The organism is Paeniglutamicibacter psychrophenolicus (assembly GCF_017876575.1).
Lineage (GTDB): Bacteria > Actinomycetota > Actinomycetes > Actinomycetales > Micrococcaceae > Paeniglutamicibacter > Paeniglutamicibacter psychrophenolicus.
The window spans coordinates 3,084,724-3,195,408 of the sequence record NZ_JAGIOE010000001.1; the positions used below are offsets into that span (position 1 = coordinate 3,084,724).

At 65.4% G+C, this 110,685-nt stretch carries 113 protein-coding genes and 2 pseudogenes (2 of these 115 cut by a window edge); 47 read left to right on the top strand and 68 right to left on the bottom strand.

Translation table 11 applies throughout. The annotated features are described in order from the left end of the window. The 8 genes from secD to JOF46_RS13995 form a co-directional block, all read right to left on the bottom strand. A protein-coding gene (gene secD / locus JOF46_RS13960) for a protein translocase subunit SecD (RefSeq protein ID WP_209908029.1) crosses the window boundary here: on the bottom strand, window positions 1-1,430 show its 5' portion. 304 nt of this gene lie to the left of the window's left edge; the window shows 1,430 of its 1,734 coding nt (coding positions 1-1,430); its start codon is at window positions 1,428-1,430; its stop codon lies beyond the left edge, outside the window. 224 nt (window positions 1,431-1,654) lie between these two features. After that, window positions 1,655-2,116, bottom strand: a complete 462-nt coding sequence (yajC, locus tag JOF46_RS13965) for a preprotein translocase subunit YajC (RefSeq protein ID WP_342592454.1) — start codon at window positions 2,114-2,116, stop codon at window positions 1,655-1,657. Window positions 2,117-2,291: 175 nt separating this feature from the next. Continuing rightward, window positions 2,292-3,350, bottom strand: a complete 1,059-nt coding sequence (gene ruvB / locus JOF46_RS13970; RefSeq protein WP_209908031.1) for a Holliday junction branch migration DNA helicase RuvB — start codon at window positions 3,348-3,350, stop codon at window positions 2,292-2,294. 9 nt (window positions 3,351-3,359) lie between these two features. Then, entirely contained in the window at window positions 3,360-3,977 is a 618-nt protein-coding gene (gene ruvA, locus JOF46_RS13975) for a Holliday junction branch migration protein RuvA (RefSeq protein ID WP_209908033.1), read from the bottom strand. Window positions 3,978-4,127: 150 nt separating this feature from the next. Continuing rightward, a complete protein-coding gene (gene ruvC, locus JOF46_RS13980; protein ID WP_209908035.1) occupies window positions 4,128-4,736 on the bottom strand; it encodes a crossover junction endodeoxyribonuclease RuvC in 609 nt (202 codons plus the stop codon). Between the two features lie 7 nt (window positions 4,737-4,743). Further along, on the bottom strand, window positions 4,744-5,499 hold the full coding sequence (locus JOF46_RS13985; RefSeq protein ID WP_209908036.1) for a YebC/PmpR family DNA-binding transcriptional regulator: 756 nt from the start codon (window positions 5,497-5,499) through the stop codon (window positions 4,744-4,746). A gap of 2 nt (window positions 5,500-5,501) precedes the next feature. Further along, window positions 5,502-6,173, bottom strand: coding sequence for a pyridoxal 5'-phosphate synthase glutaminase subunit PdxT (pdxT, locus tag JOF46_RS13990; RefSeq protein ID WP_209908038.1), 672 nt, complete (start codon window positions 6,171-6,173; stop codon window positions 5,502-5,504). A 137-nt stretch (window positions 6,174-6,310) separates the two neighbouring features. After that, the gene (locus tag JOF46_RS13995; RefSeq protein WP_245348132.1) at window positions 6,311-7,564 is read right to left on the bottom strand and encodes a CapA family protein; all 1,254 of its coding nucleotides are present in this window, start codon (window positions 7,562-7,564) and stop codon (window positions 6,311-6,313) included. 79 nt (window positions 7,565-7,643) lie between these two features. Between JOF46_RS13995 and JOF46_RS14000 the strand changes: the two genes are divergently transcribed. The 3 genes from JOF46_RS14000 to JOF46_RS14010 all read left to right on the top strand — a co-directional run bounded on the left by JOF46_RS14000 (window position 7,644) and on the right by JOF46_RS14010 (window position 11,375). Beyond that, entirely contained in the window at window positions 7,644-9,665 is a 2,022-nt protein-coding gene (locus JOF46_RS14000; protein WP_209908040.1) for a M3 family metallopeptidase, read from the top strand. Continuing rightward, window positions 9,662-10,420, top strand: coding sequence for a GNAT family N-acetyltransferase (locus JOF46_RS14005; RefSeq protein WP_209908042.1), 759 nt, complete (start codon window positions 9,662-9,664; stop codon window positions 10,418-10,420). Before JOF46_RS14000 ends, JOF46_RS14005 begins: the two co-directional genes overlap by 4 nt. Before the next feature lie 121 nt (window positions 10,421-10,541). Beyond that, window positions 10,542-11,375, top strand: a complete 834-nt coding sequence (locus tag JOF46_RS14010) for an oxidoreductase (RefSeq protein ID WP_209908044.1) — start codon at window positions 10,542-10,544, stop codon at window positions 11,373-11,375. A gap of 150 nt (window positions 11,376-11,525) precedes the next feature. Here JOF46_RS14010 and pdxS read toward each other — a convergent pair whose 3' ends face one another. From pdxS to JOF46_RS14035, 5 genes are all read right to left on the bottom strand, one after another. After that, complete coding sequence (gene pdxS, locus JOF46_RS14015) at window positions 11,526-12,482, bottom strand: pyridoxal 5'-phosphate synthase lyase subunit PdxS (RefSeq protein ID WP_425355059.1); 957 nt, start codon at window positions 12,480-12,482, stop codon at window positions 11,526-11,528. A gap of 461 nt (window positions 12,483-12,943) precedes the next feature. Beyond that, window positions 12,944-13,552 carry an HIT family protein gene (locus tag JOF46_RS14020; RefSeq protein ID WP_209908046.1) on the bottom strand — a complete coding sequence of 203 codons (609 nt, stop codon included), beginning with the start codon at window positions 13,550-13,552 and terminating at the stop codon, window positions 12,944-12,946. A gap of 4 nt (window positions 13,553-13,556) precedes the next feature. Further along, window positions 13,557-15,560 (bottom strand): threonine--tRNA ligase, encoded by a 2,004-nt coding sequence (gene thrS / locus JOF46_RS14025; protein WP_209908047.1) that lies wholly within the window; start codon window positions 15,558-15,560, stop codon window positions 13,557-13,559. A 157-nt stretch (window positions 15,561-15,717) separates the two neighbouring features. Continuing rightward, window positions 15,718-16,365, bottom strand: a complete 648-nt coding sequence (locus JOF46_RS14030; protein WP_209908049.1) for a response regulator transcription factor — start codon at window positions 16,363-16,365, stop codon at window positions 15,718-15,720. 28 nt (window positions 16,366-16,393) lie between these two features. After that, window positions 16,394-17,662, bottom strand: coding sequence for a sensor histidine kinase (locus JOF46_RS14035; RefSeq protein ID WP_209908051.1), 1,269 nt, complete (start codon window positions 17,660-17,662; stop codon window positions 16,394-16,396). 568 nt (window positions 17,663-18,230) lie between these two features. Here JOF46_RS14035 and JOF46_RS14040 point away from each other — a divergent pair. Next, window positions 18,231-18,683 carry a carboxymuconolactone decarboxylase family protein gene (locus JOF46_RS14040; RefSeq protein WP_209908053.1) on the top strand — a complete coding sequence of 151 codons (453 nt, stop codon included), beginning with the start codon at window positions 18,231-18,233 and terminating at the stop codon, window positions 18,681-18,683. Here the strand turns inward: JOF46_RS14040 and JOF46_RS14045 are convergent. Beyond that, the gene (locus JOF46_RS14045) at window positions 18,680-19,330 is read right to left on the bottom strand and encodes a response regulator (RefSeq protein WP_209908054.1); all 651 of its coding nucleotides are present in this window, start codon (window positions 19,328-19,330) and stop codon (window positions 18,680-18,682) included. The genes JOF46_RS14040 and JOF46_RS14045 overlap by 4 nt on opposite strands. Continuing rightward, on the bottom strand, window positions 19,318-21,282 hold the full coding sequence (locus JOF46_RS14050; RefSeq protein ID WP_209908056.1) for a sensor histidine kinase: 1,965 nt from the start codon (window positions 21,280-21,282) through the stop codon (window positions 19,318-19,320). Before JOF46_RS14050 ends, JOF46_RS14045 begins: the two co-directional genes overlap by 13 nt. Window positions 21,283-21,443: 161 nt before the next feature. On the opposite strand from JOF46_RS14050, the gene JOF46_RS14055 reads away from it, so the two are divergent. Beyond that, window positions 21,444-22,175, top strand: a complete 732-nt coding sequence (locus JOF46_RS14055; RefSeq protein WP_209908058.1) for a hypothetical protein — start codon at window positions 21,444-21,446, stop codon at window positions 22,173-22,175. Window positions 22,176-22,247: 72 nt separating this feature from the next. Here JOF46_RS14055 and JOF46_RS14060 read toward each other — a convergent pair whose 3' ends face one another. The 7 genes from JOF46_RS14060 to JOF46_RS14090 all read right to left on the bottom strand — a co-directional run bounded on the left by JOF46_RS14060 (window position 22,248) and on the right by JOF46_RS14090 (window position 28,039). Continuing rightward, window positions 22,248-23,330 carry a type II toxin-antitoxin system HipA family toxin gene (locus JOF46_RS14060; protein ID WP_342592552.1) on the bottom strand — a complete coding sequence of 361 codons (1,083 nt, stop codon included), beginning with the start codon at window positions 23,328-23,330 and terminating at the stop codon, window positions 22,248-22,250. A gap of 110 nt (window positions 23,331-23,440) precedes the next feature. Next, window positions 23,441-23,641, bottom strand: coding sequence for a helix-turn-helix transcriptional regulator (locus JOF46_RS14065; RefSeq protein WP_209908060.1), 201 nt, complete (start codon window positions 23,639-23,641; stop codon window positions 23,441-23,443). A gap of 160 nt (window positions 23,642-23,801) precedes the next feature. Then, a complete protein-coding gene (locus JOF46_RS14070; RefSeq protein WP_209908062.1) occupies window positions 23,802-24,179 on the bottom strand; it encodes a glyoxalase superfamily protein in 378 nt (125 codons plus the stop codon). A 110-nt stretch (window positions 24,180-24,289) separates the two neighbouring features. Next, a complete protein-coding gene (locus JOF46_RS14075; RefSeq protein WP_209908064.1) occupies window positions 24,290-25,930 on the bottom strand; it encodes an ABC transporter permease in 1,641 nt (546 codons plus the stop codon). Continuing rightward, entirely contained in the window at window positions 25,927-26,883 is a 957-nt protein-coding gene (locus tag JOF46_RS14080) for an ABC transporter ATP-binding protein (RefSeq protein ID WP_209908066.1), read from the bottom strand. Before JOF46_RS14080 ends, JOF46_RS14075 begins: the two co-directional genes overlap by 4 nt. 10 nt (window positions 26,884-26,893) lie before the next feature. After that, a complete protein-coding gene (locus JOF46_RS14085; protein WP_209908068.1) occupies window positions 26,894-27,568 on the bottom strand; it encodes a TetR/AcrR family transcriptional regulator in 675 nt (224 codons plus the stop codon). Between the two features lie 90 nt (window positions 27,569-27,658). After that, complete coding sequence (locus JOF46_RS14090; RefSeq protein WP_209908070.1) at window positions 27,659-28,039, bottom strand: SdpI family protein; 381 nt, start codon at window positions 28,037-28,039, stop codon at window positions 27,659-27,661. A 165-nt stretch (window positions 28,040-28,204) separates the two neighbouring features. Between JOF46_RS14090 and JOF46_RS14095 the strand changes: the two genes are divergently transcribed. Continuing rightward, the gene (locus tag JOF46_RS14095) at window positions 28,205-29,305 is read left to right on the top strand and encodes an ATP-binding protein (RefSeq protein WP_209908072.1); all 1,101 of its coding nucleotides are present in this window, start codon (window positions 28,205-28,207) and stop codon (window positions 29,303-29,305) included. 22 nt (window positions 29,306-29,327) lie between these two features. Here the strand turns inward: JOF46_RS14095 and JOF46_RS14100 are convergent, their stop codons facing one another. The 3 genes from JOF46_RS14100 to JOF46_RS14110 all read right to left on the bottom strand — a co-directional run bounded on the left by JOF46_RS14100 (window position 29,328) and on the right by JOF46_RS14110 (window position 35,038). Then, window positions 29,328-32,897, bottom strand: coding sequence for a DNA polymerase III subunit alpha (locus tag JOF46_RS14100; protein WP_209908074.1), 3,570 nt, complete (start codon window positions 32,895-32,897; stop codon window positions 29,328-29,330). Window positions 32,898-33,217: 320 nt separating this feature from the next. Beyond that, a complete protein-coding gene (locus JOF46_RS14105; RefSeq protein ID WP_209908076.1) occupies window positions 33,218-34,582 on the bottom strand; it encodes a dihydrolipoyl dehydrogenase family protein in 1,365 nt (454 codons plus the stop codon). 144 nt (window positions 34,583-34,726) lie between these two features. Then, window positions 34,727-35,038 carry a hypothetical protein gene (locus JOF46_RS14110; protein ID WP_071215143.1) on the bottom strand — a complete coding sequence of 104 codons (312 nt, stop codon included), beginning with the start codon at window positions 35,036-35,038 and terminating at the stop codon, window positions 34,727-34,729. 204 nt (window positions 35,039-35,242) lie between these two features. Between JOF46_RS14110 and JOF46_RS14115 the strand changes: the two genes are divergently transcribed. Next, window positions 35,243-35,683, top strand: a complete 441-nt coding sequence (locus JOF46_RS14115; protein WP_245348133.1) for a VOC family protein — start codon at window positions 35,243-35,245, stop codon at window positions 35,681-35,683. Window positions 35,684-35,698: 15 nt separating this feature from the next. Next, the gene (locus tag JOF46_RS14120) at window positions 35,699-36,421 is read left to right on the top strand and encodes an AAA family ATPase (RefSeq protein ID WP_209908080.1); all 723 of its coding nucleotides are present in this window, start codon (window positions 35,699-35,701) and stop codon (window positions 36,419-36,421) included. 51 nt (window positions 36,422-36,472) lie between these two features. Here the strand turns inward: JOF46_RS14120 and JOF46_RS14125 are convergent, their stop codons facing one another. The 5 genes from JOF46_RS14125 to JOF46_RS14145 form a co-directional block, all read right to left on the bottom strand. After that, window positions 36,473-36,646, bottom strand: coding sequence for a hypothetical protein (locus tag JOF46_RS14125; RefSeq protein ID WP_209908082.1), 174 nt, complete (start codon window positions 36,644-36,646; stop codon window positions 36,473-36,475). An 80-nt stretch (window positions 36,647-36,726) separates the two neighbouring features. Then, a complete protein-coding gene (locus tag JOF46_RS14130) occupies window positions 36,727-37,548 on the bottom strand; it encodes a DUF1206 domain-containing protein (RefSeq protein WP_209908084.1) in 822 nt (273 codons plus the stop codon). A 344-nt stretch (window positions 37,549-37,892) separates the two neighbouring features. Beyond that, window positions 37,893-38,315, bottom strand: coding sequence for an alternative ribosome rescue aminoacyl-tRNA hydrolase ArfB (gene arfB / locus JOF46_RS14135; RefSeq protein WP_209908086.1), 423 nt, complete (start codon window positions 38,313-38,315; stop codon window positions 37,893-37,895). 99 nt (window positions 38,316-38,414) lie between these two features. Beyond that, window positions 38,415-38,801 (bottom strand): VOC family protein, encoded by a 387-nt coding sequence (locus JOF46_RS14140; RefSeq protein ID WP_209908088.1) that lies wholly within the window; start codon window positions 38,799-38,801, stop codon window positions 38,415-38,417. A 442-nt stretch (window positions 38,802-39,243) separates the two neighbouring features. Next, complete coding sequence (locus JOF46_RS14145) at window positions 39,244-39,648, bottom strand: VOC family protein (RefSeq protein WP_071215149.1); 405 nt, start codon at window positions 39,646-39,648, stop codon at window positions 39,244-39,246. 92 nt (window positions 39,649-39,740) lie between these two features. On the opposite strand from JOF46_RS14145, the gene JOF46_RS14150 reads away from it, so the two are divergent. Both JOF46_RS14150 and JOF46_RS14155 read left to right on the top strand, forming a co-directional pair. Then, the gene (locus JOF46_RS14150) at window positions 39,741-40,319 is read left to right on the top strand and encodes a sugar O-acetyltransferase (protein WP_209908090.1); all 579 of its coding nucleotides are present in this window, start codon (window positions 39,741-39,743) and stop codon (window positions 40,317-40,319) included. 7 nt (window positions 40,320-40,326) lie between these two features. Further along, entirely contained in the window at window positions 40,327-40,869 is a 543-nt protein-coding gene (locus tag JOF46_RS14155; RefSeq protein WP_209908091.1) for a TetR/AcrR family transcriptional regulator, read from the top strand. Here the strand turns inward: JOF46_RS14155 and JOF46_RS14160 are convergent. The 7 genes from JOF46_RS14160 to otnK form a co-directional block, all read right to left on the bottom strand. Continuing rightward, on the bottom strand, window positions 40,866-41,279 hold the full coding sequence (locus JOF46_RS14160) for a helix-turn-helix domain-containing protein (RefSeq protein WP_209908093.1): 414 nt from the start codon (window positions 41,277-41,279) through the stop codon (window positions 40,866-40,868). The two genes, JOF46_RS14155 and JOF46_RS14160, sit on opposite strands and share 4 nt — an antisense overlap. 146 nt (window positions 41,280-41,425) lie before the next feature. After that, window positions 41,426-42,049: a 3-oxo-tetronate 4-phosphate decarboxylase gene (gene otnC, locus JOF46_RS14165; protein ID WP_342592455.1), complete on the bottom strand. Its 624-nt coding sequence runs from the start codon at window positions 42,047-42,049 to the stop codon at window positions 41,426-41,428. A gap of 45 nt (window positions 42,050-42,094) precedes the next feature. Beyond that, window positions 42,095-43,546, bottom strand: a complete 1,452-nt coding sequence (locus tag JOF46_RS14170) for a GntP family permease (protein ID WP_209908095.1) — start codon at window positions 43,544-43,546, stop codon at window positions 42,095-42,097. Window positions 43,547-43,573: 27 nt separating this feature from the next. Next, entirely contained in the window at window positions 43,574-44,536 is a 963-nt protein-coding gene (gene denD / locus JOF46_RS14175; protein WP_209908097.1) for a D-erythronate dehydrogenase, read from the bottom strand. A 14-nt stretch (window positions 44,537-44,550) separates the two neighbouring features. Next, window positions 44,551-45,333: a DeoR/GlpR family DNA-binding transcription regulator gene (locus tag JOF46_RS14180; protein ID WP_209908099.1), complete on the bottom strand. Its 783-nt coding sequence runs from the start codon at window positions 45,331-45,333 to the stop codon at window positions 44,551-44,553. Beyond that, on the bottom strand, window positions 45,330-46,109 hold the full coding sequence (gene otnI / locus JOF46_RS14185) for a 2-oxo-tetronate isomerase (protein WP_209908101.1): 780 nt from the start codon (window positions 46,107-46,109) through the stop codon (window positions 45,330-45,332). The genes JOF46_RS14180 and otnI overlap by 4 nt, the downstream gene beginning before the upstream one ends. Before the next feature lie 17 nt (window positions 46,110-46,126). After that, complete coding sequence (gene otnK, locus JOF46_RS14190; protein WP_209908103.1) at window positions 46,127-47,374, bottom strand: 3-oxo-tetronate kinase; 1,248 nt, start codon at window positions 47,372-47,374, stop codon at window positions 46,127-46,129. A 705-nt stretch (window positions 47,375-48,079) separates the two neighbouring features. On the opposite strand from otnK, the gene JOF46_RS14195 reads away from it, so the two are divergent. Genes JOF46_RS14195 through JOF46_RS14205 form a run of 3 tightly spaced genes read left to right on the top strand, consistent with a single transcriptional unit; the run spans window position 48,080 to window position 48,650 of the window. Further along, on the top strand, window positions 48,080-48,352 hold the full coding sequence (locus JOF46_RS14195) for a hypothetical protein (RefSeq protein ID WP_209908105.1): 273 nt from the start codon (window positions 48,080-48,082) through the stop codon (window positions 48,350-48,352). Continuing rightward, the gene (locus JOF46_RS14200) at window positions 48,349-48,522 is read left to right on the top strand and encodes a hypothetical protein (protein ID WP_209908107.1); all 174 of its coding nucleotides are present in this window, start codon (window positions 48,349-48,351) and stop codon (window positions 48,520-48,522) included. Before JOF46_RS14195 ends, JOF46_RS14200 begins: the two co-directional genes overlap by 4 nt. After that, entirely contained in the window at window positions 48,501-48,650 is a 150-nt protein-coding gene (locus JOF46_RS14205; protein ID WP_209908109.1) for a hypothetical protein, read from the top strand. Before JOF46_RS14200 ends, JOF46_RS14205 begins: the two co-directional genes overlap by 22 nt. An 11-nt stretch (window positions 48,651-48,661) precedes the next feature. Here the strand turns inward: JOF46_RS14205 and JOF46_RS14210 are convergent, their stop codons facing one another. The 4 genes from JOF46_RS14210 to JOF46_RS14225 all read right to left on the bottom strand — a co-directional run bounded on the left by JOF46_RS14210 (window position 48,662) and on the right by JOF46_RS14225 (window position 51,202). After that, complete coding sequence (locus JOF46_RS14210; protein WP_209908110.1) at window positions 48,662-49,231, bottom strand: DapH/DapD/GlmU-related protein; 570 nt, start codon at window positions 49,229-49,231, stop codon at window positions 48,662-48,664. Window positions 49,232-49,352: 121 nt separating this feature from the next. Beyond that, entirely contained in the window at window positions 49,353-49,784 is a 432-nt protein-coding gene (locus tag JOF46_RS14215) for a (R)-mandelonitrile lyase (RefSeq protein WP_342592456.1), read from the bottom strand. A 5-nt stretch (window positions 49,785-49,789) separates the two neighbouring features. Next, window positions 49,790-50,686 (bottom strand): helix-turn-helix transcriptional regulator, encoded by an 897-nt coding sequence (locus JOF46_RS14220; RefSeq protein ID WP_209908115.1) that lies wholly within the window; start codon window positions 50,684-50,686, stop codon window positions 49,790-49,792. Between the two features lie 135 nt (window positions 50,687-50,821). Then, window positions 50,822-51,202 (bottom strand): hypothetical protein, encoded by a 381-nt coding sequence (locus JOF46_RS14225; RefSeq protein WP_245348134.1) that lies wholly within the window; start codon window positions 51,200-51,202, stop codon window positions 50,822-50,824. Between the two features lie 49 nt (window positions 51,203-51,251). Between JOF46_RS14225 and JOF46_RS14230 the strand changes: the two genes are divergently transcribed. Beyond that, window positions 51,252-52,322, top strand: a complete 1,071-nt coding sequence (locus JOF46_RS14230) for a helix-turn-helix transcriptional regulator (protein WP_209908116.1) — start codon at window positions 51,252-51,254, stop codon at window positions 52,320-52,322. Between the two features lie 125 nt (window positions 52,323-52,447). After that, window positions 52,448-53,305, top strand: a complete 858-nt coding sequence (locus JOF46_RS14235; protein ID WP_209908117.1) for a helix-turn-helix transcriptional regulator — start codon at window positions 52,448-52,450, stop codon at window positions 53,303-53,305. On the opposite strand, the gene JOF46_RS14240 is transcribed toward JOF46_RS14235, so the two are convergent. Both JOF46_RS14240 and JOF46_RS14245 read right to left on the bottom strand, forming a co-directional pair. Next, on the bottom strand, window positions 53,242-53,730 hold the full coding sequence (locus JOF46_RS14240) for a hypothetical protein (protein WP_209908118.1): 489 nt from the start codon (window positions 53,728-53,730) through the stop codon (window positions 53,242-53,244). The two genes, JOF46_RS14235 and JOF46_RS14240, sit on opposite strands and share 64 nt — an antisense overlap. Window positions 53,731-53,848: 118 nt before the next feature. After that, complete coding sequence (locus JOF46_RS14245; RefSeq protein ID WP_209908119.1) at window positions 53,849-54,604, bottom strand: SOS response-associated peptidase; 756 nt, start codon at window positions 54,602-54,604, stop codon at window positions 53,849-53,851. A gap of 608 nt (window positions 54,605-55,212) precedes the next feature. Between JOF46_RS14245 and JOF46_RS14250 the strand changes: the two genes are divergently transcribed. The 4 genes from JOF46_RS14250 (at window position 55,213) to JOF46_RS14265 (ending at window position 57,170) form a co-directional block, all read left to right on the top strand. Further along, on the top strand, window positions 55,213-55,779 hold the full coding sequence (locus tag JOF46_RS14250) for a hypothetical protein (protein ID WP_209908120.1): 567 nt from the start codon (window positions 55,213-55,215) through the stop codon (window positions 55,777-55,779). Between the two features lie 223 nt (window positions 55,780-56,002). Then, complete coding sequence (gene relB, locus JOF46_RS14255; RefSeq protein ID WP_209908121.1) at window positions 56,003-56,290, top strand: type II toxin-antitoxin system RelB family antitoxin; 288 nt, start codon at window positions 56,003-56,005, stop codon at window positions 56,288-56,290. Then, on the top strand, window positions 56,287-56,550 hold the full coding sequence (locus JOF46_RS14260) for a type II toxin-antitoxin system RelE family toxin (protein ID WP_209908123.1): 264 nt from the start codon (window positions 56,287-56,289) through the stop codon (window positions 56,548-56,550). The genes relB and JOF46_RS14260 overlap by 4 nt, the downstream gene beginning before the upstream one ends. 218 nt (window positions 56,551-56,768) lie before the next feature. Continuing rightward, window positions 56,769-57,170 carry a hypothetical protein gene (locus JOF46_RS14265; RefSeq protein ID WP_209908125.1) on the top strand — a complete coding sequence of 134 codons (402 nt, stop codon included), beginning with the start codon at window positions 56,769-56,771 and terminating at the stop codon, window positions 57,168-57,170. Between the two features lie 138 nt (window positions 57,171-57,308). On the opposite strand, the gene JOF46_RS22895 is transcribed toward JOF46_RS14265, so the two are convergent. Further along, entirely contained in the window at window positions 57,309-57,872 is a 564-nt protein-coding gene (locus tag JOF46_RS22895; RefSeq protein WP_209908127.1) for a GNAT family N-acetyltransferase, read from the bottom strand. A gap of 265 nt (window positions 57,873-58,137) precedes the next feature. On the opposite strand from JOF46_RS22895, the gene JOF46_RS14275 reads away from it, so the two are divergent. Further along, window positions 58,138-58,707, top strand: coding sequence for a dihydrofolate reductase family protein (locus JOF46_RS14275; protein WP_209908128.1), 570 nt, complete (start codon window positions 58,138-58,140; stop codon window positions 58,705-58,707). A 150-nt stretch (window positions 58,708-58,857) separates the two neighbouring features. Here JOF46_RS14275 and JOF46_RS14280 read toward each other — a convergent pair whose 3' ends face one another. Continuing rightward, window positions 58,858-59,334, bottom strand: a complete 477-nt coding sequence (locus tag JOF46_RS14280; RefSeq protein ID WP_209908130.1) for an ASCH domain-containing protein — start codon at window positions 59,332-59,334, stop codon at window positions 58,858-58,860. Window positions 59,335-59,664: 330 nt separating this feature from the next. On the opposite strand from JOF46_RS14280, the gene JOF46_RS14285 reads away from it, so the two are divergent. Continuing rightward, window positions 59,665-59,967: a putative quinol monooxygenase gene (locus tag JOF46_RS14285; RefSeq protein ID WP_209908132.1), complete on the top strand. Its 303-nt coding sequence runs from the start codon at window positions 59,665-59,667 to the stop codon at window positions 59,965-59,967. Between the two features lie 166 nt (window positions 59,968-60,133). On the opposite strand, the gene JOF46_RS22750 is transcribed toward JOF46_RS14285, so the two are convergent. Further along, on the bottom strand, window positions 60,134-60,346 hold the full coding sequence (locus tag JOF46_RS22750; RefSeq protein WP_342592457.1) for a PhzF family phenazine biosynthesis protein: 213 nt from the start codon (window positions 60,344-60,346) through the stop codon (window positions 60,134-60,136). Window positions 60,347-60,494: 148 nt separating this feature from the next. Continuing rightward, window positions 60,495-61,067: pseudogene (locus tag JOF46_RS22755) on the bottom strand (PhzF family phenazine biosynthesis protein); the annotation flags it as partial. Window positions 61,068-61,237: 170 nt separating this feature from the next. On the opposite strand from JOF46_RS22755, the gene JOF46_RS14295 reads away from it, so the two are divergent. The 5 genes from JOF46_RS14295 (at window position 61,238) to JOF46_RS14315 (ending at window position 64,391) form a co-directional block, all read left to right on the top strand. Then, on the top strand, window positions 61,238-61,735 hold the full coding sequence (locus JOF46_RS14295; protein WP_245348137.1) for a DUF1801 domain-containing protein: 498 nt from the start codon (window positions 61,238-61,240) through the stop codon (window positions 61,733-61,735). A 195-nt stretch (window positions 61,736-61,930) separates the two neighbouring features. Beyond that, complete coding sequence (locus JOF46_RS14300) at window positions 61,931-62,203, top strand: glutaredoxin domain-containing protein (RefSeq protein ID WP_113762443.1); 273 nt, start codon at window positions 61,931-61,933, stop codon at window positions 62,201-62,203. Between the two features lie 107 nt (window positions 62,204-62,310). Next, the gene (locus JOF46_RS14305; RefSeq protein ID WP_209908136.1) at window positions 62,311-63,396 is read left to right on the top strand and encodes an S-(hydroxymethyl)mycothiol dehydrogenase; all 1,086 of its coding nucleotides are present in this window, start codon (window positions 62,311-62,313) and stop codon (window positions 63,394-63,396) included. Then, window positions 63,396-64,025 carry an MBL fold metallo-hydrolase gene (locus JOF46_RS14310; RefSeq protein ID WP_209908137.1) on the top strand — a complete coding sequence of 210 codons (630 nt, stop codon included), beginning with the start codon at window positions 63,396-63,398 and terminating at the stop codon, window positions 64,023-64,025. Before JOF46_RS14305 ends, JOF46_RS14310 begins: the two co-directional genes overlap by 1 nt. 129 nt (window positions 64,026-64,154) lie before the next feature. After that, complete coding sequence (locus JOF46_RS14315; RefSeq protein ID WP_209908138.1) at window positions 64,155-64,391, top strand: hypothetical protein; 237 nt, start codon at window positions 64,155-64,157, stop codon at window positions 64,389-64,391. A 78-nt stretch (window positions 64,392-64,469) separates the two neighbouring features. On the opposite strand, the gene JOF46_RS14320 is transcribed toward JOF46_RS14315, so the two are convergent. The 6 genes from JOF46_RS14320 to JOF46_RS14345 all read right to left on the bottom strand — a co-directional run bounded on the left by JOF46_RS14320 (window position 64,470) and on the right by JOF46_RS14345 (window position 72,419). After that, on the bottom strand, window positions 64,470-65,507 hold the full coding sequence (locus JOF46_RS14320; protein WP_209908139.1) for an AarF/UbiB family protein: 1,038 nt from the start codon (window positions 65,505-65,507) through the stop codon (window positions 64,470-64,472). A gap of 196 nt (window positions 65,508-65,703) precedes the next feature. Beyond that, entirely contained in the window at window positions 65,704-66,555 is an 852-nt protein-coding gene (locus tag JOF46_RS14325; RefSeq protein WP_209908140.1) for a class I SAM-dependent methyltransferase, read from the bottom strand. Window positions 66,556-66,814: 259 nt separating this feature from the next. Beyond that, entirely contained in the window at window positions 66,815-67,357 is a 543-nt protein-coding gene (locus JOF46_RS14330; RefSeq protein WP_342592459.1) for a GNAT family N-acetyltransferase, read from the bottom strand. Window positions 67,358-67,518: 161 nt separating this feature from the next. Beyond that, complete coding sequence (locus tag JOF46_RS14335) at window positions 67,519-68,640, bottom strand: zinc-binding dehydrogenase (protein ID WP_209911931.1); 1,122 nt, start codon at window positions 68,638-68,640, stop codon at window positions 67,519-67,521. Continuing rightward, window positions 68,640-69,422 carry an SDR family NAD(P)-dependent oxidoreductase gene (locus JOF46_RS14340; RefSeq protein WP_245348138.1) on the bottom strand — a complete coding sequence of 261 codons (783 nt, stop codon included), beginning with the start codon at window positions 69,420-69,422 and terminating at the stop codon, window positions 68,640-68,642. Before JOF46_RS14340 ends, JOF46_RS14335 begins: the two co-directional genes overlap by 1 nt. A gap of 108 nt (window positions 69,423-69,530) precedes the next feature. After that, window positions 69,531-72,419, bottom strand: coding sequence for an FAD-binding and (Fe-S)-binding domain-containing protein (locus JOF46_RS14345; protein ID WP_425355060.1), 2,889 nt, complete (start codon window positions 72,417-72,419; stop codon window positions 69,531-69,533). A gap of 132 nt (window positions 72,420-72,551) precedes the next feature. On the opposite strand from JOF46_RS14345, the gene JOF46_RS14350 reads away from it, so the two are divergent. Beyond that, window positions 72,552-73,280, top strand: coding sequence for a GntR family transcriptional regulator (locus JOF46_RS14350; RefSeq protein WP_209908143.1), 729 nt, complete (start codon window positions 72,552-72,554; stop codon window positions 73,278-73,280). A 39-nt stretch (window positions 73,281-73,319) separates the two neighbouring features. Next, complete coding sequence (locus JOF46_RS14355) at window positions 73,320-73,619, top strand: hypothetical protein (protein ID WP_209908145.1); 300 nt, start codon at window positions 73,320-73,322, stop codon at window positions 73,617-73,619. 22 nt (window positions 73,620-73,641) lie between these two features. Here the strand turns inward: JOF46_RS14355 and JOF46_RS14360 are convergent, their stop codons facing one another. Further along, a complete protein-coding gene (locus JOF46_RS14360; protein ID WP_209908148.1) occupies window positions 73,642-74,379 on the bottom strand; it encodes a lipoate--protein ligase family protein in 738 nt (245 codons plus the stop codon). A 37-nt stretch (window positions 74,380-74,416) separates the two neighbouring features. On the opposite strand from JOF46_RS14360, the gene JOF46_RS14365 reads away from it, so the two are divergent. After that, window positions 74,417-75,034, top strand: a complete 618-nt coding sequence (locus JOF46_RS14365; RefSeq protein WP_209911935.1) for a uridine kinase — start codon at window positions 74,417-74,419, stop codon at window positions 75,032-75,034. Window positions 75,035-75,037: 3 nt separating this feature from the next. Here JOF46_RS14365 and JOF46_RS14370 read toward each other — a convergent pair whose 3' ends face one another. The 3 genes from JOF46_RS14370 to JOF46_RS14380 all read right to left on the bottom strand — a co-directional run bounded on the left by JOF46_RS14370 (window position 75,038) and on the right by JOF46_RS14380 (window position 77,527). Continuing rightward, window positions 75,038-75,289, bottom strand: coding sequence for a hypothetical protein (locus tag JOF46_RS14370; RefSeq protein ID WP_209908150.1), 252 nt, complete (start codon window positions 75,287-75,289; stop codon window positions 75,038-75,040). A gap of 97 nt (window positions 75,290-75,386) precedes the next feature. Then, window positions 75,387-76,607: a sensor histidine kinase gene (locus JOF46_RS14375; RefSeq protein WP_209908152.1), complete on the bottom strand. Its 1,221-nt coding sequence runs from the start codon at window positions 76,605-76,607 to the stop codon at window positions 75,387-75,389. Between the two features lie 164 nt (window positions 76,608-76,771). Then, complete coding sequence (locus tag JOF46_RS14380; protein ID WP_209908154.1) at window positions 76,772-77,527, bottom strand: response regulator; 756 nt, start codon at window positions 77,525-77,527, stop codon at window positions 76,772-76,774. 326 nt (window positions 77,528-77,853) lie between these two features. Here JOF46_RS14380 and JOF46_RS14385 point away from each other — a divergent pair, with 326 nt between their 5' ends. Next, the gene (locus JOF46_RS14385; RefSeq protein WP_209908156.1) at window positions 77,854-78,525 is read left to right on the top strand and encodes a hypothetical protein; all 672 of its coding nucleotides are present in this window, start codon (window positions 77,854-77,856) and stop codon (window positions 78,523-78,525) included. A 130-nt stretch (window positions 78,526-78,655) separates the two neighbouring features. On the opposite strand, the gene JOF46_RS14390 is transcribed toward JOF46_RS14385, so the two are convergent. Further along, window positions 78,656-79,156, bottom strand: a complete 501-nt coding sequence (locus tag JOF46_RS14390) for a hypothetical protein (RefSeq protein ID WP_209908157.1) — start codon at window positions 79,154-79,156, stop codon at window positions 78,656-78,658. A 477-nt stretch (window positions 79,157-79,633) separates the two neighbouring features. On the opposite strand from JOF46_RS14390, the gene JOF46_RS14395 reads away from it, so the two are divergent. The 3 genes from JOF46_RS14395 (at window position 79,634) to JOF46_RS14405 (ending at window position 84,196) form a co-directional block, all read left to right on the top strand. Continuing rightward, window positions 79,634-80,263, top strand: coding sequence for a hypothetical protein (locus JOF46_RS14395; protein WP_209908160.1), 630 nt, complete (start codon window positions 79,634-79,636; stop codon window positions 80,261-80,263). Between the two features lie 254 nt (window positions 80,264-80,517). Further along, complete coding sequence (locus tag JOF46_RS14400) at window positions 80,518-82,392, top strand: APC family permease (RefSeq protein ID WP_209908162.1); 1,875 nt, start codon at window positions 80,518-80,520, stop codon at window positions 82,390-82,392. Between the two features lie 166 nt (window positions 82,393-82,558). Further along, the gene (locus JOF46_RS14405) at window positions 82,559-84,196 is read left to right on the top strand and encodes a S53 family peptidase (protein ID WP_209908164.1); all 1,638 of its coding nucleotides are present in this window, start codon (window positions 82,559-82,561) and stop codon (window positions 84,194-84,196) included. On the opposite strand, the gene JOF46_RS14410 is transcribed toward JOF46_RS14405, so the two are convergent. Further along, on the bottom strand, window positions 84,165-84,995 hold the full coding sequence (locus JOF46_RS14410; protein ID WP_209908166.1) for a thioesterase family protein: 831 nt from the start codon (window positions 84,993-84,995) through the stop codon (window positions 84,165-84,167). The genes JOF46_RS14405 and JOF46_RS14410 overlap by 32 nt on opposite strands. Before the next feature lie 193 nt (window positions 84,996-85,188). Here JOF46_RS14410 and poxB point away from each other — a divergent pair, with 193 nt between their 5' ends. Further along, the gene (gene poxB / locus JOF46_RS14415) at window positions 85,189-86,913 is read left to right on the top strand and encodes a ubiquinone-dependent pyruvate dehydrogenase (RefSeq protein WP_209908168.1); all 1,725 of its coding nucleotides are present in this window, start codon (window positions 85,189-85,191) and stop codon (window positions 86,911-86,913) included. 114 nt (window positions 86,914-87,027) lie between these two features. On the opposite strand, the gene JOF46_RS14420 is transcribed toward poxB, so the two are convergent. After that, the gene (locus JOF46_RS14420) at window positions 87,028-87,663 is read right to left on the bottom strand and encodes a dihydrofolate reductase family protein (protein ID WP_209908170.1); all 636 of its coding nucleotides are present in this window, start codon (window positions 87,661-87,663) and stop codon (window positions 87,028-87,030) included. A 343-nt stretch (window positions 87,664-88,006) separates the two neighbouring features. Here JOF46_RS14420 and JOF46_RS14425 point away from each other — a divergent pair, with 343 nt between their 5' ends. The 11 genes from JOF46_RS14425 to JOF46_RS14475 all read left to right on the top strand — a co-directional run bounded on the left by JOF46_RS14425 (window position 88,007) and on the right by JOF46_RS14475 (window position 100,445). After that, complete coding sequence (locus tag JOF46_RS14425) at window positions 88,007-89,545, top strand: hypothetical protein (protein ID WP_209908172.1); 1,539 nt, start codon at window positions 88,007-88,009, stop codon at window positions 89,543-89,545. 142 nt (window positions 89,546-89,687) lie between these two features. Next, window positions 89,688-90,344, top strand: a complete 657-nt coding sequence (locus tag JOF46_RS14430) for a PhzF family phenazine biosynthesis protein (RefSeq protein ID WP_209908174.1) — start codon at window positions 89,688-89,690, stop codon at window positions 90,342-90,344. 528 nt (window positions 90,345-90,872) lie between these two features. Further along, window positions 90,873-91,751: a TetR family transcriptional regulator gene (locus tag JOF46_RS14435; RefSeq protein WP_209908176.1), complete on the top strand. Its 879-nt coding sequence runs from the start codon at window positions 90,873-90,875 to the stop codon at window positions 91,749-91,751. After that, complete coding sequence (locus JOF46_RS14440) at window positions 91,748-92,635, top strand: beta-keto acid cleavage family enzyme (RefSeq protein WP_209908178.1); 888 nt, start codon at window positions 91,748-91,750, stop codon at window positions 92,633-92,635. The genes JOF46_RS14435 and JOF46_RS14440 overlap by 4 nt, the downstream gene beginning before the upstream one ends. A gap of 2 nt (window positions 92,636-92,637) precedes the next feature. Then, window positions 92,638-93,612 carry a 3-hydroxyacyl-CoA dehydrogenase NAD-binding domain-containing protein gene (locus JOF46_RS22760; RefSeq protein ID WP_209908180.1) on the top strand — a complete coding sequence of 325 codons (975 nt, stop codon included), beginning with the start codon at window positions 92,638-92,640 and terminating at the stop codon, window positions 93,610-93,612. Then, window positions 93,609-94,049: a thioesterase family protein gene (locus JOF46_RS14450; RefSeq protein ID WP_209908182.1), complete on the top strand. Its 441-nt coding sequence runs from the start codon at window positions 93,609-93,611 to the stop codon at window positions 94,047-94,049. Before JOF46_RS22760 ends, JOF46_RS14450 begins: the two co-directional genes overlap by 4 nt. Before the next feature lie 34 nt (window positions 94,050-94,083). Beyond that, on the top strand, window positions 94,084-95,685 hold the full coding sequence (locus JOF46_RS14455; RefSeq protein WP_245348139.1) for an ABC transporter substrate-binding protein: 1,602 nt from the start codon (window positions 94,084-94,086) through the stop codon (window positions 95,683-95,685). Window positions 95,686-95,693: 8 nt separating this feature from the next. After that, window positions 95,694-96,641, top strand: a complete 948-nt coding sequence (locus JOF46_RS14460) for an ABC transporter permease (RefSeq protein WP_245348140.1) — start codon at window positions 95,694-95,696, stop codon at window positions 96,639-96,641. Then, window positions 96,638-97,519 carry an ABC transporter permease gene (locus JOF46_RS14465; protein ID WP_209908184.1) on the top strand — a complete coding sequence of 294 codons (882 nt, stop codon included), beginning with the start codon at window positions 96,638-96,640 and terminating at the stop codon, window positions 97,517-97,519. Before JOF46_RS14460 ends, JOF46_RS14465 begins: the two co-directional genes overlap by 4 nt. Window positions 97,520-97,521: 2 nt before the next feature. After that, window positions 97,522-99,258 (top strand): dipeptide ABC transporter ATP-binding protein, encoded by a 1,737-nt coding sequence (locus tag JOF46_RS14470; protein ID WP_209908185.1) that lies wholly within the window; start codon window positions 97,522-97,524, stop codon window positions 99,256-99,258. A gap of 8 nt (window positions 99,259-99,266) precedes the next feature. Next, window positions 99,267-100,445 (top strand): serine hydrolase domain-containing protein, encoded by a 1,179-nt coding sequence (locus JOF46_RS14475; protein WP_209908187.1) that lies wholly within the window; start codon window positions 99,267-99,269, stop codon window positions 100,443-100,445. A gap of 98 nt (window positions 100,446-100,543) precedes the next feature. Here the strand turns inward: JOF46_RS14475 and JOF46_RS14480 are convergent, their stop codons facing one another. After that, entirely contained in the window at window positions 100,544-101,506 is a 963-nt protein-coding gene (locus JOF46_RS14480) for an NAD(P)/FAD-dependent oxidoreductase (RefSeq protein WP_209908189.1), read from the bottom strand. Between the two features lie 110 nt (window positions 101,507-101,616). Here JOF46_RS14480 and JOF46_RS14485 point away from each other — a divergent pair, with 110 nt between their 5' ends. Next, window positions 101,617-102,219, top strand: coding sequence for a helix-turn-helix domain-containing protein (locus JOF46_RS14485; RefSeq protein WP_209908191.1), 603 nt, complete (start codon window positions 101,617-101,619; stop codon window positions 102,217-102,219). 83 nt (window positions 102,220-102,302) lie between these two features. Further along, window positions 102,303-103,112: a ScoMcrA-related endonuclease gene (locus tag JOF46_RS14490; RefSeq protein ID WP_209908193.1), complete on the top strand. Its 810-nt coding sequence runs from the start codon at window positions 102,303-102,305 to the stop codon at window positions 103,110-103,112. 33 nt (window positions 103,113-103,145) lie between these two features. Here JOF46_RS14490 and JOF46_RS14495 read toward each other — a convergent pair whose 3' ends face one another. The 7 genes and pseudogenes from JOF46_RS14495 to JOF46_RS14520 form a co-directional block, all read right to left on the bottom strand. Continuing rightward, entirely contained in the window at window positions 103,146-103,598 is a 453-nt protein-coding gene (locus tag JOF46_RS14495) for an ABC transporter ATP-binding protein (RefSeq protein WP_209908195.1), read from the bottom strand. Between the two features lie 1,072 nt (window positions 103,599-104,670). Further along, window positions 104,671-105,245, bottom strand: a pseudogene (locus JOF46_RS22310) (transposase family protein); the annotation flags it as partial. Window positions 105,246-105,656: 411 nt separating this feature from the next. Further along, window positions 105,657-106,637: a class 1b ribonucleoside-diphosphate reductase subunit beta gene (gene nrdF, locus JOF46_RS14500; protein WP_209908197.1), complete on the bottom strand. Its 981-nt coding sequence runs from the start codon at window positions 106,635-106,637 to the stop codon at window positions 105,657-105,659. Window positions 106,638-106,768: 131 nt separating this feature from the next. Then, window positions 106,769-108,910 carry a class 1b ribonucleoside-diphosphate reductase subunit alpha gene (gene nrdE, locus JOF46_RS14505; RefSeq protein ID WP_181578206.1) on the bottom strand — a complete coding sequence of 714 codons (2,142 nt, stop codon included), beginning with the start codon at window positions 108,908-108,910 and terminating at the stop codon, window positions 106,769-106,771. Beyond that, window positions 108,907-109,389: a class Ib ribonucleoside-diphosphate reductase assembly flavoprotein NrdI gene (nrdI, locus tag JOF46_RS14510; RefSeq protein ID WP_209908199.1), complete on the bottom strand. Its 483-nt coding sequence runs from the start codon at window positions 109,387-109,389 to the stop codon at window positions 108,907-108,909. Before nrdI ends, nrdE begins: the two co-directional genes overlap by 4 nt. Before the next feature lie 50 nt (window positions 109,390-109,439). Further along, window positions 109,440-109,685: a glutaredoxin-like protein NrdH gene (gene nrdH / locus JOF46_RS14515; RefSeq protein WP_071216467.1), complete on the bottom strand. Its 246-nt coding sequence runs from the start codon at window positions 109,683-109,685 to the stop codon at window positions 109,440-109,442. An 829-nt stretch (window positions 109,686-110,514) separates the two neighbouring features. Continuing rightward, window positions 110,515-110,685 carry the 3' end of a bifunctional hydroxymethylpyrimidine kinase/phosphomethylpyrimidine kinase gene (locus JOF46_RS14520; RefSeq protein WP_209908201.1) on the bottom strand. Its footprint extends 756 nt past the window's final position, so only the last 171 of its 927 coding nucleotides appear in the window; its start codon lies off the right edge, out of view; its stop codon occupies window positions 110,515-110,517.

A 110,685-nucleotide genomic window follows, 5' to 3' on the forward strand; every position in this document is an offset into this window, starting at 1 on the left:
ACGATGTCGACCACCGCGGTCAGGCCCAGCGTGAAGGCGAAGCCCCGCACGTTGCCCACGGCCACGATGTACAGCACGATGGCGGCCAGGATGTTCACGGCCTTGGAGGCCAGAATGGTGCGCTTGGCGCGCTTCCAGCCGATCTCCACGGCCGAGGGCAGCGGGCGCCCGTCGCGCAATTCGTCGCGGATGCGTTCGAAGTAAACAATGAACGAGTCGGCGATCAAGCCGATGGACACAATCAGGCCCGCAACACCTGCCAGCGAAAGCCGGTAGTTCATCGACCAGCCCAGCAGCACCAGCGCGAGGTACGTCAGCACGCCGGAAACCAGCAGCGAGACGATGGTGACCAGGCCCAGCAGGCGGTACTGGAAGATCGAGTAGATCGCCACCAGCCCCATGCCGATGAGCCCGGCGATCAATCCGCTGCGCAGCTGGTCCGAACCCAGGGTTGCGGAAATCTGCTGCTCCGACTGGATCTCGAAGCTAATCGGCAATGCGCCGAACTTCAGCTGGTCCGCCAGGGCCTTGGCCGATTGCTCGGTGAAGCTGCCGGTGATTTCGGCGCGACCGTCGGCGATCACCGCGTTGGACCGCGGTGCGGAGATCACGGTGCCGTCAAGCACGATCGCGAACTGGTTCTGCGAACCTTGCATGGGGGTGATTCGCTTGGTGACCTCGGCGAACTTCGTCTTGCCGTCGGCGTTGAATTCCAGGGTCACGCCCCACTGCCCGGTGACCGCGCCCTGCTGGCCGCGGGACATGCCGAAGGAGGCATCGGTGATGTCGGAACCCGGAACCTCGACCGGGCCCAGGATGTATTTAGCGCCCGTATCCGGTTCGCAGGAGATCATCGGCTTGGCCGGGTCGTGCACTTCTTCGGCACCCTGTCCGAGTTCCGTCGGGCAGTCGTAGGCCTCGAACTTCTGGTACAGGGCCGCGTCGATCCAGTTCATGTCCGAGGCGTTCTCGGGCTTGGCGCTCGGCTTGGGCAGATCCGCCTTGGCCAGTCGCTGGTCCTTGGGAACGGCCGTGTACGGGCCGGCCAGGATGACCGGGCGGAACTCCATGTTCGCCGAGGCCTGGATCAGTTCGCGGGTGCGGGTATCGGGGATGCCGGGCATGGAGACGACGACGTTTCGGCCGGACTGCGTGGTGATCTCGGCTTCCGAGACACCGGTGCCGTCCACGCGCTGGCGAATGATTTCCACGGCCTGGTCCAGCTGCTCCTGCGTTGCCGCAGCACCGCCCGCCACCCGTGGTGCCAAGATCATTTGGGTGCCGCCCTCGAGGTCGAGGGCAAGCTTGGGGGCAAAAGCTGCTTTCCCGCTCAGCACGCCGGTAATCAGGATGGCGGCCGAAATGAGGAAGATAACGCCGAGCCACAGCAGGGATTTGCGCGCCTGCTTGATCGGACCAGTAGATGACATCGTGAGGCTTTCTGGTTGTTCCATCGCCCCTGGGGGATGGAGATTCCGCGGAAAACCCGGAGCCTGCCTGCAACCCGCCCCTGCGGGGTGGGGGTTGGGGCTGCTCCGGGCCGCATGGTGAAGGTCAATCGAAAGCCGGATCGCTCACCGGCGGGTCTGTGTGGCCCGCGGAAATCCGGCTGCCGTTCACTGCTGGGTTGGTGTGCCCGAAGGCGCCAAGCGGACTAGGCCTTGGGGCCGTTGTCCTCGTTGTTCAGGCGGCGCAAGGTCTCTTCGGGGGTTTCGTTTTCCGATCCCGAGGCCTCTTCGGCACTCTCGACCGAGGCCGAGGTCAGCGACGAGGCGTCGTCGGGGACCTGAACCGGTGCGTCGGCCTCTTCCGGGGCCACGACCTTGGCAACGACCTGGGAGTGGACGGTGACGAAGCTGCCCGGGGAAACCTCCAGGACGATCTTGTTTTCGTCGGTGTCGATGCTCGCAATGGTGCCAAAGAGACCGAACTGGGTCATCACCTCGGCGCCGACGGCAAGGTTGGAGCGGATCTGCTCCTGGGCCTTGGCGGCCTTCTTGCGGCCACGCATCATCATGAAGATCAGCAGGCCGAAGGCGGCGAGCATGATCAACATGGTCGGGTCGAATGGGGCCTTTTCGCCGGTAGCGGCTTGGGCCAAAACGTATTCGGTCACGTGTGGATACCTGTTCCTAAGTCATTGTCAACGGCGCGCACAATCGCAATCGCGCAGCCGGTGGGCCTATCCATACTATAGGGAGATCCTGCCCAAACCCCGACCACAACGCAGTTTTGGCCTGCGAATGTCCTTGGAATGTTCCGGCGTGCCGCCAGGGCGGGTGCCCGCCCGGCTATTCCGCTTCTTCGTCGTCAAGCCCAAGACCGGACCGACCCGCAAAGATGGCATCGGCCGGCATGCGAAGCCCCAGGTGGTTCCAGGCCTCCGCGGTGGCGATCCGGCCGCGCGGGGTGCGTCCCAGCAGGCCCTCGCGGACCAGGAACGGTTCGGCGACGGTCTCCACGGTCTCGGGTTCCTCCCCCACGGCAATGGCCAGGGTGGACAGGCCCACCGGTCCCCCGCCGAACTTGGTGCACAGTGCGTGCAGCACAGCGCGGTCCAGCCGGTCCAGTCCGCGGACGTCGACCTCGTACATGTCCAGGGCCGCGGAGGCTGCACGCGCGTCGATGCTTTCAAGGCGGTTCACCAGTGCCCAGTCGCGCACGCGGCGCAGCAGCCGGTTGGCGATGCGGGGGGTGCCGCGCGAACGCGAGGCGATTTCGCTGAAGGCCGCGGAGTTGACCTTCAGGGAGAGCATCATGGCCGAACGGCGCAGCACCAATTCGAGTTCCTCGACGCTGTAGAACTCCAGGTGCCCGGTGAACCCGAACCTGTCGCGCAGCGGGCCCGGCAGCAGCCCGGCGCGCGTGGTGGCCCCGACCAGGGTGAAGGGGGGAAGTTCCAGCGGAATGGCGGTGGCCCCTGCGCCCTTGCCGACGATGATGTCGACACGGAAGTCCTCCATGGCCATGTACAGCATTTCCTCGGCCGGGCGGCTCATCCGGTGGATCTCGTCCAGGAAGAGCACCTCGCCCTCGGTGAGTGAGGAGAGGATCGCGGCCAGGTCCCCGGCATGCTGGATCGCGGGACCGGAGCTGATGCGCAGCGGCGCGTTCATTTCGGCGGCGATGATCATCGACAGCGTGGTCTTGCCCAGGCCCGGAGGGCCCGAGAGCAGGACGTGGTCGGCGGTCCGCTCGCGGATCTTGGAGGCCTCGAGCACCAGCGAGAGCTGTTGGCGCACCCGGTGCTGGCCGACGAAGTCGTCCAGGTTCTTGGGCCGCAGGGCGGCCTCGAGCACGCGTTCCTCGGGCTCGGGTCCCGCGTTGGTCAGCTCGCCGGTTTCTGTCATGTCGTACTCCTAGTTTCCGGGCCGGTTCCCGCGCCCCAGGGAACGCAGCACCGCCCGCAGGATTTCCGGGACGCTGCCGGTGGCAACGATTTCCGGGTCGTTCTTGGCCAGGGCTTCCAGCGCCTTGTTGGCGTCCTTCTCGGTCCAGCCCAGGCCGGTGAGGGCCTCGAGGACCTGGGGTTCCCAGGTAGGCGCCGCGGGGCTTCCGGCAGGAACCGGTGCTCCGGTGGGGACAAGCTTTCCGTTGAGCTCGAGCACGATGCGCTGGGCTCCCTTGGGCCCGATGCCCGAGACCTTGGTGAAGGCCTTGGTGTCCTTGGTGCTGGCGGCGATGCGGACTTCCTCCGGGGTGTGCACCGACAGGATGGCCAGGCCGGTGCGCGGCCCGATGCCCGAGACCCCGGTGAGGACCTCGAAGACCTCGCGTTCGTCCCCGGAGGCGAATCCGAAGAGCGTCATGGAGTCCTCGCGCACCACCATGGAGGTGTGCACGAGTGCTTCGCGGCCCACCTGCAAGGTGGACAGCGTCTGCGGGGTTGCCTGGATCAGCATGCCGAAGCCGCCGACCTCGATGACCGCGTTGTTCAGGTTGACCTGTTGAGGCACTCCTCGCAGCGTACTGATCATTGGGGTGTTCCTCCGTGGTGCCGGGCCGCGCCGGTGGTACCCGAAACACGCATGCCATACGAATATATCTACGAACAGCTTACAGGTTCCTTGGCGTACACCCGCGGATGCAGGCAGCGCAGGACGTCAGGGGCAGGTTCCCTGCGGTCCCTAGCGCGCCTTGACCGCCCGGGCCTTGGCCTCGGCGGCTATCCAGGCGCGCTGGGCGGGGGTCAACCCCGAGGAACCGCCCGCGGGCCGCGGGGCGGAGGCCGAGGCTGCGGCCCCGGCGGCACCGAACGCGGCGCCGCGCCAGCCGTGGGTGATGGCCAGCGCCGCGGCGTCGGCGGCGTCGGCCGGGGATGGCGGGGCGTCCAGGCGCAGGATCTTGGCGACCATCTTGCCCACGGCCAGCTTGTTGGCCGTTCCCGAGCCAGTCACCGCGGCCTTGACCTCGGTGGGGGTGTGCAACGCCACCGGGATGTTCCGGCGGGCAGCGGCAACGATCACCACGCCCGAGGCCTGCGCGGTGCCCATCACCGTGCTGACGTTCAGTTGGCTGAAGACCCGCTCCAGGGCAACAACGTCGGGTTTGTGCTCATCGAGCCACGCATCGATGCCGTCGGCGATGGCCAGCAGTCGCTGGTCCAGCGGGGTCCCGGGCGGGGTCCCCACCACCGAGACATCGATGAGCGTGGCCCGGCGGTTGGGTTCGACGTCGACCACGGCCAGGCCGCAACGGGTCAGTCCGGGGTCGACGCCCACCACTCGCAAGGGCATGTGGTGGCTAGTCCTCTTCGAGTTCTGCCATGACCTCGGCGCTGATGTCCGCGTTGGAGTAGACGTTCTGCACGTCGTCCAGCTCCTCGAGCGCGTCGGCAAGCTTCAGGAACTTGCGGGCAGCTGCTGCATCAAGCTGGACCTGCATCGAGGGCACGAATTCGACTTCGTCGGTTTCGTATTCGATGCCGGCTTCCTCGAGTGCGGCAACAACCGCACGCAGGTCGGTTGGCTCCGAATGGATCTCGAAGCTGTCCCCGGATTCCTTGACCTCGTCGGCCCCTGCATCAAGCACGGCCATGAGCAGGTCGTCCTCGGTCAGGTCCTTCTTCGGCAGGCCGACGACTCCCCGGCGGGAGAACAGGTATGCGACCGAGCCGGGGTCCGCGACGGTGCCGCCGTTGCGGGTGATGCCCAGGCGCACCTCGGAAGCCGCACGGTTCTTGTTGTCGGTCAGGCACTCGATCAGCAGGGCCGAGCCCTGCGGTCCGCGTGCCTCGTAGATGATCTCGGTGTAGTCGACGACCTCGCCGGTCAAGCCGGCACCGCGCTTGACCGCGCGGTCGATGTTGTCGTTGGGCACCGAGGTCTTCTTGGCCTTGGAGACAGCGACCTCGAGGGCCGGGTTTCCGGCCATGTCGGCGCCGCCTGCGCGCGCCGCAACCTCGATGTTCTTGATCAGCTTGGCGAACGCCTTGGCGCGCCTGCTGTCGAGGATTGCCTTCTTGTGTTTCGTGGTTGCCCATTTGGAGTGGCCGGACATGCTTACGCGTCTCCTCTGATCATTTGAATGAAAAGTTCATGGATCCGGCGCTCCCCGGCCACCTCGGGGTGGAAGGAAGTCGCCAATAATTTTCCAGAACGTACTGCAACAATTCTAGCCACCCTTGTCCCGTCCATGCCCAAGGGCGTGTTTTCGGCGGGGATGGTGGCCAGTACCTCTACGGACTCCCCCACGCTTTCCACCCAGGGTGCGCGGATGAATGCCGCGCGGACCGGCTCGGTGGCACGGCCCGGGTCCTGGCTGGGAAGAGTGTTCAGTCCCTTGATCGCAAGGTCGACCTCGAACGAGTCGACCTGTCGCCCGAAGGCATTGCGCTTCACCACCATATCGATTCCCCCGAAGCTTTGCTGGGGTTCACCCTTCATGTTGGTGGTCGGGTCGGCAATGGTATCGGCCAAGAGGATCATTCCGGCGCACGATCCATAGACCGGGAAACCGTCTGCGATCCTGGCCTTGAGAGCCTCGGCCACCCCGTACATGCGGGCTAGCTTGTCGATCACCGTTGACTCCCCGCCGGGAATGACCAGGCCGTCCAGGTCCGCCAACCCGCCCGGTGTTTTCACCGGCAGCGCAAGGGCACCGAGTGATTCGAGTGCTTCCAGGTGTTCGCGTACATCCCCTTGCAGGGCAAGGACTCCAATTCGTGGCGCCAAGGTGGATCACTTTCTAGTCTCGTGGAACTGATCATGCATGCCGCGCGCACCGCGATGAAGTACGTGGACAGCTCAGAATAAACCCGTCGCACCCCGTGGGAATATTTTCGTGACACGCCCGGGTTCCCGAATGCCGGTCAGCGGCTGCCCAGGGTCCACATTTTCGCGCCGTTGGCCTTGGCGTTCATGGAGTTCACGGTGTCGGTGGTGCGTTGGAGCGAGGCGGCATCCTTGGCCTCGGTGGTGCACGGGGCCGAAGCCTTGGCTGGCAGCGCGCACCAGCGCAACGGGGATGGTTTCATGATGTGCGGTGCCCACACCAGGTCTCCGGGTTTCCAGGTGTCCCCGGTGCGCACGAACTGCATTTTCACCGTGAGCCCCTCCTTGTTCAGCGCGGTCTTGGTTGCGTGCTTGGCCACGGAGTTGCCCAGCCCGTACACGATCCAGGTGCCCTGGTGCTTTTCGATGGGCAGCACCGAGTGGGTGTGGTGGGAGTAGATGAAGTCGAACTCGCCGCTGGCCGCCAGCGAACGGTACAGCGCCAGCTGGGAGGCGGTGGGGGTGCTGGTGTATTCTGCACCGTCGTGGATCGCGGCGAGCACGATGTCCGCCCCGGCCGCGCGTGCCGCCTTGGCCCGGGCCAGCAGCGAGGCCTTCTCGATGTCGTCGACCCGCCACGGCGCATCTTCCTTCATCCCGTTCAGCGAGTAGGTGCCGGCGATGACCGCGACCTTGGCGCTGCCCACCGGAACCAGCAGCGGACTTTGGGCCTCGGCCTTGCTGCGGTAGGAGCCGGTGGAAACCATCCCGGCCGCCTCCAGCGCGTCCAGGGTCCGCTTGACCCCTGCAACGCCGGCGTCCATGGAATGGTTGCTGGCGGTGGTGCAGCCGTCATAGCCGACCTTCTTCAAGGCCGGGATGATCTGCGAAGGAACGTTGAACATCGGGTAGCCGCCGTACGGCCCGTTCGGGGCCGCAACCGGGGTTTCCAGGTTGCACAGGGCCAGGTCGCTTTGGTCCAGGTAGGGTGCGATGCCCGCCAGCAGGGGGTCGAAGTCGTACGTCCCCTTCCCGTCCTGCTCGGCCTGGGCCCACAACGCCGGGTGCAGCAGGATGTCCCCTGCCACCGCGACCTCGATGCACTCGTCCCCCGGGCACGACGGGTCCGCGGGTTCCGCGGCAGCCTTGGTGGCGATTGGGGACGGGGTGGCCGAGTTCGCCGGGGTTTCGGTGCTCGCGGCCGACGGCGTGGTGGCCACCGGAATACTGGCCGCGGCAGGACCCTGCGGCGGGGCCGGCGTGCAGGCCGCCAGGGATGCTGCCAGAAGCAGTGCCGTGCCGATGGCTGCACGTTTCCGGGACCCGGGCGCGCGCACGATTCGATCAAACATGCTAAGAGCCTAACCTTTGCCGTGTGCATTCCGGCGCGGGATACCCACAGCGCCGCGGGGTTATGACAGGGTTAACAGCATGCATAATCCGTTGCTTGAGCGAAGCACCTTGCCGTTTGAATTCCCAGATTATTCGGCCCTGGAGGCCGCCCACTACCTGGATGCCGTCCAGCAGGGTGTGGCTGGGCAGCTGGAAGAACTTCGGGCCATCGCGCAAAACACGCAGGCCCCAACCTTCGAGAACACCTTTGTGGCCATGGAACGCAGCGGTGCACTGCTGCGGCGCGCCGTGATGGCGTACTGGACGGTGTTCTCCGCCCATGGCACCGACGAACTGCGCGAGATCGACCCGCAGATCCAGTCGCTGGTTTCCGGCCACCAGGATGCCATCCACCTTGATGGGGAGCTGTTTGCACGCCTGGCCTCCCTGGACGCCGACGCGCTCGGCGGCGAGGACAAGCGGCTGGTGACCGAGACGCTGCGCACCTTCCGCGCCGCCGGCGCCGAACTCGATGCCGGGCGCAAGGAACAGTTGCGTGCACTGAACAGCGAGATCACGGACCTGTCCAGCGAATACTCGCGCAGGCTCCTGGGCGCCATGAACGAAGCGGCCGTCCACTTCGCCGATCCGGGGGAACTGGCCGGGCTCAGCGACGGGGAACTGGCCTCCGCCGCGGATGCGGCACGCGACGCCGGACACACCGATGGCTACCTGCTGACCCTGGTGCTGCCCACCGGTCAGCCATTGCTCGAGCGGCTCGAATTTTCCGCTTCCCGCCGCCGGCTCTTCGAGGCCTCGGTGAACCGCGGCCAGGAGGGCGATAACCTGACCCTGGACCTGGGTGCACGGATGGCGTCGCTGCGCTCGAAGCGCGCGGCGCTGCTGGGCTTTGCCACGCACGCCGACGTGGTGCTGCAGGAGGCAACCGCCCCGGACCTGGCTGCGGTGCGCGGCCGCCTGGCCGAGCTCATCCCGGCGGCCGTGGCCAATGCCCGGGCCGAGGCCGGGGAACTCGAGAAGATTTCCGGTTCCCCCATCGATCCCTGGGACTGGGCGTACTACTCCGCCGCCGTGGCGCGCGAACGCCACGCGCTGGACCGCGGGGCGCTGCGCGAATACTTCGAGCTCGATGCCGTGCTCGAGCGCGGTGTGTTTGCCGCTGCCTCCCGCCTCTACGGACTGGGCTTCACCGAGCGTTTCGACTTCCCGCTCTACCACCCCGACGTGCGCACCTGGGAGGTCTTCAACGAGGACGGCTCCACGCTGGGGTTGTTCGTGGGCGACTTCTTTGCCCGTCCCACCAAGGCCGGGGGTGCGTGGATGAACTCCATCCGCGAATCCGCGTCCCTGCTGGGCGAGCGTCCGGTGGTCACCAACACCCTGAACATCCCCAAGCCGGCCGAAGGCGACCCGGCACTGGTGTCCCTGGACGAGGTCAACACGCTGTTCCACGAGTTCGGGCACGCGCTGCACGGGCTGTTTTCCGCCGGGATCTACCCGTCGTTGGCCGGCACTTCCGTGCCGCGCGACTTCGTCGAGTACCCCTCGCAGGTCAACGAGATGTGGGCCCTGCACGCCGAGGTGCTGCCCGGCTATGCCGCGCACACGCGCACCGGGGAGCCGCTGCCGGACGGCACGGTCCAGGTCCTGGAGGCCGCGGCACTGTGGGGCGAGGGATTCGCCACCACCGAGTACCTCACCGCCGCCGTCCTGGATTTGGCCTGGCACTCGCTGACCGACGGGGAACTGGTTTCCGATCCGCTGGCCTTCGAGCAGCGGGTGCTTTCAGAGGCCGGGCTGATCCCGGAGCTGGTGCCCTCGCGCTACCGCACCGGCTACTTCAAGCACATTTTCGACGGCGGGTACTCGGCCGGCTACTACTCCTACATCTGGTCCGAGGTGCTGGACGCCGACACCGTCGAGTGGTTCACCGAAAACGGCGGGCTGAAGCGGGAAAACGGCGAACGGTTCCGCGCCGAGCTGCTCTCGCGCGGCAACACCCGCGACCCGCTTGAATCATACGAGATCTTCCGCGGCCGCGAAGCACGGATCGAACCGCTGCTGGTGCGCCGCGGACTGGCAAGGAGCACGAACGCGTGACAACCATTGGTTTTGCGCAGGACGCGCTCTCGCACTGGCACCAGGCCATGGCGATCGCCACCGGCGGCAAGCTCTTCTCGACCCACGGCTGCTCGTGGGCCTGGCAGCCGGCCCGCGGCCGGCTGGTGCTGCTCTTCCCCGCCCACGCGCAGGAGGCCGGGCTGCGCCCGGGTCTGGCCGAGGGCACGCGCCTGGGTGCGCGCCGGGTCGAGGCCTGGGTCAATTCCGGTGCGCCCTCGGGCCCGCTGGAGGCCGCAGGGTTCTCCGATGCCGCACAGATCTCCTGGCATGCCGGAGAGCTGGTGGGCCCCGAGGAACCATGGGACGGACGGGTGCGCCTGGGCACGGAGATCCCCGAGGCCAGGGGCGCCGACGCGAAGGAATTGCAGGTCGCCAATCTCTGGCGCGATCCGGCCGCTGCCGGACTGAGCGCCGGGCACCCGGCGTTGCGCCGCATCGAGCAGGCCACCGCGCGCACCCTCGAGGGCGAGTTGGTGGGCCGCGCCTTTGCCCAGCAGGCCCTGGGCGGCCAGCTGGCCATCCACGGACTGGCCGTGGCCTCGGAGCAGCGCCGGATGGGTGTGGGTTCGGCCCTGCTCAACGGTCTGGCCCGCGGCATGGTCAACCCGCTTGGGCTGGAGGAGGACACGCCCATCGAACTGATTGCCGCCGCTTCCCCGAGCTCGGCGCCGTTCTTCGAGGCCAACGGGATGCGTTTGCTGGGTCGCGGCCGGCACCTGGTGCTGCGCCAGTAGCCACCCGGGGCCGCGACGCCCGGCTCGCCGGGTTCGCGGCCGCTTCCCGCTCTCTTGCCCCGAGGTGCGCCGTGGTCCACGCTGTTGATGAACCACAGCCGCTTTTACCGGGAGGCAACCCATGGAAGTCAAGACCGCACTAATCACCGGGGCGTCCTCGGGGATCGGGGAAGCCACCGCCCGGAAGCTGCGGGCCATGGGCTTCACCGTCTACGCGGCGGCACGACGTCTCGAGCGGATGCAGGGCCTCTCGGACGACGGCATTGCCGTGATGGCGATGGATGTCACCGACGATGCGTCCATGCGGGTCGGCATCGAGCGGATCGTGACCGAGACCGGTCGCATCGACGTGCTGGTCAACAACGCCGGCTACGGTTCATACGGCGCCCTGGAAGACGTCGAGATCGACGAGGGCCGACGGCAGTTCGAGGTCAACGTGTTCGGTGCGATCAGGCTCGCGCAACTGGTGCTCCCCCACATGCGCGCCCGCGGCGCGGGCACCATCGTGAACATCTCCTCGATGGGTGGGAAGATATACACTCCGCTGGGCGGTTGGTACCACGGCACGAAATTTGCCCTTGAGGCACTGAGCGATTGCCTGCGCCTGGAAGTCGCGCCGTTCGGCATCGACGTCGTCGTGATCGAGCCCGGCGGCATTGCCACCGAGTGGGGACCCATCGCCGGGGATCTCGTCGAGCAGGCCTCCGGGCACGGTCCCTACGGCAGGCAGGCCGCTGCTGTCGCGAAGTTGTTGCGCGGGGAAACCACCGGCGGGCGCAACTCCCCTCCGGGGGTGGTGGCCGACGCGGTCGGAAGGGCCGTGCGCGCCTCCAGGCCCAAGACCCGGTACGCCGTAGGCTTCGGTGCCAAACCGCTGATCCTGGCGCGCCGCTTCCTTGGCGACCGCCTCTTCGATGCGCTGATCACCCGGGCCACGGGCATGCCCCGGCGCTGACACCGGGGCTCCGGGGATCAGCAACGCTCCCGCCGGCCGGCAACGGCAAACGGGCCGGGTGCCTTCCGGATCCGCATTCCCCCGTTTAATGCAGGGGAATCCCGAATCCGGTGCACCCGGCCCGTTGCTTGTCAGGCTGTTGCCCGGGACCTACCAGCCGCGCTCGGCCAGGCGGTGCGGCGCCGGGATGTCGGCGACGTTGATGCCGACCATGGCTTCGCCCAGGCCGCGGGAGATCTTGGCCAGCTCGTCCGGGTCGTTGAAGAAGGTGGTTGCCTTCACGACGGCTGCGGCACGCTGTGCCGGGTTGCCGGACTTGAAGATGCCCGAGCCCACGAACACGCCGTCGGCGCCCAGCTGCATCATCATCGCGGCGTCGGCCGGGGTGGCGATGCCGCCGGCGGTGAAGAGCACGACCGGCAGCTTGCCGGTGGCGGCAACTTCCTTGACCAGTTCGTACGGGGCCTGCAGCTCCTTGGCTGCAACGTACAGCTCGTCCTTCGGAAGGGCCGCGAGCTTGGCGATCTCGGAGCGGATCTTGCGCATGTGGCCGGTGGCGTTGGAAACGTCGCCGGTGCCGGCCTCGCCCTTGGAGCGGATCATGGCCGCGCCTTCGTTGATGCGGCGCAGGGCCTCGCCCAGGTTGGTGGCGCCGCAGACGAAGGGAACCTTGAAGTTCCACTTGTCGATGTGGTGCTCGTAGTCGGCCGGGGAAAGCACCTCGGACTCGTCGACGTAGTCGACACCGAGGGACTGCAGGATCTGTGCCTCGACGAAGTGCCCGATGCGGGCCTTGGCCATCACCGGGATGGAAACCGCGGCAATGATGCTGTCGATCATGTCCGGGTCGCTGGCGCGCGAGACGCCTCCCTGGGCACGGATATCGGCCGGAACGCGCTCGAGGGCCATGACGGCGACGGCGCCGGCATCCTCGGCGATGCGGGCCTGCTCCGCCGTGACAACATCCATGATGACGCCGCCCTTGAGCATGTCGGCCATGCCCCGCTTGACGCGGTCGCTACCTACGGTGGTTGCGGGGGTGGGGACGCCTTGGTTTTCAGACACCTTGGGGGTTCCTTTCAATAAGGTGAGCAGTACGCGAATCATCGTAGGTCCGCCGCGTCACAAAGACCGCGGGTGTGTCGTCACAATTCAAAACTAGGTGCAAACACACCTAATGTCCAGCGCCGAAGGCAGCGGGGAAGATAATGTGAAAACTCGGCCACTGTCTCGAAACTTCCTAGTGGGACGGTCTATTTAGGATTACGCACCGGTCTCTGGACGCATCCCCGATCTCGAAGGTGGAAATCGCGGAAAATCAAATGCTTCCTTGACTGCCGAGCCCCATCCGGGCAACCGGGCACCGGGCCCTTCCCTGCTCCCGCAGGAATCCCCATCCCTCGGTTCACTGCACCCGCACCCGCCCGATCGCCCCGGGACCGCGGGAAGGTGGCAAACGCAAAAGAGTGGCGCAGAGCGGAGCAACGTCGGCGATGCCTGTTTGCGCATTAAACGGATTGGCCGCCGGGGTTGCCCCCGACGGCCAATCCATGAAGTGCCTTGTCGCTTTAGTCGATGTCCGCCCAGCCTGCGGCAAGGTCCACGCGGATGTCGCCGAGCGTTGCCGGGATGGCCTTGGTCTCGGCAATGATCGGGAAGAAGTTCCCGTCCCCCGCCCAACGCGGGACCACGTGCTGGTGCAGGTGCGCGGCAATCCCCGCACCGCCGGTGACGCCCTGGTTCATGCCCAGGTTGAAACCGGTGGGACGCGAGACGTGCCGCAGCACGCGCATGGCCTTTTGGGCCAGCGCTGCCATCTCCGCGGTTTCCTCGGCGGTGATGTCCGTGTAGTCCGGCACGTGGCGGTAGGGGCAGATCAGCAGGTGGCCCGGGTTGTACGGGAAGAGGTTCAGGATCACGTAGGCGGTCTTGCCGCGGTGGATGATCAGCGAATCCTCGTCGCTGCGGGTCGGCCCGGCGCAGAAGGGACAGGAGTCCTCGTCCTTGACCTGGTCCTGGCCGGCCTTGATGTAGGCCATCCGGTAGGGAGTCCACAGGCGCTGGAACGAATCGGGCACCCCGGCGAGTTCGAAGTCGTCGGTGATGGCGGCATCGGCTGCTTCCTGGGACGCGCCACCCGGATGGCTGGATGCGTAAACGTTCGTGGACTCCCCCATGGATCTAGGCTTCCCGGTTCTTCACGGCCGCGACGATGCGGGCAACCGCCTCGTCGACCGGCACGCCGTTGTCGGTGCTGCCGTCGCGGAAGCGGAAGGACACCGCTCCGGCCTCGGCGTCCTCGCCGCCGGCGATGAGCACGAACGGGACCTTTTCCTTGGACGCGGTGCGGATCTTCTTCGGGAACCGGTCCGAGGAGATGTCCGCCTCGGCACGGATGCCCGCGGCCTTGAGCTTGTCGATGACATCGAACATGTACTCGTTGAAGGCCTCGGCCACGGGGATGCCCACGACCTGGACCGGGGAGAGCCAGGCCGGGAAGGCACCGGCGTAGTGCTCGGTGAGGACGCCCATGAAGCGTTCCACGGAACCGAACAGGGCACGGTGGATCATCACCGGGCGCTGGCGGGTGCCGTCGGCCGCCTGGTACTCGAGCTCGAAGCGCTCGGGCAGGTTGAAGTCCAGCTGGATGGTGGACATCTGCCAGGTGCGGCCCAGCGCGTCCTTGGCCTGCACGGAGATCTTCGGGCCGTAGAAGGCCGCTCCCCCCGGATCCGGGACCAGCTCCAGCCCCGAGGCCTCGGCGACCTCGGCCAGGGTGCGGGTTGCTTCCTCCCACACGTCGTCGTCGCCGACGAACTTCTCCGGGTTCTTGGTGGAGAGCTCCAGGTAGAAGTCATCCAGCCCGTAGTCCTTGAGCAGGCCCAGCACGAAGTTCAGCGTCTCGGTCAGCTCGCTCTTCATCTGCTCCTTGGTGCAGTAGATGTGGGCGTCGTCCTGTGTCATGCCGCGCACGCGGGTCAGGCCGTGGACCACGCCGGACTTCTCGTAGCGGTAGACCGAGCCGAACTCGAACAGGCGCAGCGGCAGTTCGCGGTAGGACCGTCCGCGCGAGCGGAAGATCAGGTTGTGCATGGGGCAGTTCATCGGCTTGAGGTAGTAGTCCTGGCCGGGCTTGCGCACCGTGCCGTCCTCGTTGAGTTCCGCGTCCACGTGCATCGGGGGGAACATGCCGTCGCGGTACCAGTCAAGGTGGCCCGAGACCTCGTAGAGGTGGCCCTTGGTGATGTGCGGGGTGTAGACGAACTCGTAGCCGGCTTCGACGTGGCGGGCACGCGAGTAGTCTTCCATTTCCTTGCGGATGATGCCGCCGCGCGGGTGGAACACCGGCAGGCCGCTCCCCAGCTCGTCCGGGAAGGAGAAGAGGTCCAGTTCGACGCCGAGCTTGCGGTGGTCGCGGCGCTCGGCCTCGGCGATGCGCTCCTGGTAGGCCTTCAGGGCATCCTTGGTCGGCCAGGCCGTGCCGTAGATGCGCTGCAGCTGCTGGTTGTCCTGGTTGCCCAGCCAGTAGGCGGCCGAGGTGCGGGTCAGCGCGAAGGCGTTGGAGATCAGCTTGGTGTTGGGCAGGTGCGGGCCGCGGCACAGATCGCACCAGACGGTTTCGCCGGTCTTGCGGTCGACGTTGTCGTAGATGGTGATTTCGCCGGCGCCGACCTCGACGTTGACGCCTTCGCCGGCCGAGTCGGCCTCGTTGGCCTTCTTCAGCAGCTCGAGCTTGTACGGCTCGTGGGCCATGGCCTTGCGGGCCTCGTCCTCGGTGACGACGCGGCGGGCGAACTTCTGGTTCTGGTTCACGATCTTGAGCATCATCTTCTCGAGGGTCTTCAAATCCTCGGGAGTGAACGGCTCGGCGACGTCGAAGTCGAAGTAGAAGCCGTCGGTGATGTACGGGCCGATGCCCAGCTTGGCATCCGGGCGCAGCTGCTGCACGGCCTGGGCCATGACGTGCGCGGTGGAGTGGCGCAGGACCTCGAGCCCGGCGGGGGAATCGATGGCGACGCGTTCGACGGTGGTTCCGGCCTCCAGCGGGCGGGCCAAATCGCGCAGCACGCCATCGACGTGCATGACGACGACCTCGCGGTCGTCAAAGTACAGCTCGGCCCCGGTAGTGCCGGCATTCACCTCGCGTTGTTCGCCATCGACGGTCAGTGTGATTTGCTCAAGCACTACGGCTCCTCGTTTCGTGGTTCGGCTTCATGGCTTGTGGCGTACGGTGGCCACAACCAGCCAACCACCAGCTTAACCGACGCCCGCCGGTGCCAACCAATCGAAAACCACGCATGTCACGCTCGAGCGGCCCGCGCTCTCGGGGGCGGCGCTGCGATCAGGCGTGTTCAAGGTACTTGAGCACCGCCAGCACCCGCCGATGGTCGCCCCCGGATGGTTCCAGGCCCAGCTTGGAGAAGATCGCAGTGATGTTCTTCTCCACGGCCCCGGCGGAGAGGAAAAGCTCCGCGCAGATCCCCGCGTTGGTGCGCCCCTGTGCCATGAGTTCGAGCACCGACTGCTCCCGCGGAGTCAGCATCTGAAGCCCCGCGGGCCGGTTCGAGACGCTCATGAGCTGGCGGACGACCTCCGGGTCGAGCACGGTTTCCCCGGCAGCAATCCGCGCCAGCGCCTCGATGAACGAGCCCACGTCCGCCACCCGGTCCTTGAGCAGGTATCCGGTGCCCGAGGGCTGTCCGGCAAAGAGCTGGGAGGCGTAGCGCGTCTCCACGTATTGGGAGAGCACCAGCACCCCGACGCCGGGGTGGGTGGTGCGCAGGGCCAGGGCCGCGCGGATGCCCTCGTTGGTGTGAGTCGGCGGCATCCGGTTGTCCAGGATCACCACATCGGGAACGTCGATCGCCATGGAGGCGAGCAGGTCCTCGGCGTTGTCCACCGCGGCAACCACCTGGTGCCCGCGGCCGGTCAGCAACTCGGTGAGCCCGGCGCGCAGCAGGGCCGAATCCTCGGCAATGGAAATCCTCATGCCCCAGTTTCCCCCGACTCCTTCCCGTTTAAGAAAGCGGCAGCCTGAGAGTGATCTCGGTGGGCCCTCCCCGGGGCGAGGAAATCTCCAGCGTCCCGTCAACGTTCGCGGCGCGGGCCCTGAGTCCCTCGATGCCGCTTCCGGCTGCCGGGTCCACTCCCCCGACACCGTCGTCAAGCACGCTGAGCACCAGCTGCTTCCCGTGGCCGGCAGTGGCGACCTTCAGGGTGACGCGCGTGCCTGAGGAGTGCTTGGCCGCGTTGTTCAGCAGTTCCGCGGCGCAGAAGTACGCGATGGCCTCGATCGCCGGGCTGGGGCGGGAAGCCAGCGAATAGGTCAGGGACACGGGCATCGGGGCCGCCGCAACCAGCGATTCCAACGCCGTGTCCAGGCCATCGTTGATGACGGCGGGCCGGATGCCGCTGGCCAGGCCGCGCAGGTCGTTCAACGCATCGGTTGCCGTTCCCTGCGCGCCCGCCAGCAACGCCTTGATGTTTTCCGGGATGTCTTCACCGGCCAAACGGTCCCTGGCATCCCCCAATTTCATGGCAATGGCCACGAGCTGGGCCTGGGTTCCGTCATGCAGGTCGTGTTCGATCTGCGCCAGCCGGGCGTCGGCATCCTGCACCGTATGGCTGCGTCTTTCCTCGAGGCTTTTCACCCGCAACTGCGCCTCGGTGGGACCCAGCAACCCGGAGGCCAGACTGCCCTGCAGGCTCGCCAGGCCGTTGTTGATCGCGGGCCACAACAGGAAAGTGAACAACACACCGACGGCCGCGTACACCAGGTTCCAGGTCGGGCCCTCGGCGTAGATGTCGGAACCGATGCTCGTTCCCCGGTGCCAGCTCCCGTCCTTCGCCTGCATCAGGGGAAGCCACTGCACCCAGTACCAGTAGGTCAGGCAGCCCAGGCCCGCAACAAGAAAGGTGATGCTCAGCAGCGAGGCAACCAGTGTTGTCGCGAAGCCGGCCAGCATGTGCGCCAGGGCGCGCCAACCGCTTGCGTCGCCCAACCCGGAGCGGATGAAGCCCATGAATCCCGGGCGCCTCACCAACCTTGGCGGGGCGTCGACGTGCCGGTCCAGCAGCGACCCGGTGAGGGCCCTCTGCAGCCGGCCCCAGGATCGGGCACCCATGAGCATGGCCGCGGCAACGCTGAGCCCGATCACTGTCACCAGGAGGGATGCACCCAGCGATATCGTCAGGATGGCATAGGTGAATCCGAAGGGAGCAAGGAACAACATGGCCCAGTGGTAGGCAAAGGCTCGCCAGGTTTTTTTCTTGAAGAATGCGGGCACGAATTTCTGGTCCTTTTCAAGCATGGAGCGGGGTGACTCGGTTTCTGGAAATGTTGGCCTCATGGAGCCCATGGAATATCCGTCCGGGGGCGATGCAAGCGCATTCCTGTTCATGCTCTCCAGCATTCTACGGAAAATGGGTTGGCGACATGGGGCATCCCACCCTTTCGCACGGGGGGATATCCCCCGTTTTTCACGTTTGTCCACGCCGGACGGACGACTTCGCCGAACCCAGGGGCACGGAAAAGAACCGGTCCTGAACCGTCGGCTGCGCGGGCGCCAACCAAGGTTATGGCCTTAACCTTGGTTAGCGCCGCCCTTATCCAAGGTTGAGACCGTATCCTTCGGCAACGAATCCCAGGGCACGTCGGAACCACCATCAAGCCTGGGGTGCAAAACAGCGACACGATATGCGTAGAAGCCCCTTGCCCGGAGCATCGGCGAACATCGCGAAGATCTGCTGACACCGAATGTACGGGCCCATCTGTCCAAACGCGGACTGCTTGGCTCCTGAGGACCGTTGTCAACCCCCTAGCTACTTGTCAGCAAGCCGGGCTAGCATCTAGTCATGGAACCCAGGGTGAATCTCAGCAAGTCCGATCCTGCTGCGTATGCGGCGCTGTTGGCCATGAACAAGGCCGCCAGCGATTCTGCCAATGCCGCAGGAATTGATCCCAAGCTTCGCGAACTGCTCAAGGTGCGGGCCTCGCAAATCAATGGCTGCACCTATTGCCTGCGCATGCATACCCGCGACGCCCTCGAGCTCGGGGAAAGCACCGATCGTCTGGCCGTGGTCTCTGCGTGGGCCGACTCCGAGTACTTCACCGCGGTGGAACGTGCGGCCTTGGCCTTGTGCGAATCCATCACCATGGTCTCGGTGGACCACGTCCCGCATGGGGTGTACACCATGGCCCGGGCGGTGCTGTCCGACGAGCAGATCTCGGCCGTCGCCTGGCTGAGCGCGGCGATCAACATGTTCAACCGGGTCGCGATCACCTCCCGTTACCCGGTCAAGCCCTAGTTGCTTCCCTGCGTCTGCAGGTAGGTGACCACCGCCATGACCCGGCGGTGGTCCTGCGGGGCCACGGGCAGCTCGAGCTTGGCCAGGATGTTTCCCACGTGCGTCTCCACGGTGCGTTCGGTCAGCCAGAGCCGCTGGGCAATGCCCAGGTTGGTGCGCCCCTCGGCCATCAGCGCCAACACCTCGCGCTCACGCGCGGTCAGTGCCTCGACGCGGCGGTTGGTGCGTGCGGCTCCGATGAGTTCAACAACCATTTCCGGGTCCAGTGCCGTGGCACCCTGGCGCACCCGGCGCAGGGTTTCGAGGAATTCGTTCACATCCAGCACCCGGTCCTTGAGCAGGTAGGCGAAGTACCCGCCGGGGACCAGCCGTGCGGTGTGCGTGGTTTCCATGTGCTGGGACAACAGCACGATGCCCATCCGGGGGAACTCGCCGCGCAGCAGCACCGCCGCGCGCGCCCCGTCGTCGGTGAGGTCCGGGGGCATGCGCACGTCGCAGACCAGCACGTCCGGTTCCAGGGCCCGAGTCCGCGCCAATGCGGCCGCGGCATTCCCGACCGCGGCAACCACCTCGTGTCCCGCATCCTCCAAAAGGTTCGAGAGCCCCTGGCGAAAGAGCGCGGAGTCCTCGGCGATCACGATGCGCATGGCAGCACCGCCTCGATGACGGTGCCGCGGCCGTCGTGGCTGCGCACGTTTATTGATCCGCCCAACGCCCCGACCCTGTCGGCCAGACCTGCCAGTCCCCCGCCCGGGGTGCGCGTGGCCCCGCCGCGGCCGTCGTCGCTCACGCTCAGGCGGACCGATTCGCCTTCCCGTCCAAGTCTGACGGTGATGCGCCGGGCCCCGGCATGCTTGACGGCGTTGTGCACCGCCTCGGCGGCCACGAAGTAGGCGGTGGCTCCCACGAGCTCCGGGACAACGCCCAGGGAATCCCCGATCCGCAGCTGCACCGGCGTCGGGGAGCGGCCGCTGAGTTGCCGCAGCGCAGCTTCTAGGCCTTCGTCCAGGGCACTGGGCCTGATGCCGTGGGCGATCTGCCGCAATTCAGCCACGGCCGTGCCGAGCTCGGCCACCGATTCGTCGAGCATCCCGCGCAGGGCCTGCTCCCGTGGCGGCAGCTGCCGCTGGATCCGGCGAAGCGCCATGCCCAGGGCCACCAACCGTTGCTGGGCGCCGTCGTGCAGGTCTCGCTCGAGGCGCTTGCGTTCGTGGTGGGCGGCCAGCAGGATCCGGATGCGGCTGGCTTCCACCTCGGCCAACGCCGTAGAGAGCTCCATTTGTTGCCTGCCCATCTCAACCATCAACGCCAGCGCCTTCATGGTCTCCGTGTTGAACACCCTCCCACGTCCCGGTCCGGGAACAACCACCCCCGCGATCCGGCCGGCCAAGGCAACGGGGACCCCGGTCTCGGACCTCACCGGGCGGCCCTGCGCGTCACGAAAACCGTTCCCCGTGGACACCGCATACCCAACCCGCAAGGCGGGGTCGGATGTCGAGGCACGCAACGTTTTTTCGAGGTCCGCAGGCAGCGCCGCATGGGTGAAGACCTGGTTTTCGAAAGCTTTCAGCGCGTCGATGAGTCGCTCGTGTTCGGCGTAGACGATGCGACCGATCAGGTGCTGGATGCGTGGCCGCAATGCCGCCAGGGCCAGCGTTCCGGCTGCGGCACCTGCCACGAGCAGTGCAATGGAAGTCCTGGATTCGATCCCCGGCCAAAGCGCCAGCAACACTGCCAGCAACACGACAGCGCCCAGCACCGCAAGTAGGCCCAGTGCCGAGACGAGCACGCGACCGGCATCAAAGAGGTCCTCGCGAAGGATTGCCACGGCAATGGCCGCGGGGATGAACAGGTACATGGCCGCCAGCCCGATCATCACAATCGATTCGTTGCCGTTCACGAGGTAGCCGACCCAGCACAGCAGCAGCGTCGAGGGCACGCTGGCACCTGCCACCGCCAACCAACGGATCTGGTTCCGGCCGACGCCATCGGCGTGCTTGAACCGCTTGGCCAGATGAGCCACACTGAGCGCCAACAACGCAAGAAAGACCGGGAGCAGCCCCACGGCGGCCAGGTCGGCACCGGGCATCGGAGCCAGCCCGCGGTGCATGTCCTGGAACGCATCCCCATAGGGTTCGGTGCTCAAGGCCGCAAAAACACCGAAACACACGACCACGGCGCCCAGCCCGATCGCCAGCTTCCGGGCACCTTTGTCCTCGAGGCGGCCGGAGGGAAACACCAGGAGCATCAGGGCCCAAGGCAGGTAGAGGAGCATCCATCCGCCCTGTGTCGATGAGATCCATAGTCCATTGACCGGGAGTTTGCCGGTTTCCTGCGCGGCCGCGAGATAGGTGTCGCCGCATCCCACGGCAAGTATCACCAGCCCTGCACCGCTTAACAGCGCACCTACTCCTTGTTTCGGGAACCGCACGGTGATCAGGTATCCGAGGATGAGCGAGGGCAGGGACATGACGATGCACATTCCCAGCCAGCCGGCGGCCGACGCATCCACGCCCGCCGTCAGCGCCCATGCGGCCGTCGCCAGCGACATTGCCGCCAGCGGAAGCACCGCAATAGACACCGCACGGGCCAATCCCATGCGCCCAGCATAAGCCCGGAGTCTGTCCGGAGCCCTCCGTGCCAGCACCGAGGTTTTTCGGGTGTCCTCCACGATTTGCAGTCGGAGAAAACAGCCCATGCTGGTGGCCAAGCGGACGAAACCATCGCCGCCTGCTGATGAAAGGAAACGCCATGACACGGATGAACGAGCTGCGCGGGGAGGCACCCTCACTCGTTGCGGTGCGGGACCTGCGCACCATGTGGCGGATTGCCGCTGCCCTGCTCATTACCCTGGGCCCCTTGAGCATCCTGGTGATCCGGGCCGTCATGCCCTATTGGACCACCGACTCCCCCGCTTCGATAGTTTCCCAGTCCCTGGCGCATCAGACGACGCTGGATTTCATGGTGTGGTCCGGGCTCTTTTTCACCCCGGTGCTGCTGCTCAGTGTTGCGGCGATCGCGTGTGTGGCCCGCCGGGGTTCACCCGTTTTGGCGACCATCGGCGGCGGGCTCGGTTTTATCGGGTGGAGCATGGGCGCGACCACGGTGAACATGGACTATCTGGTTTCCCAAATGGGAGCCAGCGGGTTTGATCAATCGACCATTATGCACATTGGTGATGCGCTCCAAAACAGCACCTTCGCTGCCGTGGGTGGGATCATCTGGCTCATCGGTCACATTTTGGGCATGATACTCACAGGAATCGCCCTGGGTCGGGCGGGGATCATCAATTGGTGGGTCGCCGGCGCCCTGATGGTTTCCCAACCGTTCCATTTCATTGCGGCCGTCATCATTCCGAGCAGACTGCTGGATGTGACGCTCGGCTGGGGGCTGACGACAGTTGCCAGCGCCTTTGTCAGCGTGGCAATCCTGCGCATGGCCAACGACCAATGGGATCTGGGGCCCGCGGCCAGGATTCGATCAACCCGCTGAGGGGAAAACCACAAACACGGATCGCCTCGGCGTCCATGGTGCAGAAGATGCCCCGTGGACGCCGAGGCGATCCTATGCCTGCAGCTCGTGCCAGCGGAAGCGCAGCTCCCGCTGGGCCCCGCGCAACACTGAACCCTCGAAGGGCAGAGCGGCTAGGTCGATGGTGGCGGCAGCCTTGAGCGCGAGCCGGTTTGCCGATGCTGCGGCCCTGGTCGGCAATCCGAGGGAGTCGGCGAATTGGGCCCAATGCCGGGCCTTGAGGTTCTTCAGTTTTCCCGCAATCGGAAGTGCCATGGTTTCATCGCCGTAGAGCAGTGTGCAGGGCAGGTCATACATGGGCGAGATCTCGAAACCGCCGTCCGGCCTTCCCAGCACGGAGAGATTCTTGGCATGAAGGTCACCGTTGCCGGTCAGCCAGCCAAAGGCAAATTGCAGGTACAGGTTTCGGCGGGCCACCACGGGGGCAATACACAAGCGGGCCAGGGCCAGTGCCAGGTCTTCGGCCGCCACGGTGTACTTCGCGGCCGGGGGCAGGCCCATGACCTGCGTTCCGTCCTCGAGGGCCATCCGGTGCCAGTGGCCGTCGGTTCCCTTACGGCGGTCGAACCTCTCGACCAGCAGGCCGGCCAGTCCGTGCTTGTCATGGATGATCCGGTTGCCCACCACCGGGAGGTTCAGGTTTCTTGCCCCGGCCAGGTGCGCGGACTCGTTGGCCACCAGATGGGGGTCCTGCGCGGGATCGAGCTTGAGCAGATAGCGTCGGCCCAGCGTCGCCAACGCCGTGGTGAGCATCGAGGCGCTCGCCTTGTCCTGGACCCCGGGAAGTGCGTGCAGGTCCACCGAGTTCGCCAGGACGGCGAAGTCCAGGTCTTCCGGCGTCGAGGTGTCCGCCAGCGACTCTGGTTCGGCGGGAACGTCCCCCGCGGGAACCACCTGTACGTCGCCCGGGACATCGGCACCCACGGCGAGCAGCAAGGTCAGTTCGTCGTCGAAGCTGGTCTTGGTCGCATTCTTCAACACCGTCAGCCGGTGTCCCTCGGGAAGCAGCCCCGCAAAGAACGCGGGAAGGGCACCATTGGGCGTCTCGACCGCGGCGTTTTCCAGCGGAAGGGAAAAGGCCACCGGCGCCTTGCCGCCGGCCAGGTAGCTGTCCAGTTAGCCGAAGCGGATGCCCCCGGCAGCCGTTCGGGTCAGCTCCCCCGCGTGGACACCGTTCTTGTAGACGTCGGCACCCTCGATGAACCTGAGCCGTTGGAGGTCCGGGGTCATCGACCGACGCCAATCTTGAGCCCCAGCACGTTGAGGACGGAGGCCACGGCGCGCAGGGACGGATTGCCGGTGGCGGTTTCCAGCGCGCGCACGGTCCGTTCGGAGACCTCGGCCAGGTCGGCCAGTTCCCCTTGGGCCAGCCCGGCGTCCTTGCGGGCCCGGCGGATGTCCAGCGCCAGTGCCGATACGGTGTCCATGCCACTTCTCGCACCGGCAAGATGCTGCCGCTCTTGGTTTTTTCCCTTCCCGTGATCCATGAACAACCCGATTTCGGCAGGATCTTGCCGAAAGCGGGTTTCTGGATGGGATGCACCCGCTGGAAGGCGGATGATCGGCAAGTTGCTGCCGGTTGGGTGGTTATCCGTTCGGGCGCTGCGGCAGGTATTGCACCGCCCACTTGTTGCCGTCCGGATCGGCGAAGTACACGAAGTGCCCCCACGGCTGGATGTCGACGTCGCTGACGTCCACGCCGTTGGCCTTGAGCTGGTCGTGGGCCTTGTGGATGTCGCTGACCACCATCTGCAGGCTCGGCGCCGTCCCCGGGGCCGCGTCGTTCAGGCCCTCGCCGATGGTGATGGAGCAGGCGGATCCCGGCGGGGTCAGCTGGACGAATCGGATCGACTCGGTGGGCCGCTCGTCGTAGTCGGCGTTGAACCCGACCTTGTTGACGTAAAAATCCTTGGCGCGGTCCACATCGGACACGGGGACAAACACAAGTTCAAGTTTCCAGTCCATGCCGCCCACGCTACTGCCGCAACAAAACCCGTGTAAAGGGATTGCGGGGGCTGCGCACCGCCCGGGGCGCAGCCCCCGCAAGGGGGAATCAGGGCACACGCCCCGGTCCGCTATTCGGGCATCAGGTCCCTGGCCCGGAAGCGCCAGAACCCGATCGTGGCCAGCACCAGGGCGACGACACCCAGGACCACCAGGGGCAGCAGGGCGAAGTCCTCGGCCGGGAGCCGCGGGACCGCGCCGAACGGGGTTGCCTTGATGACGTCCTCGGACAGGGAAAACAATCCGCCGAACATCGCGGCCATGACCGAGAGCCCGTAGACGGCCCACGCGATGCCGGTGCTGGGCCGCGGGATGAACCCCTGGCAGAAGAGCAGCACCCCGAGCATCAGCAGCACCGCCGGCCAGTAGGCGAACGAGGCGGCGGCCATGGCCCCGCCAGTGGAGGCTCCCTGGGACGAGACCCCGGTGAGGTAGCCGCCGACCAGCAGCATCGCCGCGGAGCCGACCCCTGCCACCAGGACGTGCGCCCACAGCCAGCTGAAGCGTGAGAGCGATCCGGCCAACTGGCTCTCCAGCCGCCCGCTTTCCTCCTCGCTGCGTGCCCCGGCCAGCGCCTGGACTGCGAATGCCCCGGCCAGCAGCCCGTTGAAGAGCACGAAGATGCCCATCACCCCGTCAAGCATGTCGTGCCCGGCGCCCACGAAGGACTTCGCGAACGGGTTGTTGGGGTCCAGCACCGAGGTCATGGCCTTGGCAACCGAACCGAAGAAGAGCCCCGCAACCACCGCGCCCAGGAACCAGCCGACCAGCGAGCTGCGCTGCAGCCGCAGCACCAGGCCCAGCGGGTTGGCCAGCAGCGCCGAGGCGGTTGCCGGGCCGCCGCGCTCGGGCAGGATGCCGGCGCCAAGGTCGCGCCGGGTTCCCAGGCGCAGCGCCAGCGCGCAGCCAAGCACCGCCAGACCCAGCAGGGCCAGCAGCGGCCACCAGTTGTCCTGGCCGAAGGAGCGCATGTTCTGCGCCCAGCCAATGGGCGAGAACCAGCTCAGTGCGCTCGGGTCGGTGCCGTTGGCCTGCAGGTCGGCACCGGCACGGATGAAGTAGAAGAGCGCCAGCAGCGCCACGGCCAGCGAGTTCGCCCCGCGGCTGGTGGTCGCCAGCTGGCCGCAGATCGCCGAGATCGCCACGAACGCCAACCCGGTGCCGGCGATGGAGGCGCCCATGGCCCACGACCCGCCGGTCGGCAGCGCCAGGGACAGGCACAGCAGGGAGACCAACAAACCGGTGAGCACGGACAGCGACCCTGCCACCAGGTAGTTGGCAACCGAGTAGGCGTGCCGCCCCAGGGCGGCCGAACGCAGCAGCTCGGTGCGCCCGGTTTCCTCGTCGGCCCGCCCGTTGCGGGTGACCAGGAAGATCGAGGCGAAGCCCAGGGCGACGGCAAGGGTCATCCAGATCTTGATGACCAGAATGCCGCCGAGCGAGCCTGCCGCGTAGGGCAGGCCGGTCATGGCCGCCACGGCCGGGGTGTTGGCCACCTGGGCGTAGGCGTCGCGGGCCGCCTGGGTCGGGAAGGCCTCCTGCTGGGAGCCGTAGACGATCGGGATCATCACGGCCAGCACCGCCGCCCAGATGACCAGCCGCAGCCAGTTGCGGCGCAGGATGAATCTCACGGCCGTGCCGACCCCGGCCAGCGACCCGGTGGAGACGGAGGTTCCGCGTGCGGCGCGGCCCAGGGCTGTTGCGCTGCTCATCGCGCGCCGCCCGCTGCTGCGTGGGCGTGGCGCCCGGGCTTGGTGGCCGCCGGCTGAAGCGGCAGTCCGCCGTAGTGGCGCAGGAACAGGTCCTCGAGCGACGGCGGGGTCGAGACCAGGGAACGGGGCGAGTACATGGAAAGCGCCTCGAGCACGTCCCCCAGGTCTTCCTCGCCGACGGTGAAGGTGGCCTTGGGCCCGTCGAGGACCAGGTCGTTGATGCCCGGGACCGAGGCAAGCGCGGAGGTGTTTCCGGCCAGCAGCACCGAGACGGTGGTGCGGTGCAGGTGGCGCAGCGCAACGAGGCGCCCGGCCTCCACGGTCTGGCCCTCGCGGATGATGGTGACGGTGTCGCAGAGCTTTTCGACCTCGGCGAAGATGTGGCTGGAGAGCAGCACGCTGCGGCCCTCCGCCTTCACCTCGCGGATGCAGGCGGTGAAGACCTGTTCCATCAGCGGGTCAAGGCCGGATGTCGGCTCGTCCAGCAGCAGCAGCTCGGCATCGGAGGCCAGGGCCGCGACCAGGGCGACCTTCTGCCGGTTGCCCTTGGAGTAGCTGCGGGCCTTCTTGGTGGGGTCCAGGTCGAAGCGTTCGAGCAGTTCGTCGCGCTTGGCGGCGTCCACTCCCCCGCGCAGGGCCGCCAGGATGCCGATGGCCTGGCCGCCGGTGAGGTTGGGCCACAGGGCCACCTCGCCCGGGACGTAGGCGATGCGCCGGTGCAGCTGAACGGCGTCGTCCCACGGGTCCCCGCCAAGCAGCAACACGCTGCCCGAGTCGGCTCGCAGCAACCCGAGCAGGATGCGGATGGTGGTCGATTTGCCCGAACCGTTGGGCCCGAGGAAGCCGGCGACCTCTCCTGCCTCGACCTGCAGATCCAGTCCGTCCAGGGCCGCGGTGCGCCCGAAGTGCTTGTGCAGGTCGGTCACCGAGATGGCCCGGGTGTTGGTGGACATGGTTTTCTCCTTACCGTTTCACGGTTTCTCCCGCGAGGCCCGCGGGCGGGTTCTTGGTTCCGGCCAGGAAGGCCAGGTATTCATCGAGGTACTCCCGGCTGGTGAACAGCCCCTCGGTGTACAGCTCGAGGGTCGGCAGCACGGCCTCGGCGTAGTAGCGGTCCATCACCGCGCCGAAGTCGTCCAGCGGCAGCTCGGGACGCATGGCGAAGCTGACCACCATGGCGCCGATCGATTGCTGGACCAGGAAGCGCACGCGCGCCTCCTCGTCGCGGCTGGGAACGATGATTCCCCGCTCCACGGCGTCGCGGGAGAATTCCAGGGCCTCGGCGACCATGTGCTCGATGAAGTCCCTTCCCGCGTCCCCTCCCTCGCGGACCGAGCGCAGGATGTAGACCAGCAGGATCCCTCCCTCGCGCGAGGACGGGAATTGGGCGAAGAGTTGCCGGGGCGAGGTATTGAGGCTTTCGTTCTTCAGTGCGCGGTAGCGGGCCAGCACCGTGGCGTCGCATTCGGCGCGCAGCGCTTCCTTGGACCCGAAGTGGTGGCGGACCAGGCCCGCGCTGACCCCGGCCCGGGCGGCAATGGCACGCAGGGATTCATCGAACCCGTGCGCTGCGAAGCACTCGATGGCGGCGTCGCGCAGCCGGGCCCGTCCGGTCAGGTCTTCACGGGCTGTACTCATGTATAGGAGGCTACTCGCGTGTATAGCGCTCGGCAATAGGTCTTTGGTCCCGATTTTTCAGGTCTGGAACGACCGGCTGGAAGCCCCTGTTCAGGGTGTGGTTTCGGCCTCGTTGGCCAAGGTCCTGGCGACGCGGTTGGCTTCCCGCCCGGAGAGCACCAGGAAGGCCGCAGCGACCAGGTAACCGGCACCGGTGAGCGCGAAGGCCACGGCGAACCACCCGGGGAGGCAGGTCAGCGCGGCAGCCAGGAGGAACAGCTGGCCTGCGCGGCCCGCCCGCACCAGATGCGGTGCCGCGGCGTGGTGGCCCTCGATCCAGGCCGTGTCGTTGGCCCGGGTGTGGCGGGTCTTGATGCCGATCCGGTCGTTGCGCGGCAGCTTCCGGTCCCTCATCATCGGGGCCAAGACCCGGGCCATGAGGGTGATGAGCCCGAGCCCGATCATGAAGGGAAGCACTCCCACCAATTCCATGTCCGCCTCCTGTTGCCGTTTTCCGTCCGCCCCAGTCAACCAGCGCTCGCATCCCCGGCCAAATCCCCGGCGGAAGTGAGTCGGCGCAGATCCCGGCGCCCATGTGTATAGATGTGTAAAGTGTGTATAAATACAATTCACATGTTTTCATAGGCAGGAATCCCGATGCCCGGCACGCAAAACCCGTTTCGCCCGACCTTCGGCAGGACGCCTCCGGAGCTGATCGACCGCGATGGCACGCTCGAGGAATTCGAGTACGGGCTGCACATCCGCTCCGGCGTCCTGGGCCTGCTGTCCATCATCACCGGGGCCAGGGGCGTGGGGAAGACCGTGATGCTCAACGAGGCGCAGGACCTGGCCCGGGAACAGGGCTGGGCAGTCATCTCCGAGACCTCCACCGAGGGCTTCTTGGCACGGATTGCCGACGCTGCCCTGCTCATCGACCAGGAGCTTGGGGACGGGCCGCCTGCCCGGAAGGTCGTTTCCTTCACCGCCGGGGGCTTTGGCCTGGGCACGCAGCTTCCCCGGGAACGGCAGGTCGAGTTCCGCAACCTCGGGGCACGCCTGCTGCAGCGCCTTGATGCACACGGCACCGGCCTGCTCATCACGCTCGACGAGATCCAGGACGCCAACCGCGGGGAGTTGCTGCAGCTTGCAGCCGTCCTCCAGCACTGGGTGCGTGAGGGATTGCCCGTGGGGTTTGTCTGTGCGGGCCTGCCGGCCGCCGTCTCCGACATTCTCGACGAAGGCGTGGCCACGTTCCTGCGCCGGGCCGACCGGATCGATTTGCATTCCGTTGCCATCCGCGATGTGCACGACTCGTACGCCCGGCAGTTTTCGAAGGCAGGGATATCGCTGCCCGAGGGGTTCCTGGAGGAAGCCGCCACCTCGACGCTTGGCTACCCGTTCCTGGTCCAGCTGGTCGGGTATTTCCTGTGGAAGGAAGCCGAGCGGGGGGCCGGGGTGGTCGACCTGGCTTCGGCCAGGCGGGCGGTTGCCATCGCCCTGAAGCGCAACGTCCGGATGGTCGTTGGCCCTGCCATCGCCAAGGTCTCGGAGCGGGACATGGACTACCTGCGGGCCATGTCCGTGGACCCGGGCCCCTCCAGCACCGCGATGGTGGCCGAGCGCATGAAGGCATCGCTGCAATTGGCCTCGAACTACCGCGCCCGGCTCATTGAGGCCGGACTGATCGAGACCGCGGGCCGCGGCGAGGTCACCTACTCGATTCCCGGGCTGCGCGAGCACCTGCGCGGCGGAGCGTAGCCGGGCCCAGCCTCGGGCTTGCTCAGGCACCCAGGTAGCCGCGGGTGTCCAGGTCCTCGGCGGCCATGCGCGCCGCCAGCGACCTCTCCGCCTCCCGCACGGGCCTGGCGGCGGAGGAACCGAAGCTCTCGTTGCGGGCGCGTGCGGGGTCGGACAGGTGGCCGGGGGCCGGCAGCGTGGATTTTTCCGACAGGTCCCAGGCATCCAGCGCCTGCAGGCTGATGCCGCGCGGTCCGGTGCGCCGGGTGAGCCCGTGGATCAGCAGCAGCCGGGTGGAGAATAGCAGCGGGCCGCAACGCTGCTGGGCCTCGTGGAAGAACGTCGCATCGACGCAGCCGGTGCCGTCGTCGACCGAGATGAACACCACCCGACGCCCGCCGCGCATCGGCGGGGTCTGGGTGGCCACGCGCACCCCGGCCACCAGGACCTCGGTGCCGTTGCGCATGCCCAGCAGGTCCGCGGAGTGCGAGACGCCCAGGGACCGCAGCAGCGGGGCGTGGGATTCCATCAGGTGGGCGGTGACGTCGATGGACATCAGGTCCAGTTCGGTGCGCACCACCTCGTCCAGCGGCGTCGGCGCCGCCCCGATGGCCATGTTGGCAAGGTCCAGGTCCCCCAGCGGCAGCGCCAGCTGACCGGGAATCGGGCGATGGCGCTGCGGCAGCGCCCTGCCGGCCGGTGCCCGCAGGTGCTCGATGAGATCGGCCCGGTTCCCGCGCCCGGTGCGCGCCTGCAGCGAATCGAAGGCGCCCAGGGCCGCGAAGTGGTTCAGCGAGGTGCGGGTCAGCCCGGAGCGGGCACGCACGTCGGCGATCGAGTCGTAGGGTTGCCCTGCCGCCACCCGGGCGACCTCGCGTTCGGAGACCGAGCGGATCCCGCGCAGCGAGAGCCTGATCCCGTACCGCCCCGGCGGCGCCGCGCCCGCGGCCCGCGGCACCACCGGAAGCTGTGCGGGAGGCAGCAGCCCCTCAAGCTTCTCGACCTTGTAGCCGGGTGAGGAGCGGTTGATGTCCAGCGGCAGGATCGCGATGCCCATGCGCCGGGCCTCGGCGACCAGCAGGCGCTTGGGGTACATGCCCGGGTCGTGTTCCCAGATGCCGGCCAGGAAAGCCTCGGGGTGGTGGGCCTTGAGCCAGGCAGAGTGGTAGGTGGGCACCGCGAAGGCGGCCCCGTGGGCCTTGCAGAAGCCGAAGGAACCGAAGGCCGCCAGCGTGTGCCAGACCTCGTCGATCACCGCCAGCGAGTAGCCGCGGCCCAGCGCCCGGGAACGGAAGAGCGCCTCGACCGCGGGTTCGGCGTGCGGGTTGCCCAGCAGCCGGCGGTACGCATCGGCCTTGGCCAGCCCGCAGCCTGTCATCACGTCGAAGATCCGCAGCACCTGCTCGTGGAAGACGGTGACCCCGTGGGTCTCGGCGAGCGCCGGTGCAAGGTCGGGGTGGGGGTATTTTTCGGGTGCGAAGCCGTGGCGGTTTTCCAGGTAGGGCTTGACCATGTTGGATTTCATGGGTCCGGGGCGGAAGAGGGAGATGTCGATGATGAGGTCGTTGAATTCGCGGGGGGCGAGTTTGCCGATGAGTTCGCGTTGTCCGGGTGATTCGATCTGGAAGCAGCCCAGGGTGTGGGTGGAGCGGATGAGTTCGAAGGTGGGTTCGTCGTCGAGCGGGACCAGGGCGAGGTCGATGGCTCCGTTGGGGGCGATGTAGCCGGGGATTTGCCCGGGCGCTTCTCCCCGGTGTCCGCCTGCCTTGGCGACGGCCTGGGCGTCGGGGTTCAGGCGTTGGATTTCCTCCAGTGCGTAGGTGATGGCCGATTGCATGCGCACCCCCAGGACATCGAGCTTGAGCATGCCCATGGGGTCCATGTCGTGTTTGTCGAATTGGCTCATGGGCAGGGAGATGCCGCTGGGTTCGACGGGGGTGCGGTCGCGCAGGTGTGCGTCGGAGAGGATGACTCCGCAGGGGTGCATGGAGATGTGGCGGGGCAGGCGGTCGAGGCGTTCGGTGAGGTCCACGAGCAGGTCGAGTTGTTTTTCGGTGCCGAGGCGGTCGGCGAAGGGTGCGAGTTCGGGTTTTTCCGCCAGGGCTTCGCGGAAGGATGAGGCGGAGAAGCGCCAGAGTTGCTTGGCGATCACATCGATGTCTTCTTCCTCCATGCCCAGGGCGGCTCCGGCGTCGCGCACCGCTCCGCGGGCGCGGTAGCTGTTTTGCATGCTCATGAGGCTGACGCGGTCACTGCCGAAGCGTTCGAAGATCTTGCGGTAGATCTCGTGGCGCCTGGCGGATTCGACGTCGATGTCGATGTCGGGCAGGGTGGCGCGGTCGCGGGAGAGGAAGCGTTCGAAGAGCAGGTCGTGGGCCAGGGGGTTTACCTGGCTGATGCCGATGAGGTAGTTGACCAGTGAGGAGGCTCCGGACCCCCGTGCTGCGGAGCGTATCCCCAGGTGGGTGATCATGGAGCTGACTTCGGCGACGGTGAGGAAGTAGGGGGCGAAGCCGAGGTCGGCGATGGTGGATAGTTCGGCCTCCAGGCGGTGTCGCATGAGCGGGTCGTTGGCCTGGGCGGGGATGAGGCGGGTGATGCCTGCCTCGGCGCGGGAGGCGAGTTCGTTTTCGGGGTTTCCGGTGATGCCGATGATGTGGGCCTCGGGGACGACGGGGATCGACCATCCGGTGTCGGGGATCGGGTCCAGGCGTGCCCAGTCGGCGAGCGCTGCGGTGTTGCGCAGCAGTGTGGCGGCCAGGGAGGTGTTGGAGGCGGAGCGGGCGATTTCGGCGGCGAGGTGGCGCATGTGTTCGGCGGGTTTGAGCCAGCCCTGTCCGTTGGGTTGGATGTCGTTGAGGGTTTCCAGGGAGGACAGGGCGCGTGCGGAGTCCAGGACGTCGGCGGTGGCGGCTCCGTCGGGGTCGGCGTAGCGTACGGCGTTGGTCAGCACGGGGGCGATGCCCGTGTCGGTGGCGCAGCGCAGCATGCGGATGGCGTGTGCGGTGCTGAGTTTCTCCCCCGGGCTGTTCAGGTGCGTGGTGATCTCCACCCGCAGGGCGCTGGCCCCCAGCAGGGAGCGCCAGGTGCGCAACTGGGTGCGGGCCTGGGTGTAGTGGCGGTGTCCGGTGGCCAGGCCGATGTCGGAGCCCGGTCCGAGCAGGATGGTGAGCAGGGCTTCCCCGTCGGGGCCCAGCGCGTGGGTGGCCAGTTCCTCGCGGGTGATCCCCACGGAGGGCTTGGCGAGCCCTGTGGGTGTGGTGGGTTGGTGTGCGGTGGTGACCAGGTGGCAGAGTGCGGCGTATCCGGCGCCGTTGCAGTGCCCCTTGGCCAGGGCGATGATGCGTCCGGCGGTGCGCAGGGGCGGTGGCTTGCCGTGGGGCGCGGGGTGGGGTGGGGGTTCGAGGATGGCCAGGTCGACTCCGAGGATGGGGTCGATGCCGTGTCCGATGCAGGCCTTGAGGTGCTTGACGCTTCCGTAGAGTCCGTCGCGGTCGGTGATTGCCAGTGCGTCCGCGCCGTCGGCGAGCGCGGCGGCGACCAGGTCCTTGGGCCAGGAGACCCCGTAGTGTGCGCTGAAGGCGGAGGCGACGTGCAGGTGGGTGAAGCTCATGTCGCCGCCCCGTGCCGTGCCGGGAGGTTTGTGCGGCCATCGCTTGGTGTTGCCATGATGGTGCCTGCCCCTCCGCTGTCCCGTGGCGCGCCCCGGTCCCCCGGCGGGTTGCGCCTGCGGGCACGTGCCTTGGTGGTCCTCGGTGCCTGGGTTCGTGTGGCTGGGCGAGGAGGGGGGACGAATTCATTCTATTAGAACACGTGTTCTAATCAAGCCCCCGGGCCGGCCCCCGCGGAGGATTCCCGGGCATCGGGGCCGGCTTCCCGCCGCTGACCTGCGGCGGGAAGCCGGGCAGTGAGAAGGCCCACTGCCGGCGCGGCCTAGATTCCCTCGTCGCTTCGCAGCCGGTCCAGGGCCACGAGGTAGGCCTCGGTGTAGCTGGGGAATTGCGGGGCCATGTCGCGCAGCACCTCCAGCGGGATTTCCGCCCTGATGGCCAGGGAGGCCAGGTGGATCCATTCGCTGGCTTGCGGGGCGATGGCCCAGGCTCCGATGACGACCCTCCGGTGCCGATCCACCACCAGGCCCAGGTCCCCTCGCGGGTCCTGTTCGTAGGTCCAGGGCCGGGCAATGGCCTCGGGCAGGTTGACCTGGATGGACGCCGCGTCGATTCCGCGCCCCTCGGCCGCATCCCGGGTCAGGCCCACTGCGGCGATCTCCGGGCTGGCGAACACCACGCGCGGGATCCCGTCGTAGCTTGCGCTTCGTTCCCTGCCCAGGATGCAGTCGGCCACGATGCGGCCCTGGTACTTGGCCACATGGGTGAAGGGCATGATCCCGGTGACGTCCCCGATGGCCCAGAGCCCCTCGGCTGCCCAGCAGTGGTCGTCAACCCGCACGCCGCCCTTCCCGTCAAGGGTCGCCCCGGCGCGTGCCACATCCAGGCCCTCGGCGCGCGGGGCCCTTCCGGTGGCGAAGACGACCGCATCGACCGCGACCTCTCCGCCCGCCCGCAGCTTCAGGATGCTGGTTCCGTCCTCCCCGCGCCGCCCGCTGGCCACGGTGCTGCTGGCCAGCACCGTGACCCCGAGCCGGCGCAGGTGCTCCTCGGCGAGCGCGGAGACCTCGGGCTCCTCGCGCCGCAGCAGCCTGGCGCCGCGGTTCAGCACGGTGACTTGGACCCCGAATCCGGCCAGGAAGAAGGCGGCCTCCAGCGCCACAGCGGATCCGCCCACGATGGCCACGGATTTCGGCAGCGTCGCCAGGGTGTAGAGCTCGCGGCTGGTCCAGGCGGTGATCTCCCCGATGCCCGGGAAGTCCGGGAGCACGGGGACGGTTCCCGTGGCGATGATGATGTGGTGTGCCAGGTATTGGTTCCCGTTGGCGCTTAGGTGTCCCGGTCCGGTGATTGTCGCCTCGCCGCGCACCACGGTTGCCCCGCGTTTGGCGTACCCCTGCTCCTGGGCGCTGTCGTCGAGGTGCCGGGCCATGTAGTCGCGGTATTCCCGGGCCTTTTCCCAGTCCAGGGCGCTTTCGGCGGCTCCGGCCGCCCCGGCGGCCTCGACGTTCACCTCGGGTCCGCGCAGGACGGTCTTGGAGGGGATGCAGGCCCAGTAGGCGCATTCCCCGCCGATGAGCTCGGCCTCGAAGACGACGACCTTCTTGCCCGCGGTGAGCAGCCGGTCGGCTGCGACCTCGCCGCCGGGTCCCATGCCGATGATCGCGGCATCGAATATTTCTTCCATCAGAGCACTCCCGTGTTCGCGTTCCTCGCGGCCGTCATCCAGGCACCTGCCCCCAGCCTTGCACCTGGTGCGGCCAACGACCAGAGCTTGCCCTTCGCCCGCTGGTGGCGCCGGAGGGGTTTCGGGGCCAGCCGTACGGGCGCGCTAGGCGCTTTCCCGGTAGGCCTCGGGCATGCGGATGATGCGCCAGCGGCCCGTGTCGGCCTGGCGGGAAACCTCGAAGGTGCGCAATGGGCCCACGCCGGCGAGCTTGACCTGCAATTGCCAGACCTCGTAATCCACGAGCCCCGGGCCGCGGCCGCGTTCGGCACGCAGCTCCTCGGTCCACCAGTTCCTTCGCTCGAACCAGCGCACCGGCTCGGCCGCGAGCCTGTACTCGCGACCCTGCCAGCGCATGCGGATCGGCACCCCCGCCGGTGTGCAGTCAACCTCGATCGACTGGGTAAAGATTCCCATTCGCTCGCCACCCTTCCCGTTGCACAAGCGGGCCCGACGCCCTCCTGCCCCAGGGGCATGAGAGGCGGTTGCGGGTTGCGCCCGTGCATTCACCAGTTTATTAGAAACTTTGTTCTAGACAAGATGAGAGTAGAACATGCGTACTACGGTTTGTTGTTGAAGGGTCCCCTTGAAGCCCATTCACATGGGCCTATGCTTGGGTGCATGAGCACAGACACGCCCCCGGCAGTCACCGCGCTCACCCTTGGGGTGCGCGATGTCCAGCGGTCACGCGACTTCTACGTCACGGGCCTGGGTTTCCGCGAAATCAATTTCATCCCCGGCGAGATCCTGTTCGTCCAGGCCGGCCACGGGCTCATGCTCGCGCTGTGGAACGTCGAATCGATGCCCGGGGAATACGGGGAAGTCGGGCACGGCCCGCTGGCCCCTCCGGTCTCCCTGGGCCACAACACCACCAGCGTCGCCGAGGTCAACGACCTCTACGCCCGCGCCCTGGACGCCGGCGCAACCCCGATCGGCGCGCCAACCACCCGGGAATGGGGCGGCACCAGCGCGTGCGTGGCGGACCCGGACGGTTTCCGCTGGGACTTCGTGCACAACCCGTCCTTCGCCATCGACGACGACGGAACCGTCACCGGTGTCTGAGAACTCCCGCCACCGATGAGGCTCTCCAGCTTGCCGATCCGCCGGATCGCCGAACACGAGCTTTCCCCCGCACCGCGCAACCAGTGGCCCCAGACGCTCCCGCCGGTGCGCCAGCTGCTGGACCAGGGTCTTGACTTCGGTGCAGCCACGGTCTTCGTGGGCGAAAACGGTTCGGGGAAATCCACGCTTATCGAAGCCATAGCGCTGGGCTACGGGCTGTCCCCGGAGGGCGGCTCCACCGGGGCGCAACACAGCACCCGTGCCACCGAATCGGGCCTGGAGAAGCACCTGCAGCTGGTGCGGAACATCGGTGCCAGCCGCCGCGGATACTTCCTGCGCGCCGAAACCATGCACGGTTTCTATACCTACCTGGAGGAAAATCCCACGCTGCGGCGCAAGGATCCGGAATTCCACACCATGAGCCATGGCGAATCGTTCCTCGAGCTGATCGTGGACAGGTTCCGCGAGGGCGGGCTGTGGGTTCTCGACGAGCCCGAGTCCGCACTCTCGTTCTCCGGGTGCCTGGCCCTGGTGGGAATCCTGAAGGACCTCATGGCGCAGGGCGATTCGCAGGTCATCATGTCCACGCACTCGCCGCTGCTCGCTTCCCTGCCCGGGGCCGACATCTACGAGGTCGGCCCGTGGGGGCTGCGGCACAGCGCCTGGGACGAGCTGGACCTGGTGACCAACTGGCGCTCCTTCATGAACCTGCCCGAACGCTACCTGCGCCACCTATAAAAAAGGTGTGCAGGGCACCTGGCCCTGCACACCCGGCAAGCCCCCCGGCGGTTACTGCCCGGAGTCGGACGGCGCCGCATCCGTGTCGAAATCCTCGGACAGGGCACCGCCCTCGCTCTTCCACTTGGACAGCTGCTTCTCGCTGACTTCGCGTTCGTCGGTGTTGGGTGTCAGGTTGTTTCCGGGCTCTTCGTTTTCGGCCATGTTCCGGTTCTCATCACTCATGAGGCCCACGCTAGCCGCTTCGCGGAGTGCAGGCCAGCCTTCCGTCGGCCTCCGCGCGCCGCACGAAGCCGCGCAGGCATTCAGTCCATCTTCGCCAAGCGGGACTTGGCGATCTGGAACAGCCCGTAGCACCCCAGGCCAACGCCGATGAAGACCAACGCGTATACGCCGAAGGGTTGGCTGCGCAGCGCCTTGAGCGCACCATCGAGCCCCGTGGATTCCTCGGGATCCGCCTGCACCGTGGCAACGATGACCAGCAGCCCGACCAGGAACAGGGCCACGCCCTTGGCAACGTAGCCCAAGACGCCCAGCACCACGGTTGCCTGCCGCAAAGCCTTCGAGGCAGGAAGGGACAGCTGCTTGGCAAACGACTTCAAGATGCCCCTGGCCGCAAAGACGATTCCGGTCACGGCAATGCCGGCTCCGATGAGCAGCAAGAGCGCGGGGCCGAAGGGCATGGACATGATGCCGGCCGTGGCGTCGCTGGTGGACTCGCTGCTGTCGGTGCGGTTGCCCAAGGCAAAAGAGCCGAACCCCAAAGCGAGCGCGAGAAACACGATGCCCTGGCCGGCTGCGGACAGCTTTTTGCCCAGCTTCGTCCTTGCCGGGGCGCGGCGGTATCCAAAAAGGACTTCGCTTATCTGCCACAGCCCCAGGGCCAGGCAAGCGATGCTGCCGATCCACACCAGGGCGTACCCGGCCGGTTGGGCCGCCAGCTGTGCCATCGCGCCGCTCTGCTCGGCATCCTTGGAATCCCCGAAGGCCAACCTGACCGCAATGATCCCGACCAGGACGTGCAACAGGCCGCTGACGGCAAAGCCGGCCCTGGCGGCAATCACGAATGCCCGGGAATTCGAGGCATCCTCGGCGGCGTTGGCAACGTCGTTCAGTTCTTTCTTCATGCGGGTCCCCCTTGGCTGCGCCCACGTGGGGAGCTACGTGTCGGTAACGACATCCTGCCACCGTTCGGGGCGGACGCATACATTTTCCCCCATCCCCGAACCCGGTGGGGTCAACCACCTGAAGCTTCCGGCCACGGGCCTGGAACGCAGCCGCACTTGACAGGCCGGCAGACCCGGTTTTCGGCAGCTGATGGAAGTCGGCAACGAGGGCCCCTCCGTCGGGCTGGCCACGCAGCATCCGCGCGGAGGACCTGGGCCGGGCCTGTGGCTCGACCGGACGGGCACGATCTACGCCGCCTCCACTGCTGGCCATGAGCCCGGCACAACGCACCGCGGCAGGACCGCTACTCGGCCGAGGGCCGCTGCCGCTGCTGCTTCGTGGCCGAGCGCTGCGACTTCGCGGCGAGCCGGCGGCGTTGGGAGCCCTTGGTCGGCTTGGTGGCACGCCTGCGCGGCGCATCCGGCGCCAGCGCCGAGGCCAGCATCCCGGCGAGCTTCTGCAGCGCAATCTCGCGGTTGCGCAGCTGGGAGCGCTGTTCGGAGGCCGAGACTGTGAGCACTCCGGAAACGAGCTTCGAGTCCAGGCGAGAGGCCAGTCGCTGGCGCTGCGCGTCGGTCAGCACGCGGGAACCGGCAACGTTCCAGGACAGTTCGACGCGGCTGTCCGAGGTGTTCACGTGCTGCCCGCCCGGCCCCGAGGAACGCGAGAACCGCCAGTCGAGCTCGGATGCCGGAATCGTAAGCGCCGGTGAAATCTCCAGATCCATGCTTCAAGCATCGCATGGCCCAAGGGGCACGCATGCCCGGCGCCGGGCACGGGACACCCGGCCCCCGCCACCAGGGCAGGGACCGGGCAGGTGCCTAATCTAGGCGTGGTCCTCGTGAAGGCACAGGATGTTGCCGTCGGGGTCCTTGAACCACGCGGCCTTCTCCGATCCAAGGACACAGATGTGGTCGACGGTCTTCAAATCCGGCAGGTCGTAGTCCTCGAAGACCACGCCGTGGCCATCGAGGTCGCCGATCGCATCGGTGATGTCGTTGACCTCGAAGCTGGCTGCGGTGTGGGTGGAGGGCCTTGCCTGCGGATCGCTGAGCAGGGCAAGTGAACCGGCACCCGCGAGGGTGAAGACAAGGTTGCCGTCCGCTGCCTTGCCCCGGAAGGGAAGGCCCAGTGCATCCTCGTAGAACTTCCGCGACCGCTCGGCATCGGTGACGGGAATGATGGTGGTCAATGGGCTGGTTGAAAGTGACATGGGGAACCATCCTCGGGTGGAAATCTGGCCCTCCAATTTTACGTCCGGATCGGCGAAAAAGAGGCAAGGAATCGGGAGAACAAGGGGCCGCAAAGCGGGGTTTCGCAGGCTTCCGCCGCGTCATACACTGGGCGTGCATCCACTGTCGAAAGAAGCGAGTGGCCATGACCATCCCGCAGCCTCCCGAGCCCCCGGACCCGCCGGCCGAGCCCGGCCGCGTTCCGCCGGTCCCGCCCGGACCACCCGTGCCGCCCTACGATCCGCCGCCGGATCCGGGGCCGTTGCCGCCCCGGCCCGATCCGCAGCACCCGTATCCGCCCGTTGAACCGGACCCGATCGGACCGGTTCCGCCGATCAGGTAGGCCCGGGGCCAACGACGGCGGGCCCGCATCGCCATAACGACGATGCGGGCCCGCTGCGTTTGGTTCGCCGAAGGGTTCGGCTACTGGCGCTGCGAGAGCCGGATCAAGTTGCCCGAGGGGTCCCTGAACGCGCAGTCCCGCGGGCCCCACGGCTGCTCGATGGGCTCCTGGAGGACCTCGGCCCCGGTGGCGCGCACCTGCTCGAAGAGTCCGTCAAGGTCGGAGGTGGAAAAGACCGTCATCGGCAGCACGCCCTTGGTGAGCAGCTCCTGGATGGCGTTGCCGTCGGCCTCCGAACGCCCCGCGTGCGGGTCCGAGAGCACGATGCCCAGCCCGGGCTGGGTGTCGGAGCCCAGGGTGACCCAGCGGTGCTCGCCCGATGCCACGTCGTTCTCCACCTTCAGGCCCAGCCCGTCGCGGTAGAAGGGAATGGCCGCGTCGACGTCGTTGACGGTGATGTGAGAGTACTGCAATGAAATATCCATGGCTCAACCATAGGACCGGGGGCGCCGGTGCGCTTCTTGAATCCTGCTCGATGCCAACATGCCGGCCCGGCCGCCAATGTACGATCGTACGCATGAGTGAAAGCTTTTCCGGGGACACCCGAACCAACCGCGAACGCATGCTTGCCGGAGAACTCTATGACGCCTCCGACCCGGAGCTGGTCTCCGAGGCCCGCCGAGCGGTGCGCCTTGCCGACGAGTACGCCAGGATCCACTTGATGGACAACCACGCCGCCCGGCACGTCCTGGTCGATCTCGTGGGGCACCTGGGCGAAGGCGTGGAGATCAAGCCCCCGTTGTTCGTGGACTACGGAACCCAGCTGTCGATCGGCGAGCGCACCTTCATCAACTACAACCTCACGGCCCTGGACGTCGCCCCGATCAGCATCGGGGCCGACTGCCTGATCGGCCCCAATGTCCAGCTGCTGACCCCCACCCACCCGCTGGATCCCAAGCAACGCCGTGCCAAGCTGGAGGCGGCCATGCCCATCACGATCGGTGACAATGTGTGGATCGGCGGCGGGGCGACAGTCCTGCCGGGTGTCAGCATCGGGGACAACAGCGTCATCGGCGCCGGTTCGGTGGTCACCCGGGACGTTCCGGCCAACGTGGTGGCCGTGGGCAACCCCGCCCGCGTCATCAAGAACCTCTAGGTCCCCGGTGTCCACCCGCAGGGTCGATCCGGACCGCCGCGAACGCATCATCGGCTGTGCGCTGGAGCTGATTGCCTCCCAGGGCGTGGCCGGCACCTCGCACCGCAAGGTCGCGGCGCTCGCCGATGTGCCGCTGGGATCGATGACCTACCATTTCTCCGGCATGGATGAGCTGCTCGAAGCGGCCTTCACGCGCTTTACCCGTGAGGTCGGCGAGCGCTTCGCCGCACGGCTTGCCGGTGGGCTTGCCGGCGCGGAGCTGGTCTCGGCGTTGGTGGAGCTGATCCACGACGACGTGCTCGATTCCCGCCGCTCGCTGGTCCTCACCATGGAGCTGTACACCCTGGCGGCGCGCAATCCGCGCTTCAGGGACATCACCCGGTCATGGCTCGAATTCAGCGCCCGGTCCCTGGAACGCCACATGGATGCGGCAACGGCGCAACAGGTTGATGCGCTGATCGAGGGGCTCTCCATCCACCGCGCCCTGGGCATCGGGCCGGCTTCCAGGGAACGGACCGCCGATGCGCTGGGCAAGATCCTGGGGACCTAATACCGGGGCGTTCTGGTGCTTTTGGGGCGGGTGACCGACTTGGCGATGCAGGCGGGCATGGCCTCCACCGCCGCATGTTCCCGGTTGCGGTAGCCGCTGGGGCTTTCTCCGGTGATTTGGGTGAAGCTGGTGCTGAAGGAACCCAGCGAGGTACAGCCCACCTCCATGCAGGCGTCGGTGACGCTGACCCCGGAGCGCAGCAGCGCCATGGAACGCTCGATGCGCCGGGTCATCAGGTACGCATACGGGCTCTGGCCGTACGCGGCCTTGAACTGCCGGGAGAAATGCGCCGGGGACATGAGGGCCTTGGTCGCCATGGTGGGCACATCCAGGGGTTTCGCGTATTCGCGGTCGATCATGTCCTTGGCCCTGCGCAGGGCGGTGAGCGTTTCAAGCTCGGATTGCTTCATGGATTCGAGGTTATCAGCGCTTCCCCCACTCGACGTGGCAGCCCGTCAGGCCGCTGCCACGAAAAGACCCGTGGCCGGCGACTGCTATGCAGTCAGCGGCCACGGGCCTTTTATCGTCCGGACAGGACGAGCACAATTGACCGGTGCTACCGGTTCACCAGGGCATCAATCTCCACCGCTGTCAGCGGACGGGTGTCCCGGCCGCGAAGCAACAGCGCCAGCTGCGCGGACACTTCCAGTTCCTCGGCGGAATCCACCGCATTGACCAGGCTCTTCCCCGCGACAATGCTTCCGTGGTTGCCCAGGATGATGGCCTTGGCCTCCCGGGCGGCCTCAAAGATGTCGCGCTCCATGCCGGGGTCCCCCGGCTTGTAGTAGGGAACCAGGGGAATGTCTTCGCCCAGGCGCATCACCAGGTACGGGGTGTGCGGCTTGATCAAGGGCCCGGTGCCCGGTGCCAGGCAGCTGAGCGCTGTCACATGCGTGGAGTGCAGGTGGACGATGGCCCCGGTATCTGGCCGTGCCTCGTACATGGCGCGGTGCATAACTACTTCCTTGGAGGGAGCGTCGCCCGAAATGTGGTTCCACCCGTGGTCCAGGAGCGACAAGCTCTCGGCGTCCAACCGCCCCAGCGATGAGTTCGTGGGTGTCATCAGGTAGCCATCGGCCACGCGGACACTGATGTTGCCGGCGCTGCCCACCGAGTATCCACGCTGGAAGAGGCTTGCCGCCAACTCCACCATTTCTGCTCTAGTCTCGAGAAACTTCACTTACTGCCCTTTGCTTTGGAATGTTGGTGGATGGGTGGGTACCCATCAGAGGAAGATGTCGGCGACCAGGATCGTGACCAGTGCCGTGGCCCAGGCCACCGTGGTCGGAATGGACCAGGTCAGGATCTGCCGTTTCACGTCGGTGACTCCAAGCATGCGGTTGACGACCCAGAATAGGCTGTCGTTGAAGTAGCTGAACACCATGGCGCCCAAGCAGGCAGCCTGTGCGGCCAGGACCATGTTGACGTCGGGGATCTGGGCCAGGATCGGCGCAGAGAGCGATGCCGAGGTGATGATGGCAACGGTTCCGCTGCCCTGCACCAGGCGGACCATGGTGGCGATCAGGAACGGGATCAGGATGCTCGGCAACGGGAGGGTCGAGACCCACTGGCCGATGGCATCGCCGACACCGCTGTCGCGCAGCACCGCGCCGAGGGCTCCACCGCCACCGGTGACCAGCAGGATGATGCCGGCTGACTCAACACCCTTTTCCATCTCGGCAAGAACGGAGTTGCGGTCCATCTGGCGGGCCAGCCCGTAGATGGCCAGCAACACGCCGATACCCACGGCGATCACCGGGTTGCCGATGAATGAAGCGATCTGGACAACCATGTCCGGGATGGCTCCGTCGGTGGCCTTGGCAACGGCCGAGATGCCTGTGTTCAGGAAGATCAGGACGATGGGCCCGAGAACCGGAAGCAGGGAAAGGAACAGGGACGGGAGTTCCTTCAGGCGTTCATCGGCAAGCTCGTTGAATTCCTTGAAGGCTTCCTTGGCGGTGGTCTTGTTGTCGGCGACGGGCAGGATGCTGTCCCCGCCTCCGGCCGCCACGGACACCGAAACCGGTGCCATGGCGTCGATCTTGGGGCCAACGAATCGGGCGTAGAGCGTGACTGTCACCAGGGCAGGCAGGGTCAGCAGCAACCCGTAGAGGATCATGTCGCCAATCGACACGCCGTAGATGCCTGCGGCACCCAGCGGGCCCGGGGTCGGAGGGACCGCGTGGTGGGTCAGCACCATGCCGCCGGCCATGGCGATGCCCAGCGTCAGCTTCGAGCGGCCGGTGCTGCTGGACAGCGCCTTGACCAGCGGGGTGAGGATCACGAATGCGCTGTCAACGAAGATCGGGATGGAGATGATGTAGCCCGCGACCGACAGCGCCCAGTCTTCGCGCTTGCTGCCAAGCCAGCGGATCATGGAGATGGCCAATTTCTCGGCCGCCCCGGAAACTTCCAGGATGCGGCCCATCATCACGCCGAAGCCGACGACCAGGCCAATGGTGGCAAGCGTCGAACCAAAGCCCTTGGTGATCGAGGCGACCGCCGCCTCTGGTGTCATGCCGGCGGCCAGCGCGGCAATGGACGCCGCGATGATCAAGGCCAGCAGTGCATGCACCTTGGTCTTGAGCACAAGGAAGATAAGCACTGCGATGGCAACCACAAGCCCGACGATGGCCGCCGGGCTGGCAGTTGCGATAGTTTCAACCGCAAAATTCATGGTGGTGTTCCTAGGATCTGGGGAAAGTTAGTTCGCGATGAAATCGTCGCGGTATTGCTGGACGACCTGGTCGAAGTCGGTGTCGGAGACGAAACCGAGGCTGCGCGTGCGTTCGACGTCGAAGGCACCGGGCCAGGAGCCGACGATCGCATCGATCTTCGCGTCGTATGTGATCTCCACCAGGTCCCGCACCTGCTGGCCACCGACACGAGCCAGGCTCTCGAGCATTTCACCGGCGGTGACGCTTAGTCCCGGGACGTTGAGCACCCGCCAGCCTCCGAGTGTCTCTGCGCCAAGCTCAAAGGCATGGACCAGGTTGGCCACCGCGGCGTTGGGCGAGGAGAGCCACATCTTCGTTTCAACCGGCACCGGGCACACCGATCCGGTGCCGTTCATCGGTTCGCGGATGATCGAGCTGGCAAAGGACGATGCCGCGGAGTTCGGCTTGCCGGGGCGCACGGAAATGGTCGGCAGGCGGCAGATGCGCCCGTCGATGTAGCCCTTGCGGGTGTACTCGTTGACCAGCAGTTCGCCGATGGACTTGACCATGCCGTAGGTCGATTCCGGCTGAGTGGCCAGGTTCTCCGGGACAACCGGCGGCATTTCCCCGCCGAAGACGGCCAGGGAGCTGGTGAACACGAAGCGCGGGGCTGCCTTGGTGTTCCGGGCCGCCTCAAGCAGTGCCCGTGTTCCGTCGACGTTGACGTTCATGGCCAGGTCGAAATCTTCCTCGGAGCCGCCGCTGAGCACGGCTGCGAGGTGGAAGATGCCCACGGTGTCCTCTGTGACCAGACCGTGGAGCAGTTCGATGTCGCCGATGCTTCCCTTGACCGAGGTGACGCGCGAATCATCGACCGGGCATGCTGCCAGGTCCAGGGATACGATCTGGTCGAATTCCACGGCGCCGGTGCCCGCATCCTTGCGCTCAAGGAGCAGCTGGATGACGCGGCTGCCGAGGAATCCGCCTCCGCCGGTAACTATGATTTTCATCTTTGAAACTTTCTTTAGTTGGGGAATTCGAGCTGTGGTTCGACCAGGGTGAGGGGAATGCCCAGTTCCCTGATCTTCTCGACCGCCGAATCGGCAAGTCCGGAATCGGTGATGATTCCGTCGATGTCGGTGAGCTTGACTGCCTGCAGGCTGGCCACCCGGCCGTACTTGCTGCTGTCGCTCACCAAGATGGTGCGTGCGGCGGTCTCCTTGATGGCCCGTTTGACCGCCAGCTTGGCATCGGCGGGCACGGAGGTTCCGCGCAGATCAAAGGATGAGGTGGACATGAACGCCACATCGACATTGAACTGGGCAATCATGCGGGCGGTCAGCGAACCGTCCGACGAGAGGTTGGCACGGTCCAGGGCACCGCCGGCGAAGTAGAGTTCGTTGCTCGAGCGTTCGGAGAGGCTCAAGGCAATCGACAGGTCGTTGGTCACGAAGACCATGTTCGGCATCGGGGCCAGGCATTGGGCGATGGCCAGCGTGGTGGTGCCGGCGTCGAGGAACACCACATTGCCGGGCTGGACCTGCTCGGCGGCAGCCTGTGCGATGGCGAGTTTCTGCGCTTGCTGCAGGCCTTCCTTGACCGTATGCGACTGGTCCAGGGCCAGTCGCTCGGGCCGGCTCACTCCCCCGGGGACAGAGACGACGCGGCCGAGCTCCTCGAGCCGGTGGATGTCGCGGCGCACGGTCATGTGGGACACGCCCAGGGCCTCGACAAGGCTGGTGATGCTGACGCTTCCCTGTTCTTGAAGCATCTGGAGGATGGCGCGCTGGCGCTCAAGGGGAATCACTTGGCGTCGTTTCGGTACGCCGCGAGCCATCCCAGGCCCGCGGTGGTTTCCCCTGCCGGCCGGTATTCACACCCCACCCATCCGCGATATCCCGCAGCAACCAATTCGGCCAGCACGTACGGGTAGTTCAGCTCCCCGGTGTCCGGCTCGTTGCGCTCGGGCACCGAGGCGATCTGGATGTGGCCGATGGAATCGATGGAATCGCGCATCAGCATGGTGACATCGCCCTCGGTGATTTGGGCGTGGTAGTAGTCGAACTGCAAGCGGGCGTTCGGCCGGTCGATCCGCTCAAGCAGGTCGATTGCCTGGGCTACGCTGCCCAGGAAATATCCGGGCATGTCACGGGCGTTGATCGGCTCGACCAGCACCTCGATGTCAAGCGCGGCCGCCAGGTCGGCCGCATACCGCACGTTCTCGACATACAGGGCCTCGGTCTTGCCGGTGACATCGCTGATGCCTGCCATGATGTGGATCTTGGGACATTCGAGGGCCCGGGCATAGTCCAGGGCCTGGGTGATCGAATCCCGAAAGTCCTGTCGGCGTCCTTCCAGCGTGGCCAGCCCGCGCTCGCCGCCGTCCCAGTCCCCTGCGTGGGCATTGAAAAGGGCTTGTTCGAGAGAGTGGGCCTTTAGCTTGTCAGCGATCAGGGACTTCTCGAAGTCGTAGGGGAAGAGGTACTCGACGGCGTTGAAGCCCGCGGTCGCCGCTGCCTCGAAACGCTCGAGGAACGGCAATTCGGTAAACATCATGGACAGGTTCGCGGCAAATTTCGGCATGATCGGCTTTCCTGGTCTTATTGGGCTTGGCTGAAGAAATCGACGGTCCCGAAGTTTCCGGATTTCAAGGCCAGATCGACCCGTCCATCAAGTGTCCGGACCCAGGGAACGCCCGGGGCGATCGGTTCTCCCACCTCGAATCCGGCGATTCCCAATGCGGTGGTGACCGAACCGGAGGTTTCGCCGCCGGCCACCACCATGCGCTGGATTCCGTCCTGCACCAGCCGGATGGCGATGCGCGCGAAGAATCCCTCGATGGCCTGGCTTGATTCGGCCGAACCGTAGGTCCGCTGGAGGCGCTGCACTTCTTCGGGGCCGGCAGTGGCGAAGATCAACGGAGCACGGCCGGTGGAGGGCTGTTCACTGAACCATGCCAGCACTTCCGCGTCGTAGCCCGTCGGCGAGGTCAGCAACCGGTCGACATCCACGGCGAGACAGGGGCCCTTGGTCATGTAGTCGGCGACCTGGTCGTTGGTCATGACCGAGCAGGAACCCGACAGGATCACGGCCGACCCGGTCTTTGGAGTGAAGGACGAGCGTTCACCCCTGGCTGTTTCCGGAAGCGCCCGGGCGATGGCTCCACCAAGTCCCGAGCCGCCGGTGACCAGGCGCATCTGGGCAACGGCCTCGCCCAGTACATCCAGATGCCGGTCGTTGAGGGCATCGAGCACCGCATAGCGGTTTCCCGCGGCCTTCAGTTCGGCCAGTGCCTCACCGACTGCTTCGCGACCACGTTCAATGGTGTCCACGGGGACCAGCCCGGTGGTTCCCGTGGACTGGCCGTCCATGAGGCGGACCAGGCTCGAGTCGGTCATCGGGGTGACCGGGTGGTCGCGCATTCCCGATTCGTGGAGTGGCACACCGTTGACGAAGAGGTACCCCTGGTAGGTGGTGCGCCCGTTGACCGGCAGCGCCGGGCAGACGACGGTGAAATTCTCGTCCAAGGCGTCCAGGAGTGCATCGGTGACCGGACCGATGTTCCCCCGGGAAGTGCTGTCGAACGTCGAGCAATATTTGAAGAAGATCTGCCGGGCTCCGGCGGTCTTGAGCAGTTCGAGGGCCTGCAGCGACTGTTCAATGGCTTCATCCACCGGATTCGAACGGCTCTTGAGGCTGACCACGATCGCCTGCACGTCATCTGCAATGGAGTCGAGCGATTGGATGCCCGATAGCTGGATGGTCTTCACCCCGTTGGCCACGAGAAAACTCGCGATGTCGGTCCCACCAGTAAAGTCATCGGCGATTACACCAAGCCGAACACCCATGTTCACTCCCCGTCTGCCGCGGCGCCATCACCGCTGTTTACAATGTTTCACAAAAGTTACCATATTCACACAGTCGGGGGCAATGGCGCGCTTGACAAGCGGGATTGGGATTTGGCGTAAACCTCCCGCTATTCGGGGCTTAACAACTCCTGACACCGGCCCGAGCCAGCCAATGAGACAAGTGAAGTTCACAAATATTCCCACCATTCCCAACCACGTCACATGCCCAAGTAACGCGCACCGCTGTGGGCATTCGCCTTGCATATGCCCCCGGGTCCGGGGGCGACGACCTCCGATGGGAGACCGTGCACGGAGCACGGCCTGGCCGTCGCGCCGCGAACCACACCTCAGGCAGATTCCACATCGAAAGAACTCTTGCGAAAGAGTTCTTTCGATAGTTACGTGTCGCGCATGGACATCACCGATCCCAAGGCCATGCGGGCGCTGGCCCACCCCTGCGCATCCGGCTCCTGGGGATTGTCGGCACCCAGGGCCCGATCACCGCGGCCCGCTGCAGCGAGTATGCCGGCGAAGCCCGGACAACTGCTCGTTCCACCTGCGCACCCTGGCCGAGCACGGCTGCATCGTGCGCGCACCCGGAGCAACCGGTCGCAACCGGCCCTGGCAGATCACCGACGTCACCCAGAACCTGGACCGGAACAAGGTGGCCCCGATTCCCTGTCGGCGGCCCTGGCCCTTGGCCACATGCTCCAGAACTGGGAATTCGAACGCATGCGTGCCGGACGGCACCTTCCGGTTCCCGAAACCTGGAAGGGGCACCTGTTCGAGGCCGTTGCCACGCTGTTCCCGACCCCCAAGGAAGCCGACACCCTCAACGAACGGTACAACGAACTCATTGCCCCGTTCCTGGATCGCATCGCCGACCCGACCCGGCGCCCCGTTGGCTCCGCCCCCGTGCGCGTCTTCATGGCCACCGCCCTGGCCCACGATCTCATCCGCAGGGGCGAGGAGTCGTGAAAGCGCTGCTGTCCATCCCGGTCTTCCGCAGGTTCACCGGCATCTGGACCGCCGTAAACCTCGCCGACAGCGCCTTGTTCCTGACCCTGTTCATCCGGGCCAAGGACATCTCGGTTCCTCGAGCGCGGCGGGCGCACTGCTGGTCGCGGTGGTGGACTACCGGCGGCTGACGCTCGTGGCCGGCGTGGTGGTCGCCGTCTGTGCGCTGGCCATGCTGCGGCGCGGGCACACAGCCGTGGCCGGGGCGCAGGACACCACCGCAGCGGCAGGAGCCGAAAAACAGCAACACCCCCGGTGAATCCGTGTCCGCTACCCGGTGACGGTGCGAACCACCCGTGCGGGGGAACCCACCACGACGGCTCCGGCCGGCACGTCCCTGGTGACGACGGAGGCGGCAGCCACCACGGCGTCGTCCCCGATGCTCACCCCGGGCAGGATGGTGGCATTGGAGCCGATCCACACGTTGCGCCCGATCACCACGGGGGCCGGATGCATGTCGGCGCGGCGGCTCGGGGCAAGGTCGTGGTTCAGCGTGGCGATCACCACGTTGTGCCCGATGAGCGTGTCATCCCCGATGGTCACCCCGCCCTGGTCCTGGAACTTGCACCCGGCGTTGATGAAGATCCGCTTCCCCAGGGTGATGTTCCTGCCGAAGTCGGCGTTGAAGGGCGGGAAGAGCGTCACGGATTCGTCGACCGGTTTCCCGGTCAGCTGCGCGAGCAGCTCCCGGACCCGCGCCGGCTCGTGGTATCCGCCGTTGAGTTCGCCGGTGATGCGCAACGCCTCCTGGCTCACCCGGTGCATGATGCCGTGCAGCGGCGAGTCCCCCGTGATGGTGCGCCCGGCATTCAGCTGGGCAATCAGGTCGTTGAGTTCCATGGTGTCCTTTCACCCGGGTGACCGTTCAGGAGGCCCGCACCGGTTCATGCCTTCGATTCCGACAAATTGCGGGGGCGCGCTGCTCCCGGACCGAACAGCATGCATTGCCCGATCCGCGCCCTTACCGGGCCTGGTTCTTCCCGCTGCCCGGTCGGCGGTATTCGCCCTCGGCGACGTGTTCGAGCCACCGGGTGGTCTGCGCCGGGTCATCCGCGTTCTCGAGCATCGCGAGGTGCTCCATGAAGTCTTCCGGCGTGGCGCCGTGCCAGTGCTCCTCTCCCGCGGGGCAGTACACGGTTTCACCCGGCGTGGCTTCCACGACCGTGCCGTCGCGCATGCCGAACAGGGCGACACCGCTGGTCACGTGCAGGGTCTGGCCCCTGGCATGGGAGTGCCAGGCCGTGTGGGCCCCGGGGGCGAAGCGAACCCGGGCGACGATCATCCCCTGGCCTTCTTCCTGCGGATAGGCGATGGGGTCCACCCAGACGTCACCGGTGAACTGCTCCGGGCCGTTCTTGGTGGTCGGGGCCTTGGGCAGGAATTTGTGTGCCACGGTTTCTATTTCCTTTCCCCTGCGCGAAGCGCGGGGTTGTTGACGATGCGGGTCTTGTTCCATGAACCAAGCAGCTGGAGCTTCTGGTGGGATTCCGAGCCCGGTTGTGCCGTGTAGACCATGAGCTTCAGGCCCGGATCGGCGGTGATTGCCAGTTCCTCGTAGGCCAGGACCAGCTCCCCCACCTCGGGGTGGTTGAACCTCTTGGTTCCCGTGCCGTGGGTGCGCACGTCGTGGGCGGCCCACAGGGTGCGGAAGGTCTCGCTTTGGGTGGACAGCTCGCCGACCAGGTCCTGGATGCCGCGGTGCTGCGGGTCCTTCCCCGCCTCGTTCCGGATGATGGCCACGCACATCTGCGCGAACAGCTCCCAGTCCGGGTAGAAGGCCTTGGACGCGGGGTCCAGGAACTGGAACCTGGCAAGGTTCGGCGTCCGTCCGCCGCCGTCGCCGATCACCGGCGAATAGAACGCGCTGCCCAGTTCGTTGACGGCCAGCAGGTCCTGGGCCTCGTTGCGCACGAAGGCCACGGAGTCCTTCATCGAGTCCAGGACCCACTGCAGGGATTCACGCGGCGGCCGGGCAGGGGACGCGGGGCGGCGTTGGCGTCCCGAGGTCGGTATGCCGTCGGCGGCGCGGGCCAGGTCAAACAGGTGCGCCCGCTCGGTCTCGCTGAGCATCAGGGCACGGGCCAGTGCGTCCAAAACGGACGACGAGGCCCCGGCAATCGCTCCGCGTTCAAGCTTCGCGTAGTACTCCACGCTGACCCCTGCAAGGCTTGCCACCTCGCCGCGGCGCAGGCCTGCAACCCTTCGGTTGCCGTACGCCGGCAGGCCTGCACGTTCCGGGGTGACCTTCGCCCGGCGCGACATCAGGAACTCGCGAACTTCCGACCTGTTATCCATGTCCTTAAGCCTACGGGTGGACATCCGGATGAGGGATACCCTCCCAGGGCACCTTTCCTTGCCGCGCGCCGCAGGGTTGGATGCCCCCGGATCCGACGGGTAGTCCGCCGGCTCCAGGGGCATCGGGCAGGTCCCTTAGGATCGGTCGTTACCGTCCACCTGCTCCACGATCCGCGTCTTGGGCCCCGAGGCCAGCGCCGGGGAGGCCACGGGCGTGGACCAGACATCCGACCGAAGCCGGTCCAGGAATTCCTGGGCCTGGGCGCGCGAGGCAAAGTCGAGATCCAGCACCACATAGTGCCGATCATCGACGGGACGGAAGATGCGCTCGGCCAGGACACCGGAGCGGATCCGCCCCAGCGGGTCGGCGCCATACGCGCCCTTCCACATCTCGAAGTCCTTCACTCCGTGTTCAATCTGAAGCGTGTACATCGCGGTTCCCTTTCCCTTGGCGCCGATGCCTTGAGCGTAGGCGCGGTGCCCGGTGGCCCGCCATCCCAGTTTTCTGGGATCCACCCGCACCCGGGCAACCTCCCGAAAAGGAGCCGGCGCGCATACTTGTCCCATGGGAAGCAGGTGGGCCGCCGAACGCCTTATCCAACGTGTCACGGCGCTCGATGAGGCACGGCTCGAGAGCCACGCCTACCGCCGCGCGGTGCTCGAGGAACTCTCGGTAGCGATCGGGCACGAGGCCTGGGTGTGGCCGTTGGCCGACCCGATCACCACAGTCGGGCTCTCCCCGATGGCACAGGTCCCGGGCACAGCGGAACTGCCCCTGCTGATCACCCTCAAGTACGCCACGGCACTGAACCGGTGGACAACCCTGCCGACAGCCCCGGCGCGCGCCGTCTCGCTGGCCGCGGCCACCGACGGCGAGCTGTCCCGCAGCGAATCCTGGGCCGGGGTCCTGTGCAGGCACTCCATCACCGATGTCCTGTCGATTGTTTTCGCGGACAGGTGGGGCACCTGGGGCTGGCTTGATCTGTGGCGGGGCCACGGGGCCGGCGTGTTCACCGCCGCCGAGGTGGAACAGCTGTCATCGCTGGCACCGGCGATCACCACGGGCCTGCGGCATTGCTCGGCGAGGCAGTTCCAGGCCGGCAACAATGCCGCCGCACCACCCCACCCCCAGGCGGTGCTGGTGCTGGCCGAAAACCTGGGCGTCATCAGCCAGACCAATTCCGCGGGCCTCTGGCTGGAGCTGCTGCAACCCGGGCCCCGCCCGCACCAAGGCATCCCGGCGGAGGTGCTCAACGTGGCCGCCCAATTGCTGGCCCAGGAGTGCGGCGTCGATGCGCACCCGGCCGGTTCACTGGTCCATGTGGGGTCCGGGGTCTGGGCACGCCTGTCGGCAACGCGCATGAACACGCCGGCGGACAAGGCGCCGGCACCCATTGCGGTGACCATCCAGGACGCTTTGCCCGCCGAGCGCATGGCGGTCTTTGGGAGGTGTTTCGCGCTGAGCCCGCGCGAAAGCCAGCTGCTTGAACTTGCCGCGAGCGGGTTGGACACCGCTGCGCTGGCCCGCGCCCTGGGCATCGGGCGGTACACCGTGCAGGACGATTTCAAGTCCCTCTTTGGCAAGTGCGGGGTGCAAAGCCGCGGCGCACTGGTGGCCATGGCCGCCGGCCACTGACCGGGCGGCGCAACGGCGCATCAGGGGCACCTCCCTCCGTCCCCCTCCCGTCCGGGCATGCGGCAGCGTAGCATGGCCCCCAACGGGTACTTCGTCGCAGCGTGCTTGGGGAGGGGAACAGCTGCATGGACAGAGCTGACCGCCTTCGTGAACGATGGCTCGACACGGCCGCCGGGATCCTGCAGGAAACGAATCCGGGAGCGGCCCGGAAACTGTTGCACGACGCCCTGCTGGAATCGTTTCGCGCGTTTGCGGCGGTCAGGGCCCCGCTGGCCGCCCGGGGCGGAACCAGCGCTGTGGCCATCTTCGGGCACTACCCCGTGCTCGACAGCGCTGCATGGGAACTGGCGGCGCAGCGGGCCGGCGCCGACCACCCGATGTTCGCCTACCACAACGCCACTGCCGACCCCGCGCCGGTGACCCTGCTGGAGGTCTGCGAGCGAGGCTGGGCGGTCTCCGAGTTCGCGGACTCGATGATCGAGCGGCTCGGCGTGGGCCGGCACCAGCTTTCGCTGCCGCTGGGCACCGCCGGAACGCAGTCGGCAACCTACGGCTTCGTCAGTGACGGGACGTACCGGGAGCGAGACCTGGAGTCCGCACGTTTCCTCCAGCCGATCGTGCGCGGCCTGGATGCGCACATCCACCTGCTCGATTCCCTGCTGCCCGGACCCGCCCCCGAGGCCGAACCCGAGCGCCCGCTGACCGCGCGGGAACTGCTGGTCCTGGTCCTGGTTGCCCGGGGCTGCACGGCCCACGGCATTGCCGCGAGGCTGGGCGTCTCGCACCGCACGGTGCACAAGCACCAGGAGAACCTGTACCGGAAACTGGGCGCGGTGGACCGCCTGTCGGCGGTCCTCCGCGCCCAGCAATGCGGGCTGCTCCCCCTGCAGCCCGCCGGTGCCGATGACCGTCCCGGAGGCTACCCCGGGAATTCACACACCCCGCTTGACACAGCATCGCCCAGCGCCTGGCCCAGCAGCTGATCCAAGGCATCGATGTGGTTCCCGATGTAGCCAATGGCACGGCTCTCCTGGCCCGAACCGATCAGTCCCGGCCCCGAGTTCCCGGACTCGTTGGCCCAGGCTGCGAACGATTTCTCCGAGATGCTCGAGTTCATGTAGATCAGCGGCACGTGCGAGATGCCTTCGGCTTCCATCCACGGCTCCATGTAAGGAACCAGATCGATCTTGCCCACGCAGTCCGGGGCAACCTCGGCGATGATGAACTGCTCGGCCAGCACGTCCAACGGCATCCACCGCTTTTGCTGCAGCTGCTGTGCGTAGGCCGCATCGCTCCACTGCTTCTTGAAGCATTCGTGTGCCAGCGCTGCCGGCGCCGCCACCACCGACGCCAATGCCACGGCTCCGGTGGCCGCAGCCGCCCGGGTCCCCCAAGTCCTGATACCCATGTTGATTCCTCCAAGGTTGGTGGCGCGTTCCCTTCGCACCGACAGGCACCAGTCTTCCCCGGGGGCGTAGCCGGCGCCATACGCAGTGGTGCGTAGCCGGCGGGAGACGGGCGCCGCCTCAGAACAGTCCCGAGTGCTCCTCGACGAGTTCGGGCCCATCGTTGCGGACGTTTCCGACCGCGGAATCCACCTCGCGCAACTCCCAGCCGGAGGCAACCTCGTCGGCACCGGCGCGCACCATCTCCACCAGCTCGGCCGCGTTCTTGTCCTCGGGGTCCAGCCATTCGGCCATGGCGTCTTTCGACAGCGGGATCGGCAACCTGTCGTGCAGGCCGTGCAACTGCGCCAAAACCTCGGATTCAGAGTCGGCGGCCGGGGACGGGCAGGTGAGGATCGTGGTGGACAGCAGCCATTGGCCAGGGTCGCCATCTTCCTTGGACGGGTCCTTCCACCATTCGTAGAGCCCGGCAAAGAAGATCAAGGATTCGTCGGCCGGGTGGACGTAGAACGGGCGCTTCTTGGCCTTGGATGTGTCCCCGGCCAACCATTCGTAGTACCCCTCGGCCGGGACCGCGCAGCGCCTGGCCTTGGCCGCGGCTCGGAAAGACGGCTTCTCGGTCACGGTCTCGCTGCGGGCGTTGAACGCACGCACGCCCACGGACGCTTCCTTGGCCCACCCCGGCACCAGTCCCCACTTGGCCACATGCACCTGCCTGTGCAGCTTCCCGTCGATCAGACGCTCCAGCACGATCGGCACGTCGGTGGTCGGGGCGACGTTCCAGGACTGCCGCAGCTCAAGGTTTGCATCTGCCTCGGCCTCGGCCTCCGCGACCAGGTCTCCGATGGCCTTGGCCATCACGTATCTACCGCACATCCCCATCGCCCCTTCTTGTTGAATTCCACATATTCAAAACAGCTCCGGAGCCCTTGGCGCCGCGGAACCACTTCATCCCATAGACACCGTATCGTTTACGACGTTCCCCCGAAACGTCGCCGGGCTTCCCCGCGGATATGTGCGCTTGTTCGGTTCGCCCGCTGGCGCCGATGACACCGTGCGGAGCAACATGGACTCCTCCTGTCCCGGCTAACCTCAAGTGGGCCCATCTCACGACGCGTGGACTGTTAGCAAGAACTCGCTAAACATGGACCAGCGGAACCTAACCCGATCACGCCCGGGCATCTTAATGATTTGCCCCGCAAAAGGCCCCTTCACCGGGCTTTATTGCGGGCCGGGTATACGGGACACCAGAAATCCAGCGATCACAAAGACACTGGTCAACAATTGGTTTGTCCGTTTGAGGACCGGCTAACGGGACAAATGAGACTCACCGATGCGAGGTGGTAATCAAGTCCCCCGAATCCTTTACTGCGTTCAGCATCCCAGACATGCTAGGCGAATGAAACAGAGCCGGGATCGGACCACCAGGAGGACATAAAATGCGGGGATTCGGACTTAAGCGACAGGCCGCCTGGCCGAGAGATATGGCCATCGCGGTTGATGACCATGTGCAGAATTTGAAAATGCTGCTGTTTGTCCGTCAATCATGGTCACTCGCACAGGATCTTGACATCCCGGACCTTAGCCCCGTTCCTGTGACCGGAAATTCCAGAATCCCGGAGTCCTCAAGTCGAGATGCATGGGACTTGATGTGGAAGCGGGAATGGGACCGTGCCTGGGCCTGGTATGACATCCGCAGCGAACGAAAGGCTCCACTGACTCAAGGAGAAATGCAGAGCTTCGCACGACCCGGGCAGGATCTCAACCCGCTAATGCCGCCATTCTGGACCGTCGAGTACGGCGAAGAAGGCATTGACTGGGATGCCTTCGACGCTTGGGACCGGCAAACAACTCCGATACCCCCAATCAACGTGGAGTTCGACCACGTCTCCGCACTCGTTTCCGCGTGGCATGGCGGCCTCACCAACGTCATTGTCCTTCCATACCGTGGGTTCTTCGCGCACCGGCTAAGCTCCAGCCACTTGGTCGTTTCCGCCGAAACGAGGCGCAGCCCGGAGCTATATGACAGGGCTCTAAGCTTCTGCACATAAGGTCAGCCCAAGGTCGGGATTGAGGCACGTCCCGCTTCTGACCGTGGGTTGACTTTGCAAAGCCCGGTCAAGGTTCCCCTTACGGGCAGCGTCGTGGAGACGCTGTCGAGGGGCGATTGGGCAACGAGAAAGTAAACAGAAGGAGCGTACGCCAGCGGCATTCTACGGATATGCAGGAACAAGAGCACTGTTGGTCAATGTAAACAACGTATACAATGTTTACATGAGTACCTCAACGCCTCTTGGTCGGCCCATCTCGGTGCGACTTCCTGAAGATTTGCGTGAGCGTGTCGAAGCGCTCGCCAGAGCAACCCGGCGCAGCCTAGGCGACGTTGTGCGCGAGGTATTGGAGCGTGACCTTTCGGAGTTGGAATGGGAGCAGCGCATCGTTGCTCGTGCCGCGGATCTTCGATCGGGGCGTGTCCAAGCTGTGCCGCTTGCTGTGATCGAGCACGAGCTTGGGCTAAACGATGCCCTGGCTGATGCCAGCATTCTGGATGAGATCGAGTGAGCTGGGAGGTCGAGCTAGCGCCCGAAGCTGCGAAGTGGTTTCGGAAGGCTGACCCCCAGAACGCCCGGCGTATTCGTGCCGTGCTCCGCGCAATCACCACACTCGAAAACCCTCGGGACCGGGGCAAAGCCCTCACTGGAGGGCTGTCTGGTCTGTGGAGGTATCGCGTTGGCGATTATCGAATTGTCTGTGATCTGCAAGATGCACGCCTTGTCATTTTGGTGATCGATATTGATCATCGCAGCAGCATCTATGGATGAATACGGGCTTCCCGATTTACTGCGTGCTCAGTCGCCACAGCCGGACTGAATTGGCAGGGAACGAAGCCCACTTCAGATGCCCGGACACTAGTGTGTCCCGCTGAAGGTTCCTCAAACGGAACACTCTTCCTTGGGGAACGGCAGCGGAGGACCGTCTCGTTCCAAGGACGTGGCAGACTACTGCCATGGAAGCCACTTCGTGAAGCAGAGGAGAACCGGTGGAACTGAACAGGGATGCACGTTCCCTTGAAAAGCAGATGCATGCTCGGTTCGCCAAGGCATTTCGGGTCACCACGCTCTCGGATTTCGAAGCCGGTGTGCTCAGCAAGGGCTATGTCACTCGCGAAGATTATGAGGAAGCGTATCGGCTATACGTCGAAAAGATGACCGCTGCTGGTTTCCTCGTGGAGGAAATAGTTGATGACAGCGGTTACTACGTTCGTAACTACTCATCGCGCCGCATGGACGAGTTCTATGCTCAGGACGCACCCGCCTCTGAGGTCTCTCGCCGCGAGGAGGAAGAAAGGTCCCTGAGCCGGGAATGCGAAGTCGGCACGTTCCAGCTCATTTCCACGATTTTCCACGAGCAATCCAAGCCCAGCAGTCAATTCGACGGTTAGTGCGATTCTCAGGACAACAGTCCCGTTCAGGCTTCCCCTGCGAAACAGTGTGTACCGAGAGCCAATCCGTTTGGGGGTACGGCAATTAGCTCTGCAGAAAACGCGACATTTAGCGTTGAAAGCCACACGGCTGGATGACTAGGCCGTCCAGGGAAGTTTGTGATGCAAGGCGTGCAGGGTCACGGTTCCGCCGTAAATGGGAGAGGTGCCGAGCTCCGAAAAACCCCAGTGTCCATAAATCTCTCGGACCTGGGACGCTTGGCCGAAAACACCCAGGACGGCATCCTGTTCGGTTCGGCTCGAGAGGAGTTCACGGATGCACTGTTTGGCTATCCCACGGCCTCGAAAGTTTTCGTCGACAGCGAGTTCCTGGACAATAACGGTTCTCGAAGGCGAGATTACCGCGTCTAGCGTTGGCAGCATCACGTTTAGTCGTCGCAGCCAGGAGCTGTCCTGGTCAAGCCTCTGAGACAACGCAAAGCCGACCAGGTGTCCATCGTGTCTCGCCGCGACAAGTCGCCCACCAGGACTGGCAAGTTGGTCGGGACCCCATTGATCAATGCTTTGTAGTTCGTCTGGTGATTCATTGTAAGGAGGGGCTGCGAAGCTCGAGACGAAGAGACTCGCGATCTCAGCCCAAATTTCGTCCGGGGCAACATGCTCGAACCGGACGTAATCAACTTCCTGGTCGTTCTCTCTCATGGTGGCTCAGTCTATGTCCTGTTTCCTTAGGTGCAGGCCAGGCGGGGAGGGAGGGACCCCCTCCGCGACAGTTCACCCGGAGTTGAGAACGAGTCCGAGCCCGCCACACTCGGCGCGCGTATCCAGGCTGGATTCGTGCGCCGACACTTCCGTCAAACGGCGAGGCTGCCTATCCTCGGACCATGGGTGGTTCAAGCCCAGCATCGCTCTGGCCGGTTGTCGGTTCGGTGAAAACGCACTGCGCGCATCAAGGGAGAGCAACGAGATGAGACAACTTCGATACTCGATCAACGTCACGCTCGACGGCTGCTGCCATCACGAGGCGGGGCTCCCCCCGGACGAGGAGTCGATGAGCTACTGGACCGCCGAGATGGAGCGAGCCGATGCCCTGCTGTTCGGCCGGGTGACCTACGGGATGATGGAGTCGGCGTGGCGGAAGCCGTCCACCGGCACGTGGCCAGGCTGGGTGGAAGGGTGGCAGGTCCCGTTCGCCGAGGCCCTCGACCGGGCGAAGAAATACGTCGTGTCGAGCACGCTTGGCGGGGTCGATTGGAATGCCGAGCTGCTGCGAGGCGACTTGGGGCAATCGGTGCAGCGGCTCAAGCAGGAGCCAGGCGAGGTTCTGTGGGTTGGTGGCGTAACGCTCCCCCTGGCGTTGGCGGATCTGGGACTGATCGACGAGTACGAGTTCCTCGTGCAGCCGGTCCTTGCCGGGCATGGGCCGACGTTGCTCGCCGGTCTGCGCGAGCGCATCCAGCTCGAGCTCGTGGATCGCCATGAGTTCCGGTCGGGGGCGATCGCCCTGCGATACCGGCCTACGCGAGCAACGGCTTGACGTGGTTTGTTCCGGCACGTTGACCGCTGCCCCGCGACGAAGCAACGGTTCTCGCGCCTGGGATGAACCCTTCGTTCTCGGCCGCCACTGGAAACGCTCGGGACAAGGCCCCGACCCCGACGACTTCACCGATGCCCCATCCATAGCCACTCACGCGACCCCCGATCGACTCCGGGAAGGTCGCGTATGAACGATGGGTCTCTTGGGCAGGCGCGCTACGATCTTGAACCGCTGCAGCACCAGCACCGTGTCGTCATCGACGGAGAAGTGGGGGTCGCCCATGGCATCGCGCATCTCCTGCGAATGCCAGAAATCCTCGTGGCCGGCCCGCCACTGGGCGATGGTGGTGAAGCCCTCGCCCTCGTCGATTGCATGCTGCAGATCCACCTCTGCCAGCCGGACCTGGCGTACTTCCGTCATCTCAATTACGGCCACAGGCTTTCCGGCGGAGTCGATGACCACTTCCCGCAAACCTGCCACCGGCAGATCTTCCTGCTCAATCTCGTACTCAATGAGCGTGGCAGTCGTGGAGGTCTTGGAACCGTCCAGAACGGCGGCCACCAGCTGGTCCCGGAGAGGGCCGGGGAAGGCGAATTCACACACGGGCAGGGCGCTGTAATCGGTCACTGTGAAAGCGTATCCCCCCGTGCCAAGTTTTCGCGGTCCCACCGTGGCAATTCATGGGACAGGTTCTCGGCGGCTTGTTCCGCCCACGGTTCAAGGCCCTGGGCATATAAAACTGTCACCTTCTTGCCGTCAGCGGGCACAGTACGGCGGTCCGGCCGCGGATGAAGTCCTGCTCGGCGACGTGCATGTAAGCGCCGTGCCGGTCTGGGATCGGCAAACGGGCATGACGCTCGTTCCCGCGACCGTCTGCCGACCAGTTCGCAGTGTGTCCGTTCAACGTCCGACTTCCGGGAGGGTCGCAATTTCTCATCGTCTGGGTAGGGTTGTGCCATGACTTTCGCAAGCGCCGGAACACTCGGTGTGGTCCCTAGTAAGCGTGATGAGCTGGTTGCCCATCTGACTCAGCGCAGTGACATCCTCAGTCAGATCGGTTGCCTGGCCTATGAGGTGGGAGTCAGCGATGGCGACCTCGAAACGGTGTTCGTCATGGAACTCTGGGAGAGCGCCGAAGCGCATCAAGCTTCCCTCGCCTTGCCGGAGGTCCAAGCATCCATAGCGGCGGCACGACCGCTTCTGTCCGGCGCCTTTGGCGGGTTTCGCTTTAACGTCGTCGGATCGCCGCTACGCGACTGAACCGCGGCGTGCCAAGAGCACGCCAAGCGATCCGTAGCCGGAACTCCTCAGCCGTCTCATTGAGGGCTCCCCTGACGGGACCCGACTCCCTGGACACAAAACAAACGGATTAGCTGAACCTTGCGGCTGGATTCGAGGTTTTGATCCGCATTTCCCGATTCGGTGGTCACCAGGACACTGTGCCGGTGATCCCGGAAACGGTGTCTCCCCCGACCCAGATGTCCTGGCCAATCTGTTCAATATGGATACGGCCACGGCGCTGCATTTTTGTCCCCTGGACCGCGGTGTAGGCATGCGGGGCTTTCCCCGCAGGTATCAGCCACTGGGCCATCGCCGCGTTCAGGCTCCCCGTGACCGGGTCTTCTCCGAGCGAGTTCATGGACGTAAGCGCCCGAACCTCGAATCCGGCATCGGCACCCGCAGGGTGGGGACCAATGAGCCCGATCTTGGGGGAAACCTCCGACGGCAGCCTTGGGAGGCTCGGCGGCCAGGACGCTTTTGGCATCGGCAAGCAGCAGAGCCACCCATCCCGGACCGTTGTCCGTCCAGCGTCCTTCGATCACGGCTTCGGCATCCAGCTTGAGTGCCTTCGCGATCAGTCTGATCTCCGATGCATCCAGTGCATCGCTTCGCACCAGTGGCGGCGCGGCAAAAGCCAGGCGGCCACCGTCTTGGCGTACGCGAACCAATCCGGCACCGCATTCTTGTACGATCTGTTCCTGCGCCTGCGGAGCGCCCCCGCAATCCAGCCAGGCACGCGCCGATCCGAGCGTCGGATGGCCGGCGAAGGGCAGCTCATGGAACGGAGTGAAGATCCTGACCCGATAGTCGGCGGCCGTGGTTGTGGGTTCAAGCAGAAACGTTGTTTCGCTCAGGTTTGTCCAACGGGCAAATGCCGCCATCTGGTCGTCGCTCAAGCGATCGGCTCCGTGAACCACGGCCACGGGATTGCCCAGCGTCAATTCGGACGTGAAGACATCTATCTGGCTATACGGAAACACCCGTGGCCCCTTCTTGGTTGGCAAGCAAGTCTCGACCCTGTGCAGAGGGCGGCAAGGAATTGGAAATCCATGAAACCCAACTCCAAGCAACATCACCATCGCCGGAATCTGCAAACCGTGTCAATTTTCGACAAGCGACAACAGCACCGAAAGCAAGAACCGAACCGCCAGCTGCCGCAGCAACACGCCCTGTCCTTCCGCCGCAGCGGATAGAGTATGCCAGCGCACGGCTGGTGCATTTTTCCCAGGTGCAGGGGATAATTCCGTCCATGAGCAGCACGGAGAACGACAAACCGGAAGTCCGGAAACCTGCCATACGCCTCGCGGCGCCGGTCGACGGCACCTTCACCCTGCCGGAAGCCATGACCGGCAGGGCAAGCCCCGCAAAGGCAGCGGTCGGCGACAAACCGGTCTTCGCCTACCTCGACAGCCTTCCACAGCCACAGCGCGGCATCGCCGAGGCGGTCGATGCACTGGCTGCCAAGACCCTGCCCGGCCTGCAGCGTTCGGTAAAATGGGGCATGGCCTACTACGGCGTCGGTGACGGGTGGTGCTTCAGCTGCGGAGGCTTTGCCCGCCACGTCAAGCTAATGTTCATCAACGGCACCGCCCTGGAACCCGTACCGCCGGTGACACCGGTAGGCATGGGCAAGGCGACGCGAGGGGTGGAGCTTGAATCCATCGACGACGTCGACGAATCCCGGATCGTGGAGTGGATGAAACAAGTCACCTCGGTGCCAGGCGTTGGCGGAGCCAAGAAACCCTGAAGGCCGGGTTGTCGCCAAGGAATCGTTCGCCGGAGATTCCTGGCTCGTGAGCCGAACAGCACCAAAGACGGTGGAGATCCCCGGGTCACCCGCAATGGAGCATGATGGCATGCACCGGCCAGGGGAACGCGTGATTTTCGGCCGGCACGTGAAGGACCATGAAATAAGACTCCCCTGTCCGTGGTTACATCAGGTATGAGCGAAAATGAAAAACTTGCCCCCTACATTCCCGCGGCCGGTGCGGTCACAATGTTCACCACTTCGTGGTGCGGTTACTGCCGCAACCTCAAGCGCCTGATGGATGCCAAGGGAATCGGCTACACCGAGGTAAACATCGAGGAAGTCGAAGGCACCGCGGAGCTGGTGGAATCCTTCAACGGTGGAAACCAGACGGTCCCGACGCTGATCTTCCCGGACGGGACCTCTGCAACAAACCCGCGGATTGAGGAAGTCCTCGAGCGGGTCTAGTCGGGCTGTGATTGGATGGAGGGGTGCCCCTCGCCGAAAGGCGGACGGCGCCCCTTCCTCGTTAAGCTTTGCGTCGCATGATTGCGACCGCGCATGAATGGAGTGTCATGTCCCAAAAAGTTCAGGCCGTCATTGTCCGTGCCAAGGACGCCCCCGTCGAGACGGTGACCATCGTGGTTCCGGACCCGGGTCCGGGCGAGGCAGTGGTCGACATCCTCACCTGCGGCGTCTGCCACACCGACCTGCACTACAAGCTCGGCGGGATCGGCAACGACTACCCGTACCTGCTCGGGCACGAGGCCACCGGCGTGGTCTCGAAGATCGGCGAGAACGTGGCGAACGTCGCGGTCGGCGACCGCGTGATCCTGAACTGGCGCGCGGTCTGCGGGCAGTGCCGCGCCTGCGCCAAGGGCCAGGCCCAGTACTGCTTCAACACCGCCAACGCCACCCAGAAGATGACCCTGGAGGACGGCACCGAGCTCTCCCCCGCGCTGGGCATCGGCGCGTTCGCCGAAAAGACCCTGGTCGCCGCCGGCCAGTGCACCAAGGTGGATGAGGATGTCGACGCCGCCGCCGTGGGCCTGCTCGGTTGCGGCGTCATGGCCGGCATCGGTGCGGCCATGAACACCGGCGAGGTCAAGCGCGGCGAGTCCGTTGCGGTGATCGGCTGCGGCGGCGTCGGCATTGCCGCGATCGCCGGGGCGAAGCTGGCCGGGGCCACCACCATCGTGGCCGTGGACATCGACGACGACAAGCTGGCCATGGCCAGGAACATGGGTGCCACCCACACCGTGAACTCCAAGACCACCGACGCGGTCGAGGGCATCAAGTCGCACACCGGCGGCTTCGGCGCCGACGTGGTCATCGAGGCCGTGGGCCGCCCGGAAACCTACAAGCAGGCGTTCTACGCCCGCGACCTGGCCGGCCGCGTGGTGCTGGTGGGCGTCCCGACCCCGGAGATGAAGCTGGAACTGCCGCTGCTGGATGTCTTCGGCCACGGCGGGTCGCTGAAGTCCTCCTGGTACGGCGATTGCCTGCCCTCGCGCGACTTCCCGATGCTGGTGGAGCAATACAAGCTCGGCCGCCTGGACTTGGACGCGTTCGTCTCCGAGCGCATCTCCCTCGGCGACGTGGAGGCCGCCTTCACCAAGATGGGCGAGGGCAAGGTCCTGCGTTCGGTGGTGGAACTCTAATGTCGGCACAGATCCAAAACATCGTCACCTCCGGCACGTTCTCCCTGGACGGGGGCACCTGGGAGGTGGACAACAACGTCTGGATCATCGGGAACCAGGACGAGGTCTTCGTGATCGACCCGGCCCACGAACCGGCCAAGATCAAGGAAGTCGTGGGCAACCGCGCGGTCAAGGCCGTGCTGCTGACCCATGGGCACGACGACCACATCCGGTACGCCCGCGAATTCGCGGACCTGGTCGAGGCACCGATCCACCTGAACCCTGCCGACACGATGCTCTGGCAGGACGTGTTCCCCGGAACCACCGCCGACCACGAGATTACCGACGGGCAGGAGTTCGAGGTTGCCGGCACCACGCTGGTGGCCCTGCACACCCCCGGGCACTCCCCCGGTTCCACCTGCTTCTACGTGGAGTCCCTGGGCACCCTGTTCTCCGGGGACACGCTGTTCAACGGCGGCCCGGGTGCCACCGGGCGCAGCCACTCGAGCTTCGAGACGATCATCGACTCGATCCGCGAACGCCTGCTCACCCTGCCCGAAACCACCGTGGTGAACACCGGCCACGGGGACGCCACCACGATCGGGGCCGAGGCACCGAACCTGGACGAGTGGATCAAGCGCGGCCACTGACCGGCATTGATCCGGGGTGTGGGCGGCGAAGGCACGATTCCCGTGTTTTCGCCGCCCACACCCTTCTTCAAGGAACAGGCAACCGTCGCGCTTGGTGCCTTCACCCAACCAACGAAAAGGACACAGGCAATGGACCTGATCATCACGTGGGCCATTTTTTGTGGACTCGCGGTGGTTATTATCCATTCCATCAGGACGGAACGGCCGGCCCGCCCGGAGCCTGCACACCGTGGCGGAAAGCCACTGCCTCGCAACCGCATCGCGCGAGTGTTCGCCTCCTTCCAGGTCATGGCCTGGTGCTTGATCCTCTGCGCGGTGGCGTTCCTCATCTCGGCCGTCATCGGGACCGCCGAGGCATTGTTCTGACCGGAATCCGCGGGTTCGTGCCCGAATCCTGGATGCTGGAAAACCAGCAAACGCCTTTGACTTGGGATGGCAAAGCCTTCAAATTCTCAGCTCACCGCTCGTGCCGTTGTATCGCGTAGCGGACGCATCCTGCATGAGAAGGCCGAACATCTCGGTGATGTACACAGCTACATGCGCATGCCGGGCAATCAGGTCGGCACCTTCGCCGAGCGCAACGCGTACCGGGTCCAGTGCCGGCGTGGCAGGGTCGGCGGCGGCAGCACGCAACAATTCCATCCGCTGCGGACCGGAGGCATAACCCAGTTCGAAAAGCACCCAGTGGAACAGGTGCATCAGGGCTGTATCACGGTCAAAACCGGAATGCTCGGCCATGGACACTTTTTCCTCCGGGGTGAGCTCGAACCCGCGGTAAAGCCCCAGGCCGAAGTCGGTGAACAGCAGCCTGCCCTCGTGCACGAGGATGTTGCCCGGATGCACATCGAAGTGCTGGAACCCTTGGGTCTCCATCCATGCGGTGGCTTCCATGACCTGGGCGACCACGTCGGCGAAGACTGTCGCCCCGGTTCCGGTGGCCAGGCTCCTGCGCAGCCAGGCGCCCAGGGTCTCCGGCACATACTCAAGGAAGAGCACCATGGTCTTGGTCGCGTCCTTCATCGCGGTGAGTTGCCGCCGGACCTCGGGCCAATGCATCCCCCACTGGCGTTGCGGTACATCACCGTCAAATTCATGCAAGTCCGATTCGCACGTCAGGTCAACGACCCTCCACCCCAGCAAAAGCGGGAAGAAGTCCGCTGCTCCATCGTGGACCCACCCGGTGGTCACATGGTGTGCCGCCAGTTCCCGCCCGACTCCGTGGGTGGGGCTTCCTATCCCGTAGTGGCTGACAAAGGGAAGCCGGAGGCGGATTGCAGTGGAGGTCGGATCCGCCTCTTCAAGGCTGGTCAGCGGGAGCTGTTTCACAAACACGGTCATTGCACCGATGCGGGCTGCCTTGGTGGTTCCCCCAATGCCTACGCCAACGGGCTCGGCAGTTTCCAGGAGCCGCCGCACACCGGCATCGTCGAGGCTTGCAAGCACGTCGGAGAGCCTGCGCGCCTTGTCAATACGTGTCGTCATCACTTCACCCTACGACCTGGCCTCTGCCGCGCTCGGCATATCGGTGCTCGGGCCCCGAGTAGCCGAAGCGATCGAGGCAGCTGCGCCAAGGTGGAGGCTCCTGTCGCCTTGGACCTCGACACGGTCATTGTGCGCGGCGATGAAGGTCCTCGCACCAATCGCACCTTGGTGCCCGGCTTCGTCCATCCTGCTTCGCCTAGGCACCCGTTTTCCGGGCGATGACGGTGTAGCTGCAAGGCACAAGATCACGCTCGGATTCCGGCCATGCGTAGCCGTCGGGCACCTCAACCATCCGGGGACTGAACTTCCACGGCAGCGACTTGTCCTCGTCGAAGCGAAGGATCTGCAGCCCGGCACCGATCAGTGCGTTGAGGATATCGGCGATGGGGTGTGCCCATTGAAAGGTTCGAGGGTGGGCCACCTTGCCCTCCCCGACATAGGTGGACTCGTCGTCCCAAATCTGTGCCCGGCCGTTGCCAAAGTATGGGTAGCGAAGCCGTAGCCCGTCGGCATGCTCATCAATGGCATAGAGGGAAGGGTGCCCATCGCGGATGTAAAACGTCCCGTCGGTCCGCAGGAGACCGGCTATTTGGGTTGCCCAGCGGTCCAGATCCGGAAGCCACGTGATGGTTCCGATGCTGGTGTAAACGAGGTCGAAGTCGCCGTCGACGGCGGCTCGGGCGTCAAGGACGTCGGTTTCCACCCAGGTGGTCTCGAGGCCCAGCCGATCTGCCAGCCCTGCGGCAGATTCCAGGGCGGAGGGGGAGAAATCGACGCCGGTGACCCTTGCCCCTGCCCGGGCCAAGGACAGCGTGTCCGTGCCGATGTGGCACTGCAGATGGCACACATCCAAGCCCGAGACCGTGCCGCCCGGGAGGAATGGAGCAAGTGCCCTCAGGTCGGTTCTGATGACTCCGGTCAGGTGGTCGGGATCATCCAGGTCACTGACCGCGTATGCCGTTTCGTGCAGGGGAACCCGGTCTTCCCAATTCTCGCGATTGCTCGTGCGTGCGGATTCCCAATCGATCTCAATTCGGCTGTCGCTCATGGAAGTCGAGTCTATGCAGAAGACCTGCGTAGTTGATAGTCGTTTCCTTCGGGCGCTTGGCCCCAAATACAGGCCCACGCCTCCTCAACCAGGCACCCCTGGCGTACTGCATGGGACCATGGGTGGCGCATCTGCCCACTCAACCTGTTTGCCGCGCAGAGCTGGCCTCTTCTTGGAGAAACCTCCGGCCAGCGTTCTGCGTACGGATAGCCAACGACCGCGTGGGCGGCCCTGGACTCATGGACAGGATTTCGGGAGTCTAGTCATGCAGGAGGACTTGGTAAAGGTTGTGGTCCTGCCACGTTCCGGCAATTTGCAAATATCGCGGAGCCATCCCGATCTGCCGGAATCCCGCCTTCAACAGCACCCTCTGTGAGCCGACGTTGTGCAGGAGAGTGCTTGCTTCCATGCGGTGCAAGCCAAGTTTTGCACGTGCGGTTTCAACGATCACCTGGACCCCGGCTGTTGCCAGACCGCGGCCCGCGTACTCGCTGTCCACCCAGTAACCCAGCCCCGCGCTTTGGAATGGTCCACGCACGATTCCGGCCACGTTGAATCGGCCTACCAGGGTATCGCCTGCAAACAATGCCAGCGGATACCCTTCCCCGGCCTCGGTCGCGGCAAGGCGCCTGGCAATATCGGCGGCCTGCCACACCTCGGTGTAGTACTCCCGGGGACGCACGGGTTCCCAGGAAGAAAGGTACTCGCGGTTGCGCACATAGGCAGCGGCAAGCGCTGCGGCATCGGCCGGGCGCAGGATCCGCATATTGACTTCTTCACTAAGCTGGCATGTTTCAAACACGAGTCAAGAATACTGCCGCCATCGATGCCGACGGCGATACGTAAACGGCTGGAGCACCACATGGCACCGAAACCAACGGGGCACCGCCCCGCCAGGGATCCCCTGGCGGACCCCCGGCGAATTCCGGACGAGCATGGGCCGCCGGCACAGCCGCTGCCGGGCTACGGCACCAACAGCCGGCGGATGACCCTGCCCTCGGCCAGCGCGTCCAACGCCTCGTTGATCTGGTCCAGCGGGCGGGTGTCGGTGTGCAGCAGATGCACCGGAAGCCGGCCCTCGCGCCAGGCCTGGACGAAGAAGGCAATGTCCTCGGCCGGGCGGGCGTCCCCCATGTAGGACCCCAGCAGTCGTTTTCCCGCACCGGCGAAACCCAGCGCCGGCACGGTCAGCTGCGCCTCCGGGTGGGGCAGCCCGACGCAGACCACCGCCCCGCCGCGGGTCAGCACACCCAGCGCCTCGCCGATCACTGCCGCGGAGCCGGAAGCCTCGATCGCGACGTCGACCCCGTCGCCGGTGGCCTCGGCGACCAGGGCCCGGGCCTGTTCGGGCGTCCCGACGGCGGTGGCCCCGCAGGCCAGCGCCAGGGCGTGCTTGTCCGTGTTCGGGTCGATGGCGATGATGCTGCCTGCGCCCTGGAGCACCGCGCCCATGACGGCCGCCAGCCCCACGGCACCCAGGCCGTAGACGATCACCGATTGGCCCGCCGCGAGCTGCGCGGTGTGGCGGATCGCGCCGATGCCGGTAAGCACGGCGCACCCGAACATGGCCGCCACCTCGTCGGGCACGTCCTCGTCGATGGGCACCAGTGACTCGGCGGCCACCACTGCGTGGCTGGCAAAGGCCGAGACGCCCAGGTGGTGGTTGATCCGCTCCCTGCGTGGCCCGCGCAGAAGTGCCGGGCCGTGCAGCAGGTCCCCGTCGGTGTTGCTGACCGCGGCCCTGTGGCACAGCGCCGGGCGCCCTGCCGCACAGGCCCGGCAATCCCCGCAGCTGGGCACGAAGACCAGCACGACCTTGGCACCGACCTGCAGGTGCGTCACTCCCTCGCCCAGGCTGGCGACCCTGCCAACGGCCTCGTGGCCCAGGGCCATGGGCAGCGGCCGGGGCCGGGAGCCGTTGATGACCGAGAGGTCCGAGTGGCACAGCGAGGAGAAGGTGATGTCCACCCCGACCTCCCCGGCGCGCGGGTGCGGGGTGGCCAGCTCCTCGATGGCCAGCGGACGGCTGTCGGAGTAGGGAACGGTCCCGCCGGCGGGCAGCTCGCGCAGGATCGCGGCGCGCATCACGCGTTCCACCCGCCGTCGAGCACGTAGGAGGCACCGGTGACCATGGCGGCCTGCTCCGAGGCCAGGAAGGCGACGAGCGTGGCGACCTCGTGCGGCTCGATGAGCCGCTTGATCGCGTTCTTGGTGAGCATGACGGTTTCCAGCACGGCGTCCTCGTTGATCCCGTGGGTGGCGGCCTGGTCCTTGAGCTGCCCCTCGACCATGGCGGTGCGCACGTAGCCGGGGTTCACGCAATTGCTCGTGACCCCGTGCGGTCCGCCCTCCCGGGCGGTGGCCTTGGAGAATCCTTCCAGCCCGTGCTTGGCCGCCACGTAGGCCGACTTGAATTCGGAGGCGCGCAGGCCGTGGATGGAGGAAATGTTGATGATGCGCCCGTGGCCCTGCCGGTACATGTGCGGCAGCGCGGCGCGGGTGAGCAGGAACGGGACCTCGAGCATCAGGGTGAGGATCCGGCGGAAGGCTGCGGGCTCGAAGTCCTGGATCGGGGCGATGGCTTGCACCCCGGCGTTGTTGATGAGCACGTCCACCTCCAGCCGCAGCGATTCGAGCGCCGTGGTGTCAAGGAAGTCCACTTCCCACGCTTCGCCGTTTACCTCGCTCGCCACCGCATTGGCCGCGGCCCCGTCGCGGTCGGCAACGATCAGGTGCGCACCCTGGCCGGCAAGCGTGCGGGCCATGGCCGCGCCCAGTCCCCCGGCACCTCCGGTGACCAGGACGCGTTTGCCGGCAAGACCGGTGACCAGCGGCGGATAGTGGGTGGGTGCCGGCATCTCGGCCATGTCGTGTACCTCCGGGGTCGGGCAATGCTCGGTGCATTAGGCCGAGTATTGCCCGGTCCCTCCCGCCACGCAATGCCCACCCGCGCACAGGGCGTGTGCGTGCGGCGTTCAGGGCTCCAGGCGTGCGGCGGCGAGCACCTGTGCCAGGTGCATGCCGCTGGCGTCGGTGCCCTCGGATATCTGGGTGCGGCAGGAAAACCCGTCGGCCAGCACCATGTCCCCCTCGGAGCGCCCGCGGATCGCCGGGAAGAGCTCGCGCTCGCCGAGGGAGCGGGAGAGCTCGGCGTGCCCGGGTTCGAATCCCCAGTTCCCGGCCAGCCCGCAGCATCCGGTGGCGATCTCGCGCTCATCAATGCCGAGGCCGGCAAGCACCTTCGCGGTTCCGGAGTGGTCTCCCAGCGAGCGTTCGTGGCAGTGCACCTGCGACACCGCCCCGGCATCCAAGGCACCAAAGGGCCAGGCGGCACCGGGCTTGCCGTCTGCCGGCAGGTGCCTGGCGACCAGGTCGCCGAAGGGCACCACGGCAGCGGCCAGCGCGGCTGCGCGCGGGTCGTCGGGGACCAGTTCGGTGATTTCGTGTCCCAGCATCACGGTGCAGGAGGGCTCCAGCCCGATGACCGGGTAGCCGGCATCCAGCAGCGGTTCCATGACCTTGAGCGTGTGGCGGATGACCTTGCGGGCAGCATCCAGTTGCCCGGTGGAGTGCCAGGTGAGCCCGCAGCAGACGAATCCGTCGGGGATGATGACGTTGTAGCCCAGGGCCTCGAGCACCTCGACGGCGGCCTTTCCGGGGCCGGTGTCCAGGTGGTTGTTGAAGGAGTCGGGCCACAGCACCACGGTGGAGCCGGAGGTTGCATTGGGTCTCGGCCGTTTGGAGAACCACCGCTGCAGGGACTCGGGTGCGAAGGTGATCATGGTGCGGGTAGGTTCGATTCCGCCAAGCTTCTTCACCAGCTTCTCCACCGGCGTGCAGCGCAGCAACGCGTTGGTGGCGCTGGCCGCCCCGGGTATCGCATGCAGGACCCGCGTCAGGATCGGCAGCCAGCCCATGGTGTAGTGGGCCATGGGGCGCAGCCGCTTGGCGTAGAAGCGGTGCAGGAACTCCGACTTGTAGGTGGCCATGTCCACGTTGACCGGGCACTCGGAGGCACAGGCCTTGCAGGACAGGCACAAGTCCAGTGCCTCCTTGACTTCCTCGGAGCGGTAGGCAGAGGGCAGGGATTCGCCGCGGAACATCTCCGAAAGCACCCGGGCCCGCCCGCGGGTGGAGTGCACCTCGTCGCCGGTCGCTTGGAAGGAGGGGCACATCGCACCCTCGTCGGAGCGGCACAGCCCCACCCCGACGCAGCGGTTCACGCCGTTGAGCAGCGATCCCTTGTCCCGGGAGAGCGCATGGACGGGAGAGAGCTCGAAGGTGCGCTGCCCGGGCCCCGGGCGCAGCCGGTCATCGATCCGCTCGGGGTCGATGAGCACCCCGGGGTTGAACAGCCCGGTGGGGTCGAAGATGTTCTTGAAGTCCCTGAAGGCGCCCATCGCGGCCCCGCTGTACATGGTGCCCAGCAGTTCGGAGCGGGCGCGGCCGTCCCCGTGTTCCCCGGAGAGCGATCCGCCGTAGCGGGCCACGGTGTGTGCGGCGGCCTCCATGAAGGAGCGGAAGACCGCCACGCCTTCCTCGGTGCCCAGGGTGAAGGAAATGCGCACGTGCACGCAACCCTCTCCGAAGTGGCCGAAGGGGATGCCGCGCAGGCCGTGCGTCTCCATCAACGCGTAGAGGTCGCGCAGGTAGTCGGCCAGGTGCTCCGGCGGAACCGCCGAGTCCTCCCAGGAGGGCCAGGCCTCCCCGCCATCAGGCAGCCGGGTCACGATGCCGGCGGCCGCCTCGCGGATCCGCCACAGCGTGCGGGCCGCCGCGGGGTCGGTGACGACCGCCGCGTCAATGGCGGTGACCGAGTCGGCGGCCAGGCATTCGTTGGCCAATGCCTCGGCAATGGCCCGTGCAGCATCGGGGGTGTCCCCGGCGGTTTCGCAGAACAGCCAGCCGCCTGCCCGCTGGATCGACCCGTAGGGTCCGCCCATGCCCGGAAGGTCGGACCCCGCCAGCTCCTGTCCGGGGCGCGAGCGCAGGGCGTCGAGCAGGTCCCCGCCCATGCCCTCGGCGGTGGTGATGCCGGGGCGGCGCATGGTGGCAGCGGCGGCCGCGGCGTCGAAGACCGTTGCGAAGGCGAGCACGGCCAGGGCCGTGGCCTTGGGCTTTTGAACCAGCTTCACGGTGAGCTCGGTGATGATTCCGCAGGTTCCCTCGGTCCCGGCGAAGGCACGGGCGGCGTTGAACCCGTTTTCCGGCAGCAAGTGGTGCAGCCCGTAGCCGGAAACCTGGCGGGGGAAGCGGCCGAGCTCGGTGCGCAGCGTGGACAGGTTCGCGTCGCGCAGCTTCTTCAGCGCCACATCCAGCTCATGGTCGTCTGTTCCGTTGGCGCCCAGGGTGACGGTGGATCCGTCGGCGAACATGACCTTGATGGATTCGACGTTGTCCGCCGCGGTGCCCCAGGCCAGGGAATGGGAGCCGCAGGCGTTGTTCGCGACCATGCCGCCGACGGTGCAGCGGCTGTGGGTGGAGGGATCGGGCCCGTAGGTCAGCCCGAATTCCGCCGCCGCGTCGCGGAGCTTGTCGCACACGACCCCTGGCTGGATGCGCGCGGTGCGGGCCACCGGGTCGATCGACAGGATCTTGTTGAAGTAGCGCGAGGTGTCCAGCACCAGGCCCTCGCCGATCGCGTTGCCCGCCACCGAGGTTCCGCCGCCTCGGCTGGTCACGCCCAACCCCTCGGAGCGTGCGTAGGCCAGGGCAAGGGCGATGTCCGCCTCGCTGCGAACCTCCAGCACCGCGGCCGGGACGCGCCTGAAGATCGAGGCGTCCGAGACATATGCGGCTCGCGTTCCCATGTCGGTGCGCAAGCGCGAACGCATCTCGGCGGCCGCATCAACCGTGGTGGGCATGGTTTCCATGGGAAGGACCTCTCTTCGGGGGCAAGTGAAGCCAGAGTAACATGTTACGTGCAAACGGCGATATGGTTGCTGCCAGAAGCTCCCATCCCCCCTCCGGTGCCCGAAAAATGAGAGAATCAGAACATGACTAGTCCCGATTCGCGCACCTTGCCCCAACGCGGGCAGTCCCTGACCGACCAGGTCATGAACCACGTGCGCCACGCCGTGGTCACCGGGGAGATGGAAGTTGGACGGCTCTACAGCGTCTACCAGCTCGCCGAGCAGCTGGGCATCTCGCGCTCACCGGTCCGCGACGGACTGCTGCGCCTGGAAGAGGCCGGCCTGATCGAATTCTCGCGCAACCGCGGATTCCGGATCATCCCCACCAGCCCGCACGACGTGGCGGAAATCTTCTCGCTGCGCCTGGCCCTCGAGGTGCCGGCCGCACTGCGCGCTGCCCATGCCAGCACCCCGGCACTGGCCGCCACGTTCAACAACCTCGAGGCCCGCATGCGCTCGGCCGCCGAACGCGAGTCCCTTGACGAGTTCTTCGACCTGGACCAGCAGGTGCACGACACCATCCTGAGTGCCGCGGGCTCCAACCGCGGCCGCGGCATCGTGAACCGGCTGCGCGATTCCACCCGGCTGCTGGGGGTCTCCACGGCAGGGAAGGAACGCTCGCTCACCGAGATCCTGGGCGAACACGCTCCCGTCATCGAGGCCATCAACGCCGGCAAGGGCCAGGAGGCAGCCGCAGCCATGCGCGAACACCTCACCCGCACCGGGCGGCTGCTGGTGTCCCAGGCCATCACCGCCCAGCACCTCGACCTTGACCCCGACGAGCTCTGGCGGGATTTCACAACCGGTTACTGACCAGCACATATCCGCTTTGGCCATGGCATACTGATGCCCATGGACGACACCACTCCCAGGCCGCAAAAACCAGCACGCGCACCGCGGACCAGGCTCCCGGCCCTCGCCGGAATCCTCGCTGCGCTCTTCCTGCTCGCGGGCATCCTGGTCTTCGCTCTCGGCCCCCGGGAGGACGCCTCGTTTGGCTGGTTCTCCTATGCCCCGTTGAGCGATACCGTGTTCGTTCCGGGCATGCACTTCTTGACCACGGCGCAGATCCTCGGCTGGCTCCTGCTCGCCCTGGCTGCCTGCGCGGCAACATTCTGGGCCGGACTCAAAGCCGGCCGCCGCTCCCGCTGACAGGCCTTGGTTCGGGCCCTGCCTAGGGTTCGACCAGTTCGGCGTGCCGACCGTATTCGGAAAGCAGGTCCTTGGTGAAGGCCTCCGTGCTGTAGCCGGGAAGCAGGTCGTCGGCCGCGCCGACCGTGGACGGGTCCATCTCGATCCCCATAGCCCGGTAAACCGAATCCAGCACCGCGCGGATGGGCGCCGAATCCTCGATGACAAACACGCTGGAAAACAGCCAGGCCCCCGACACCACCCGTTGGGCGGTGCCCACAAGCTTGATGGGGTTCCGCGCCCTGGACCCCACGCCGGGCACCCCGTGGACGCTGTAGTCACCGGCGCAGTATTCCCCGGGAATCTCCCCCACCCGCGCATCGATCCCCGAGGTGCGCAGGGCATCGGCATAGAGCTTGCCCAGAACCTTGAAGCGGTGCTGGTGGCCCATCATGGCATCGGTGGCCGGCTCGACGTGGTCCACGATCACCGTGCCCGAGTGGTAGGCCGCAGCCCGTCCCCCGGCCTTGCGCACCACCGGGGCAAAACCCCGCTCCAGGGATTCCGCCACGGCCCGGCCGTACCCCGCCAGCCGCACATCGCGCTGCCCGAAGGCCACCGTCGGGTTCGGGCGGTAGAGCCGCAGCGTCGCCGGCAAGCTGCCCTCGCGCACTGCGTTCAGCAGCGTGATTCCGGCCATCAGATCCGCCTCCGCGTCGCCCGTCGGGTCCTCGACGCATACGTGAAGGGCGTGGTCGGCATCGGGATTCCAAAGACTCATGGGCACGATTCTAGGTCCGGATGCCCGGCAGGGAATAATGGGTGTCGTGCCGAAACAACAAACGCCCCTGATATTGCTCGGAGGGGCCTCCGGATCCGGAAAATCCTACCTGGCCCACCGCTTCGGCCGGCCCCACGTGGAGCTGGACAACTTCTACCGGGAGATCTCCGAGCACACACCGGCAACGCCGTTGCCGCAGACCGGATACGGGGAAATCGACTGGGACCATCCGGGCACCTGGAATTGCGAGAAGGCCGTCGATGCATTGATTGAATTGCTGGAATCCGGGCAGACCCAGGTCCCCAACTATTCGATCAGCACCTCCAGCTACGACGGGACGCGCGGGATCGAACTCAATGGCGGCCCGCTGCTGTCCGAGGGGATCTTCGTGTCCGAGATCCTGGCACCGCTGCAGCGCCTCGGCGTCGACGTCCGGGCCTACTACATCGATGTTTCGCCGGTATCCACGGCCATGCGCCGCTTCGTGCGCGACGTCAAGGAGCGGCGCAAGCCGCTGGGGTTCCTGCTTAAGCGCGGGTACGCCCTGTTCCGTGCCGACCGGCAAATCCGCGGCAGGCACCTGTCCGCCGGGTTCACCCCGATGAGGAAGAAGGCCGTCAAGGCGATGCTCGCGTCGTTGGCCAGAGATATGTAGCCGTCAAGAGGCGTAGAAAAGCCCCAGATCCATTTCGTGCTCGACCAGCTCGGCAATGAACCGGGCCAGGTGGCCCTCGGGCAGCCACTCGTCCAGGGACGGAGAAAACAGCATCACCGCATTCGGCCCAAAGTCCTTGAACCGCATTTTCGCCCCGCCGTTCAGGTCGATCCGGATATCTGCCGACCCCTCCAGCCGCCCCATCAGGAGCTCGCCAAACAACCCATCCTGCGGCAGCGAAGAACCGGTATCCATGCCCCTAATTATCCCGGTTTTGCCGCAGATTCCGGGTTAATCCTCCGGCGTTTTAAGGATTCCCCGAAACACCGTTTCCGACTACTGACCCACGCACCTAGGGCGACGATGGAAGGTGAGCGTTCAGGAAGAACCCGCTATCTCTCGGCCCCCATTTGATGCTCCCACCGGCGATTTCCACTCTCGCTTTGAGCCCGATGAGCCCATACCCTGTGCCGCCGGCAGAAGGACTTTCTGACTTTCCGGATCCATCATCGGAAATGTTGAGAGTCAGCGAGTCAGGTTCCCACTGAAGCTCAATCAGCGCGTTCGTTCCAGGTCCGGCGTGCTTGGCAATGTTCGTCAGCGACTCCTGCACCACCCGGTAAGCCGCGTGGCCTACGCTGGCGTCAAGCTTCCAGGCCTGTCCCGTTTCCTTTACGTCCACGTGCACCCCCGCTGACCGGACAGGCTTGAGCAGCCATTCAAGGTCTCTAAGGGTCGGCAGCGGGCTTTGCTGTTCTTCGTTTGCCTTCTCACCGTGAAGCTTCAACAGTTTCAAAAGACGGGCAAGTTCCTGCGTCGCCTCGGTGCCAACGGACTCGATAACATCCAGAGCTTGGGCGGCACGTTGGGGATCCGAATCAATCACTTTGCGTCCACCGGCGGCGTGCAGCGTCATCACGGTCACGGCATGGGAGACGATATCATGCAATTCCGCGGCGACATGCGCGCGTTCCTCGGCTATCGCGGCTTCAGCCCTGCGTTGCTCTTCTTCCAATGAACTAATGCGAAGGCGGTTTCGAGCAATAAAACGGCCGAAGGCCCAGGCCCCTCCCAGCCACACGGCTCCGGTACCGATGAACCAGAGATCATCCGAAAAGGTTCTGCCTCGTGACGAAACCAGGACGGGAACGGCGATTGCGATAACACAGGCAGCCAGGGAATGCCGCATCGACCGATCCGATGCCACTGCGGACAGCGCCACCAGGACTGCCATTACAGGCATGTACGGAACACGGAAAATTTCTGAGAAATTGAAATAGTTCGGAGTTAAGAAAATCTCGAAGAGCGCTTGATGTAGCAAAAGCCCGGCAAAAACCATCATCGGGGCGCGGTGCCGCCATAGGAGGGCAACAGATCCGCACGCCACGTAAACAAGAGCTACTCCGGTCAGGACTCCAGAGAGTGAACCAGCGGTAGCCGGGAAAAAGCTGGCTAGCTCGATGGAGAATGCCAATACGACGACGACGAAATCGGCCCTTGTGAAGACAAATGACCGATGCACCGCCGCCGGACCATGGCGCGCCACCTTGGTTACCGGATATTTTCGGACCATTGCCCACCTCACAACGAGTTGCCAGACAAAGACTTTGTCTCTATCACCAGTCTGCCCCCAGGCACAGGTGCTCGTCATCCACCTTCCGCATGTCAGTGGCATACATCTGCGGGTTTAGCCGGGACCACGATAGTCATCGGGGACAGCCGCCCAGGCAGGAATGTTCAGCCACGCCCGTCCGGCTTGACCAGGCCCAACCGGTACGCCACCGCTACAGCCTGCGCGCGGTCCGCCACTCCAAGTTTCATGAGGATACGGTGCACGTGCGTTTTCACGGTCGCCTCACTCATAAATAGCTTTCCGGCGACGTCGGCGTTGTTCATTCCGCGAGCAATCGCGGCGAGCACTTCCCGTTCACGACGTGTCAGCATATCCAGCTCTGCAGGGGTGGGGAGAAGAGGCTCCGGTCTGTTGGAAAATTCCTCGAGAAGCTTATGGGTGACGCTCGGGTCAAGCCAGCCCGCTCCCCCGGCGAGGGCACGGATGGCGGATGCCAGGATGCGTGGCGCAGAGTTCTTAAGGATGAAGCCAGAAGCGCCGGCACGGAGGGCGGCATGGACGGCTTCATCTTCGTTGAAGGTGGTGAGTATCAGCACCGGTATCGCTTCCCTGCCCCCGGCATTGAACGCTTCGGAAGTGAGAATGCGGGTCGCCGTGACGCCGTCCATGATGGGCATACGAACATCCATCACCACGACATCGGGCTGAAGTCCCGCGACCATTTCCACACCTGCACGGCCGTCGCCAGCCTCCCCGACGACGACCATGTCGGGCTCAGACTCCAACAGCAAGGCAAGTCCCGCCCTGATCAGGGTTTCGTCGTCGACAAGGACAACCCGCAAACGGCCCTCTGATTCACCGGCCGTCAACGCGGCACCACCAGCGGCTTCGTGTGTCTTCCATGACTGGACAATATCCATTCTGAAGCCGGAAAGCCATGGACAAACTCATCGAACGGATCGACCGGATCGACCAGCGCTACACCCTGCGACGTAGTCAATGACCGCGCAGCATCCCCTACTGACGTACATCGGAATGGCAACCGTGGGTAGACGCGCTCCAGGCCCCCGGTGATCAACACTGATAGCTATCAATTCCATGAAAGAAAGATCATGGACGAGAGCATCGGAGGAGTCATCATGCATCAGATTTTCAAGCAGGCCGCAAGTGTGGCCACGTACGCGGGTCCATCGACGTCAGCGTTGAACAATGCGCTTGGAGCACTATGTCCTAACCGGGAGGAGCCATGAAAACCATAGATAGGGTGGGAGCGTTTAGCGGAGCGGCATTCGTGTTGGTGGTCAATATTAGTAGCGCGTTGGTGGGTGAGGGTTCCAGCGGTGCGGATTCCCGCGGGCAGCGAGTTCTGGACGAGCAGCAGCGATTCGCCGCGAATCCGTGGACGGCTGTGGCCTTTGCCATGATATTCCTCGCGTTGGCGGCCTTCATGATGTTTGTTGGTTACTTGTGCTCTCGGGTGTGGAAAGCCGGGTGGCTCGCGACCACGGCCCTCATCGGAGGGACCCTCTCGATGCTGGCGTATCTCACCTCCGCGGCAATTGTGATGACCATATTCGTCCTCCGGGCCGACATGTCACCGGAACTCGCCCGGGCTCTGGAAGACCTTGATGGGGCAGGACATATGATGCAGCTGCTGACCTTGGGAGTGTTCGTGCTATTCGCTTCTGGCGCAGCATTGGTGACCCACACGCTCGGCCGGGTGCTGAGCTGGGCCGGCATGGCGATCGGTGCCACAAACATTGTCGTGCTCGCCGCAACCGGGTTAGCGACGAACGAGGAATTCTTCGCTTGGCCGTTTCTGCTGGTCCTGCTGTGGATGGTTGTGATCAGCCTTCGACTCGGCTTCGCCCGAAACCGGGATACGGCGCCTGCTGCCGTCGCAGCAACGGCAGGTTGAGGTCTCGGACGAAGGGTTCGAGGTGTCAGGCGGCCGACGCCTTGTCGGCCGCCTGACCGGCCCCGGGTCCACGGGAGCATGGCCGAAATGGCAACAGCGCGGGCAGAGCTCGAATCCATGACTTAGACCCCTAGGCGCGGGCCTGAACAAGATTGGCGAACGGCAAGCTTCCGTAGGATTGCTGGAACTGCGCATGGTAGTTCGCCTGGGCCTCGTTGAGCGCATCCGCAGGCAATTCCTTCCATGCCACAAGCAAGGACCCCGCATCGGCCAGCTGCCAGATCAGTCGGCCGTCCCAGTGCCCTGGCGGCCTTCCCCTCCCGAAGTCCACAAATTCCTGGATCTGGCGTCGAAGCCCGCGGTTGCCCTTGCTTCCGGGGCCGGCCTTGCCGATGAACAGCACATCCGCATCCGCCACCCATTCGGCGGATAGCTCGGCGTTGGCCAGTGAAGGGTTCTTCTTCTTGAAAACCCCTGCGGTGCTCTTGGCGAGGAACCGCGGCTCAAACCCCGCAGGACGCAACACGGCGAATATGCCCTGGTGTTGCGGAATCCGGTTGATCTCAAGGGCCTCGATGGGCCGGAATCCAGCGAATCCATCGTCTTTGAGTGCTTTTTTGTCTAACTTCATCGGAATCCTTGGATCTGGGCGGCGGGATTGTTGTTGGGCTTTTTCCCGCGGGTGCGGTGAATCGCACCTCCGATGCTACCCGGCCGGCGTGGCGCAGCATTTCCCGATCCCCCGGGGAGTCCGAACCCCGAACCCGGCCAAGCCCTGCGTCCACTGGCCGCTGCTGTCCGGCTGCGGACACGTAGCCCCCCGCGGTCCCGTGCCCTTGCCCCATCGTGGCGGTCCCAGGCCAAAGGCGTTCGCAAGCCGGAAGCCGACGGTTGATTCAGCGGCTGCGACGGGTTCCGGCACGGTCGAGTCGCTTCGGCCAAGGCAGCAGTATTACCTGGCTCTCTCGGATGAAATGGTCTGGTGGCTCGCCCCCTGTCCGAGGGCTATACAGCTCCCCGCCCTTGACCAATGCCGCGGGCCGGGTTGCAATGGAAGCAGGAGGCCCGGCATCCCAAGAATCCGGACCCTGGACCTGGAGGTGGCGTGGTGCTCGCCCCAACCCTTGGAGCGCTGGCCATGCTCGCTGGCGTCCTGACGACATGGGTCGTCAACACCCGACCCGCTTCCGAGCAGGACCCTGACGCCCGTTTCTGGTATGTCTTCACCGGCGCATGGGTGGTGGCACCGCTGGTCCTCGGTGCAAGCGTGATCGACCGAGGGATCGGCGTCGCGACAGTGGCCGCGGTGGCAGGTACCGTCCTGGCCGCCAACAAGTATTCCTCCCGCGTCTTCCGACGCCGGGTGGACGCCGAACACCAATCGATTCTGGCGGCCGAGCACTCGGCCCTTGCCGCACGCCACGAATCGGTGCTCCGGGCTTGGAGCCGCTACGAACTGGATCCCGAAGCGGCCATCAACCATCCGTCAATGAACGACGTCGGCAGCCCGCCGACCGCGGCCCTCGTCCGGGCCCTGGCTGCAGCCGAGGACCTTCGCCTCCAGCATCCGGAGCAGGAGTCGGGCGGGGTCGATGCCGGCTACCGACAAGCAGTCATCGAACTGGAAACAGCCTTTCGGCAGGCCGAACTGGCCGAAACACGGGTCCCGGCCATCGTGGAAGCGCCGTCGTTGCGGACGTCGCGAACTTCGCCCCAACCGCAGGCGGGCGCCTGTTGAGCCACAGCCTGCCTCGCGGCACGGTGACGCCCCTGTATCGGGTCGGACCCACCGGTTAAGACCTGTTTTGGGGCCTCCTTCATCGCGTGGTGGCCCGTTGAGGTGCCGCCGTCGGCTTCGACAGGGAGCACCCGGGTGATGGCGGTAGGCTTAAAATGTGACCAATTCCGTGCACCGCATGCCTTCCATGGGTTTTTTGGCGGCGTTACCCTGAGGCCATAAGGATTCACGTCAAACACAAGGAAGTGTTGGCCATGGGCCTCGCACACGAAGTGGAGCGCGGAACATTCGAATCGGCGGACAAGGGCCTCAAGCGAAGTTTGTCCCTGACCCAGTTGCTTCTGTTGGGTGTCAGTGCACAGATCGGATCGGGCTGGCTCTTCGGGGTCCTGGCGGCCGCAGGCGTTGCGGGCCCCGCCGCCATCCTCTCCTGGATCATCGCCTCCGTCCTGGTTTTCCTGATCGCCCTGACCTACCTGGAACTCGGGGCGATGCTGCCCCGCTCCGGGGCAATTGTCAGGTACACCTTCCTGAGCCATGGCGCATTTTCGGGGTGGATCATTGGCTGGGCCTACTGGCTCTCCGTCGTTTCCATTCCTCCCATCGAGGCCGAGGCAACCTTGACCTACCTCGGCGGCCGATTCCCCGAAACCCACTTCTTGACCACCGTTGACGGGGTGCAGCTGCTGAGTTGGCCAACAGGAATCCTCAGCGGTTTCGTTTTGATGTTCGTCTTCTTCGCCCTGAATTTTTTCGGCGCACGATTCCTGGCGGAGTCCAACCGCTGGGTGACCTTGTGGAAGATCGCCCTGCCGACCGTGACGTTCATCTTCCTGTTCTTCATCCTCAACGGCAGCAATTTCACTTCGTACGGTGGGTTCGCCCCGATGGGCGTGCCCCCGATCTTCCATGCCATCGCCACAACAGGGATCATCTTCTCCTTGTTGGGGTTCCGGCAGGCGCTGGACTACGGAGGGGAATCACGAAACCCGCAACGGGACGTCCCCTTGGCAACCATCGGCTCCATTGCCATTCCCGCAGTCATCTACACCTTGCTGCAGGTGGCCTTCATCGGTGCCATCAACTGGCAGGACATGGGCCTGGAAGGTGGCCAATGGGACAAGCTGGTCTCGGGCGGTTGGGCCGATGGCCCCTTGTTCCACGCCCTGGACTCGGCGAACATGGCCGCCCTGGCCGCCCTTGGCACCTTCCTGCTGATTGATGCCGCGATTTCGCCGCTAGCCACCGGTTGGGTGTATCTGGGCACCGGCTCGCGCACGGGCTACGGGTTGGGCGTGAACCGAAACATTCCACAAAAGTTCACCGCGAGCAACCGCTTCGGAATCCCCTGGCTGGCCCTGGCCGTCTCGGCGGTCGTCGGCTGCGTGTTCTTCGTCCCCGCACCGAGCTGGTACCAACTGGTCGGGTTCATCAGCTCCGCTGCAGTGCTGACCTACATCATGGGCGGGGTCGGGCTTCCGGTCCTGCGCAAGACGGCCGGCGCCCTGAAACGGCCGTTCAAGCTACGGGCATACCGCTTCTGGTCCCCGGTCTCCTTCCTGGCTGCGGTGTTGATCCTTTATTGGAGCGGTTTCTCCACCCTGGCCAATGTCTTCACGGCCACATTCATTGGGCTGCCGTTCTTCACCGCGTACTACGCCTGGAAGAGCGGATGGATAGCCGCCGTCCCCAGCGCGGTGATCAGTATCGTGTTCTTCATCCTGTGGATCTGGACAGCCACCGCGGGCGGCTGGGTCCTGAGCGGTGCGCAAGTCCAGCGTCCCGGCGGATGGCCATTCCCGGTCTACTACGCGGTCTTCTGCATACTGGTCATCGCATTCTGCGCCGCCTTGTGGTTGTTCAGCAACAAGACCGGCCGCAAGCATGTCAACGCCACCTGGTGGTTGGTATGGCTGCTGCTGGCGTCGCTGCTGGTGGGCTACCTTGGCGTTTACGGACCGCTGGACTCCCCGGTGTTCCGCTTCCCCTGGGGAATGGGAGTCGAACTGCTGGTCGGCATCGTGACCTACATATGGGCGATCCGGTCCGGCTTTGACACCGACGAGATCCGGGAGATCGTGGCCAGCGAAACGGAAAGCGGCGGCGAGGTTGCTGCCACGGCAAATTGACCCCCTTCCCGAACTTCGTGCACGGAGAAGCACTGGCACGCTCGAACCACCGGCTTCGACCTTGGTGAAAGCCCTGCCTCGGTCGTAGCATCAAGACAGGAGCGGCGATGGAAACTTTGAGCTTGGCAACCACATCAATTCCCTGCAGCCCGAAACGGCCAACACCATGAACATCGATGCCAACCACTCCCGCCATTCCAATGATTCCCCGGCCTTCGTTCCGCTGCCTGGCAGCGAACGCGGCCCCGAGCCCGGACCTGCTGCCATGCCGGGCCTGCGCGCCCCGGCTCCCGAAGACCAGGAAATCGAGATCAGCGTCTACCTGCGCCGCGGAAAGCCGGTTCCCGAACAACTGCTTCCCGGCGGCCCGCCGGACGTCGGCCCCGGAACCGGCCATGGCGCGGATCCTTCGGACATCGAGTTGGCAACCCGGACCCTGACTTCCTTGGGCGCCCGGATCATCCACGCCGATCCCCAAACACGCTGTCTTCGTGTCGGAGGATCCACCGGGACCCTGGCGGCGATCTTCGGCACCCGGCTGGAAATCCTCCACGGCAACGCCACCGCTCCACGGCGCCACCGCAACGGCGGGCTGTCCGTCCCGGCGGAGCTGGACGGGATCATCACCGCGGTGCTCGGACTCGATGACAGGCCAGCGGCCCGGCCCCGGTTTCATTTCGCCCCGGCAGCAACGCAGAACGCCAGCTACACGCCGCTCGACCTGGCCCGCATCTACGATTTCCCCGCAGGAACCGACGGCAACGGATCGGTGATCGCCATCATCGAGCTTGGCGGTGGCTACGGGATGGCCGACCTGCAGGCCTACTTCTCCTCCCTGGAAATTCCCGTTCCGAAGGTCACCGCCATCGCTGTCAACGGCGCCAGGAACGTGCCCGGAGCCGACCCGCAGGGCGCCGACGGAGAGGTGCTGCTGGACATCGAGGTCGCCGGGGCCCTTGCACCGAAGGCGGAGATCAAGGTCTACTTTGCGCCCAACACCGATGCCGGGTTCATCGACGCAGTGTCCCGGGCTGCCCACGATTCCCCCACCCCGGCGGCGATCAGCATCAGCTGGGGGCAGGCCGAGGACCAATGGACGGAGCAGGCCCGCACCCAAATGGACGAGGCCTTCATCGACGCCACGCTGCTGGGAGCCACTGTCACCGCGGCTGCGGGCGACAACGGCAGCGCCGACAATGTCCCCGACGGGAGGAACCATGCCGACTTCCCCGCCTCCAGCCCGCACGCCCTGGCGTGCGGGGGCACCAGCCTGCTGGCGGATCCGCGCACCGGGAAGGTGGCCTCGGAAACCGTGTGGAACGACTCGACGCATTCGGCAACCGGCGGCGGGGTTTCGGACGCCTTCGACGTCCCGGCGTGGCAGGGCCACCTGAGCGTGGCCACCGGCACCGCACCCGCCACTGCCCTGGCCGGGCGGGGCGTGCCCGACGTGGCGGCGGTGGCAGACCCGCGGACCGGGTACAAGGTGCGCGTCGACGGCAGCGACGTGGTCATTGGCGGCACCAGCGCCGTCGCCCCGCTCTGGGCGGCACTGCTGGCCCGTCTGTCCGGGGCCTCCGGGCACGGCGGCGGACTGCTGCAGCCGGCCCTCTACGCAGGCGCTCCCGCAGGCACCACTGGTGCCGCGTTCCGCGACATCATTGCCGGGAACAATGGAACATACCTGGCCACGACGGGCTGGGATGCCTGCACGGGCCTCGGCGTGCCGATCGGCACGGCCCTGGCAGGCCGCATCCGGGGTCCCGCACCCGCTATTTCTGCCCCGGGGCCGGACGCACCGTAAGGATCTGTTCACTGCGCCCGAAGGGCCCGTGCACATCGTGCAGCACCGCGCTGGTCAGCCCGATGCCATCGGTGCCGTAGGTCTGCTGGGCCTGGATCCCGAGCCACTGGCCCACCGGTCCGCGGTGCATGTGGATCTGCAAATCAACGTTCGGGAACATCCAGGAATCGGGTCCCGGCTCCACGCGCGGCGCCACGCCATTGGCGGTGTCGACCATGCCCAGCAACCGCACCAGGTCCGAGGTGTGCGTTCCGGCGACCATTTCGAAGTTGTTGCGCATCCACACGATGCCCTTGCCCGGACGGTGGCCGTCGGCGCCACGGAATTCCAGGCCCTCGATGTACCCGCCGGGCCACGGCGACATGCCGGCGAAGGTCTCAAGCTCCTCGGGGTGCACCACCGGGGCATCCTCGCTTGCTGCCACCGCGGAGCTGTCCAGCGTCGTGAGCCTCCAGCCGCGGGCGACGATGCAGGTGCGGCCGTGCGAAAGCATTTCCGCCTCGATCAGCTCGATGGTCCGGCCCGGGCGGACCATGCGGGTCTTGACCTCGAATTCCCCGCCGTGGATGACCCCGTAGATGTCCAGGGACACCCGCGCCATGCGCATGTCGCTGCGCGGGGCGAATAGTTCCAGCTCGTGCACCAGCACCCCGGTGGCCGGGGCCATGTGCTGCTCGTGCGGATTCCAGGCGCCCTGGGCGTGCACCGTGGACCGGTAGGTGCCCTGCCCGGTTGGCTCGTAATAGAAGTCTCCCACCGCGAGTTCCGGAAGGTTCTGCTCGGCAGCCGTATGCGTCATGGTCCCTGTTCCCTTTGTTCCCGTGGCGACATCGCCACCATGTTTCCGGGATTCAGCTTAGCCAGCAATGCGATCCGGACCACAATCCAAACCGGGCCAGGAGTCCGGGTCTCCGGCACCGAATCCTTGGCGAGCCCCGCGCCGCCCGCATAGTGTGGGGAACAATCGTCCCGACCAGCAGGAAGAGATACCGATGGGCACTGTCGCCGAAACCATGATCGCAACCCTCAGGGCCAACGGGGTCAAACGGATCTACGGGGTGGCCGGGGACTCGCTCAACGGCCTAACCGATGCCATGCGCAAGGACGGTTCCATCTCCTGGCTCGGTGTGCGGCACGAGGAGAGCGCCGCGTTCGCCGCCGGGGCCGAGGCGGAAATGACCGGGAACCTGGCCGTGTGCGCCGGAAGCTGCGGACCTGGAAACCTGCATCTGGTCAACGGCCTCTACGACGCGAACCGCAACCGGGTCCCGGTGCTGGCCATCGCCGCCCACATCCCCAGTTCCGAGATCGGCAGCAACTACTTCCAGGAAACCCACCCGGCCGAGCTCTTCCGCGAGGCCAGCGTGTTCTGCGAGGTCGTCTCCACACCGGAGCAGATGCCGCGCCTGCTGGAAATCGCCATGCGCACCGCGATCGAGCGCCGCGGCGTGGCGGTGCTGGTGATGCCCGGCGACGTCGCACTGGCCCAGGCCGCCGGCACCCGGACCTCCGTGATCACCGCCAGCCGCTCCGCGGTGCTCCCCCACCCCGAAGACCTTGCCCGGGCTGCCGGCTTGCTCAATGCGGGCCGGCGGGTCACCATCCTTGCCGGCGCCGGCGTTGCAGGGGCCCACTCCCAGGTCATGGACATTGCCGGGCTGCTCGGCGCCCCGATCGTGCACGCGCTGCGCGGGAAGGAGCACATCGAGTTCGACAATCCCTACGACGTCGGGATGACCGGGCTGCTGGGGTTCGCCTCCGGGTACCGTGCCATGGACGCGGCGGACACCATCCTGCTGCTGGGCACCGACTTCCCCTACCAGCAGTTCTACCCGCAGGACGCGACGATCATCCAGGTCGACGTGCGCGGGGAACAGCTGGGCCGGCGCACCAAGATCGACGCGGGCCTTGTCGGCACCGTGGCCGACACCCTGGAGGTCCTGGCGCCGCTGCTTGAGCGCAAGGCCGACACCACGCACCTGCAGGACGCGCAGAAGCACTACCGCAAGACCCGCGAAAAGCTCGACGACCTGGCCACCCCGACGCGCAAGGGCGCCAAGATCCACCCGCAATACCTGGCCCGCACCCTCGACGAGCTGGCCGACGAAGACACCGTGTTCCTGGCCGATGTCGGCTCGCCTGTCGTCTGGGCAGCCCGGTACCTCACCATGAACGGAAAACGCCGGCTGCTCGGATCCTTCAGCCACGGCTCCATGGCCAACTCGATCCCGCAGGCCATCGGGGTCCAGGCCACCCACCCCGAGAGGCAGGTCGTGACGCTCTCGGGCGACGGCGGGCTCGCCATGCTCATGGGAGACCTGCTCACCCTGGTCCAGTCGAAGCTGCCGGTGAAGATCGTGGTGTTCAACAACTCGTCGCTGAACTTCGTGGAGCTGGAGATGAAGGCGGCCGGGTTCGTCACCTTCGCCACCGACCTCGAAAACCCGAACTTCGCCGACGTCGCCACGGCACTGGGCATCCGCGGCTTCCGGGTGGAGCATTCCAAGGACCTGCCCGGGGCGCTGCGCGAGGCGCTGGCGCATGAGGGTCCGGCCCTCATCGACGTGGTGACAGACCGGCAGGAACTGTCGATGCCGCCGGCCATCACCGCCGAGCAGGCCAAGGGTTTCGCGCTCTATGCGATCCGCACCGTGATGTCCGGCAAGGGCGACGAGCTGCTGGATCTGGCGTCCACCAACTGGCGCCAGCTCTTCTAGCGCGCGGGGGCGCCGGAGCGCAGTGCCGCAACCGCGTCCTCCGGCTCCTGCCGGAGGAGGTCGGCGCTGGCCACAAGGAGAGTCCGTCCATGAAGGCCCCGCCCGCGGATGGGCTCACTTCGGTGCGGTGCCCGGCGGACAGCTGAGCACGGTGGGGACATATTCGAGCAGCTGAAGCCGTCCGTCGAAGGTCCTGCTGCCAACCATCTCAAGTGCCACGTCCGGATACCCGTCATAGATGCGTTCCATGCCGGTCCGGCCCGTGATCACCGGGAAGATGACCAGCCGGAACCGGTCCACGAGGCCCGCTGCCAGTAGCGACCGGCTCAGGCTGAGGCTCCCGAGGGTGCTCATCGGCCCGTTGCCGCTCCGCTTCATCTCCGCCACGGCCTCGACCGCGTCCCCGCCCACCAGTCTCGAATTCGGCCAGTTCAGGGGCTCCCGCAGGGACGAGGAGAAGACGACTTTGGGAACCGCGTCAAGGCCCGTCAGGCTGGCGGCCTCGGTCTTGGAGAATCCGGAATCCGCGGTCGCCGCCTGCGCCGACATGGCGGACATCAACCGGTAGGTGTTCGCGCCCAGAAGGTAGGTGTACTGCTTCTGCCCTTCCCGCTCGAGCCAGGCGAGGTATTCCGGTGCCTCCAGGCCCCACCAACCGGGCCAGCCCTCGGCCGAGGCATACCCGTCCAGGGAAATAATCAAGTCCATCATCAGCTCCGCCGACGACGTCCCTGCCGCAGTCCCGCCCATGACGCTCTCACCGCACCGATCGATGTAGCCCTCTACCGGCACCTCTGCCGAGGACGGCCGGTTCGGTTCCGGGCTTCAGCGGCACCGCGCCCATCGGGTGCACCATCGGTGCCCGTGGCAGCAATGCTAGGCCCGGTCCCCATCGAAGTTCAAGGGGGGCCGCACTGGCCATTTCCACCGAAACCGACCACGTCGTGCAGGCCAGGCGCCCGCACGTGTGCCGCCAACATTCAAGGCCAACGCACTGGGAAAATCCCGCCTTGCCCGGCCAAGGCAGTGCTTCTCCCCCGAAGAAATGGTTCCCCACTAGGATGTTCTAAACATCAACCGCAAGTGGGGGACCATGAAAATCGCCTTTGCAGTGGATCTCGAGCACGATCCCGACTTCGGTCACCCCGCGGTCGGGACACCTGCCATTCCGATTCCCTTCTCCTTGTTCCTGGGCAGCAGCCCATCCGTGCTGCCGAGCGCCCAACGATCTTTCCCGGCCGCGGGAACAACGGCCGCGCTGGGCGTTGAACTCTGGTGGATCCAGGGGTGCTGCCCGGTCGTCACGATCGACTCAACCGGAACCATGGCCCCGCAGCCCCCAGAGAAAATCACGCGTGCGGAACTCGCCGAAACCATCGAATCCCTGCTCCAGGGGTTCGGAGCCGGAGGGATGAGGCTTCCTGCTATCTTCCCCCTGCTGCCGCTCGCTGCACCGCATCCGGACGGAGCGCCGCCAGCCGGCCGCGATGGTTCGCTGGACTGGTCCGACATTTTCGTGGATTCCCCCGCGCCGGGCGAGCCCGCCGTTTCCTTCAGCCGCATCGATGCCGCGAGCCCTCCGCACCCCGAAATCCTTCGGCTCGGGCTGGAGGCAAACGTTAATCGGCTGGCCCGGGGGCTGCGCAGCTGGGCCGAGGGTCCCGCCGGTGGCGACGAAGCCGAATTCACCTACTGGCAGGTGTCTGGAACCGCGCTTCTCCACCGGATCACCGGCAGTTACGTCGCAGTCGGCACGCAGGTACCGGCTCCCGGGACGGCTTTGGACGTGATCGGACCGCTTGTCGTGCAATTGCGCCGGCTCCATGCCGATGCCACAACAGTCATTCCCGTGCTTCAACAGGCGCTGGCGCAACAGCGGGAAGGATCGCTCGAAGAGGAACGTGAGGCGACCCAGCGGCAGCGGCGCGCCGAAGCCGAGGTGCGCAGGGCCCAGGATGCGGCGCTGGCCCAGAAGGAAGAGCGGATCCACAAGCTCCGCGACCGCTTCGACCGGCAGAAGTCATACGCCTACGGTGCGGTCGGGCTGGTCATCTCCATCATTGCCCTGGTCCCCACGATTGGGGCGCTGCACCCCGATTCCCTCGAAACGCCCTACGGTGGCCAGATTGCATGGATCGCCGCGTCGCTGCCCCTGTTGCTGACGTTCGCGATCAGTTTCATCATCCTGATGCGCTCACGCGGCAACCTGACCGCCGAACTTCTCAGGCTCACCGCCGATCACCTCGAGACAAAACAGCTCGCGTCCGGAGCCGCTCCACAGCAGCCCATCCCCGGACCGCGAACGGCCACCCACGAGCTCGACTCCGCCGGCGGCCTTCATGCGGAGGCGCTCGTCCTACCCGACGGCACCGCCCTGGTGCTCAAGGGCTCATTGGCCCAGGCAAGGTCCCATTCGAGCGTTTCCGTGCGAACCAACGAGCTTCGCAAGGAACTGCTCTCCTCGGGGGTCCTCGTGGCCCAGCCAGGCAGCGGCTACCTGGCCTTCGCCGAGGACCACGCCTTCGTGTCGCTCGCCGCCGCCACGCGGGCCATCCGCGCCAAGGCCGTCAGCGGCCCGGCGTGGGTGCGCGTTGGCCACCACGGTCGTCCGCCGGAAGGCCAAACGTCCTGACGGTGATTCCGTACATCCCCCTGGACCGCGGGCTCGTCGTCGCTTCCGAGGTGAACATCGTGCACCTCGTGGGCACTGCGCGCGATCAGCCGAAGCTGGGCATCACTCCTTCGGCACCAGCGGAATACCGGACGCGGCCGCCATGAATACATGGCGACCACTGGGATTCCTGCTAAGTTTGCGGAATGGAATCGCGCCGCTGGGTTCGGCCAAGGCCTGGCTCGATGCCTGCGGCATTGTGCCCGCGAACGGGTTGGTTGTTCAGGAGTGCCCCGCAGGCCTGGTGCGGGTGCGCGTTGCCGATGGGCGCATGGCATTCGAGGCACCGCCATTGACACGATACGAGGCAGTCGCGGAAAAAGACCTCGACCGGGCAGCCAAGGCCTTGGACATTTCACGCGCAGACATCCTCGATTCTTCGTGGCTTGTCAACGGCCCCAGATGGCTGGGCGTGCGCCTTGCATCGGCGGAGGCCGTGCTGGGGTTGCGTCCCGATCCCGGAAAATTGAACGACCTCGAAATCGACGTGATTGGTCCACATGCCGCCGGGTCCGAGACACAATTCGAGGTGCGCGCCTTCTTTGGAGGCGAAGCCGTGTGGGAGGAGCCCGTGACCGGCAGCCTGAACGCAGGCTTTGCGCAATGGCTGACCGATACGGGTATCGCTCCCCCGAATTATGTGGCCTCCCAGGGCCAGGTATTGGGCCGCCGAGGTTCGATCCACGTCAACGTCGAAGACGGTGCCATCTGGGTTGGCGGCAACGTCCGGAGCTGCATCGCTGGCACGATCGAGATCTAGCGGCCAGCAGACGATTACCTGGCGCAAACGCGGCCTGCCCGCATCGAAATGAATCCGGCATCCTGTGCTTCCGGATGCTGCCAGGAAGGACCATGAAACACCCCTGGGCTACTCCCGGCCGGCCTTCTGAACGCCACGCCCCGAAGGCAACAGGCGATCAGGGGCACGGTGCGGCCGCTGGCCAACGACGGCCGCTTCCTCGTCGACGTGATGACCGAACGGCAGGAATTCTCCACGCCGCCTGGCATCACCTCCGGGCAGGCCAGGGGCTCCGCCATGATGCGATCCGCACCGCCTTTGGCGCAAAAAGGCAACGTGCCGCATGCCCCTGCCCGCCTCCAACCGGCACCGGGTCTTCGACCATGTAGCGTCACCCGGCGACGTCTCATAACGATTGGCCCGGTGTTTCATGCCCGCGCCCCACAAGCAACAACCTTGAGCAACAATCCGACAACAAAATCGCAACTTTGAACTGACTTGCAGTCAGGACTATTGCGGAAAGCGCAAACTGTGGCCTAGTGTGGCAGGATGCACGAACCCGTCAAGAGCCCATCCGCAATTGCCGATCGCACCCGTGAGGCCATCCGCAACACCGGCCTGCCCCAGCGCGAAATATCGAAGCTGACCGGCTTCGAGGAATCCAAGCTCTCCAAGTCCCTGCGCGGGACACGAAAATTCACCAGCGAGGAAATCGTGGCGCTGGCCACCGTCACCGGTGTCACGGCCAACTGGCTGATCACCGGTTCCGACTCGGCGCCGGCACCCTCAGCGGCCCCCTCGCCCGGCATACTTCCGACCCGGCACCGGGAGGACGAAAAGCATGCCCAGCGCCGGCGCAGCATCATCAAGCGCGCCTGGTGGCTGTTCGCCCAGCAGGGCTTTGCCGCTGTTCGCATGGCCGACATCGCCAAGGATGTTGGGATCAGCACGCCGACCGTGCACTACTACTTCCCGACCAAGCAGGCCCTCTTCGCCGAAACACTGCATTATTCGGTGAAGCTCGCCTACGACCGCCAGGTCGCCGAACTTCAACCCATCTCCGATCCGGTGAGCCAGCTCAAGCGGCTGATCGAACTGCAACTGCCGCTGGGCCTGGAGGGCCGCGCCGAATGGTCGATCTGGATGCAGACCTGGACCAAGCTGGCGGTCAACGAGGAGGGTCTGGACACCCACTCCGGCGGCTACCGGCGGTGGGTGACGACGGTGCGGGAGATCATCTCCGGCGGCCAGACAACCGGGCACTTCGTGGATCACGATCCGTCCATTCTCACCGCCGAGCTGACCGCCATGTTTGACGGCATGGGCATCCAGGTGCTGACCGGCCAACTGACTTCGAGTCAGATGTTCGCAAACATATGTGGGTACATCGACAGAAACATCATCAAGAAGCAAGGAGCCACACCATGAGCCGCAAGATCATCGTCACCTGCGCCCTCACCGGGGCCGGGGACACCACCTCGCGCAGCGAGCACGTACCGGTCACCCCGGACCAGATCGCCGCCGACGCCATCGCCGCCGCGCGTGCAGGGGCCTCCGTGGTACACATCCACGTCAGGGACATCGCCACCGGGCAGGGCTCGCGCGACGTGGCCCTGTACCGCGAGGTGGTCCGCCAGGTGGCGGCCTCAGACGTGGACCCGGTCATCAACCTGACCGCTGGCATGGGCGGGGACCTGTTCATCGACCCGTCGAACCCCACCGTGCACCTGCCCGGAACCGACCTGGTCTCCGGACTCGAACGCTTGGCGCACGTGGAGGAACTTCGCCCGGAAATCTGCACCATCGACTGCGGTTCGCTGAACTTCGGCGAAGGCTCCCAGCTCTACGTCAGCACCCCCGACATGCTGCGCGAGGGCGCGGCGCGGATCCGGGAACTGGGCGTGAAGCCGGAAATGGAAATCTTCGACACCGGCAACCTCTGGTTTGCCAACGTCATGGTCGAGGAGGGACTCATCGCTCCCCCTCCGCTGTACCAGCTGTGCATGGGAATCCCCTACGGGGCCCCCGTCGACTCCGGCCTGCTCCAGGCCATGGTGAACATGCTGCCCGCCGGCGCCGAGTTCACCTCGTTCGCCATCGGCCGCAACCAGCTGCCCTGGGTTGCCCAATCGGTGCTGCTCGGCGGCCACGTCCGCGTCGGCCTCGAGGACAACCTCTACCTCTCGCGCGGGGTGAAGGCCACCAACGCGCAGCTGACTGCGCGCGCCATCGACATCGTCGAGTCGATGGGCCACTCCGTGGCCACCCCCGACGAAGCCCGTGAAATCCTCAAGCTCGACAAGGCGGCCTAGGCGTGGAAAGCAACTACCCCGAATTCACCGACATCACCACCGTGGCCTGCGTCGGAGTGGGCACCATCGGCGGCGGCTGGGCCGCCTACTTCCTCTCCCGCGGGTTGGCCGTGCGCGCCTGGGACCCCTCGCCCGACGCGGAGGCGAAGCTGCGCCGGCTCATCGACGCCGCCTGGCCGGCGCTGAGCGCACTCGGCCTGGCCGAGAACGCGTCCAAGGACAACTTCACCGTCCACGCCGACCTGGCCGAGGCCCTGGCGGGCGTGGGGTTCATCCAGGAAAGCGCGCCCGAGGACCTTGCGCTGAAGCGGGACCTGCTGGCGCGGATCGCCGCGGCGGCCCCCGGGAACGTGGTCGTCGGCTCCTCCACCTCCGGCTACGGAATGACCGAGATGGCCGTCGACGCCGCCGACCCGTCCCGGCTGGTCGTTGGCCACCCGTTCAATCCTCCCTACCTGATCCCGCTCGTCGAGGTCGTTGGCGGCCGGGCCACCGATGCCAAGGCCACCGAGTGGGCCTCGGGCTGGTACGAGTTCATCGGCAAGTCCGTGATCACCATGGACCGCGAGGTTCCCGGATTCATTGCCAACCGGCTGCAGGAAGCCCTCTGGCGCGAGGCCCTGCACATGGTCGACAACGGCGAGGCAACCGTGGAACAGATCGACCTGGCCATCACCGACGGACCCGGGCTGCGCTGGCCGCTGCAGGGCCCCATGCTGACCTTCCACCTGGCCGGGGGCGAGGGCGGCATGGCCCACATGCTCGACCATTTCGGTCCCTCGCTGAAGTCCCCCTGGACCCGGCTCGAGGCCCCTGAACTGACGGACAAGCTCCGCAAGGACGTGATCGACGGCTGCGACGACGAGGCCGACGGACGCACCATCGCCGAGTTGGTCGCCGCCCGCGATGCGGCGATCATTGCCGTGCGCCAGGCGATCGAGGGCATCGGGCAGCCCGGCCGGGAGCGCAACAAGTGAGCCTGCCCCCATACCGCTGCTCCGTGAAGCCCGACTGGATCGACTACAACGGGCACATGTCCGAGGCCTACTACGTGCTGGCCTTCGGGGACGCGACCACCGCTGCCATGGACGCGCTGGGCATGGACGAGTCCTACCGCCGCTCCAGCGCCCGCTCCCTCTACACGGTCGAAGCGCATGTTCGCTACCTGCGGGAGGCTTCCCTCGCCGAGGAGCTCGAAATCACCACCGTCATCGTTGCCGCGGGACCAAAGAAGCTGCACCTGGCCCATGAAATGCGCCGAGGGGCCGAACTCATTGCCACGGAAGAAGTGCTGGGCCTGCACGTGGACCAGGCCACCGGTAGAACGGTTCCCTTCCCGACCGACATCCTGGGGCGCATCGCCGGACACCAGCACGGAACCCCGGATTGGAGCGGCCGGTCCATCACAGCCTGACCCCGTCGCGCCCTTCACGAGAATCGAGTACGCCTTGAATTCCGCTACATCACCATTTGAACGAACGCCGGGCACCGGGCCCGCACCAAGCCGCCGAGCGCTGCTGGGCGGTGGAGTGGCCCTGGGACTGGGCTTGCTCCTCACCGCGTGCGGTTCGTCCGAGGCCTCGGTGCTGGAAGCCCCCGCCGGGGAACCGCTGAGGGGAGGATCGCTGCGGGTGGGCCTGGCAGGCGGCGGTGCCGCTGACTCGCTTGATCCCCACTCCCCCGTCAGCACCACCGACATCGCCCGCGTGGTGAACTTGTACGAATCGCTGCTGTACCGGGACGAGGATTTCGCGCTCAAGCCCCTGCTGGCCCTCAGCGCCGTCCCGGATGCCACGGCCAGGGTGTGGACCGTGAAGTTGCGGCCCGGGGTGAAGTTCCACGACGGCCGGCCCGTCACCGCCACCGACGTGGCCGCCACCTTTGCCCGGGTCACCAATCCGGACGATCCCAAGAGCGGGGCCGCTGCCCTCTCGATCCTCGACAAGGTCAAGGTCATCGACGACCTGACCGTCGAGTTCAGGCTCAACACGCCCAGCGCCACGTTCGATGATTCGCTGGGGCAGTACGCGCTGGGCATCGTCCCGGCGGATTTCGATGTGGCCCACCCCGTCGGCACCGGCCCGTTCAAGGCCTCCAGCTTCGACCCCGGGCTCCGCTCGGTGTTCGTGCGCAACGACGGCTACTGGCGCGATCAGCAACCGTACCTGGATGAACTGGTCATCCTGAATTTCTCGGACGACGACGCCATGCTCAATGCCCTGCTGTCCAGCCAGGTCGATGCGATCGGCCAGATCCCGCTGGCCCTGCTGGAAGTCATCGCCGCCGACCCCAGAATCAGCATCCTGAATTCCGAGACCGGGGCCTGGCTTCCGTTCACGATGCGCATCGACAAGGCGCCCTTCGACGACGTCCGGGTGCGCCAGGCTTTCCGCTTGGTGGTGGACCGGCAACAAATGATCGAACAGGTGTTGAGCGGCAACGGAGCCTTGGGCAACGACCTCTACGCACCATTCGATCCGGGCTATGCCGGCAGCCTGCCCCAACGCACCCAGGACATCGGCAGGGCCAAGGAACTGCTTGCCGAGGCCGGCTACCCCGACGGACTGGACATCGAATTGGTGACGGCACCCATCCAGGCCGGTGCCGTGGAAGCGGCCCAGGTGTTCGCCCAGCAAGCCAAGGCGGCAGGGATCCGGGTCAAGATCCGCAGGGTGGACACCACCACCTTCTTCGGCGACGACTACCTCTCATGGACCTTCGCCCAGGACTTCTGGTACACCCGCAACTTCCTGCCCCAGGTCAACAACAGTTCGCTGCCCACCAGTCCGTTCAACGAAACGCATTGGGACGACCCGGAATTCCTGAAGCTTGTCGAGGCCGCCGCCACCGAGGTCGATGAAACCAAGCGCAACGCACTGATCACCAAGGCACAGGAGATCGAATACGAGCGCGGCGGATACATCATCTGGGGCCACCCCAACCAGGCGGACGCCTACCAAAAGTACGTGGCTGGGTTGATTCCGAACAAGACCGGCCTGGCACTGTCCGGATTCGAATTCCGCCGCGCATGGATCGGAGTTACCAAGTGATCACCCGAATGATAGCCAAACGGCTGCTGGTCAGCCTGATCATCCTCTTCATCGTTTCAGTGCTGGTGTTTGTGGCAACGCTGCTGCTGCCCGGCGACCCGGCCCAGGCCATCCTGGGCCAGCAGGCCACCCCCGAACGGCTGGCCGCACTGCGCGAGCAGATGAACCTCAACGACCCGGTCTTCGTCAGGTACTTCACCTGGCTCGGCGGCCTGTTCACCGGAAACCTCGGATATTCGGCAGCCACCGGCGGTCCCGTCACCGCACTGCTGGCCGACCGCATCCAATCCTCGCTGGTGCTGATGGGCCTGGCCGCACTAATTTCCATTCCGGTCGGCATCATCGTTGGCACCTTCTCCGCCCTGAAGCGTGGGCGCGCCTTTGACAACGCCACCACCGGCGTTTCACTGGTGCTGGCTTCACTGCCCGAATTCGTGATCGGCATCGGGCTGGTTGCGTTGTTCTCGACCTCCGTGTTCAAGATCCTTCCCTCGGTGACCATGGCACCGCCCGGCGAGGCGGTGTGGAACTATCCGGTGCAGCTGGTGCTGCCCACCATCACCCTCGCCCTGGTGGTGACCCCGTACATTGTCCGGATGATGCGCGCCACCATGCTTGAGGTCCTCGATTCCGGGTTCGTGGAGATGGCACGCCTCAAGGGTGTGCCCGAGCGCCAGGTGGTGCTGCGGCACGCGGTGCCGCACGCATTGGCCCCGGTCGCGCAGGTCATCGCGATCCAGCTGGCCTGGATGGCCGGCGGCGTGGTCGTGATCGAATTCCTCTTCAGGTACCCCGGCATCGGCCAGGCCCTGGTGGATGCGGTCGCCAACCGCGACGTGCAGGTGGTGCAGGCGCTGTCCATCCTGATTGCCGCGGCCTACATCGTGGTCAACCTGCTGGCCGATTTGGTGGGAATCTTCACGAATCCGAAACTACGCACGGAGAAAGCCGCATGAGCACCGTCGATAATGCAGTTGAACAGGGCGTTGCCGTCTCCCGCCCGCCGCGGCTCCTGGCGCGGATGATGCGCCAGCGGCAAGCCAAGGTCGGCATGGTCCTGACCCTGGCCGTGCTGCTGGTCGCCCTGGCCGGGCCGCTGCTGCTGCCCTGGCTGACCGGGCACACCAGCACCGAGTTCACGGGGCGCCCGTTCACGGACACGGGAATGTTCGGAACCGACAACCTGGGGCGGGATGTGCTCTCGCGCTTCCTGGACGGCGGGTTGCGACTGATCATCTATGCGGCGCTTGCCACCGCGCTGGGCATGGTCGTCGGGGTTGCCGTGGGCATGACCGCTGCCTATTCCCGCGGCCGGGTCGATGCACTGATCATGCGCGGCAACGACGTGCTGCTGGCCCTGCCGCAGCTGGTCTTCGCACTGCTGGCCATCACCGTCCTCGGCCCGCAGGGCTGGGTGCTCGTGGTGGTCATCGGGATCACCCACGCCCCGCGCATTGCCCGGGTCACCCGTTCGGCCACCGCGTCGGTGATCACCGAGGACTACATCCGTGCCAGTGAAATGTACGCGGCTCCGAAGTGGAAGATCCTGCTCACCGAGGTCCTGCCCAATATCACCGGTCCGCTGATGGTCGAACTCGGGTTGCGCATGACCTACTCGATCGGCTTTGTGGCTGCGCTGTCCTTCCTTGGACTGGGCATGCAACCGCCCACCGCGGACTGGGGGCTGATGATCAACGAAAGCCGGATCGCGCTTGTGGTCCAGCCCTGGGGCGTGCTCCTGCCCGTTGCGGCCATCGCCGTGCTGACCGTGGGAACCAACCTCCTGACCGACTCGCTCGCGCGGGCCTCGGCCAACATGAATGCGGGGAACTGAGCATGAGCACCAACACCATTGAAGCCGAGGTCACCACCAGTGCACTGTGCGCCACCGACCTGCGGGTGGAAACCGAAGCCGGGGTGGAAATCCTGCACGGGATCAGCTTCACCCTGCAGCCCGGGCGCATCCTGGCCCTGGTCGGCGAATCCGGCTCGGGCAAGACCACCGCGGGACTCGCCTGCATGGGGCATTTCCGGCAGGGGCTGGCCAAGGGCACCGGGACGGTGTCCCTGGGGGACGGGGAAACGGGAAACATCCTGGATTTGCCGGATCACCAATTGCGGCGCTTGCGCGGCAAAACCATCTCCTACGTGCCCCAGGACCCGGCGCTGTCGCTGAACCCGTCCATGCGCATCGGCGAGCAGATTGCCGAGACCCTGCGCGTGCACCAAATCGGTGCCACCGATTCCGAACGCCGGCTGCGGGTTGCCGAGGTCCTGGCCGAGGTTGGACTGTCCAACGACCGCGCCTACCAGCGTCGCTATCCCCACCAGCTTTCGGGCGGTCAGCAGCAGCGCGTGGGCATTGCCATGGCCTTCGCCTGCCGCCCGTCGGTGATTGTGCTCGACGAGCCGACCACCGGCCTGGACGTCACCACCCAGGCCGTGGTGCTGCAAACAATCGACGAATTGGCCGAACGGCACCAGGTTGCGGGGCTCTACATCACCCACGATTTGGCCGTGGTGGCGCAGATCGCCGACGAGGTCGCCGTCATGCTCGAGGGCGACATCGTGGAGCACGGGGACACCGACCAGGTGCTCTATTCTCCGCGGCACCGTTACACCCGCAGGCTTCTTGCCGCGGTTCCCGACCTGGCCGGCAAACGCCGGGTGGGCCAGGTGGAGGCAATCACCGGCGAACAGCCGCTGGTCGTCCCCGGCCCGCACGGTGTCCCGGACACCACCGGCGCCATATCCCAGGTTGATGACGCCAAGCTGTTGACCGGCACCGGGCCCCGGGAAACCCCTGCTGCGGCTGATCCGCAGCCACTGATGCGCGTGCGCGACCTGTCCCTCTCATACGGGGAACACAAGGTCCTGGACGGGATCGGCTTCCAGCTGCTCGAAGGCGAGTCAATGATGCTGCTGGGCGAGTCGGGGTCGGGCAAGACCACGCTCTCTCGCTGCGTGGCGGGACTCAATGACGAATACACCGGCTCGATCGAGCTGTTCGGCGAGGAACTGGCCACCGGCACGAGGGCACGTTCCCCCGAGGACCGCCGCCGGATCCAGTACGTTTTCCAGTCGCCGTTCTCCTCGTTGAACCCGCGCCGGACGATTGCCGAGTCAGTGGGCGTCCCGTTGCAGATGTCCGGAATCAGCGACAAGCGCAAGCGCCGCGCACTGGTGCTCGAAGCCCTGGACCAGGTCAAGCTCGGCGAACGCTTCATGGAGCGCCGCCCCGGGGACCTCAGCGGCGGTGAACGCCAGCGTGCGGCGATTGCCCGCGCCCTGGTCAACGCCCCCTCGCTGCTGGTCTGCGACGAGATCACCAGCGCCCTGGATGTCTCGGTGCAGGCCTCGATACTGGATCTGTTGCGCACGCTGCAGACGGACCACAACATGTCGATGCTCATTGTCACCCACAACATTGCCCTGGCCCGGCACATTTCCCAGCGTCTGGCGGTCCTGCAAAAGGGCAAGATCGTGGACATCGGAACCACCGACGATGTCCTGGACAACCCGCAGCACCGCTACACCCAGGAACTGCTGGCCAACGTCCCGACATTCAAGTGAGGAACACCATGAATGAACCACGTGAAAAGCCCTTTGCCGGCCACAACGACGGATTGCCCCAGGCCGGGTTCGAGATGCTGTCTGGGGTCTTCGAGCGGCATCTGGCGGCCGCGGAAGGCGGCATGGCACTGTGCGTGTACCGCGAGGGCCTGCCCCTGGCCCGCTTCTACGGAGGCACCACCGTCAGGGAAGGCGACTCCCCCGCCGCAGGCACCGGATTCTCGCGCCCTTGGACGGATTCAACGATGGCTGTCTTGTTTTCCGGGACCAAGGGCCTGATGGCCACCATCGCCGCGATATTGATTGACCGCCGGCTGCTGGACCCGGACGCCACCGTGGCCACCTACTGGCCTGAATTCGCCGCGGCCGGGAAGCAGGACGCCACCGTCGCCCACATCCTGGGCCACACCGTGGGACTGGTCTACGTCGATCCGGATCCAGGGCCCGGAACCCGCTACGAGAACCGGAAAATCGCAGGGGTCCTGGCCGACCAGGCTCCGCTGTGGGCACCCGGGACCAAGGTCGCCTACCACGCGCTGACCTACGGCTACCTGGTGGCGGAGCTGTTCTTCCGCATCACCGGCAAGGGGCCCGGGCAACTGGTGCGCGAACTGCTGGCCGAGCCTCTGGGACTCGACCTGCACTTGGGGCTCCCCGAGGAGCTTGACCCGAGGGTCGCCACCATATTCCGCGACGGGAACTACGCGATCTCGACATTCCTGCAGGACCCGGAACGCCGCAAGATCGTGGACCGGATGTACGCCGGCTCGTTGACCGGAGCCGATGACCCGTTCAACTCCGTGGCCATGCGGCGTGCCGAAATGGCCGCCGGCGGGGCCATCGCCACCGCCGACGCCATGGCCTCGCTGTATTCCCACTTGGCGGCACCGGAGTCCCCCCTGGTTTCTGCCCACGCGCTGGCCACCTCTATCGCGACCTGGTCCGAGGGCGTGGATGCGGTCAACGACCGCCCGCTGCGCTTCGGGCTTGGCTTCGAGCTGGCCGATCCGCTGGGGACCTACGGTCCGGTCACCCCGGCCTTCGGCCATTCCGGAGCCGGAGGCGGGTTGCACGGGGCATGGACCGAGAAGAACATTGGCTTTTCGTTTTTGACCAACGAAATGCTTGCAGAGGATCAGGACCGCCGGGCCAAGGACCTGCTGGGGGCCCTGGCCCGCACGGTGTAAGTCCATCCGCTGCGCCCCGGAGCTCCGGGAAGGTTCCCGGGGCGCGGCTTCATGCCCGACCGGTGCCGCGGAGCTTCCGTGGATGCGCTTCCCCATTCCTATGCGACGGGTGCACCGGCCCGCAGGGAAGCCACCGCTTCCTCCGTTTCCTCCTGGATGAGGTCGGCGTTGACCATGGCACCGACCCGCAGCCCGTCGGCTGCGGCCATCATCACCTGTGCCATCGGATCCCGCGTGTTGCCCGCCGCCCACAGGCCCGGAATTTCGGTCTTGCCCGTTTCATCGGCGACCACGTAGGTGCCGATCCCCGAGGGATGCGCCGCGGCCGCCAGGCCCACGCCCGCAAGGGCCGCGGTCCCGGCAGCGAAGTGCGGCATGACCACCAGCGCGTCGGCAGCGAGCTCGCCACCGTCCCGGAAGACCAGGTGCGTCAGGTGGGTGTCGTTGCCGCGCACGCCGGTGACTTCGCGTTGCACCACCGCTATGCCTCGCGCATCCAGCTTTTCCCGCTCCGCCGGCTCGATTTCCCGATCCGGCGTCGTGAATACGGTGACGCGGTCACTCAGCTGCCGGAACATCAGGGCCTGGTGGACGGCAAACTGGCTGTCGAGCACGGCTATGTCCCGGTCCCTGACCTCCCAGCCGTGGCAATAGGGGCAGTGCAGCGCGTTCTTGCCCCAATAGGCTTCCAGCCCCGCTACCTCGGGCAGCGTGTCGCTGACGCCGGTGGCGAGGATGATGCGGCGGGCCACAAGCGCCTCCCCGCCATCCAATTCGATGGTGAAGCCCTGCCCGTCACGGTGGGTTGCAGTAGCCAGGGCGTTGCGGAAGTCCACACCGTATGCCTCAGCTTCCGCCCGGCCGAGGTCCAGCAGCTCGCGCGGCGGTGTGCCATCGCGCGTGAGGAAGTTATGCACACCTTCTGCCGGGGCGTTGCGTGGTTCCCCGGCATCAATGACGACGACGCGCCTGCGTGAGCGTCCCAGTGCCTGAGCGGCGGCAAGTCCCGCCGCTCCCCCGCCAATGATTGCCACGTCGTATATCGGTTGCATCGTGTCCATGCTCCATGCTCCTTGGTCCTGCCGCACGGCTGGTTCCGTGCGCACAACCAACGATGTACCCACAACTCCCCCAACTGCAAAGTATTTTGCTGTTATGGCAAAATGGGAGCATGGAACAAGACGTCGAGCGCACGCTGGCCCAGGTTGGTTCCCGGCTGCGCAGCCTGCGCACGGGCAACGGATACACCCTGCAGGAACTCTCCGCGCAAACCGGGATCTCGGTGAGCACCCTCTCGCGGCTGGAATCGGGCCAGCGACGGCCCACACTCGAGCAGCTGCTGCCGCTGGCGCGTGCCCACGGAGTGCCGCTGGACGACCTGGTTGGCGCTCCGGCCACCGGGGATCCGCGCATCCACATCAAGCCGATCACCCACCATGGCATGACCATCCTGCCCTTGAGCCGCGGGTCGGGCGGCGGGCTGCAGGCCTTCAAGCACCTGATCCCCGCCGGCCGACCGGCAGCCGACCCCGAGTTGCAGACCCATGAGGGCTACGAATGGCTCTATGTCCTCAAGGGCAGGCTTCGGCTGCGGCTGGGAGAGCACGACCTGGTCCTGCCCGCCGGCGAGGCCGCGGAATTCGACACGCACACCCCGCACTGGTTTGGACGGGCGGACAACAACGCGGTGGAGTTCCTCAGCCTCTTCGGGCCTCAGGGAGAACGCATGCACGTGCGTGCCCGGCCGGCGAAGAGGCCCTCCGCATCCACCTGAGCTTCCCAGACCGAAACCGCCAGCCCTTGCACGCCTCCCAACCCAATGCTTAGCTTGAAACAGCCTCGGGAAGAAGGAACCTCATGAAGCGGATTTCATTGGCAATCTCCGCATTCGGCATCGAAGCGGCTCTCACGGAAGCGCGCGGGCTGGGCCGCCGGGCGTTTGGCGACAAGTACGGGTTCCCTTCCGCCTCGCCAATGACCCTCATCTTGGATGACCGCCATCTCGACGTGCCGGCTCTCTTGGCTTCGGCCCACGCCCACAGCGAATCCGACCTGCATTTTTCCCATGGGGACTTCGTCGACAATCCCGAGGCCCCGGCCATCCTCGCCCGCTTTGAACAGAGTTCGTTTGATGCCACCAACCTGAAGGAACTCGTGGCACGCACCACCCCGTCCGGCAATTTTGCCGCAGACGGGGGAAGCACCCGCTATTGGTGGGTCAACCAGGGCCGCCACTTCCGTGAAACGGCCGCGGGCCATCACTTGTGGGCGGCAAATGAACGCGCGGACGGCCACCGCGGCCACAAGGACTGGCGCGCGTTGGAGGAGATGCTCCCCGGTGATGTGGTCTTCCATCATGCAAACGGCGCACTGCGCGAGCTCTCCCGGGTCGCCAAGGCTGCCGTTCCTGCGCCCAGGCCCACCGAACGGGGCCCGAACACGGGCCCGAACACGGGCCACGACGAGGGCCTTCTGGTAGTCGTCGCTGCCCTGGTGCGGGACATCGAGATCGATTTGCCTCTGCTGCAATCCTTCATCCAACCTGGCCAGGCTCCGTTCAACAGGGGAAGCAGGCCAGGCGGCGCATATGCCGCGGAAATGGAGCCGGAATTGGCAGCACCCCTGGCAACTATCCTGGCTTACGGGGACAGCGGGGAAAACATCTAGCCATCTCCGCCCCTTGATCCCGTGGTGAACGGATCATTCGGGCTCCGGCGGGGCACCATCGCTTCCACTGAGCACATCGACCGCACCCTTCCCGTCGAGTGGAAAACGGCAGGCGGTCAAATGCGGCACGGTGCCGACAGCCGTGGCAGCGGCGGTTGCAGCCGCCAGCTCCGCTGCCGGCAACGTAACCGATCCTCCCCCAGGCTGCAGCGGCGGGACCACCCGCGCGTAGATCTCCTGCGCCATGGGACACCTGGTGCGGAAGCCGCAGCCGCTGGGCGGATCCATGGCCGAGGGCAGCTCGCCGCGCACCCCCAGCTTGGCCTTGCTGCGTTGCACCACAGGATCCGGGGTGGGGATGGTGTCGATCAAACCGCGGGTGTAGTGGTGGTGCGGGTGGGAGTAGATCTCCGCGGCGGGGCCCAGCACCTCAACCACCCGGCCCAGGTACATCATGACGATGACGTCTGAAGGGTAGCGGACCACCGACAGGTCATGGCGTCATCTGGGCATATTTGCCATCAACTGGAATGAGTAGCGAATCCCGATCGCCGCCGGCGGTAATGACACAGAATGCAGGTCGGCTTTGATGAGGCAGTCAGCGTCCAGCTCGACGAGACTTTCCGTAGGTAGCGACTTCCGTTCAGATCTTCCCCAAACGCTTCCAGCTGCGGACCACCAAAAGCGTTGGCAGTCCGGACGCATGAAGGGCCGGCTCCATTCAGAGCCGGCCCTTCATGCGTTAATCCGACCCATTTTGAAGGCCTCGTAGCCCGTATCCTGGAAGCCGCGGCTAGGTGTGGCCTAACGACAGCACGTGCGTAAGAAGACAAGTGCGGACAGTCTAACGACAACTAGCTTGAAAACTCACAGCATGTGAGATTCCACGGTACCTGGCAATTTTCCAGCTACTTGTCACCCCGAATCGCGGGGTTTCTGCGGAACGAGAATGCTCCGGAATTTCCAAACTAGTTGGCAACTTTTCTGGAATGGTGGCCCCCGAAGCGCTCCTCTCGTCGTTCATGAACATGCCGTAGACGCCTGATTGCAAAGCTTGACTCTTTTCCCGATTCGTTTTGCCGAGGGAGGTTCCGCGCATGGGTCAATTCTGGCTTGATTGGGCTGCGCTGCGACCGAAGACCACGAAAAAATCTAATCGACTGTGCACCGAGGTTCGAAATATCCTAGAGAGTTAGGAAGAGTCCGAACCTAGACTGAAGATTTCCTGCGCATCTTGCAATCCTTCAAAAAGCGGCATGAAATACAGGACGCTTCAGTTTGTCCTAAAGTAGGGTTCATGACTATCCGGGTGAACGATGGGGGCAACCTCTACACAATGAATGACTGTTACAGTTGCGACTACGAGGGGCCTCACTACTCTTCATTTGTTGTTGGCGGGAGGCCCTTTTTTCAGTGTGCGCGGTGCATGGGACCGGTCAGCGATACTTCGCCGATCCCATCCACATGGTTGCCCGGAACTCCGGGGTAGGTACGTCCGAAGGAACTGTCCAGCAGTTGATGCCGCTGTCATTCCAAAAGTGGGATCACATGCAAGTGGGCTGTTCTCGTGGCGTGCGTAGGCCAAGGTCCCCACGTCGTAGCGGGTGGCATCGTCGATGAGCTGGTAGATCGTTTTGGTCTTTCCGTTGGGCAGCCGGTATTCGAAGGCGTCGAGCTGCCACAGGGACATGGCGGTGGACCGGACGAAGGGAACGTAGGAGGATTTGGGCCGCTTCCTGGGTGAGGCGTCGACCTGCCCGACGCTGGCGAGCAACCGGTCGATATGGTTGCCACCGAGGGCACCTTGCCGCCGGGGAAGCCGTCCTGGAGGGCTGCGTCGTAGTGGATCGAGCGCGGGCCGTAATCCCAACCATCCGTCTCGAGCCGTTTGCGGATCTTGACCACCTCGTTGATGACCTCGGGGCCATACTGCCTGGACGGCTGCTTCGGGGCACGGGACCTGGGATGCAAGGCGGCGGTGGATTCGCTGGCTGCGCGGGTGCGTATCTTGTAGAACACGCTGCGGGAGACCATGACCGACCTGCAGAACTCGGTCACGTTCAAGGCATGCGGCTGGGTCGGATCGTAGTTGATGATTGCGGCTCGGGCCTGGGGAGAAAGGGCGTTTGTCATGGCACCGAGCCTGTCACCGCCACCTGCCAACACAGTGTGCACGACGTGTTGAGACTTGGTGTCTCCGATGTCATGAGATCGTGTGTCCACGATGTTTTGAGGCAGGACACACGAAGCCTTGAGACTACCTGCCCACGAAGAGACGAGGTCTGGTGTCCACGATGTTGCGAGGTTACACACCGGATCGACCCGCATCCGCTACCCAATGCCTCGTCTATACAGCCCAGCCGCTGGGCCCACGGGCTCCTTAATATCCAGCTAGGTGAACGAAGAGCCCAGCTCCATTTTCGGAGCTGGGCTCTTTCTATATCTCGCGATTCTCGACGAAACGGATACTGGCTTTGGCCAACTATCTTGGAAACTCACACCGGAGCTGCTTACTTCCCGCAGTGGCCTGTTTCAGAAGAGGGCCTAGAAGTCCCAGTCCTCGTCTTCGGTGTTCACGGCCTTGCCGATCACGTAGGAGGATCCGGATCCGGAGAAGAAGTCGTGGTTCTCATCCGAGTTCGGGCTCAGCGCCGAAAGGATTGCCGGGTTAACATCGGTAACCGATGCCGGGAACATGGCCTCGTAGCCCAGGTTCATCAGCGCCTTGTTGGCGTTGTAGTGCAGGAACTTCTTGACGTCCTCCGCCAAGCCGACACTGTCGTAAAGATCGTGCGTGTACTGGACCTCGTTCTCGTACAGCTCAAAGAGCAGCTCGAAGGTGTAGTCCTTCAGCTCCTGCTTGCGCTCTTCGGTGACGCCCTCGAGCTCAAGACCCTTCTGGAACTTGTAACCGATGTAGTAGCCGTGCACGGCCTCGTCGCGGATGATCAGGCGAATCATGTCGGCGGTGTTGGTGAGCTTGGCACGTGAGGACCAGTACATCGGCAGGTAGAAGCCCGAATAGAAGAGGAACGATTCGAGCAGCGTCGAGGCGATCTTGCGCTTGAGCGGATCCTCGCCGTAGTAGTAGCCCTCAATGATCTGGGCCTTCTTCTGCAGGTTTACGTTCTCCGTGGACCAGCGGAATGCCTCGTCGATTTCCTTGGTGGAGGCCAAGGTCGAGAAGATCGAGGAGTAGCTCTTGGCGTGAACCGATTCCATGAAGGCAATGTTGGTGTACACGGCTTCTTCGTGCGGGGTCAGGGCGTCCGGGATCAGCGAGACGGCGCCAACGGTGCCCTGCAGGGTGTCCAACAGGGTCAGGCCGGTGAAGACGCGCATGGTCAGCAGCTTCTCCGCCTCGGTCAACGTTCCCCACGACTGGACATCGTTGGACAGCGGAATCTTCTCCGGCAGCCAGAAGTTGTTGACCAAGCGGTTCCAAACCTCGACGTCCTTGTCATCCTGGATGCGGTTCCAGTTGATCGCTTCGACGTGGCTGGCCAGCTTTAGCTTCTCAGTCATTTCCGTCCCTCTTCTTACTAAAGTTTTTGGGTTTTGCGGGTGCGCGTACGACGGCGGGTGGGCACCCGCCGTCGTACGCATTCGATTGTCAGGTTATCGCTACCTTGCAACCTGTGGTGAATCGGCGGCTCCTAGAGCGCGCAGGAAACGCAGCCCTCGACCTCGGTGCCTTCGAGGGCCATCTGGCGCAGGCGGATGTAGTAGAGCGTCTTGATGCCCTTCTTCCATGCGTAGATCTGCGCCTTGTTGATGTCGCGGGTCGTGGCGGTGTCCTTGAAGAACAGCGTCAGGGACAGGCCCTGGTCCACGTGCTGCGTGGCAACGGCGTAGGTGTCGATGACCTTTTCGTAGCCGATTTCGTACGCATCCTGGTAGAACTCCAGGTTGTCGTTGGTCAGGTAGGGAGCCGGGTAGTACACGCGCCCGATCTTGCCTTCCTTGCGGATCTCGATCTTCGCGGCCACCGGGTGGATCGAGGAGGTCGAGTTGTTGATGTAGGAGATCGACCCGGTCGGCGGAACGGCCTGCAGGTTCTGGTTGTAGATGCCGTGCTCCATGACGGAGGCCTTCAGCGCACGCCAGTCGTCCTGTGTCGGGATGTCGATCCCGGCAAAGAGTTCACGCACGCGCTCGGTGGTCGGGACCCATTCGGCCTCGGTGTACTTGTCGAAGTACTCGCCGGTGGCGTACTTCGAGTCGGCGAAGCCCTCGAAGGCCTCGTTCTTCTCGATGGCCAGCAGGTTTGAGGCACGCAGCGCGTGGAACACGACGGTGTAGAAGTAGATGTTGGTGAAGTCCAACCCTTCTTCCGAGCCGTAGTGGACGCGTTCGCGGGCCAGGTAGCCGTGCAGGTTCATCTGCCCCAGGCCGATGGCATGGGTCTTGGCGTTGCCCTGGGCAATCGAGGGAACCGAGTTGATGTACGACATGTCGGAGACGGCCGAAAGCGCGCGGATGGCGGTTTCGATCGAGGCACCGAGGTTCTTGCCGTCCATCGCCTTGGCGATGTTCATCGACCCGAGGTTGCAGGAAATGTCCTTGCCAACGGTGTCGTAGCTCAGGTCTTCGTTGTACTCCGAGGCGGTCGAAACCTGCAGGATCTCCGAGCACAGGTTGCTCATCGAGATCTTGCCCTTGATCGGGTTGGCGCGGTTTACGGTGTCCTCGAACATGATGTACGGGTAGCCGGACTCGAACTGGATCTCTGCCAGTGTCTGGAAGAACTCGCGAGCATTGATCTTGGTCTTCTTGATGCGGGCATCGTCGACCATCTCGTAGTACTTCTCGGTGACAAAGATGTCGCTGAACGGAACGCCGTAGACCCGCTGGACGTCGTAAGGCGAGAACAGGTACATGTCCTCGTTCTTGCGGGCAAGGTCGAAGGTGATGTCCGGAACCACGACGCCCAGCGACAGGGTCTTGATGCGGATCTTCTCATCGGCGTTCTCGCGCTTGGTGTCGAGGAAGCGCAGGATGTCCGGGTGGTGGGCGTTGAGGTAAACGGCACCGGCACCCTGGCGTGCGCCAAGCTGGTTGGCGTAGGAGAAGCTGTCTTCGAGGAGCTTCATCACGGGGATGACGCCGGAGGACTGGTTCTCGATTTGCTTGATCGGGGCGCCGTGTTCGCGGACGTTGGTCAGCGACAGTGCAACACCGCCGCCGCGCTTGGAAAGTTGCAGCGAGGAGTTGATGCCACGGGAGATCGATTCCATGTTGTCTTCGATGCGAAGCAGGAAGCAGGAAACGAGCTCACCGCGCTGGGCCTTGCCGGCGTTCAGGAACGTCGGGGTCGCCGGCTGGAAGCGTCCTTCGATGATCTCGTCGACCAGGGCGATGGCAACCTTCTCGTCGCCGCGGGCCAGGTGCAAGGCAACCATGCAGACACGGTCCTCGTAGCGTTCGAGGTAGCGCTTGCCGTCAAAGGTCTTCAAGGTGTACGAGGTGTAGAACTTGAAGGCGCCCAGGAAGGTCTCGAAGCGGAACTTCTTGGCGTAGGCGCCTCGGTAGAGGTCGCGGATGAAGTTCATCGTGTACTGGTCGAGCGTCTCGCGCTCGTAGTACTCGTGCTTGACCAGGTACTCGAGCTTCTCGTCGAGGTCGTGGAAGAACACGGTGTTGTTGTTCACGTGCTCCAAGAAGTACTGACGTGCTGCGGCACGGTCTGCCTCGAACTGGATGCGTCCGTCGGAACCGTAAAGGTTCAACATGGCGTTCAACTCGTGGTAACCCAGGCCCTGGAAAGCTGCGGGCAATTCCTTAGAATCCTGCTTCATTTCAGGTTCTGCGACTTTCGTGTCCAAAAGACTTCCAATCCTTCGCGAACTCGGGTCACATCTTCTGGAGTGCCCATCAGTTCAAATTTGTATAGAAGCGGAACATTGCATTTGGCTGCGATCTTGATCGCGGCCAAGCAATAGGTGGTTCCAAAGTTGGTGTTTCCGGCACCTATTACGCCTCGTAACAGGTTTCGGTTGCGTACATCGTTGAGGAACTTTACGACCTGCGGCGGGATCGAACGTTCTCCCTTTTCGCCACCGTAGGTGGGAAGCAAGAGCACGAACGGCTCGTTTGCCACAAGGTGTGGATCGCGGTTCATCAACGGAATGCGAGAGCATTCCAGACCAAGTTTCCCCATGAACCGGTGTGTATAACCGGAAGCCGAGGAGAAATAGATCAAGTTGCTGTTGGTAAGTACCTCCGCCGGCACGGCGTGATCATGCATTGGTGGTGTGGCCAACGCTGAACTAGGCATTTTTTGATCGCCTCGTAATTACTCGAATCGGTAAGGCTGGGCGTGGCTGGTTAGGCTACGGACGAAGCCATTTCCTGGGCCAGCGCGTCGATCTTGTCCGGGCGGAAGCCCGACCAATGGTCGGCGTCAGTGATGACAACAGGTGCCTGCATGTAGCCCAAGGCACGAACGCGCTCCAGTGCTGCGGGATCCTGCGAAATGTCAACGCTCTGGTAAACGATGCCCTTCTTGTCAAGAGCTCGGTAGGTTGCGTTGCACTGTACGCATGCTGGCTTCGTGTAAACCGTGACGGTCATGTCCGTAAATCCCCTCGTGCAAAAATCTGTGTATGTGATGTGGCTGGTTCCCTATGCGCGCTCCCCGTGGGAGTGTTGCATACGGACATTGTGTCCCGGCGGCTACGAAGCCTTCGGGGCGGAGATTCGTACATTTCTCCGTATTCCGGAAGTTCGCGCACTAGGCCTCACCAGCTAATTCAATACTACATCTAGTGGGGCCTCGAGGGTTAGACCCCAACATGATGTATTACACCCCTGTCATTCAACTCACCGGCAGTCCACAAGCACTGTGGATAAACATCCCTCGTTAAACCGCGTGAATCCAACGAAATCGAAAATCTATCCACACCCTGTGGAGCAATCGACCAGGGATTAAAGAGTTGGCGTGTCGTTCGGCACGGCGTGTCGATCCTTGGCCGCTGAACCACAAGATATGGCGTGGACGATTGAACGTTAGCACTACGGGTAGTGCCCCGGCTGGCCCGACACCGCACTTTCCCCCACAAAAGGTGCACCTCGGCTTGCGCGGCCCAAGCCGGAGGCAAAAGCCAACCCCGACCACGGCCGCCCGACGGGACAGTACCCACCCCGGGCGACTGCCCGACGAACTTGCCACCACCTTCGATCGGCCACGAATGCGGTTCCTCTGGGACCATCAGGCTCGGACGACCTTTCGCGCGGTTCAGCGCCCGGATCGTCAACGGCGTGACGATCCGGGGGTTGAGGGCAGGTAGGCGTTTCATCGAGATTGGTTTGCCCTTGGCACTTCACCGGCGGATCAATCCGTCACCAGGAAAGGCACAGTGAGCGGCAGCTCACATAGGGGTTGCTCCAGCAGAAGGCAAAACTACGCCGTCGGGGGCCTCGTCGAAAAATACGGGTCCCCGCCGGCAAGCGCCCTGGCGGTGGCGCGCGCTGCGTCGGCAATCGCGTCTTCGAGGCCACACCCGTTCAGCAGGGCCCCCACGGTTGTGCCCAGGAAGAAGTCCCCCGCACCCTTGGCCCGGCTTTCAACCAG

Excerpts from the sequence above, each read along its gene's own strand:
- ruvB (WP_209908031.1), bottom strand. The coding sequence starts at position 3,350 with ATGACAGAAACCGGCGAGCTGACCAACGCGGGACCCGAGCCCGAGGAA.
- ruvA (WP_209908033.1), bottom strand. The coding sequence starts at position 3,977 with ATGATCAGTACGCTGCGAGGAGTGCCTCAACAGGTCAACCTGAACAAC.
- ruvC (WP_209908035.1), bottom strand. The coding sequence starts at position 4,736 with ATGCCCTTGCGAGTGGTGGGCGTCGACCCCGGACTGACCCGTTGCGGC.
- JOF46_RS13985 (WP_209908036.1), bottom strand. The coding sequence starts at position 5,499 with ATGTCCGGCCACTCCAAATGGGCAACCACGAAACACAAGAAGGCAATC.
- JOF46_RS13995 (WP_245348132.1), bottom strand. The coding sequence starts at position 7,564 with ATGTTTGATCGAATCGTGCGCGCGCCCGGGTCCCGGAAACGTGCAGCC.
- JOF46_RS14000 (WP_209908040.1), top strand. The coding sequence starts at position 7,644 with ATGCATAATCCGTTGCTTGAGCGAAGCACCTTGCCGTTTGAATTCCCA.
- JOF46_RS14010 (WP_209908044.1), top strand. The coding sequence starts at position 10,542 with ATGGAAGTCAAGACCGCACTAATCACCGGGGCGTCCTCGGGGATCGGG.
- pdxS (WP_425355059.1), bottom strand. The coding sequence starts at position 12,482 with ATGATTCGCGTACTGCTCACCTTATTGAAAGGAACCCCCAAGGTGTCT.
- JOF46_RS14020 (WP_209908046.1), bottom strand. The coding sequence starts at position 13,552 with ATGGGGGAGTCCACGAACGTTTACGCATCCAGCCATCCGGGTGGCGCG.
- JOF46_RS14030 (WP_209908049.1), bottom strand. The coding sequence starts at position 16,365 with ATGAGGATTTCCATTGCCGAGGATTCGGCCCTGCTGCGCGCCGGGCTC.
- JOF46_RS14040 (WP_209908053.1), top strand. The coding sequence starts at position 18,231 with ATGGAACCCAGGGTGAATCTCAGCAAGTCCGATCCTGCTGCGTATGCG.
- JOF46_RS14045 (WP_209908054.1), bottom strand. The coding sequence starts at position 19,330 with ATGCGCATCGTGATCGCCGAGGACTCCGCGCTCTTTCGCCAGGGGCTC.
- JOF46_RS14050 (WP_209908056.1), bottom strand. The coding sequence starts at position 21,282 with ATGGGATTGGCCCGTGCGGTGTCTATTGCGGTGCTTCCGCTGGCGGCA.
- JOF46_RS14055 (WP_209908058.1), top strand. The coding sequence starts at position 21,444 with ATGAACGAGCTGCGCGGGGAGGCACCCTCACTCGTTGCGGTGCGGGAC.
- JOF46_RS14065 (WP_209908060.1), bottom strand. The coding sequence starts at position 23,641 with ATGGACACCGTATCGGCACTGGCGCTGGACATCCGCCGGGCCCGCAAG.
- JOF46_RS14070 (WP_209908062.1), bottom strand. The coding sequence starts at position 24,179 with ATGGACTGGAAACTTGAACTTGTGTTTGTCCCCGTGTCCGATGTGGAC.
- JOF46_RS14075 (WP_209908064.1), bottom strand. The coding sequence starts at position 25,930 with ATGAGCAGCGCAACAGCCCTGGGCCGCGCCGCACGCGGAACCTCCGTC.
- JOF46_RS14080 (WP_209908066.1), bottom strand. The coding sequence starts at position 26,883 with ATGTCCACCAACACCCGGGCCATCTCGGTGACCGACCTGCACAAGCAC.
- JOF46_RS14085 (WP_209908068.1), bottom strand. The coding sequence starts at position 27,568 with ATGAGTACAGCCCGTGAAGACCTGACCGGACGGGCCCGGCTGCGCGAC.
- JOF46_RS14090 (WP_209908070.1), bottom strand. The coding sequence starts at position 28,039 with ATGGAATTGGTGGGAGTGCTTCCCTTCATGATCGGGCTCGGGCTCATC.
- JOF46_RS14095 (WP_209908072.1), top strand. The coding sequence starts at position 28,205 with ATGCCCGGCACGCAAAACCCGTTTCGCCCGACCTTCGGCAGGACGCCT.
- JOF46_RS14100 (WP_209908074.1), bottom strand. The coding sequence starts at position 32,897 with ATGAGCTTCACCCACCTGCACGTCGCCTCCGCCTTCAGCGCACACTAC.
- JOF46_RS14105 (WP_209908076.1), bottom strand. The coding sequence starts at position 34,582 with ATGGAAGAAATATTCGATGCCGCGATCATCGGCATGGGACCCGGCGGC.
- JOF46_RS14110 (WP_071215143.1), bottom strand. The coding sequence starts at position 35,038 with ATGGGAATCTTTACCCAGTCGATCGAGGTTGACTGCACACCGGCGGGG.
- JOF46_RS14115 (WP_245348133.1), top strand. The coding sequence starts at position 35,243 with ATGAGCACAGACACGCCCCCGGCAGTCACCGCGCTCACCCTTGGGGTG.
- JOF46_RS14120 (WP_209908080.1), top strand. The coding sequence starts at position 35,699 with ATGAGGCTCTCCAGCTTGCCGATCCGCCGGATCGCCGAACACGAGCTT.
- JOF46_RS14125 (WP_209908082.1), bottom strand. The coding sequence starts at position 36,646 with ATGAGTGATGAGAACCGGAACATGGCCGAAAACGAAGAGCCCGGAAAC.
- JOF46_RS14130 (WP_209908084.1), bottom strand. The coding sequence starts at position 37,548 with ATGAAGAAAGAACTGAACGACGTTGCCAACGCCGCCGAGGATGCCTCG.
- arfB (WP_209908086.1), bottom strand. The coding sequence starts at position 38,315 with ATGGATCTGGAGATTTCACCGGCGCTTACGATTCCGGCATCCGAGCTC.
- JOF46_RS14140 (WP_209908088.1), bottom strand. The coding sequence starts at position 38,801 with ATGTCACTTTCAACCAGCCCATTGACCACCATCATTCCCGTCACCGAT.
- JOF46_RS14145 (WP_071215149.1), bottom strand. The coding sequence starts at position 39,648 with ATGGATATTTCATTGCAGTACTCTCACATCACCGTCAACGACGTCGAC.
- JOF46_RS14150 (WP_209908090.1), top strand. The coding sequence starts at position 39,741 with ATGAGTGAAAGCTTTTCCGGGGACACCCGAACCAACCGCGAACGCATG.
- JOF46_RS14160 (WP_209908093.1), bottom strand. The coding sequence starts at position 41,279 with ATGAAGCAATCCGAGCTTGAAACGCTCACCGCCCTGCGCAGGGCCAAG.
- JOF46_RS14170 (WP_209908095.1), bottom strand. The coding sequence starts at position 43,546 with ATGAATTTTGCGGTTGAAACTATCGCAACTGCCAGCCCGGCGGCCATC.
- denD (WP_209908097.1), bottom strand. The coding sequence starts at position 44,536 with ATGAAAATCATAGTTACCGGCGGAGGCGGATTCCTCGGCAGCCGCGTC.
- otnI (WP_209908101.1), bottom strand. The coding sequence starts at position 46,109 with ATGCCGAAATTTGCCGCGAACCTGTCCATGATGTTTACCGAATTGCCG.
- otnK (WP_209908103.1), bottom strand. The coding sequence starts at position 47,374 with ATGGGTGTTCGGCTTGGTGTAATCGCCGATGACTTTACTGGTGGGACC.
- JOF46_RS14195 (WP_209908105.1), top strand. The coding sequence starts at position 48,080 with ATGCTCCAGAACTGGGAATTCGAACGCATGCGTGCCGGACGGCACCTT.
- JOF46_RS14210 (WP_209908110.1), bottom strand. The coding sequence starts at position 49,231 with ATGGAACTCAACGACCTGATTGCCCAGCTGAATGCCGGGCGCACCATC.
- JOF46_RS14220 (WP_209908115.1), bottom strand. The coding sequence starts at position 50,686 with ATGGATAACAGGTCGGAAGTTCGCGAGTTCCTGATGTCGCGCCGGGCG.
- JOF46_RS14230 (WP_209908116.1), top strand. The coding sequence starts at position 51,252 with ATGGGAAGCAGGTGGGCCGCCGAACGCCTTATCCAACGTGTCACGGCG.
- JOF46_RS14235 (WP_209908117.1), top strand. The coding sequence starts at position 52,448 with ATGGACAGAGCTGACCGCCTTCGTGAACGATGGCTCGACACGGCCGCC.
- JOF46_RS14240 (WP_209908118.1), bottom strand. The coding sequence starts at position 53,730 with ATGGGTATCAGGACTTGGGGGACCCGGGCGGCTGCGGCCACCGGAGCC.
- JOF46_RS14245 (WP_209908119.1), bottom strand. The coding sequence starts at position 54,604 with ATGTGCGGTAGATACGTGATGGCCAAGGCCATCGGAGACCTGGTCGCG.
- JOF46_RS14250 (WP_209908120.1), top strand. The coding sequence starts at position 55,213 with ATGGCCATCGCGGTTGATGACCATGTGCAGAATTTGAAAATGCTGCTG.
- relB (WP_209908121.1), top strand. The coding sequence starts at position 56,003 with ATGAGTACCTCAACGCCTCTTGGTCGGCCCATCTCGGTGCGACTTCCT.
- JOF46_RS22895 (WP_209908127.1), bottom strand. The coding sequence starts at position 57,872 with ATGAGAGAGAACGACCAGGAAGTTGATTACGTCCGGTTCGAGCATGTT.
- JOF46_RS14275 (WP_209908128.1), top strand. The coding sequence starts at position 58,138 with ATGAGACAACTTCGATACTCGATCAACGTCACGCTCGACGGCTGCTGC.
- JOF46_RS14285 (WP_209908132.1), top strand. The coding sequence starts at position 59,665 with ATGACTTTCGCAAGCGCCGGAACACTCGGTGTGGTCCCTAGTAAGCGT.
- JOF46_RS22750 (WP_342592457.1), bottom strand. The coding sequence starts at position 60,346 with ATGAACTCGCTCGGAGAAGACCCGGTCACGGGGAGCCTGAACGCGGCG.
- JOF46_RS14295 (WP_245348137.1), top strand. The coding sequence starts at position 61,238 with ATGAGCAGCACGGAGAACGACAAACCGGAAGTCCGGAAACCTGCCATA.
- JOF46_RS14300 (WP_113762443.1), top strand. The coding sequence starts at position 61,931 with ATGAGCGAAAATGAAAAACTTGCCCCCTACATTCCCGCGGCCGGTGCG.
- JOF46_RS14305 (WP_209908136.1), top strand. The coding sequence starts at position 62,311 with ATGTCCCAAAAAGTTCAGGCCGTCATTGTCCGTGCCAAGGACGCCCCC.
- JOF46_RS14310 (WP_209908137.1), top strand. The coding sequence starts at position 63,396 with ATGTCGGCACAGATCCAAAACATCGTCACCTCCGGCACGTTCTCCCTG.
- JOF46_RS14315 (WP_209908138.1), top strand. The coding sequence starts at position 64,155 with ATGGACCTGATCATCACGTGGGCCATTTTTTGTGGACTCGCGGTGGTT.
- JOF46_RS14320 (WP_209908139.1), bottom strand. The coding sequence starts at position 65,507 with ATGACGACACGTATTGACAAGGCGCGCAGGCTCTCCGACGTGCTTGCA.
- JOF46_RS14325 (WP_209908140.1), bottom strand. The coding sequence starts at position 66,555 with ATGAGCGACAGCCGAATTGAGATCGATTGGGAATCCGCACGCACGAGC.
- JOF46_RS14335 (WP_209911931.1), bottom strand. The coding sequence starts at position 68,640 with ATGCGCGCCGCGATCCTGCGCGAGCTGCCCGCCGGCGGGACCGTTCCC.
- JOF46_RS14340 (WP_245348138.1), bottom strand. The coding sequence starts at position 69,422 with ATGGCCGAGATGCCGGCACCCACCCACTATCCGCCGCTGGTCACCGGT.
- JOF46_RS14345 (WP_425355060.1), bottom strand. The coding sequence starts at position 72,419 with ATGCCCACCACGGTTGATGCGGCCGCCGAGATGCGTTCGCGCTTGCGC.
- JOF46_RS14350 (WP_209908143.1), top strand. The coding sequence starts at position 72,552 with ATGACTAGTCCCGATTCGCGCACCTTGCCCCAACGCGGGCAGTCCCTG.
- JOF46_RS14355 (WP_209908145.1), top strand. The coding sequence starts at position 73,320 with ATGGACGACACCACTCCCAGGCCGCAAAAACCAGCACGCGCACCGCGG.
- JOF46_RS14360 (WP_209908148.1), bottom strand. The coding sequence starts at position 74,379 with ATGAGTCTTTGGAATCCCGATGCCGACCACGCCCTTCACGTATGCGTC.
- JOF46_RS14365 (WP_209911935.1), top strand. The coding sequence starts at position 74,417 with ATGGGTGTCGTGCCGAAACAACAAACGCCCCTGATATTGCTCGGAGGG.
- JOF46_RS14370 (WP_209908150.1), bottom strand. The coding sequence starts at position 75,289 with ATGGATACCGGTTCTTCGCTGCCGCAGGATGGGTTGTTTGGCGAGCTC.
- JOF46_RS14375 (WP_209908152.1), bottom strand. The coding sequence starts at position 76,607 with ATGGTCCGAAAATATCCGGTAACCAAGGTGGCGCGCCATGGTCCGGCG.
- JOF46_RS14380 (WP_209908154.1), bottom strand. The coding sequence starts at position 77,527 with ATGGATATTGTCCAGTCATGGAAGACACACGAAGCCGCTGGTGGTGCC.
- JOF46_RS14385 (WP_209908156.1), top strand. The coding sequence starts at position 77,854 with ATGAAAACCATAGATAGGGTGGGAGCGTTTAGCGGAGCGGCATTCGTG.
- JOF46_RS14390 (WP_209908157.1), bottom strand. The coding sequence starts at position 79,156 with ATGAAGTTAGACAAAAAAGCACTCAAAGACGATGGATTCGCTGGATTC.
- JOF46_RS14400 (WP_209908162.1), top strand. The coding sequence starts at position 80,518 with ATGGGCCTCGCACACGAAGTGGAGCGCGGAACATTCGAATCGGCGGAC.
- JOF46_RS14405 (WP_209908164.1), top strand. The coding sequence starts at position 82,559 with ATGAACATCGATGCCAACCACTCCCGCCATTCCAATGATTCCCCGGCC.
- JOF46_RS14410 (WP_209908166.1), bottom strand. The coding sequence starts at position 84,995 with ATGACGCATACGGCTGCCGAGCAGAACCTTCCGGAACTCGCGGTGGGA.
- poxB (WP_209908168.1), top strand. The coding sequence starts at position 85,189 with ATGGGCACTGTCGCCGAAACCATGATCGCAACCCTCAGGGCCAACGGG.
- JOF46_RS14420 (WP_209908170.1), bottom strand. The coding sequence starts at position 87,663 with ATGGGCGGGACTGCGGCAGGGACGTCGTCGGCGGAGCTGATGATGGAC.
- JOF46_RS14425 (WP_209908172.1), top strand. The coding sequence starts at position 88,007 with ATGAAAATCGCCTTTGCAGTGGATCTCGAGCACGATCCCGACTTCGGT.
- JOF46_RS14430 (WP_209908174.1), top strand. The coding sequence starts at position 89,688 with ATGAATACATGGCGACCACTGGGATTCCTGCTAAGTTTGCGGAATGGA.
- JOF46_RS14435 (WP_209908176.1), top strand. The coding sequence starts at position 90,873 with ATGCACGAACCCGTCAAGAGCCCATCCGCAATTGCCGATCGCACCCGT.
- JOF46_RS14440 (WP_209908178.1), top strand. The coding sequence starts at position 91,748 with ATGAGCCGCAAGATCATCGTCACCTGCGCCCTCACCGGGGCCGGGGAC.
- JOF46_RS14460 (WP_245348140.1), top strand. The coding sequence starts at position 95,694 with ATGATAGCCAAACGGCTGCTGGTCAGCCTGATCATCCTCTTCATCGTT.
- JOF46_RS14465 (WP_209908184.1), top strand. The coding sequence starts at position 96,638 with ATGAGCACCGTCGATAATGCAGTTGAACAGGGCGTTGCCGTCTCCCGC.
- JOF46_RS14470 (WP_209908185.1), top strand. The coding sequence starts at position 97,522 with ATGAGCACCAACACCATTGAAGCCGAGGTCACCACCAGTGCACTGTGC.
- JOF46_RS14475 (WP_209908187.1), top strand. The coding sequence starts at position 99,267 with ATGAATGAACCACGTGAAAAGCCCTTTGCCGGCCACAACGACGGATTG.
- JOF46_RS14480 (WP_209908189.1), bottom strand. The coding sequence starts at position 101,506 with ATGGACACGATGCAACCGATATACGACGTGGCAATCATTGGCGGGGGA.
- JOF46_RS14485 (WP_209908191.1), top strand. The coding sequence starts at position 101,617 with ATGGAACAAGACGTCGAGCGCACGCTGGCCCAGGTTGGTTCCCGGCTG.
- JOF46_RS14490 (WP_209908193.1), top strand. The coding sequence starts at position 102,303 with ATGAAGCGGATTTCATTGGCAATCTCCGCATTCGGCATCGAAGCGGCT.
- nrdF (WP_209908197.1), bottom strand. The coding sequence starts at position 106,637 with ATGACTGAGAAGCTAAAGCTGGCCAGCCACGTCGAAGCGATCAACTGG.
- nrdE (WP_181578206.1), bottom strand. The coding sequence starts at position 108,910 with ATGAAGCAGGATTCTAAGGAATTGCCCGCAGCTTTCCAGGGCCTGGGT.
- nrdI (WP_209908199.1), bottom strand. The coding sequence starts at position 109,389 with ATGCCTAGTTCAGCGTTGGCCACACCACCAATGCATGATCACGCCGTG.
- nrdH (WP_071216467.1), bottom strand. The coding sequence starts at position 109,685 with ATGACCGTCACGGTTTACACGAAGCCAGCATGCGTACAGTGCAACGCA.